This window comes from Streptomyces sp. NPDC006512, from assembly GCF_040611935.1.
In the GTDB taxonomy this organism is placed as follows: Bacteria; Actinomycetota; Actinomycetes; order Streptomycetales; family Streptomycetaceae; genus Streptomyces.
In genome coordinates, this window is sequence record NZ_JBEXPG010000001.1 from 168,518 (window position 1) to 281,146 (window position 112,629).

At 74.1% G+C, this 112,629-nt stretch carries 101 protein-coding genes (1 of these 101 running past the window's edge); 65 read left to right on the forward strand and 36 right to left on the reverse strand.

Annotated features, from left to right (window positions below; all coding sequences use genetic code 11):
* From ABZZ17_RS00780 to ABZZ17_RS00795, 4 genes are all read right to left on the reverse strand, one after another.
* Positions 1-337, reverse strand: partial view of a serine hydrolase domain-containing protein gene (locus ABZZ17_RS00780; protein WP_356870707.1) — the 5' portion only. Its footprint begins 767 nt before the window's first position; the window shows 337 of its 1,104 coding nt (coding positions 1-337); it begins with the start codon at positions 335-337; its stop codon lies beyond the left edge, outside the window.
* A gap of 221 nt (positions 338-558) precedes the next feature.
* Positions 559-2,502, reverse strand: coding sequence for an ABC transporter permease (locus ABZZ17_RS00785; RefSeq protein ID WP_356870498.1), 1,944 nt, complete (start codon positions 2,500-2,502; stop codon positions 559-561).
* Between the two features lie 212 nt (positions 2,503-2,714).
* A complete protein-coding gene (gene modA, locus ABZZ17_RS00790; RefSeq protein WP_356870709.1) occupies positions 2,715-3,515 on the reverse strand; it encodes a molybdate ABC transporter substrate-binding protein in 801 nt (266 codons plus the stop codon).
* A 176-nt stretch (positions 3,516-3,691) separates the two neighbouring features.
* Complete coding sequence (locus ABZZ17_RS00795; RefSeq protein WP_356870500.1) at positions 3,692-4,087, reverse strand: helix-turn-helix transcriptional regulator; 396 nt, start codon at positions 4,085-4,087, stop codon at positions 3,692-3,694.
* A 134-nt stretch (positions 4,088-4,221) separates the two neighbouring features.
* On the opposite strand from ABZZ17_RS00795, the gene ABZZ17_RS00800 reads away from it, so the two are divergent.
* Positions 4,222-4,647 (forward strand): S4 domain-containing protein, encoded by a 426-nt coding sequence (locus tag ABZZ17_RS00800; protein WP_356870502.1) that lies wholly within the window; start codon positions 4,222-4,224, stop codon positions 4,645-4,647.
* A gap of 53 nt (positions 4,648-4,700) precedes the next feature.
* Here ABZZ17_RS00800 and ABZZ17_RS00805 read toward each other — a convergent pair whose 3' ends face one another.
* A complete protein-coding gene (locus ABZZ17_RS00805; protein WP_356870504.1) occupies positions 4,701-5,108 on the reverse strand; it encodes a PTS fructose transporter subunit IIA in 408 nt (135 codons plus the stop codon).
* Positions 5,105-5,713: a dihydroxyacetone kinase subunit DhaL gene (gene dhaL / locus ABZZ17_RS00810; RefSeq protein ID WP_356870506.1), complete on the reverse strand. Its 609-nt coding sequence runs from the start codon at positions 5,711-5,713 to the stop codon at positions 5,105-5,107. Before dhaL ends, ABZZ17_RS00805 begins: the two co-directional genes overlap by 4 nt.
* Before the next feature lie 471 nt (positions 5,714-6,184).
* On the opposite strand from dhaL, the gene ABZZ17_RS00815 reads away from it, so the two are divergent.
* Positions 6,185-6,880 carry a DUF4142 domain-containing protein gene (locus tag ABZZ17_RS00815; RefSeq protein WP_356870508.1) on the forward strand — a complete coding sequence of 232 codons (696 nt, stop codon included), beginning with the start codon at positions 6,185-6,187 and terminating at the stop codon, positions 6,878-6,880.
* A 9-nt stretch (positions 6,881-6,889) separates the two neighbouring features.
* Positions 6,890-8,263, forward strand: a complete 1,374-nt coding sequence (locus tag ABZZ17_RS00820; protein WP_356870510.1) for a DUF1996 domain-containing protein — start codon at positions 6,890-6,892, stop codon at positions 8,261-8,263.
* Between the two features lie 609 nt (positions 8,264-8,872).
* Here the strand turns inward: ABZZ17_RS00820 and ABZZ17_RS00825 are convergent.
* Positions 8,873-10,123 (reverse strand): helix-turn-helix domain-containing protein, encoded by a 1,251-nt coding sequence (locus tag ABZZ17_RS00825; protein ID WP_356870512.1) that lies wholly within the window; start codon positions 10,121-10,123, stop codon positions 8,873-8,875.
* A gap of 580 nt (positions 10,124-10,703) precedes the next feature.
* Between ABZZ17_RS00825 and ABZZ17_RS00830 the strand changes: the two genes are divergently transcribed.
* From ABZZ17_RS00830 to ABZZ17_RS00845, 4 genes are all read left to right on the forward strand, one after another.
* Complete coding sequence (locus ABZZ17_RS00830; RefSeq protein ID WP_356870514.1) at positions 10,704-12,077, forward strand: hypothetical protein; 1,374 nt, start codon at positions 10,704-10,706, stop codon at positions 12,075-12,077.
* On the forward strand, positions 12,074-13,522 hold the full coding sequence (locus ABZZ17_RS00835) for an NADH-ubiquinone oxidoreductase-F iron-sulfur binding region domain-containing protein (RefSeq protein ID WP_356870516.1): 1,449 nt from the start codon (positions 12,074-12,076) through the stop codon (positions 13,520-13,522). Before ABZZ17_RS00830 ends, ABZZ17_RS00835 begins: the two co-directional genes overlap by 4 nt.
* 144 nt (positions 13,523-13,666) lie before the next feature.
* A complete protein-coding gene (locus tag ABZZ17_RS00840; protein WP_356870518.1) occupies positions 13,667-14,752 on the forward strand; it encodes an SCO0930 family lipoprotein in 1,086 nt (361 codons plus the stop codon).
* A 60-nt stretch (positions 14,753-14,812) separates the two neighbouring features.
* A complete protein-coding gene (locus ABZZ17_RS00845; RefSeq protein WP_356870520.1) occupies positions 14,813-15,412 on the forward strand; it encodes a hypothetical protein in 600 nt (199 codons plus the stop codon).
* Positions 15,413-15,547: 135 nt separating this feature from the next.
* Here the strand turns inward: ABZZ17_RS00845 and ABZZ17_RS00850 are convergent, their stop codons facing one another.
* Together ABZZ17_RS00850 and ABZZ17_RS00855 are read right to left on the reverse strand one after the other, a co-directional pair.
* A complete protein-coding gene (locus tag ABZZ17_RS00850) occupies positions 15,548-15,838 on the reverse strand; it encodes a YkvA family protein (RefSeq protein WP_356870522.1) in 291 nt (96 codons plus the stop codon).
* A 17-nt stretch (positions 15,839-15,855) separates the two neighbouring features.
* Positions 15,856-16,320, reverse strand: coding sequence for a MarR family transcriptional regulator (locus ABZZ17_RS00855; RefSeq protein WP_356870524.1), 465 nt, complete (start codon positions 16,318-16,320; stop codon positions 15,856-15,858).
* Positions 16,321-16,431: 111 nt separating this feature from the next.
* Between ABZZ17_RS00855 and ABZZ17_RS00860 the strand changes: the two genes are divergently transcribed.
* Complete coding sequence (locus ABZZ17_RS00860; protein ID WP_356870526.1) at positions 16,432-17,001, forward strand: DoxX family protein; 570 nt, start codon at positions 16,432-16,434, stop codon at positions 16,999-17,001.
* 46 nt (positions 17,002-17,047) lie between these two features.
* Positions 17,048-18,850: a glycoside hydrolase family 15 protein gene (locus ABZZ17_RS00865; protein ID WP_356870528.1), complete on the forward strand. Its 1,803-nt coding sequence runs from the start codon at positions 17,048-17,050 to the stop codon at positions 18,848-18,850.
* An 8-nt stretch (positions 18,851-18,858) separates the two neighbouring features.
* Here the strand turns inward: ABZZ17_RS00865 and ABZZ17_RS00870 are convergent, their stop codons facing one another.
* On the reverse strand, positions 18,859-21,030 hold the full coding sequence (locus tag ABZZ17_RS00870) for a SpoIIE family protein phosphatase (RefSeq protein ID WP_356870530.1): 2,172 nt from the start codon (positions 21,028-21,030) through the stop codon (positions 18,859-18,861).
* Positions 21,031-21,309: 279 nt separating this feature from the next.
* Here ABZZ17_RS00870 and ABZZ17_RS00875 point away from each other — a divergent pair, with 279 nt between their 5' ends.
* Entirely contained in the window at positions 21,310-22,038 is a 729-nt protein-coding gene (locus ABZZ17_RS00875; RefSeq protein WP_356870532.1) for a class I SAM-dependent methyltransferase, read from the forward strand.
* Positions 22,039-22,056: 18 nt separating this feature from the next.
* Here ABZZ17_RS00875 and ABZZ17_RS00880 read toward each other — a convergent pair whose 3' ends face one another.
* Complete coding sequence (locus ABZZ17_RS00880) at positions 22,057-22,986, reverse strand: alpha/beta hydrolase (RefSeq protein WP_356870534.1); 930 nt, start codon at positions 22,984-22,986, stop codon at positions 22,057-22,059.
* Positions 22,987-23,199: 213 nt separating this feature from the next.
* Here ABZZ17_RS00880 and tdh point away from each other — a divergent pair, with 213 nt between their 5' ends.
* The 3 genes from tdh to ABZZ17_RS00895 all read left to right on the forward strand — a co-directional run bounded on the left by tdh (position 23,200) and on the right by ABZZ17_RS00895 (position 26,540).
* Positions 23,200-24,228 carry an L-threonine 3-dehydrogenase gene (tdh, locus tag ABZZ17_RS00885; RefSeq protein ID WP_356870536.1) on the forward strand — a complete coding sequence of 343 codons (1,029 nt, stop codon included), beginning with the start codon at positions 23,200-23,202 and terminating at the stop codon, positions 24,226-24,228.
* Between the two features lie 176 nt (positions 24,229-24,404).
* Positions 24,405-25,613 (forward strand): glycine C-acetyltransferase, encoded by a 1,209-nt coding sequence (locus ABZZ17_RS00890; protein ID WP_356870538.1) that lies wholly within the window; start codon positions 24,405-24,407, stop codon positions 25,611-25,613.
* Between the two features lie 12 nt (positions 25,614-25,625).
* On the forward strand, positions 25,626-26,540 hold the full coding sequence (locus tag ABZZ17_RS00895) for a LysR substrate-binding domain-containing protein (RefSeq protein WP_356870540.1): 915 nt from the start codon (positions 25,626-25,628) through the stop codon (positions 26,538-26,540).
* Between the two features lie 33 nt (positions 26,541-26,573).
* Here the strand turns inward: ABZZ17_RS00895 and ABZZ17_RS00900 are convergent, their stop codons facing one another.
* Positions 26,574-27,353: a DeoR/GlpR family DNA-binding transcription regulator gene (locus ABZZ17_RS00900; protein WP_356870542.1), complete on the reverse strand. Its 780-nt coding sequence runs from the start codon at positions 27,351-27,353 to the stop codon at positions 26,574-26,576.
* A 142-nt stretch (positions 27,354-27,495) separates the two neighbouring features.
* Between ABZZ17_RS00900 and ABZZ17_RS00905 the strand changes: the two genes are divergently transcribed.
* From ABZZ17_RS00905 to ABZZ17_RS00925, 5 genes are all read left to right on the forward strand, one after another.
* Positions 27,496-28,398 (forward strand): SIS domain-containing protein, encoded by a 903-nt coding sequence (locus ABZZ17_RS00905; RefSeq protein WP_356870544.1) that lies wholly within the window; start codon positions 27,496-27,498, stop codon positions 28,396-28,398.
* On the forward strand, positions 28,395-29,231 hold the full coding sequence (locus tag ABZZ17_RS00910; protein ID WP_356870546.1) for a class II fructose-bisphosphate aldolase: 837 nt from the start codon (positions 28,395-28,397) through the stop codon (positions 29,229-29,231). Before ABZZ17_RS00905 ends, ABZZ17_RS00910 begins: the two co-directional genes overlap by 4 nt.
* A 51-nt stretch (positions 29,232-29,282) precedes the next feature.
* Entirely contained in the window at positions 29,283-29,822 is a 540-nt protein-coding gene (locus ABZZ17_RS00915; protein ID WP_356870548.1) for a hypothetical protein, read from the forward strand.
* Between the two features lie 599 nt (positions 29,823-30,421).
* Positions 30,422-31,231 (forward strand): ATP-grasp domain-containing protein, encoded by an 810-nt coding sequence (locus tag ABZZ17_RS00920; RefSeq protein WP_356870550.1) that lies wholly within the window; start codon positions 30,422-30,424, stop codon positions 31,229-31,231.
* 64 nt (positions 31,232-31,295) lie between these two features.
* Entirely contained in the window at positions 31,296-32,486 is a 1,191-nt protein-coding gene (locus tag ABZZ17_RS00925) for an acyl-CoA dehydrogenase family protein (protein ID WP_356870552.1), read from the forward strand.
* 20 nt (positions 32,487-32,506) lie between these two features.
* Here the strand turns inward: ABZZ17_RS00925 and ABZZ17_RS00930 are convergent, their stop codons facing one another.
* On the reverse strand, positions 32,507-32,914 hold the full coding sequence (locus tag ABZZ17_RS00930; protein ID WP_356870554.1) for a PPOX class F420-dependent oxidoreductase: 408 nt from the start codon (positions 32,912-32,914) through the stop codon (positions 32,507-32,509).
* Positions 32,915-33,308: 394 nt separating this feature from the next.
* On the opposite strand from ABZZ17_RS00930, the gene ABZZ17_RS00935 reads away from it, so the two are divergent.
* From ABZZ17_RS00935 to ABZZ17_RS00965, 7 genes are all read left to right on the forward strand, one after another.
* Complete coding sequence (locus ABZZ17_RS00935; RefSeq protein WP_356870556.1) at positions 33,309-34,109, forward strand: class II aldolase/adducin family protein; 801 nt, start codon at positions 33,309-33,311, stop codon at positions 34,107-34,109.
* Positions 34,110-34,162: 53 nt separating this feature from the next.
* Positions 34,163-35,170 (forward strand): ABC transporter permease, encoded by a 1,008-nt coding sequence (locus ABZZ17_RS00940; RefSeq protein WP_356870558.1) that lies wholly within the window; start codon positions 34,163-34,165, stop codon positions 35,168-35,170.
* Positions 35,171-35,248: 78 nt separating this feature from the next.
* Entirely contained in the window at positions 35,249-36,781 is a 1,533-nt protein-coding gene (locus ABZZ17_RS00945; RefSeq protein WP_356870560.1) for an FAD/NAD(P)-binding protein, read from the forward strand.
* A complete protein-coding gene (locus ABZZ17_RS00950) occupies positions 36,778-37,221 on the forward strand; it encodes a tyrosinase family oxidase copper chaperone (RefSeq protein ID WP_356870562.1) in 444 nt (147 codons plus the stop codon). The genes ABZZ17_RS00945 and ABZZ17_RS00950 overlap by 4 nt, the downstream gene beginning before the upstream one ends.
* Positions 37,222-37,240: 19 nt before the next feature.
* Positions 37,241-38,107: a tyrosinase family protein gene (locus tag ABZZ17_RS00955; protein WP_356870564.1), complete on the forward strand. Its 867-nt coding sequence runs from the start codon at positions 37,241-37,243 to the stop codon at positions 38,105-38,107.
* Between the two features lie 95 nt (positions 38,108-38,202).
* Positions 38,203-38,649, forward strand: coding sequence for a MoaF N-terminal domain-containing protein (locus ABZZ17_RS00960; protein ID WP_356870565.1), 447 nt, complete (start codon positions 38,203-38,205; stop codon positions 38,647-38,649).
* 158 nt (positions 38,650-38,807) lie between these two features.
* Positions 38,808-40,214: an amino acid permease gene (locus ABZZ17_RS00965; RefSeq protein WP_356870567.1), complete on the forward strand. Its 1,407-nt coding sequence runs from the start codon at positions 38,808-38,810 to the stop codon at positions 40,212-40,214.
* Positions 40,215-40,264: 50 nt separating this feature from the next.
* Here the strand turns inward: ABZZ17_RS00965 and ABZZ17_RS00970 are convergent, their stop codons facing one another.
* Positions 40,265-41,131: a helix-turn-helix transcriptional regulator gene (locus ABZZ17_RS00970; RefSeq protein WP_356870569.1), complete on the reverse strand. Its 867-nt coding sequence runs from the start codon at positions 41,129-41,131 to the stop codon at positions 40,265-40,267.
* A 260-nt stretch (positions 41,132-41,391) separates the two neighbouring features.
* Between ABZZ17_RS00970 and ABZZ17_RS00975 the strand changes: the two genes are divergently transcribed.
* The 4 genes from ABZZ17_RS00975 to ABZZ17_RS00990 all read left to right on the forward strand — a co-directional run bounded on the left by ABZZ17_RS00975 (position 41,392) and on the right by ABZZ17_RS00990 (position 46,415).
* The gene (locus ABZZ17_RS00975) at positions 41,392-41,757 is read left to right on the forward strand and encodes an SgcJ/EcaC family oxidoreductase (RefSeq protein WP_356870571.1); all 366 of its coding nucleotides are present in this window, start codon (positions 41,392-41,394) and stop codon (positions 41,755-41,757) included.
* A 61-nt stretch (positions 41,758-41,818) separates the two neighbouring features.
* Entirely contained in the window at positions 41,819-42,760 is a 942-nt protein-coding gene (locus ABZZ17_RS00980; RefSeq protein ID WP_356870573.1) for an oxygenase MpaB family protein, read from the forward strand.
* Positions 42,742-44,832, forward strand: coding sequence for a serine/threonine-protein kinase (locus ABZZ17_RS00985; RefSeq protein ID WP_356870575.1), 2,091 nt, complete (start codon positions 42,742-42,744; stop codon positions 44,830-44,832). The genes ABZZ17_RS00980 and ABZZ17_RS00985 overlap by 19 nt, the downstream gene beginning before the upstream one ends.
* Positions 44,829-46,415 (forward strand): NAD(P)/FAD-dependent oxidoreductase, encoded by a 1,587-nt coding sequence (locus tag ABZZ17_RS00990; RefSeq protein ID WP_356870577.1) that lies wholly within the window; start codon positions 44,829-44,831, stop codon positions 46,413-46,415. Before ABZZ17_RS00985 ends, ABZZ17_RS00990 begins: the two co-directional genes overlap by 4 nt.
* Positions 46,416-46,426: 11 nt before the next feature.
* Here ABZZ17_RS00990 and ABZZ17_RS00995 read toward each other — a convergent pair whose 3' ends face one another.
* Both ABZZ17_RS00995 and ABZZ17_RS01000 read right to left on the reverse strand, forming a co-directional pair.
* The gene (locus ABZZ17_RS00995) at positions 46,427-46,876 is read right to left on the reverse strand and encodes a nitroreductase family deazaflavin-dependent oxidoreductase (RefSeq protein ID WP_356870579.1); all 450 of its coding nucleotides are present in this window, start codon (positions 46,874-46,876) and stop codon (positions 46,427-46,429) included.
* A gap of 73 nt (positions 46,877-46,949) precedes the next feature.
* Positions 46,950-48,122, reverse strand: coding sequence for an FAD-dependent monooxygenase (locus ABZZ17_RS01000; RefSeq protein ID WP_356870581.1), 1,173 nt, complete (start codon positions 48,120-48,122; stop codon positions 46,950-46,952).
* A gap of 87 nt (positions 48,123-48,209) precedes the next feature.
* Between ABZZ17_RS01000 and ABZZ17_RS01005 the strand changes: the two genes are divergently transcribed.
* Entirely contained in the window at positions 48,210-48,815 is a 606-nt protein-coding gene (locus ABZZ17_RS01005; protein ID WP_356870583.1) for a TetR family transcriptional regulator, read from the forward strand.
* A gap of 97 nt (positions 48,816-48,912) precedes the next feature.
* Positions 48,913-49,290, forward strand: a complete 378-nt coding sequence (locus ABZZ17_RS01010; RefSeq protein ID WP_356870585.1) for a VOC family protein — start codon at positions 48,913-48,915, stop codon at positions 49,288-49,290.
* Positions 49,291-49,302: 12 nt separating this feature from the next.
* Here the strand turns inward: ABZZ17_RS01010 and ABZZ17_RS01015 are convergent, their stop codons facing one another.
* Positions 49,303-50,460, reverse strand: a complete 1,158-nt coding sequence (locus tag ABZZ17_RS01015; protein ID WP_356870587.1) for an erythromycin esterase family protein — start codon at positions 50,458-50,460, stop codon at positions 49,303-49,305.
* A 90-nt stretch (positions 50,461-50,550) separates the two neighbouring features.
* On the opposite strand from ABZZ17_RS01015, the gene ABZZ17_RS01020 reads away from it, so the two are divergent.
* On the forward strand, positions 50,551-51,276 hold the full coding sequence (locus ABZZ17_RS01020; RefSeq protein ID WP_356870711.1) for a TioE family transcriptional regulator: 726 nt from the start codon (positions 50,551-50,553) through the stop codon (positions 51,274-51,276).
* Here the strand turns inward: ABZZ17_RS01020 and ABZZ17_RS01025 are convergent.
* The gene (locus tag ABZZ17_RS01025) at positions 51,273-53,123 is read right to left on the reverse strand and encodes a serine hydrolase (protein ID WP_356870589.1); all 1,851 of its coding nucleotides are present in this window, start codon (positions 53,121-53,123) and stop codon (positions 51,273-51,275) included. The genes ABZZ17_RS01020 and ABZZ17_RS01025 overlap by 4 nt on opposite strands.
* Before the next feature lie 146 nt (positions 53,124-53,269).
* Here ABZZ17_RS01025 and ABZZ17_RS01030 point away from each other — a divergent pair, with 146 nt between their 5' ends.
* Positions 53,270-54,367 (forward strand): nitronate monooxygenase family protein, encoded by a 1,098-nt coding sequence (locus tag ABZZ17_RS01030; RefSeq protein ID WP_356870591.1) that lies wholly within the window; start codon positions 53,270-53,272, stop codon positions 54,365-54,367.
* A 32-nt stretch (positions 54,368-54,399) separates the two neighbouring features.
* Positions 54,400-55,956 (forward strand): acyl-CoA synthetase, encoded by a 1,557-nt coding sequence (locus ABZZ17_RS01035; protein ID WP_356870593.1) that lies wholly within the window; start codon positions 54,400-54,402, stop codon positions 55,954-55,956.
* A 30-nt stretch (positions 55,957-55,986) separates the two neighbouring features.
* Here ABZZ17_RS01035 and ABZZ17_RS01040 read toward each other — a convergent pair whose 3' ends face one another.
* Positions 55,987-56,538, reverse strand: a complete 552-nt coding sequence (locus ABZZ17_RS01040; protein ID WP_356870595.1) for a DinB family protein — start codon at positions 56,536-56,538, stop codon at positions 55,987-55,989.
* Between the two features lie 154 nt (positions 56,539-56,692).
* Between ABZZ17_RS01040 and ABZZ17_RS01045 the strand changes: the two genes are divergently transcribed.
* Positions 56,693-57,832, forward strand: coding sequence for an ionic transporter y4hA (locus ABZZ17_RS01045; protein ID WP_356870597.1), 1,140 nt, complete (start codon positions 56,693-56,695; stop codon positions 57,830-57,832).
* Positions 57,833-57,887: 55 nt separating this feature from the next.
* Here the strand turns inward: ABZZ17_RS01045 and ABZZ17_RS01050 are convergent, their stop codons facing one another.
* Positions 57,888-60,323: a penicillin acylase family protein gene (locus ABZZ17_RS01050; protein WP_356870713.1), complete on the reverse strand. Its 2,436-nt coding sequence runs from the start codon at positions 60,321-60,323 to the stop codon at positions 57,888-57,890.
* 208 nt (positions 60,324-60,531) lie between these two features.
* Between ABZZ17_RS01050 and ABZZ17_RS01055 the strand changes: the two genes are divergently transcribed.
* Positions 60,532-62,049 (forward strand): fatty acyl-CoA synthetase, encoded by a 1,518-nt coding sequence (locus ABZZ17_RS01055; protein ID WP_356870599.1) that lies wholly within the window; start codon positions 60,532-60,534, stop codon positions 62,047-62,049.
* Between the two features lie 45 nt (positions 62,050-62,094).
* On the opposite strand, the gene ABZZ17_RS01060 is transcribed toward ABZZ17_RS01055, so the two are convergent.
* Together ABZZ17_RS01060 and paaK are read right to left on the reverse strand one after the other, a co-directional pair.
* The gene (locus ABZZ17_RS01060; protein ID WP_356870601.1) at positions 62,095-62,949 is read right to left on the reverse strand and encodes a YhjD/YihY/BrkB family envelope integrity protein; all 855 of its coding nucleotides are present in this window, start codon (positions 62,947-62,949) and stop codon (positions 62,095-62,097) included.
* Positions 62,950-63,070: 121 nt separating this feature from the next.
* On the reverse strand, positions 63,071-64,378 hold the full coding sequence (gene paaK / locus ABZZ17_RS01065; RefSeq protein ID WP_356870603.1) for a phenylacetate--CoA ligase PaaK: 1,308 nt from the start codon (positions 64,376-64,378) through the stop codon (positions 63,071-63,073).
* A gap of 222 nt (positions 64,379-64,600) precedes the next feature.
* Here paaK and ABZZ17_RS01070 point away from each other — a divergent pair, with 222 nt between their 5' ends.
* On the forward strand, positions 64,601-64,816 hold the full coding sequence (locus ABZZ17_RS01070) for a hypothetical protein (RefSeq protein ID WP_356870605.1): 216 nt from the start codon (positions 64,601-64,603) through the stop codon (positions 64,814-64,816).
* 114 nt (positions 64,817-64,930) lie between these two features.
* Here the strand turns inward: ABZZ17_RS01070 and ABZZ17_RS01075 are convergent, their stop codons facing one another.
* Entirely contained in the window at positions 64,931-66,562 is a 1,632-nt protein-coding gene (locus tag ABZZ17_RS01075; RefSeq protein WP_356870607.1) for an acyl-CoA synthetase, read from the reverse strand.
* 199 nt (positions 66,563-66,761) lie between these two features.
* Here ABZZ17_RS01075 and ABZZ17_RS01080 point away from each other — a divergent pair, with 199 nt between their 5' ends.
* The 5 genes from ABZZ17_RS01080 to ABZZ17_RS01100 all read left to right on the forward strand — a co-directional run bounded on the left by ABZZ17_RS01080 (position 66,762) and on the right by ABZZ17_RS01100 (position 71,254).
* Positions 66,762-67,562: a crotonase/enoyl-CoA hydratase family protein gene (locus ABZZ17_RS01080; protein ID WP_356870609.1), complete on the forward strand. Its 801-nt coding sequence runs from the start codon at positions 66,762-66,764 to the stop codon at positions 67,560-67,562.
* 84 nt (positions 67,563-67,646) lie between these two features.
* Positions 67,647-68,606 (forward strand): OB-fold domain-containing protein, encoded by a 960-nt coding sequence (locus ABZZ17_RS01085; protein WP_356870611.1) that lies wholly within the window; start codon positions 67,647-67,649, stop codon positions 68,604-68,606.
* On the forward strand, positions 68,606-69,664 hold the full coding sequence (locus ABZZ17_RS01090) for a thiolase domain-containing protein (RefSeq protein ID WP_356870613.1): 1,059 nt from the start codon (positions 68,606-68,608) through the stop codon (positions 69,662-69,664). The genes ABZZ17_RS01085 and ABZZ17_RS01090 overlap by 1 nt, the downstream gene beginning before the upstream one ends.
* Complete coding sequence (locus ABZZ17_RS01095) at positions 69,661-70,836, forward strand: thiolase domain-containing protein (RefSeq protein WP_356870615.1); 1,176 nt, start codon at positions 69,661-69,663, stop codon at positions 70,834-70,836. Before ABZZ17_RS01090 ends, ABZZ17_RS01095 begins: the two co-directional genes overlap by 4 nt.
* 178 nt (positions 70,837-71,014) lie before the next feature.
* Positions 71,015-71,254 (forward strand): DUF397 domain-containing protein, encoded by a 240-nt coding sequence (locus ABZZ17_RS01100; RefSeq protein ID WP_356870617.1) that lies wholly within the window; start codon positions 71,015-71,017, stop codon positions 71,252-71,254.
* A gap of 96 nt (positions 71,255-71,350) precedes the next feature.
* Here ABZZ17_RS01100 and ABZZ17_RS01105 read toward each other — a convergent pair whose 3' ends face one another.
* On the reverse strand, positions 71,351-72,529 hold the full coding sequence (locus tag ABZZ17_RS01105; protein ID WP_356870619.1) for a low temperature requirement protein A: 1,179 nt from the start codon (positions 72,527-72,529) through the stop codon (positions 71,351-71,353).
* A 26-nt stretch (positions 72,530-72,555) separates the two neighbouring features.
* On the opposite strand from ABZZ17_RS01105, the gene ABZZ17_RS01110 reads away from it, so the two are divergent.
* The 4 genes from ABZZ17_RS01110 to ABZZ17_RS01125 all read left to right on the forward strand — a co-directional run bounded on the left by ABZZ17_RS01110 (position 72,556) and on the right by ABZZ17_RS01125 (position 77,411).
* Entirely contained in the window at positions 72,556-72,963 is a 408-nt protein-coding gene (locus ABZZ17_RS01110; RefSeq protein WP_356870621.1) for an ACT domain-containing protein, read from the forward strand.
* A 101-nt stretch (positions 72,964-73,064) separates the two neighbouring features.
* Positions 73,065-75,896, forward strand: coding sequence for an AAA family ATPase (locus tag ABZZ17_RS01115; RefSeq protein WP_356870623.1), 2,832 nt, complete (start codon positions 73,065-73,067; stop codon positions 75,894-75,896).
* A gap of 34 nt (positions 75,897-75,930) precedes the next feature.
* Positions 75,931-76,749 carry a maleylpyruvate isomerase family mycothiol-dependent enzyme gene (locus ABZZ17_RS01120; protein WP_356870625.1) on the forward strand — a complete coding sequence of 273 codons (819 nt, stop codon included), beginning with the start codon at positions 75,931-75,933 and terminating at the stop codon, positions 76,747-76,749.
* A 161-nt stretch (positions 76,750-76,910) separates the two neighbouring features.
* A complete protein-coding gene (locus ABZZ17_RS01125) occupies positions 76,911-77,411 on the forward strand; it encodes a hypothetical protein (protein WP_281209983.1) in 501 nt (166 codons plus the stop codon).
* Positions 77,412-77,433: 22 nt separating this feature from the next.
* On the opposite strand, the gene kstD is transcribed toward ABZZ17_RS01125, so the two are convergent.
* A complete protein-coding gene (kstD, locus tag ABZZ17_RS01130) occupies positions 77,434-79,212 on the reverse strand; it encodes a 3-oxosteroid 1-dehydrogenase (protein WP_356870627.1) in 1,779 nt (592 codons plus the stop codon).
* 205 nt (positions 79,213-79,417) lie between these two features.
* The gene (locus tag ABZZ17_RS01135; protein ID WP_356870629.1) at positions 79,418-80,542 is read right to left on the reverse strand and encodes an aminoglycoside phosphotransferase family protein; all 1,125 of its coding nucleotides are present in this window, start codon (positions 80,540-80,542) and stop codon (positions 79,418-79,420) included.
* A gap of 229 nt (positions 80,543-80,771) precedes the next feature.
* Between ABZZ17_RS01135 and ABZZ17_RS01140 the strand changes: the two genes are divergently transcribed.
* A complete protein-coding gene (locus ABZZ17_RS01140) occupies positions 80,772-82,271 on the forward strand; it encodes a hypothetical protein (protein WP_356870631.1) in 1,500 nt (499 codons plus the stop codon).
* 119 nt (positions 82,272-82,390) lie between these two features.
* Here ABZZ17_RS01140 and ABZZ17_RS01145 read toward each other — a convergent pair whose 3' ends face one another.
* Complete coding sequence (locus ABZZ17_RS01145; protein WP_356870632.1) at positions 82,391-83,815, reverse strand: SpoIIE family protein phosphatase; 1,425 nt, start codon at positions 83,813-83,815, stop codon at positions 82,391-82,393.
* A 458-nt stretch (positions 83,816-84,273) separates the two neighbouring features.
* Here ABZZ17_RS01145 and ABZZ17_RS01150 point away from each other — a divergent pair, with 458 nt between their 5' ends.
* The gene (locus tag ABZZ17_RS01150; protein ID WP_356870634.1) at positions 84,274-86,502 is read left to right on the forward strand and encodes a molybdopterin cofactor-binding domain-containing protein; all 2,229 of its coding nucleotides are present in this window, start codon (positions 84,274-84,276) and stop codon (positions 86,500-86,502) included.
* 15 nt (positions 86,503-86,517) lie between these two features.
* Positions 86,518-86,973 (forward strand): (2Fe-2S)-binding protein, encoded by a 456-nt coding sequence (locus ABZZ17_RS01155; RefSeq protein WP_356870636.1) that lies wholly within the window; start codon positions 86,518-86,520, stop codon positions 86,971-86,973.
* Between the two features lie 48 nt (positions 86,974-87,021).
* On the opposite strand, the gene ABZZ17_RS01160 is transcribed toward ABZZ17_RS01155, so the two are convergent.
* Positions 87,022-87,435: an SHOCT domain-containing protein gene (locus ABZZ17_RS01160; RefSeq protein ID WP_356870638.1), complete on the reverse strand. Its 414-nt coding sequence runs from the start codon at positions 87,433-87,435 to the stop codon at positions 87,022-87,024.
* 151 nt (positions 87,436-87,586) lie between these two features.
* On the opposite strand from ABZZ17_RS01160, the gene ABZZ17_RS01165 reads away from it, so the two are divergent.
* Complete coding sequence (locus tag ABZZ17_RS01165; RefSeq protein ID WP_356870640.1) at positions 87,587-89,563, forward strand: APC family permease; 1,977 nt, start codon at positions 87,587-87,589, stop codon at positions 89,561-89,563.
* On the opposite strand, the gene ABZZ17_RS01170 is transcribed toward ABZZ17_RS01165, so the two are convergent.
* Complete coding sequence (locus tag ABZZ17_RS01170) at positions 89,445-90,722, reverse strand: helix-turn-helix domain-containing protein (RefSeq protein ID WP_356870642.1); 1,278 nt, start codon at positions 90,720-90,722, stop codon at positions 89,445-89,447. The genes ABZZ17_RS01165 and ABZZ17_RS01170 overlap by 119 nt on opposite strands.
* 143 nt (positions 90,723-90,865) lie before the next feature.
* Here ABZZ17_RS01170 and ABZZ17_RS01175 point away from each other — a divergent pair, with 143 nt between their 5' ends.
* The 8 genes from ABZZ17_RS01175 (at position 90,866) to ABZZ17_RS01210 (ending at position 98,900) form a co-directional block, all read left to right on the forward strand.
* On the forward strand, positions 90,866-91,429 hold the full coding sequence (locus tag ABZZ17_RS01175) for a TetR family transcriptional regulator (RefSeq protein ID WP_356870644.1): 564 nt from the start codon (positions 90,866-90,868) through the stop codon (positions 91,427-91,429).
* 67 nt (positions 91,430-91,496) lie between these two features.
* Positions 91,497-92,156, forward strand: a complete 660-nt coding sequence (locus ABZZ17_RS01180) for a DUF6461 domain-containing protein (RefSeq protein WP_356870646.1) — start codon at positions 91,497-91,499, stop codon at positions 92,154-92,156.
* A 237-nt stretch (positions 92,157-92,393) separates the two neighbouring features.
* The gene (locus tag ABZZ17_RS01185) at positions 92,394-92,804 is read left to right on the forward strand and encodes a hypothetical protein (RefSeq protein WP_356870648.1); all 411 of its coding nucleotides are present in this window, start codon (positions 92,394-92,396) and stop codon (positions 92,802-92,804) included.
* On the forward strand, positions 92,801-93,565 hold the full coding sequence (locus tag ABZZ17_RS01190) for a transcriptional regulator (RefSeq protein WP_356870650.1): 765 nt from the start codon (positions 92,801-92,803) through the stop codon (positions 93,563-93,565). Before ABZZ17_RS01185 ends, ABZZ17_RS01190 begins: the two co-directional genes overlap by 4 nt.
* A gap of 71 nt (positions 93,566-93,636) precedes the next feature.
* A complete protein-coding gene (locus ABZZ17_RS01195; RefSeq protein ID WP_356870652.1) occupies positions 93,637-94,071 on the forward strand; it encodes a roadblock/LC7 domain-containing protein in 435 nt (144 codons plus the stop codon).
* A 95-nt stretch (positions 94,072-94,166) separates the two neighbouring features.
* Positions 94,167-94,541 carry a hypothetical protein gene (locus tag ABZZ17_RS01200; RefSeq protein WP_356870654.1) on the forward strand — a complete coding sequence of 125 codons (375 nt, stop codon included), beginning with the start codon at positions 94,167-94,169 and terminating at the stop codon, positions 94,539-94,541.
* 184 nt (positions 94,542-94,725) lie between these two features.
* On the forward strand, positions 94,726-98,301 hold the full coding sequence (locus ABZZ17_RS01205; protein ID WP_356870656.1) for a bifunctional glycosyltransferase family 2 protein/CDP-glycerol:glycerophosphate glycerophosphotransferase: 3,576 nt from the start codon (positions 94,726-94,728) through the stop codon (positions 98,299-98,301).
* Positions 98,302-98,417: 116 nt separating this feature from the next.
* A complete protein-coding gene (locus tag ABZZ17_RS01210; protein WP_356870657.1) occupies positions 98,418-98,900 on the forward strand; it encodes a VOC family protein in 483 nt (160 codons plus the stop codon).
* 18 nt (positions 98,901-98,918) lie between these two features.
* On the opposite strand, the gene ABZZ17_RS01215 is transcribed toward ABZZ17_RS01210, so the two are convergent.
* On the reverse strand, positions 98,919-99,653 hold the full coding sequence (locus tag ABZZ17_RS01215; RefSeq protein ID WP_356870659.1) for a Sir2 family NAD-dependent protein deacetylase: 735 nt from the start codon (positions 99,651-99,653) through the stop codon (positions 98,919-98,921).
* Positions 99,654-99,789: 136 nt separating this feature from the next.
* On the opposite strand from ABZZ17_RS01215, the gene ABZZ17_RS01220 reads away from it, so the two are divergent.
* The gene (locus ABZZ17_RS01220; protein ID WP_356870661.1) at positions 99,790-100,227 is read left to right on the forward strand and encodes a hypothetical protein; all 438 of its coding nucleotides are present in this window, start codon (positions 99,790-99,792) and stop codon (positions 100,225-100,227) included.
* A gap of 80 nt (positions 100,228-100,307) precedes the next feature.
* On the forward strand, positions 100,308-101,150 hold the full coding sequence (locus ABZZ17_RS01225; RefSeq protein WP_356870663.1) for a GNAT family N-acetyltransferase: 843 nt from the start codon (positions 100,308-100,310) through the stop codon (positions 101,148-101,150).
* Between the two features lie 111 nt (positions 101,151-101,261).
* Here the strand turns inward: ABZZ17_RS01225 and ABZZ17_RS01230 are convergent, their stop codons facing one another.
* The 3 genes from ABZZ17_RS01230 to ABZZ17_RS01240 all read right to left on the reverse strand — a co-directional run bounded on the left by ABZZ17_RS01230 (position 101,262) and on the right by ABZZ17_RS01240 (position 102,815).
* Positions 101,262-101,705, reverse strand: a complete 444-nt coding sequence (locus ABZZ17_RS01230) for an SSI family serine proteinase inhibitor (protein WP_356870665.1) — start codon at positions 101,703-101,705, stop codon at positions 101,262-101,264.
* Between the two features lie 203 nt (positions 101,706-101,908).
* Positions 101,909-102,370 (reverse strand): cyclic nucleotide-binding domain-containing protein, encoded by a 462-nt coding sequence (locus ABZZ17_RS01235; protein ID WP_356870667.1) that lies wholly within the window; start codon positions 102,368-102,370, stop codon positions 101,909-101,911.
* A 142-nt stretch (positions 102,371-102,512) separates the two neighbouring features.
* Positions 102,513-102,815, reverse strand: coding sequence for a hypothetical protein (locus tag ABZZ17_RS01240; protein ID WP_356870669.1), 303 nt, complete (start codon positions 102,813-102,815; stop codon positions 102,513-102,515).
* Positions 102,816-103,132: 317 nt separating this feature from the next.
* On the opposite strand from ABZZ17_RS01240, the gene ABZZ17_RS01245 reads away from it, so the two are divergent.
* The gene (locus ABZZ17_RS01245) at positions 103,133-105,865 is read left to right on the forward strand and encodes a DNRLRE domain-containing protein (RefSeq protein WP_356870671.1); all 2,733 of its coding nucleotides are present in this window, start codon (positions 103,133-103,135) and stop codon (positions 105,863-105,865) included.
* Positions 105,866-106,198: 333 nt separating this feature from the next.
* Here the strand turns inward: ABZZ17_RS01245 and ABZZ17_RS01250 are convergent, their stop codons facing one another.
* Positions 106,199-106,696 carry a hypothetical protein gene (locus ABZZ17_RS01250; RefSeq protein ID WP_356870673.1) on the reverse strand — a complete coding sequence of 166 codons (498 nt, stop codon included), beginning with the start codon at positions 106,694-106,696 and terminating at the stop codon, positions 106,199-106,201.
* Between the two features lie 99 nt (positions 106,697-106,795).
* On the opposite strand from ABZZ17_RS01250, the gene ABZZ17_RS01255 reads away from it, so the two are divergent.
* Positions 106,796-107,170, forward strand: coding sequence for a hypothetical protein (locus ABZZ17_RS01255; RefSeq protein WP_356870675.1), 375 nt, complete (start codon positions 106,796-106,798; stop codon positions 107,168-107,170).
* Here the strand turns inward: ABZZ17_RS01255 and ABZZ17_RS01260 are convergent.
* Both ABZZ17_RS01260 and ABZZ17_RS01265 read right to left on the reverse strand, forming a co-directional pair.
* Positions 107,149-107,982 carry a MerR family transcriptional regulator gene (locus tag ABZZ17_RS01260; protein WP_356870677.1) on the reverse strand — a complete coding sequence of 278 codons (834 nt, stop codon included), beginning with the start codon at positions 107,980-107,982 and terminating at the stop codon, positions 107,149-107,151. The genes ABZZ17_RS01255 and ABZZ17_RS01260 overlap by 22 nt on opposite strands.
* 89 nt (positions 107,983-108,071) lie before the next feature.
* Positions 108,072-108,569 carry a hypothetical protein gene (locus tag ABZZ17_RS01265; RefSeq protein ID WP_356870679.1) on the reverse strand — a complete coding sequence of 166 codons (498 nt, stop codon included), beginning with the start codon at positions 108,567-108,569 and terminating at the stop codon, positions 108,072-108,074.
* Positions 108,570-108,965: 396 nt separating this feature from the next.
* On the opposite strand from ABZZ17_RS01265, the gene ABZZ17_RS01270 reads away from it, so the two are divergent.
* The 3 genes from ABZZ17_RS01270 (at position 108,966) to ABZZ17_RS01280 (ending at position 112,538) form a co-directional block, all read left to right on the forward strand.
* Positions 108,966-110,171, forward strand: coding sequence for an MFS transporter (locus ABZZ17_RS01270; RefSeq protein ID WP_356870681.1), 1,206 nt, complete (start codon positions 108,966-108,968; stop codon positions 110,169-110,171).
* A 195-nt stretch (positions 110,172-110,366) separates the two neighbouring features.
* The gene (locus tag ABZZ17_RS01275; RefSeq protein WP_356870683.1) at positions 110,367-111,671 is read left to right on the forward strand and encodes a choice-of-anchor A family protein; all 1,305 of its coding nucleotides are present in this window, start codon (positions 110,367-110,369) and stop codon (positions 111,669-111,671) included.
* A 123-nt stretch (positions 111,672-111,794) separates the two neighbouring features.
* Positions 111,795-112,538: a peptidoglycan-binding protein gene (locus tag ABZZ17_RS01280; protein ID WP_356870685.1), complete on the forward strand. Its 744-nt coding sequence runs from the start codon at positions 111,795-111,797 to the stop codon at positions 112,536-112,538.
* Positions 112,539-112,629: the final 91 nt, after the last annotated feature.

Here is a 112,629-nt window from a genome sequence, read left to right on the forward strand (position 1 = left end):
GGTAGGTGTCGACCGTGGCGTCGAGGCCGATCCTGCCCTCGCCCACGAGCTGCAGGACGACCACCGCGGTGAACGTCTTGGTGCTGCTGCCGATCCGTACCTGACCGTCGACGGGCACCTTCGATCCGGTGGTCACGTCGCCCACCCCCGCGGTATAGCTGCGGGTACGGCCCTCGCGGTCCTTGACGCTCGCCAGCGCGGCGGGCAGCCCGTCGGCGTGCACCAGGGCGTCCAGGCCCTGCTGGACGGTGTCCGGCCGGGCGGCGGCGAACGCCGTCGGCGGCGCCACTGCCCCCGACGCCAGGACGCCGAGGGCGAGCGCGGCCGCGGCCGCCACGACCCGGCGCCGGCCCGTTCGCCGCCGGCCGGAAGAACGAGGCCTGTGCCATGACTGTTCGCGCACGAGTCAACTCCTACGGAAAGGTTGGGGAAACCGGCGGTGTGCGCCGGTCCCAGCCTGTCCGCTTGCGGCCGCCCCGGACGATCCCGCTACCGCCAAGATCGAGAGGGGGATACCCCCCCGGGTGCGGGCCCTTCCGAGGAGTTCGACGGCAAGGCCTAGAGCCGTACGAGCGTGACCTCGGTGGCCTTCACGCTCGTCCAGACCGCCGCGCCGTCGGTCACGCCCAGTTCGGCGGCGGCCTCCGGGGTGATCTCCGCGACCAGGTCGGGTGCTTCGGCCGAGGCGATCAGCACGCGCAGCCGGCTTCCGACGGCGGTGATCTCCCGGACCGTGCCGGGCCAGATGTTGCGGGGGCTGCCGCCCGGGCGGTCCCGGTACAGGGACACCGCCTCCGGGGCGATGATCGCCAGCGCCTCGGCCCCCTCGGGCAGTGCCTCCGCCACCACCAGCCGGCCGCCGCCCGCGAGGGCGAGGCCCTCGGCGGACGCGGTCCCCGGCCAGGCGTTGCGGCCGAGCATCCGGGCCACCCACGGGGACCGCGGATGCCGGGTGACCTCCGACGGCGGGGCGTCCTGGAGGGTCCGGCCGTCGGCGAGTACGAGGACCCGGTCGGCCAGCGACACCGCCTCGACGGGGTCGTGCGTGACGATCAGGCAGACGCCGCCGAAGCCGGCCAGGTGCGTGCGCAGGGTGTGCCGGACGCGGGCCCGGGTCGTCTGGTCGAGGGCGGCGAGGGGCTCGTCGAGCAGGAGCAGGCGGGGGCGGGCGGCCAACGCCCGGGCGAGTGCCACGCGTTGGGCCTGTCCCCCGGACAGCTGGGACGGCTTGCGGTGGGCGAGGTGGCCGACCCCGAGCCGCTCCAGCCACGCCCGGGCCTCGTGGCGGGCGGCCTTCCGCTCGACTCCGCGCGCGCGGAGTCCGTACGCCGTGTTCGCGAGGGCGGTGAGGTGCGGGAACAGGGCCCCGTCCTGGGGCACCCAGGCCACCTGCCGCTTGTGCGGGGGCAGGGCGGTCACGTCCGTGTCGCCCAGGCGGAGTTCGGCGTGGGCGCGGGGGGTGAGGCCGAGCAGGGCGCGCAGCAGGGTGGTCTTGCCGGCGCCGTTCTCGCCGACGACGGCGATGGTGGTGCCGGGTTCGGCGTCGAGGGTCAGCCGGTTGAAGCCGGTCACCTCGGCGTGCAGGGGCCAGCGTTCCCCCTCGGACCCGGTGGCCCCGGCCGGCGCCGGCGGGACGCCGGGGACCTCGGGGGTCCCCGCCGCGGGCTCCTCGGCCACGGGCGGGGCCTCGGCCGCGGTACGGGCGACGGGGGTACCGGTCCAGCGGCCGCGCAGGGCGATCAGTACGCCCATGGCGATGGCGAGCAGCAGCAGGGACACCGAGGTGGCGGCCTCCGGCTCGTCCTGGAGCAGCAGGTAGACCTGGAGGGGGAGGGTCTGCGTGGTGCCCGGCAGGTTCCCGGCGAAGGTGATGGTGGCGCCGAACTCGCCGAGCGCGCGGGCCCAGGTGAGGGCCGCGCCGGCGATCAGCCCCGGGGCGACCATGGGCAGGGTCACGGTGAAGAACACCCGTACCGGAGAGGCGCCGAGGGAGGCCGCGGTCTCCTCGTAGCTCTGCTTGAGCCCGCCGAGCGCGCCCTCCAGGCTGATGACCAGGAAGGGCATCGCGACGAACGTGGCCGCCACGACGGCGCCGGAGGTGTGGAAGGGCAGCGTGATGCCGAAGGTCTCCTCCAGCCAGGGCCCGAGCAGCCCGCGCCGTCCGAAGCCCAGCAGCAGGGCCACACCGCCGACGGTCGGGGGCAGCACCATCGGCAGCAGGACCAGGGAGCGCACGAGGGCCTTGCCCCTGAACTCGACGCGGGCCAGCAGCCAGGCCAGCGGCACTCCGAGGAGCAGCGACAGGCCGAGCGCCCACAGGGACACCAGCAGCGAGAGCTTCAGGGCCTCGACCACGCCGGGGCTGGTGAGGTGGGTGCCGAGTTCGCTCCACTGGGTGCGGGTGAGGATGCCGACGAGGGGCAGCAGCAGGAACGCGACGGCGAGCAGCGCGGGAAGCGCCAGCGTCAAGGGGGGCCGGGTGCGGGTACGGAGTCTGCTCATGGGGGTTCCTGGCTGGAGCTGCTGGGACCGGGACCGGCACCGGGAGGCGCCGGGGACGAAGCCTACGGAGCGCGGGCGGCGGGGACACGCGCCGCGGGGGCACGTGTCGAGGAGGCGGGTGTCGAGGAGGCGGGTGCGGAGGGGGCACGCGTCGAGGGGACTGCCCGTCCCCCCGGACCGGGCAGCCCCCTCGGCGTCGTGCGGTGTGCGGGTTACGGCTTCTGGAAGCCCGCGTCCTGGAGGATCTTCTGCGCCTCGGGGCTGCTCAGCCAGGTCACGAACGTGGCCGCGGCCTCGGCGTTCTTGGACTGCTTGAGCGTCGCGGCCGGGTAGGAGGCGACGGCGTTCTGGTCGTCCGGGATGTCGACCGTGACGACCTTGTCGCCGGACTTGGCGGAGTCGGTCTTGTAGACGAGGCCGGCGTCGGCCTCGCCGAGCTCGACCTTGCTCAGGACGGCGCGGACGTTGGGCTCCTGGGAGACCGGCTTCACCTCGATCTTCTGGGCGTCGAGGATCTGCTTGCTGTAACGGCCGACGGGGACCTCGGGCGCCGCGAGGACGACCTTGATCTTGGAGTCGGCCAGGTCCTTCAGGTCGTCGATCTTGAAGGGGTTGCCCTTGCCCGCCGCGATGACGAGACGGTTCTTCGCGATGATCGAGGCGTCGTTGGTCTCGGCCTTCAGGCCGTCCATGGTCTTGGTGTCGGCGGTCACCAGCGCGTCCGCCGGGGCGCCCTGCTTGACCTGGGCGGCGAGCTCCTGCGAGCCGGCGAAGGAGATGGTGACCTTCGTGCCCGGGTGGGACTTCTCGTAGGCCTCCTTCGCGGTCTTGAAGACGTCGGTCAGGGAGGACGCGGCGAGGACCGTCAGGTTCGCGCCCTTGGCCTCGGCCGGGGCGGAGGCGGACGCGGAGGCGCCGGTGCCGGACTTCTTGTCGTCGCCGCTGCCGCAGGCCGACAGGGGCACGAGCAGGGCCGCGGTGAGCGCGGCGGCGGCGGTACGGCGGGTGAGCATCGGGGACACGGCTGGTGCTCCTCGGTCGGGTCGGCGGCCGGCCGGGTGCCGGGCCGCGTGGTGGTGACCCGCGCCGGTGACGGGCGGAGCGGGTGGTGAGGTGAGGGGGAGAGCGGAGAGGAACGGGGAAGGGCGGAGCGGAGGAGGGGCGCGGAGCGCGGACGGGCCGTGCGGGATCAGGCGCGGTCGACGTGCACGCTGGTGGACTTCACGCGGGCGGTGGCCCGCATGCCGACTTCCAGCCCCAGTTCCTCGACGGCCTCGCGGGTCAGCAGGGAGACCAGGCGGTGGGGACCCGCCTGGATCTCGACCTGGGCGGACACGTCGCCGAGCTTGACCGCCGTGACGATGCCGGGGAAGGAGTTGCGCACCGAGGTGTAGGACTCTCCGTCCTCGATGTGCGCGCCCTGGCCCACCTCCACGGAGAAGGCGGCCAGATCACGGCCGTTGATCAGGCGACGGCCGCCCTCGTCGCGATGGGTCGCGACCCGGCCGGCGTCGGCCCAACGGCGTGCCGTGTCCGGGCTGACGCCCAGCAGGCGCGCCGCCTGTCCGATCGTGTAGGACTGCATGAGCGACAAGGTAGGGGCATCACTCCGGCATTTGCAATTCGTTTGGGGCGATCTCCATCGCAGATGCGGTACACGTTGTGTTATCTGCCAAAACCCATTCCGTCATCGGCCGGGCCGCTCGATAAAGTCGGGGCATGGCTGACGAAAACACGCAGAAGCCGACGACGACGGCGACGGCCCCCGCGGGTCCGGCGGAAGCGGGGAGTGCCCGGGTGGACGCCTGGATCTGGTCGGTCCGCCTGACGAAAACCCGTTCCGTCGCGGCGACCGCCTGCCGGGCGGGTCACGTGAAGGTCAACGGCGAGCGCGCGAAGCCCGCGCAGCCGGTCCGCGCGGGCGACGAGGTACGGCTCTTCCACGCCGGCCGGGAACGCGTCGTGGTGGTGCGGCGGCCCGTGACGAAGCGGGTGGGCGCACCGGTCGCCGCCGAGTGCTTCATCGACAACAGCCCGCCGCCGCCCACTCCCGTCGAGGCCGCCGTGGTCGGCATCCGTGACCGGGGGACGGGCCGGCCGACGAAGCGCGACCGCCGGGAGATCGAGACCCTGCGCGGCCGCTGACGCAGCGGGTCCTGACACGGGCCGGCCCGTACCACCGGCCGGCCCGTGCCGGGTCAGGCCTTGCGGTACGCGTACGCCTCCCCGGCGACGGCCACGACCGCCTCCAGGTCCGCCCCGGCCGACGCGGCGACCACCGCCGCCACCGCCCCTTCCACGAACGGCGCGTCCACCAGCCGGGACCCGGGCGGCAGTTCCCCGTCCTCCAGCAGCGCCTTCACCGTCAGCACCGAACTGCCCAGATCGGCCAGCAGCGCGACCCCGGCACCCCGGTCCGCCGCTGCGGCGGCCGCCAGGATGAGGTCCGCGCTCGTGCCCAGCCCACCGTCGGGCGTACCGCCCGCCGGGGCCACCGGAGCCACCGTGCCGCCGCCCGCCAGCCCCCGTGCGAGCTCCGCCACCGACTCCGCGACCTGTGCGCTGTGCGAGACCAGCACGATCCCGACCAGCGGCCCGGCGCTCACGCGGCGGCCTCCGCGGTGTCGGCCAGCGCGCCCAGCAGCAAGGCGGACGAGGTGGCCCCCGGATCCTGGTGCCCGATGCTGCGTTCGCCGAGGTAGCTGGCCCGGCCCTTGCGGGCCAGCATCGGCACCGTCGCCCGCGCGCCGTTCTCCGCGGCGTCCGCGGCGGCGCGGTACGAGGTGCCGAGCGCTGCCACCCCGGGTACCAGCGCGTCCAGCATCGTCTTGTCGCCCGGCGCCGCACCGCCCAGCTGCGCCACCGCGCCCACGCCCGCGTACAGGGCCTTGCGCAGCTCGTCGTCGGAGACCTCGGCGCCCTCGCCGAGCTCCTTGCCGGTGCGCCGCAGCAGCGTCCCGTACAGCGGTCCGGAGGCGCCGCCGACCGTGGAGATCAGGGTTCGGCCCGCCAGCTGCAGCAGCGCGCCCGGCGGGGCCGCCGGATCGGCGCCGGCCAGGGCGGCCCGTACCGCCGCGAAGCCGCGCAGCAGATTGCTCCCGTGGTCGGCGTCCCCGATGGGGGAGTCGAGCTCCGTCAGCCGGTCCGCCTCACGTTCCACCGCCGCGGTGGCGGCGTCCATCCAGCGCCGGAAGAAGTCTGCGTCACGCACCGGGTCTCCTCGCCTCGCACCTGCCTGGGCCGTCCCCACGCACCCTACGACCGACGGTACCCCCAGCGGCCCCGGCGCAGCGCCGTCACCGTACGGGCGCGTCCCGGCCGCGACGGCCCGGCTCCGGTCGCGCCCGGGGCGGGTGAGCGCGCGCGCCCGGCTCGAGTCCGACGGCCGGGAGGGGCGCTCCGGCCCGGCCGCGCGGGCGGGCGCACGCGCGGTGCGGGCGCGGCTCGGACCGCGGGCAGGGCCGAGGAGGCCCCCGCCGGCGGACCGGTCACGGCCGGGGCACGGTACCAGCCTTTCGGGGGCTTGCCCGGATGTCTATCCGATCGTGACTGCCTTGAGGCCCCGTCACCACGACCGGCGCTAGCGTCCCTTGGCACCCGGGAGTGCGGACACGTCCGGCCGGCCCGTCGTGGCCGCCGGTACGGCCCGCAGCTCTCCTGGCCCCCAGAGCAAGGAGGTACTGTGCCGTCACTGCGTCGGTCGTCCGTCGGCAGCATGTCGCTCGCTTCGAGGCACGTGATCGGGACGGGCATCGTCATCGGCGCCCTCGCCTTCACCCTGATCGCGTTGCTGATTCCCGTGCAGAAGTTCGGCGGTACGTCCGCGGTCGCCGCGACGGCCGCCGGAGATGACGACGGCGCCGGAACCCTGAGCACGGCCTTCGGGCCGCTGACCCCCGCGGACCGGGACTTCGTCCGCAAGGTCCGCCTCGCCGGACTGTGGGAGCTGCCCGCGGGCAACCAGGCCCTGCAACGCCCCACCCGCCCCACGGTGAAGACCGCCGGCCAGCACCTCGTCGAGGGCCACACCGAGCTGGACCGCCGGGTGCTGGAAGTGGGCCGGGCCCTCGGAGTCGACCTGCCGGACCAGCCCAGCGCCCAGCAGCAGGGCTGGCTCGACCAACTGGAGCAGGCCCAGGGCGCCCAGTACGAGCGGCTGTTCGCCCAGCTGCTGCGCCGGGCCCACGGCAAGGTCTTCGCCCTCGTGGCGCAGGTGCGGGCGCAGACCCGCAACTCCATGGTCCGCGCCCTGGCCAACGATGCCAACGCCACCGTCCTGGACCACATCACGGTCCTGGAGGACACCGGGCTGGTCGACTTCGACGGCCTCGCGGACGCACCACCGGCGTCCTCCACCGTTTCCCGACCGACGAAGTGAAGTGATCGCATGAGTAAAAAGGGCCACAAACGCCGCCTCCGGCCGTCCCACAAGGCCCTCGCCGTGGTGACCGCCCTCATCATGGGCGGCGGCGGGGTAGGTCTCCTCGCCCAGCGCGCGTCCGCAGGACAGGACGACCGGGCGCGGACGACCGCCACCATCGACTGCCCCGACGTCGGGGACAAGCTCCGCGACGTCCCCGAGCAGGCGCGCAAGGAGGTCGACGAGAACCTCGCCCAGCTCGACACCCAGGTCGCCGACGCCTACGGCAAGCTCTCCTCGGGCCGCGCCCAGGGCAACGCCCTGCTCGGCGACCTGAAGAACCAGCGCGGCAAGACCATCGGCCGGCTCTCCGACGCGATCGGCCGGAACGGCGCCCGCCCCCAGGGGCTGGAGCCGCTCAGCGCCTGCTCGATGCAGGAGGCCCCGGCCGCCGACGCCGCGGACGTCAAGAACGCCCAGGCCGCGGGGGCCGCACCGGCGGCGGGCAAGGGCGGCGGTGGAGGCCCGGCACGCAGCGACTTCGTCGCCATCGGCTCGGTGAAGCCCAACGTGCGCAAGCCCGCGGCCCGTGGCGGCGCGTCCACGGGATCCTTCTCCGTCCAGTGCGGACGCAACGAGAACGGCCACTTCAACCCGGACAACGTCATCGTCGCGCCGGGCGTCAGCAACGGCGCGCACCACATGCACGACTACGTCGGCAACAAGACCACCGACGCCTTCTCCACCAACAACAGCCTCGCCGCCTCCGGGACCACCTGCACCAACGGCGACCAGTCCACCTACTACTGGCCGGTGCTGCGGCTGCGCGACGGGAAGAAGGAACGGGACGCGGCCGCGCCCGGCGGCGGGCAGGACGGGAACGTCGGCACGATCCTCCAGCCGAAGCAGGTGACGATCGACTTCAAGGGCAGCCCCGTCGGCAAGGTCACGGCGATGCCGCGCTTCCTGCGGATCATCACCGGCGACGCCAAGGCGTTCACCAACGGCACCGCCAACGCCAACGCGTCCTGGAGCTGCACCGGGTTCGAGAACCGGCAGCTGAAGGACAAGTACCCGGTCTGTCCCAAGGGCAGCGACGTCGTGCGCACCTTCAACTTCCAGAACTGCTGGGACGGACGCAACACCGACAGCGCCAACCACCGCACGCACGTGGCGTTCGCGGACAAGAACGGCGCCTGCCCGCGCGGCTTCAAGGCCATCCCGCAGCTCGTCCAGCGGATCACCTACGGGGTGGCGCCCGGCGGGAAGATCGCCGTGGACAGCTTCCCCGAACAGCTCCACAAGCCGGTGACCGACCACGGCGACTTCATCAACGTCATGTCGGACGGCCTGATGGCCGGAGCGGTGCGCTGCATCAACGGCGGGCGCACCTGCCGCTGAGACCTCGGGGTGCACGCCACCCTCCCCCGCGTCACCTCGAGAGCGGTGCCGGCCCGAAGCCGACTTCGGGCCGGCACCGCGCGTTTGCGCTGCCGCGCGGGGGTGGGGGAGGGGGCATCCGGTACCCCCCGCCGCTACACGGGGCGCTACCCCGGGCCGCGGGCCCGGGCCCCCGGCACTGGGCCCCGGCCTCCGGGACTGGGCCTCGGCCTCCGGGCCTTGTGGCCCTGGTACTCGGCCCCGGGCTCGGCCCCTGGCCCTCGGGCTCGACCCCTGGCCCCGGGCTCTGGCCCTCGGCCCCGGGCCCTCGGCCCCGGGGCTTGTGCTCCCGGTAGTGGGCTTGGGGTGGGTCCGGGGCCTGGGCCGGGTTTTGTGGTGCCGGGCGGCGCCGGAGGGGGGCGGGTCGCGGTGGGGCCGGGTGTGGCGGCCGGGGTCTTCGGGGGCGGCCGCCGGGCGGACGGGGGCGCTGCCCGGGCGGGTTCCGGGCCCCGCCGGTCCGGGACGGGACGTGGCGGCGCCCGGGTCCTCTCGGGGGAGAGGGCCCGGGCGCCGGGAAGTCTGTGGGGGGAGGGTGAGGGGACGTGAGGGGGAGCGGTGGCGGGGGGTGGGTTACAGGCCGTTGACGCGGGCCATGCGGCCCACGCCGACGGCTCCGAAGTCGGTGGCCACGGCGCGGGCCCGGCGGCCGACGCGGGAGTGCTGGCGCCGGACCTGGGCCATGAGGCGGCGGCTGCGCAGGGCGAGTTCCAGTTCGAAGCGGGTACGGGGGTCGCGCAGCCCGGGGCCGAACAGCTTCTCCAGCTGACGCATGCGGTAGCGGACCGTCTGGGGGTGCACGCTCAGCGCCTTGGCGGCCTCGGGGGCGCCGCCGCCCTCCAGCCAGGCGAGGAGGGTCACTTCGAGGCGCTCGCTCTGGCGGGGGGTCAGGTTGGCGAGGGGCCGCAGCCAGCGGGCGGCCAGCGCGTGGGCCAGTGGCTCGTCCTGGAGCAGCAGCAGGGTCGACAGGTGGTCGTCCACGAAGACCGCCCGCGCCTCCATGCCGGCACGGGCGGGGGTGAGGGTGAGGAGCCGCAGCGCCCAGCGCAGCGAGGACGCGGTGTCCCGTGCCGCGACGGGATGGCCGACGGCGGCGTACCGGCCGCGCAGCACGGCCTCCAGCGGGGTGCGCGCCTCGGGGTCGGGGCTGGGGACGAGCAGGCAGGGCTGGGCGCCCGCCAGCCCGGCGAGGCCGTCGTCCAGGGCGGCGGCCAGCTGCTGGGTTTCCCCGATGGTGGTCATGGCGATGGCCCGGACCGCGGTGGGGAGGGGCCAGTTGGCCGCCGCGGCGAGTTCGGCCAAAGCCGGGTCAGACATGGACATGTCACCCGTAAGAGCGGTGAAGAGCTCTCGCCGGGCACGTTCGGGAGCCGGGCCGGGCCCGCTCGTGGGGACGACGGTCAGGGAGGCCGGCCGGACGCGCCGGTGCGGCGCTCCCGACTCCTCCGCGGCGGCGCCCTGTTCGGTGTCGCGGTCCGGGCCGCGGTCCACACCCTCTTCGGCGCCGGAGCGGTCGTGGACGGGTGGGTCGCAGTCGGAGGCCGCGGCGTGTTGCGGCTCGGGGTCGCGGCATCCCTCCCCTTCCTTCTGTCGTTCCTTCTGCGGCGCCGTGGACTCGCGGTACCCGAGGGTGGTGAGCAGGCCCGCCTCGACCTGCTGTCTGACCACGTCCTCACCGACTTCCTCGACCAGTTCGGCGAATCCCGGGATTCCGTCCCGGAGCTCCTCCACTATCCCAGCGGCCAGCGCGGGCAGTTCCCTTCGCAGGACGCGGGTCCATTCGCCGCGGGGGCGGGACCAGATGCGGTTCAGAAGTTCGCACATTTGTTACCTCGTTCATGCCGGGGTACGGCCTGTCCCGTGGAGGGGTGACCAGCCTCGTAGAAGCTGCCTCCCTCACCCGCCGGCGCCAGTGCCGACGGGGGAGTCCAGCACCTCTACTCCCTCCACGAGCGTGCCATCCACTTGCAGTCCCGCAGCTTTGCCTCGATTTTGCCGACGGGGAGGTGTGGCAGCCGACAAGACGTGAGCCCGGTCGGCCACCGCACCGTTGGAAGGGAATCTTCCGGGGGTGTTCGAGCTGATGATGCCGTGGCCGCCAGAAGTTGTCACGATTAGATAAATACTGTGGAGGGATTGCGAACCTCCACGATGCTTCTGCACTCCGGCCCCCGCTCCCGGCCGGCGAGGCATCCATCTCCCGCCCGCCGCGGAGCAGTTCCGACGACTACCCCCGGGCGCCGAGTGCGAGGTGGAGTGCTCGGGCCCGGGCGTATGGGAGAACCCGATGCCCCTGTCCCAGACCCGTATGCCACGCTCTCACCGGGCCCGACGCACCAGACGGCATGCCGGTGCGGCCCCCGCGGAGGCCGGTGGCCGAAGGGCCTTCCGGCGCCCGCCCCTGTTGTCCGCCGGCGGAGGACCGCATCCCGCGGCCCTCTGCGCCGCGGCCCTCGCCGCCCTGCTCGCCCTGGCCGTCGCGGCCAGGGCGGGCGCGCTGACGCGCCTGTTCGACTTCCTCGACTACGGCGCCGGCGTCCTCTCCCTCGTGTCGCTCACCTCCGCCGTCCTGTGGGGCCTCGCGGCCACGGACCGTACGTTGCTGACCTCCGGTCACCGGATCCTCGCCCAGGGGGCCCACCGCGGCCTCGCCGTCTCGGGGCTCGGCTTCCTCGCCCTGCACGTCTGGGTCAAGATCGCCGAGGCGCAGACCGAAGCCACCGCCGCGTTCGTGCCGTTCACGGACCGGGAACAGCCCGTGCTCATCGGACTGGGCACCCTCGCCGGATACCTCTTCGTCTCCGTCGCGGTCTCCGGCGCCGTCCGCAGCGCCTTCGCCACCAAGGGCCGGTCCATGTGGTGGCGGGCCCTGCACATGGGCGCGTACCCGGCCTGGGGCGCCTCGCTGGTGCACGGACTGAAGGCCGGACGCCCGGCCAGCATGTGGGTCACCGTGGCCTACGGGCTGTGCCTGGCCGGCGTGGCGGGCGTGCTCTTCCTGCGGATGCGGGCCCGGCTGCGCGCGGCCCCGGCCCGCCCGGCCGTCGCGCAGCCCTCCGCTCCCCAGGCCCCCGGGCAGGCGCCGCCGCGTAACCCGAAGCCCTTCGTACGCCAGCCCGCCGAACAGTCCGGGGAACGGCTCACGGCCCGCCTCGCGCGGCAGCTGGACCGCCGCTCCGCCGCCCCCGCCGCCGAACCGGAGGCGGTGCAGGCCGCGTTCGCCGAGGCCGCCACGAGCCAGATGCCCTTCGCGCAGCCCGCGTACGCCGAGGCCCCCGCCGGACAGTCCGCCTTCCCGCAGGTCCCGCTCGCCCAACCGGCTTTCGCCCAAGCGGCGTTCGCGCAGCCCGCCTTCGTCCAGAACGCGTTCGGCCAGTCCGCACTCGCGCAGCCCGACTTCGGCCAGTCCGGGCTCGGACAGCCGGACTTCGGCCAGTCCGCCTTCGGCCAGCAGGGATTCGCGCCCTCCGGGTTCGCGCAGCCGCCCGCCGCCCCGCCCGGCGTACCTCCCTCGTTCGCCGGACAGCCCGTCGGCCGGGAGCAGTTCGCCGTGCCCCCGGTCGTCCCGCTGCCCGGCATCCTCTCCCAGGGCGCGGACCCGCTCGCCGACACCCTGCTCATACCGACGGGGGCCGTCGGCCCCGTGGTGGCGGCCCGGGCCGCCCCGCCCTCCGGGCCCGAAGGGGCCCCCTACGCCATGATGTTCGTACCCGGCGGCGCCACCACCGCCGACGGCCGCCCCGGCGCCCCGTTCGACGGCGGGCGGGGGCGCGCATGAGCGGCGTCACGCGGCCGGCCCTCGGCTGCGTCGGACAGCCCCGCCTGCTGGCCGGACTCGACACCGCCACCCGCCTCGACCGCGAGGCCCACCTGAGCGTCCACGGCCCGCTGCCCCCGTACAGCCCCGACCAGCTCATCGAACTGGCCGAACGCATCGACCTGCGGGGCCGCGGCGGAGCGGGCTTCCCCTTCGCCCGCAAAGTCCGGGCCGTCACCCGGACCGCCGCCGGCCGCGAAGGCCGTACCGCGGTCGTCGTCAACGGCAGCGAGGGAGAGCCCAGTTGTCTGAAGGACACCGCCCTGCTGCTGCACGTACCGCACCTGGTGCTCGACGGGGCCCTGCTGGCGGCGGCCGCCCTCGGCGCGGAGGACGTGGTCGTCGGCGTCACCCGGGAGGATGTCGAACAGTCGGTGCGCGCCGCCGTCGCCGAACGCGGCCCGGTCGGCAGCCGGGTCCGCGTCGCCCGCCTCCCCGAACGCTTCGTGACGGGCGAGGGGACCTCCCTCATCAACGGCATCGAAGGCGGCCCCGCCCTCCCGTCCGGGCGGAAGGTGCGCACCAGTGACCGGGGCCTCGGCGGCCTGCCCACCCTGCTCTCCAACACGGAGACCTACGCCCAGCTCGCCGTCGCCGCCCGCCTCGGCGCCGACGCCTACTGCGAAGTCGGCCTCCCCGCCGAACCGGGCACCCTCATGCTCACCGTCGGCGGCGCCACCGCCGTCGAGGTGCCGACCGGGACGTCCCTCGCCTACGTACTGGAACTGTGCGGGTCGGATCCCGGTCAGGGAGTCCTCGTGGGCGGCTACCACGGGCGGTGGCTGCCGCCGGCGGCGGCCCGTTCGGCGGCGCTGTCCCGCCAGTCCCTGGCCGCGTACGACGCCGTACTGGGGGCCGGAGCGGTCCTCCCGCTGCCCGAGGACACCTGTCCTGCGGGCGAGGTGGCCCGGGTGACCCGCTGGATGGCGGACGAATCCGCGGGTCAGTGCGGGCCCTGCGTGCGAGGTCTGCCCTCCCTCGCCGACGCGGTGGAGAACCTCGTGGGCGGCGGCGGGAGGGGCGCCCTGGAAGCGGTGGAGGCCCGCATGCGCGCCGTACGCGGCCGCGGCGCGTGCAGTCACCCCGACGGCACCTCCTCCTTCGTCGCCTCCGCGCTCGCCACGTTCCCCGACGAACTGCGCGACCACGCCCTCGGCAGCGGCTGCGGCCGGCGCGTCCTGGGCGCCCTGCCCCTGCCCGCGGACGAGAACCCCGAACGCCTCGTCGTGGACTGGACGCTGTGCAAGGGGCACGGCCTGTGCGTGGACCTGCTGCCCGAGGTCGTGCGCCTGGACGCCGACGGGTACCCGGCGCAGGCCGTCATGCCCGTCCCCGGGCGGCTGCGGCCCAAGGCGCTGCGCGCCGTACGCCGCTGCCCGGCCCTCGCCCTGCGCATCCAGGAATGAGCCCGCTGTGAACGGCCCCGGGAAACCGAGTTCAGGCGTTAGCGCGATCTGACAAATTCCTGGCCATTCGAATTCGACGGACCCCGCAGGCCTTATGAATGACCGAGGACGCAAGAGCGCCGGGCAGAAACCGAAGGAGTGATCGTGAACAGCAAGCGTCGTGCGATATCTGTCGGATCGGTGGCCGCGGTACTGATGTTCGCGGCTGGCTGCGGAGGCGGTACGAACGCCGCCGGAAATGTGAATTCCGTACAGCCGGTCGGAGACGGAAAGGCCATCGGGAGCGACTCGGGATACGGGTCGGGCGGATACGGATCGGATGCCGCGGCCGGCTCGGGTTCCGGTTCCGCCCCCGGGGGCTCCGCCGCGGAGAAGGCGGGCGCCGCCGGGAAGCTGGCGGTCCGGGACATCGCCGAGGTCGGCAGCGTGGTCACCGACAGCGCCGGCGCCACCCTCTACCGCTTCGACAAGGACACGCCCGACCCCGCCAAGTCCAACTGCGACGGAGGCTGCGCCACGACCTGGCCGCCGGTCCCGGCGGACGACGCCACGGCCTCCGCGGGCATCGAGGCCGGCCTCCTCGGCGAGGTGGTCCGCACCGACGGCAGCCGCCAGCTGACCCTCGCGGGCTGGCCCGTCTACCGCTACGCCAAGGACACCAAGCCGGGCGAGGCGAAGGGCGAAGGGGTCGGCGGTACCTGGCACGCGCTCGCGCCGGACGGGAAGAAGGCCGTCGACGCCAAGGGCGGGGCGAAGGGCGGCGGAGCGAAGGAGGAAGGCGCCAAGGAGGACGCGGCGAAGGAAGAAGCCGCGAAGCCGGGGGCGGACGAGTACGGCGGCGGCGCGGCGGACGAGGCGAAAGCCGGAGCCGCCGGGCTCGCCGTGGAAGCCAATGAAAAGCTCGGAAAGATTCTCGTGGACGGAAAGGGAAACACGCTCTACCGGTTCGACAAGGACAGTGCCTGGCCGATGAAGATCGGCTGCGTCGGAGCCTGCCTCGACACCTGGAAGCCCGCCCCGGTGGTGGACAAGACGAAGGTGAAGGGAATTCCCCAGGAATGGATCGGATCGGTGAAACGCCCGGACGGCAGCATGCAATTGACGATCGACTGTTGGCCCGTCTACACGTTCACCGGTGACACCGCGCCCGGGCAGACGAACGGACACGGCAAGCAGAACCTCTGGTTCGCGGTCAACGACGCCGGCAAGAAGGTCGCGGCGCCCCAGTAGCCCCCGCCGGGGGTGTCCACCGACCTCCATCAGCCCGCGCCGGAACCCAGTGAGGCAGACGTGTCCGACTCGCCCCGCATCACCGCCCGCCACCTCCTGCCGTGTGCCGTCGTCCTGCTCGCCTCCCTGCTGTGCGGCGGATGCGCCGGACAGCACGAGAAGGCGCCCGACGACGCCGGGAGCGCCCGCCAGGGCGCTGCCGGCGACCTGGGGCCGGTGTCCACCGCCCGCCCCGCGACCCTCCAGGAGATCGCCGCGGTCCTCGGCTGCACGCCCGAGATCACCGTCGACGCGGAGGAACTCAAGGAGGCGGCCTGCGGGCAGGGGCGGGACGCCTACCGGATGACCACCTTCAGCGCCGACCAGGGCCAGCGCGCCTGGCTCACGGAGTCCTCGATGTACGGGGGCACCTACCTCGTCGGCAACCGCTGGGTCGTCACCGCCGCCAGCGCGGAGGCCCTGGCGCCCCTGCGCGAACGCCTCGGCGGAACGGTCGCGAACGGTGCCTCGCACGCCGCCGCCGGGCAGCCGGAGGACCACCCGGGGGGCCTCCCGGGTGGTCCCTCCGCGACCCCCGGGGACGCGGGCCACGCGGCCGGCGGCCATGCCGGCGGCGGCCACGGCCCCGGCTCCATGCCCGCGAGCCCGCCCGCGCCCTGAGCGCCACCGCCCGCGGGCGCACCCGTACCTCCCACCGGGGCCCACCTACCAGGCCCCGGTGGGAGTCTTCGCATCCCGGATCCGGTACCCCCGGCGGCGTCCCCGTACGGCACGGGCCGTACGGCCCCGGTGCCGTCAGACGGTCCGGTCGGCGGGCTTCCCGGCGGAGACGGCCGCCGCGTGCAGGGAGCGCAGGGCGAGCAGCAGGACGCCCACGTCGTCGAGGTACACCGGGTCGGGGATCAGGTCCACCGGCGAGACGGTGTAGACGACGGCGACCCAGAACAGCGCCTTGTCGCGCAGCGGGATCCCGGCGTCGAGCAGCAGCTTGCGGGCCTTGAACACCCGTACCAGCAGCACGGCGGCCGCGACCGCCAGCGCGACCGCGAGGATCGCCGCGATGACCAGCCAGACTTTTCCGTCCATGGGACCCTTGTACCCCGTCAGGCGCCCTGTTCCCGCAACCGGCGGCTGACTTCCCCCAGACCGGCCGAGAGCGCGTCGAGCTGCTCGGGGGTGAGGACGTCGACGAGGATCTCCCGGACGGTGGTCACGTGCCCGGGCGCCGCCTCCTCCAGCCTGGCCTGACCGGCGTCGGTGAGGACGGCGAAGACCCCGCGCACGTCGGAGGGGCAGCTGCGGCGCCGGACCAGTCCGGCCTTCTCCATCTGGGTGACCTGGTAGGTCAGCCCGCTCTTGGAGTTGATCAGCCCGTTGGCGAGTTCCGTCATCCGCAGCTCGCGGCCGGGCGCCGCGGCGAGGCGGACGAGGATCTCGTACTGCGGGTGGGACAGTCCGGAGTCGTCCTTGAGCTGCTGGTCGAGCCGCCGGTTCACCAGGGCGGACGCGGCCAGGAAGCCGTTCCAGGCCCGCATCTCGCGGTCGTCCAGCCATCTCGTCTCAGCCATGGGCCCAGCCTACACAGGTTGTTCCAATTTGAATCAGTGGCTAGGGTCGGGGCTGCCGGTTCGAATTTGAACTACTCCTGCCGAGCCGGCCCGACCGGAAGGAATCCCCCCATGACCAGCGCCTCCGCCACCTCGACGAAGGCCCCGGCCCCGGCCGTTCACCAGGCCGCCGCCCTCCCCGCGGCCACCACCGCGCCCTACGACGCCGGACTCCTGCTCCTGCGCCTCGTCCTCGGCCTGACCATCGCCGCCCACGGCACCCAGAAGCTCTTCGGCTGGTTCGGCGGCGGCGGCATCAGCGGCACCGGCCAGTTCTTCACCGCCAGCGGCTACCCGGCGGGCGACGCCATGGCCGTCGTCGCCGGCCTCACCGAAACCCTCGGCGGCCTCGGCCTCGCGGCCGGCCTGCTCACCCCGCTCGCCGGAGCGGCCGTCACCGGCACGATGATCAACGCCATCGCCGTCCACGGCACCGGCTCCTTCTTCGCCCCCAAGGGCATGGAGTACGAGCTGCTCCTGGCCGTGGCCGCCGCCGCACTCACCCTCACCGGCCCCGGCCGTCTCGCCGTCGACCGCGCGCTGCCCGTCACCGCCCTGCGTGCCCACACGCTCAAGACCGGCGCGGCCGCCCTCGCCCTCGGCGTGGTCCTCGCGGCCGTGACGCTCCTCGTCCGGAACTGACCGGACGGGCCGATTGACACCGGGGGTTTGGGGGAACAGCGGATGAATGAACCACCCCACACAGGCGATCGAAGACTACGCACTCATCGGCGACCTCATGACCAGCGCACTGGTCGGCCGCGACGGGTCCATCGACTGGCTGTGCCTGCCGCGCTTCGACTCGGCCGCCTGCTTCGCCGCCCTCCTCGGTGACGAGGAGAACGGCCACTGGCGCATCGCCCCGGCCGGCGCCGCCGACGGGGAACGGTGCACGCGCCGTGCCTACGCCCAGGACTCCCTCGTCCTGGAGTCCTTCTGGGAAACCCCGGACGGCACGGTCAAGGTCGTCGACTTCATGCCGCAGCGCGACACCGCGCCCGACGTCGTGCGCATCGTCGAGGGAGTGTCCGGCCGGGTCACCGTCCACAGCACCCTGCGCCTGCGCTTCGACTACGGCCACGTCGTCCCCTGGGTCCGGCGCAGCCAGGGCGACCGGGTCGCCGTCGCCGGACCCGACTCGGCCTGGTTCCGCAGCGAGCCCCCCGTGCGGACCTGGGGCGAGGCGAACAGCACCTGCTCGGAGTTCACCGTCGGCGAGGGGGACAAGGTCGCCTTCGTGCTGACCTGGCACCCCTCGCACGAGCCGCGCCCCGAGCCCGTGGACCCGTACGCGGCACTGGAACAGAGCCTCGCCGACTGGCGGGCGTGGACCGGCCAGTGCCGCTACGAGGGCCCCTACCGCGAAGCCGTCACCCGCTCCCTGATCACCCTCAAGGGCCTGACGTACGCGCCGACCGGCGGCATCGTCGCCGCCGCGACCACCTCGCTCCCGGAGGAACTCGGCGGAGTCCGCAACTGGGACTACCGCTACTGCTGGCTGCGCGACTCCACCCTCACCCTCGGCGCCCTCCTGGCCACCGGATTCCTCGACGAGGCCCGGGCCTGGCGGGCCTGGCTGCTGCGCGCGGCCGCCGGCGACCCGGCCGACCTCCAGATCATGTACGGGATCGCCGGCGAGCGCCGCATCCCCGAGACCGACCTGCCCTGGCTGCGCGGGTACGCCTCCTCGGCGCCCGTGCGCGTCGGGAACGCCGCCGTGGACCAGCTCCAGCTCGACGTGTACGGAGAGGTCATCGACTCCCTGTACCTCGGCCGGTCCTCCGGACTCCCGGCGGAGCGGCACGCCTGGCAGATCCAGCTCGCCCTCCTCGACTTCCTGGAGAAGAACTGGAACCGGCCCGACGAGGGGCTCTGGGAAGTGCGCGGCCCCCGCCGCCACTTCGTGCACTCCAAGGTGATGGCGTGGGTCGCCGCCGACCGGGCCGTGCGCACCATCGAACGCGACCCCGGGATCCCCGGCGACCTGGAACGCTGGCGGGCCATAAGGGACGAGGTCCACGCCGACGTCTGCGAGCACGGATACGACGCCGAACGGGGCACCTTCACCCAGTACTACGGCTCGCGCGAGCTCGACGCGGCGACCCTGCTCATCCCCCGGGTGGGCTTCCTGCCGCCCGACGACCCGCGCGTGATCGGCACCGTCGACGCCGTCCGGGCGGAGCTGGGCAGGAACGGCCTGGTCCGCCGCTACAGCACGGAGGGACCCTCCGTCGACGGGCTGCCCGGGGACGAAGGGGCCTTCCTGGCCTGCTCGTTCTGGCTGGTGGACGCCCTGCACATGACGGGCCGCGGCAAGGAGGCCCGGGAACTGTTCGAGCGGCTCCTGGCCGTGCGCAACGACGTGGGCCTGCTGGCCGAGGAGTACGACCCCGCCGCCGGCCGTCAGCTCGGCAACTTCCCCCAGGCGTTCAGCCACATCGGCCTGGTGAACACCGCCCTGACCCTGGCCGGAGAGGAGCTCGGGGCCTGATCCCCGCCCTACCCCGGCCGGTCCGTGCGGGACGCCAGCAGCAGGGCGATGTCGTCGGGGCGGTCGGCGGTGTTGCCGGCCTCCGCGACCAGCCGGTCCGCCATCTCGGTCAGCGGGGACGGCCGGGCGGCGGCCAGGGCGGCCCGCAGCCGCTCCACGCCCGTGTCGATGTCGGTGCCCGGCTTCTCCACCAGCCCGTCCGTGTACAGGGCGAGCACCGCGCCCGGTTCCAGGCGCAGCTCCGTGACCGGGTAGTCCCCGCCCGCGTCGATGCCGAGGACGACCCCGCCCGGCAGGTCCAGTACCTCCGTACGCCCGTCGGGGTGGCGCAGCAGCGGCTGGGGGTGGCCGGCGCGGACGGCGAGGGCGCGGCCGGAGTCCGGGTCGAGCAGGACGTAGCAGCAGCTGGCGAACTGTCCGGGGTCCAGATCGATCAGCAGCTGGTTGGTGCCCCGCATCACTTCCTCCGGCGCGTTGCCGCTGAGCGCGAAGGCCCTTACGGCGCTGCGCAGTTGTCCCATGGTGGCGGCGGCGGACACCCCGTGGCCCTGGACGTCGCCGATGACCAGGGCCAGTAGTCCGGCGCTGGTGGCGATGACGTCGTACCAGTCCCCGCCGATGTCCATGCCGTCGGTTCCGGGCAGGTACCGGCCCACGGTGGCCACGTTCGCGAGGACCGGCAGCCGGTGCGGCAGCAGGGCCGCCTGGAGTCCGCGGGCCAGGGCCGCCTCGTTGTCGTAGCGCCGCGCCCGCTCCAGGGCCTGGGCGATCAGGCCGGCCAGCGCGGTGAGGACCGTACGCTCCTCCGGGCTGAAGCCGCGCGGCTCGTCGAAGCCGAGGATGCAGGAGCCCACCGGCCGGCCGGAGGCGATCAGCGGGAGGAAGGCCCGGGCGCCGACGTGCGCGTCCAGCGGGATGCCCGGATAGGCCGCGGCCAGGCGCTCCATCGACTCGAAGAACAGCGGCCGCCCCGAGGTCAGGGTCTCCACGCCGGGCAGCCGCACGTCGAGGGAGACCCCGTCGAAGCGGTTGAGGAACCCCTGGGGGAAACCGGTCTCCCAGGCGAGGTACAGGTGCCGCTCGTCGAGGAGGTAGATGGCCAGCTGGCGGCCGCCGAAAGCGGGCAGCAGCTCGTCGGTGACCACGGCCGACACCTGGCGGGCGGTGACCGCCTCGGTCAGGGCGATGGCGAGGGCCACCGGCCGGTACAGCGCGGAGGCCCGGTCGGCCGGCGATCCCAGCCCGGCGCCGGGCCGCTCGACCGAACCCGGCGCGTACGTGGGCTTCTCCGTGGATCCGACCGTCACCGTCATCCCGTCCGGCCCCGGGAACAGGCCGACCGACAGCCACTCCCCGTCGGGGCCGCGGGCGCGCCGGGCGGCGAAGTGGACCCGTTCGCCGGACAGGAACGCCCCCCTGAAGTGGTCCTCGTAGGCGGGGTGCCCCAGCCAGGGCAGCACCTCCCACAGGACCTGCCCCCGCAGCAGGGGCTCGCCGAGGCCCAGCAGACCCTCGGCGGCGGTGTTGGCGAAGGCGATCCTGCCCCGCCGGTCCACGGACAGCACCGCCCGCGGGAGCCGGTCCACGGCCTGCCGGGCGCCACCGGACGGGGCGGAGGAGGGCGGGCACAGCGGGTCTCCGTTCCAGGTCACCGGCGCACCGGCGGCCCCCAGCGCGACGAGTTCGCGCGCCAGCCGGTCGGCGGCCTCGCGCAGCCGTTCCCGGTCCGCGGGCCCGACCGGCACCCCGGGCGTCGCGGAGCGCATGACCAGCAGCACGCCGAACCGCTCGGAACCGGCGGTGACCGGCTCGTACAGGGAGGCGAAGGTGAACGGCAGTCCGGCCATGAGCTGGGGGAAGCGGCGCATGCCCTCCTCCCCGTCGTGCAGGTGCACGGACTGGCCCGAGCGGTAGGCCTCGGCGACCGGGTAGGGCCGGTTGGCCTGCATCCGCCACCAGGGGCGGAACAGCTGCCCGGGCAGCCCGGCGAGGACGGCCAACCGCAGCAGCCCCTCGTCGTCCGAGCGCAGGTACACCCCGCCCGCGAACCCGCCCAGGGCCTCCACGGCGCCGGCGGTGGCACGCACGAGCACCTCGGCCGTGGCGTCGGAGGCTGGGCCGCCGCTGTCCGGTCTCGCCGTCACACAGTCAGCATGCGCCCTCGCCGCCGGGACCTGCATCCCGGCGGACCCCGCCTCCGCGGCCGCATCGGCCCTACGCCCACCCGCACCGCCGGCCCCGGGCCGCCCCCCCGCGCCCGGTCCGCGAGGCGCCCGCGGGGGAGGGGACCGGCGCCCCGGGCGCGCTCCCTGCCGCGCCCGCACGGACCGCCCGGGCGGTCCGGCCCCGTCGCGCGGGGCCCCGTACGCCGCAGCGACTGACCCGAACGCCTCCCCCGTCCGAGGGACGCACCGCCGACCCGGCCGTCACCCGCGCCCCCGCCGGGGAGGCATGCCGGCATGCACCAGCCGTACGACACGTCCCCGCACCCGGCGCCCGGCGCGGCCTTCTCGGCGGCCGACGCCTTCACGCTCCGCACCGCCCTCGACGCCCTCGGCGGGGTCCGCGACCTCGACACCCTCGACGTCGCCTGCGGGCACGGCGGCTCCGCCGGACTGCTGGCGAGCGGCGGCGCCCGGCGGACCGTGGGCGTCGACAACTGCCCGGACCGCGTCCGCCTCGCCCGCGAACGGCAGGGCGCGGGCGGGGCGGGCGGCGTGGAGTACGTCGTGGCCGACGCCGCCTCCATGCCGAAGCTCGGCCCCTTCGACCTGGCCACCGCCGTCTACCTGTTCAGCCACGCCCCCGACCGGGACTCCCTGCACGCCATGTTCCGCGGGATCCGCGCCAACCTGCGGCCCGGCGGGCGGCTGCTCACGCTCGTCCGCAACCCCGGCGCCTTCCCGCGGGTGGACTGGTCCCCCTACGGGATGCGCATCCTCGACCGGGTCCCGGACGGGGACGCGCCGCCGCTGCTCAAGGCCCAGTTCCTCACCGAACCCCCGCTGCACTTCGAATACCGCGAATGGGCGCACGCCGACTTCGCCGAAGCCGCGGTCGACGCCGGCTTCAGCACCGTCGGCTGGCAGCCCAGCCGGACCCCGCCCGCCGACGCCGCCCGCGACGAGGCCTACTGGACGGCCTACCGCGCCTGGCCGGTCAGCTCCCTGATGACCTGCACGGCCTGATGCCCCCGGACCACCCCCTCAGGGCCGGTCCGGAGGAGCACCGTCCGTGGCGGTCGCCCGCACCAGCTCGACGATCCGGTCCCGGGCCGCCCGGCCCTCCGGGAGCGGCATGAGCGGGTACCCGTGCGGCAGGCCCGGCTCCTCGTGCCACTCCACCTCGGCCCCGGCCGCGCGGGCCCGGTTCAGCAGCTCGCGGCTGTCGGTGCTGAGCACGTCCCGGGTCCCCGTGAACACCGTCAGCGGCGCGAGCCCGGCGAAGGACCCGTGCAGCGGACTCACCCGGGGGTCGTCGGCGGCGAGCGTGCCCGCGTACAGCCGGCCGGCCTCCACCAGTCCCGGCCGGGCCAGCATCGGGTCGCCCGGCTCGATCGCCGCCTGGCCGGGATGGCTCATCGTCACGTCCAGCCAGGGGGAGATCAGCACGATCCGGGACGGCTGCGCGCCGGTCCGCTCCCGCAGCCGCTGCGCGGCGGCCAGCGCCAGCCCCGCACCCGCGGAGTCCCCGATCAGCACCGTCCCGCCGGCGCCGCCGCTCTCGATCAGGCCGCTGAGCAGGTCGGTGGCCACCGGGACCGTCCGGTCGGCGGTGCCGCGCGGGGCGAGGATGTACGCCGGCACGACGACCCGGGCCCGCGCCCGGGTGACCAGGGTGCGGATCAGCGACCAGTGCGGCCGGACCAGCTCGTTGATGTACGCGCCGCCGTGCACGTACAGCACCCGCGTCACGGGCTCCTCCCCGCGCGGGGAGGCGTCGTAGACCGGCCAGGCCCCGACGAAGGTCCGCGAGACCTCCGCGACCCGGCCCAGCGAGCGCGGCGGCAGGTGGGACGAGGGCCTGCGGGCCGTTTCCGCGACCCTGGCCCGTACCGCCTCGGCACTGGCGAACCGTCTTCGCCGTCCCGTCGCGATCAGCGCGGCCGAAAGCGCCCTGCTGCGCAGACTCGGCACGCACCTCACCTCCCCTTTTCCCCTGCCCCGGACCCCGGTCCCGGGCCCCTGCCCCGTCACCTGAGGAGCATAGGCGTGAAGCTGCGCTGTCGACCCGCTTAAGAAAGTCTCGATGGACTGATCACCACGCCGCTCGGCACATTGGTGCACGTCACCGACGCCACCCGCGCCCCAGCGGCCCCGGCGCCCCCTTCCGCATGCCTGGAGCCACCCATGAAGGCACTCGTCAAGCACAAGGCCGAGCCCGGGCTGTGGCTCATGGACGTCCCCGAGCCCGAATACGGCCCCGGCGACGTGCTGATCAGGGTGCTGCGGACCGGCATCTGCGGGACCGACCTGCACATCCGTTCCTGGGACGGCTGGGCGCAGGGCGCCGTCAAGACCCCGCTCGTCCTCGGCCACGAGTTCGTCGGCGAGGTCGCGGCGCTCGGCGCGGACGTCCGCGACATCGAGATCGGCGCCCTGGTCAGCGGCGAGGGCCACCTGGTGTGCGGAAAGTGCCGCAACTGCCTGGCCGGACGCCGCCACCTGTGCCGCAGCACGATCGGTCTCGGCGTGGGGCGCGACGGCGCCTTCGCCGAGTACGTGGTCCTGCCCGCGCAGAACGTGTGGGTGCACCGGACGGCCGTGGACCTGGACGTGGCGGCCATCTTCGACCCGTTCGGCAACGCCGTGCACACCGCGCTGTCCTTCCCGCTGGTCGGCGAGGACGTGCTCATCACCGGCGCCGGCCCGATCGGCATCATGGCCGCGGCCGTGGCCCGGCACGCCGGTGCGCGCAACGTGGTCATCACCGACGTCAGCCCCGAGCGCCTCGAAATCGCCCGCAAGGCCGGAGCCACCCTCGCGGTCAACGTCGCCGAGTCCTCGATCGCCGACGCGCAGGCGCAGCTCGGCCTGCGCGAGGGCTTCGACATCGGCCTGGAGATGTCGGGCCGCGCCGAGGCCGTGCGCGACATGATCGACAACATGACGCACGGCGGGCGCATCGCCATGCTGGGCCTGCCGGCCCAGGAGTTCCCCGTCGACTGGGCGAAGGTCGTCACCTCGATGATCACCATCAAGGGGATCTACGGCCGCGAGATGTTCGAGACCTGGTACGCGATGACCGTGCTGCTGGAGGGCGGGCTCGACCTGTCCCCGGTCATCACCGGCCGCTACTCGCACCGCGACTTCGAAGCCGCCTTCGACGAGGCCGCCACCGCCCGCAGCGGCAAGATCATCCTGGACTGGACGGCGTAAGCGGCGGGGCTCGGCCCCCGCCCCGGTCCGGATCCCCGGCCCGCCCCGAGACCATCTCCCTCCGGCCGGGCCCCGCACACCCTCCCCCCTCCGCGGGGCCCGGCCCCCTCCTTCCCGTCCTCCTCCGTCCGCCGGGCGGCACCGGCACCGGCACACCGCACTAGGAGAACCGCATCATGTTCGAGTCCGTCCGCGAGGACCTCCGCTCCACCCTCGACGAGATCCGCGCAGCGGGCCTGCACAAGCCCGAGCGCGTCATCGGCACCCCGCAGAACGCCGCCGTCGCCGTGACCGCGGGCGGCGCCCCGGGCGAGGTCCTCAACTTCTGCGCCAACAACTACCTCGGACTCGCGGACCACCCCGAGGTCGTCGCCGCGGCGAAGGACGCGTTGGACCGCTGGGGCTACGGCATGGCCTCCGTCCGCTTCATCTGCGGCACGCAGGAGGTCCACAAGGAGCTGGAGGCACGGCTGTCCTCCTTCCTCGGCCAGGAGGACACGATCCTCTACTCCTCCTGCTTCGACGCCAACGGCGGCGTCTTCGAGACCCTCCTCGGCGCCGAGGACGCGGTCATCTCCGACGCCCTCAACCACGCCTCGATCATCGACGGCATCCGCCTCTCCAAGGCCCGCCGCTTCCGGTACGCCAACCGCGACCTCGCCGAGCTGGAGACCCGGCTGAAGGAAGCCACCGAGGGCGGCGCCCGCCGCAAGCTGATCGTCACCGACGGCGTGTTCTCCATGGACGGCTACGTCGCCCCCCTCGCCGAGATCTGCGACCTCGCCGACCGGTACGACGCCATGGTCATGGTCGACGACTCGCACGCCGTGGGCTTCGTCGGCCCCGGCGGCCGCGGCACCCCCGAACTGCACGGGGTCATGGACCGCGTCGACATCATCACCGGCACTCTCGGCAAGGCGCTCGGCGGCGCCTCCGGCGGCTACGTCGCGGCCCGCGCCGAGATCGTGGAACTGCTGCGCCAGCGCTCGCGCCCCTACCTCTTCTCCAACTCCCTCGCCCCGGTGATCGCCGCGGCCTCCCTGAAGGTCCTGGACCTGCTGGAGTCGGCCGGGGACCTGCGCGAGCACCTCGCCGCCAACACCGCGCTCTTCCGTTCGAAGATGACCGAGGCGGGCTTCGAGATCCTGCCCGGCGACCACGCCATCGCCCCCGTCATGATCGGCGACGCGGCCGAGGCGGCGAAGATGGCGGAGCTGCTGCTGGAGCGCGGCGTGTACGTGATCGGCTTCTCGTACCCGGTCGTCCCCCTGGGCGCGGCCCGCATCCGCGTGCAGCTCTCGGCGGCCCACTCGACGGCCGACGTGGAGCGCGCGGTGGCCGCGTTCGTGGACGCCCGTACGGCTCTCTCCGCTGCTCAGGGCTGACATCATAGGGGGGTGATCGACCCCCGCCGGCTGCGCATCCTGCGGGCCGTGGCGGACCACCGTACGGTGACCGCCGCGGCCGCAGCCCTGTACCTCACCCCGTCCGCCGTCTCCCAGCAGCTCGCGGCACTGGAGCAGGAGACCGGCCACGTCCTGCTGACCCGCAGCGGCCGCGGCGTACGGCTCACCGCCGCCGGGGACATCCTGCTGGGCCACGCGCACGAGGTGCTCGCCCAGCTGGAGCGCGCCGAGGCCGAACTCGCCGCGTACGCGGGCGGAGTGGCGGGCGAGGTCACCGTCGCCGCCTTCGCGACCGGCATCGCCGAGGTCCTGGCCCCCGCGATCTCCCGGCTGGCACGGGAGCACCCGGGCATCCGGCTCCGCGTCCGGGACGCGGAGGGAGACCAGAGCCTGCCGCTGCTCCTCGACGGCGAGGCCGACCTCGCGCTGGCCGTGGAGTACCGGGGCGCCCCGGGCGCCGACGACGGCCGGCTGTCGGTCGTGCCGCTGTACGCCGAACCCTTCGACGCGGTCCTCCCGGCCGGCCACCCGTTGGCCGATCTCCCCGCCGTCGCGCTGGCGGACCTCTCCGACTCGGACTGGGTGGGCCAGTACCCGGGCAACCCCTGCCACGACGTCACCCTGCTGGCGTGCGAACTGGCCGGGTTCCAGCCCCGGTTCCTGCACTCCTCCGACGACTTCCGCGCGGTGACCGCCCTGGTGGGGGCCGGCGCCGGAGTGGCGCTGGTGCCGCGTTCGGCGCTGCGCGGCATGGACCTCAAGGAGGTCCGCGTCCGCCCGGTCGCCGGTCCCGCGGCCACCCGCCGCGTCTTCGCCGCCACCCGGCGCGGCGCCGAGTCCCACCCCCTGATCGCCCCGGTGCTGGCCGCCCTGTCCCGCGAGGCGGAGCGCGTACCGGCGCCCTGACGCCGCCGGGGCCCTGATCCGGCCCGCCCGCTCCTACACCCGCACCACCTCGACGCCCGCCGCGCGGAACGGGCGGGCGTCCGCGTCCGAGAGGGCCGTGTCCGTCACCAGGACGTCCACGGCGGCGGTGGCGCAGATCCGGGCGAAGGCGCGCACCCCGAGCTTCGAGGAGTCCGCGGCGATGACCAGGCGGCGCGCCCGCTCGCAGAGCAGGCTGTTCACCGCCGCCTCGTCCTCGTGCCGGGTGGCGGCGCCGTCCGCCGCGTCGAAGGCGTCGACCCCGACCACCGCGGTGTCCACGGTGAGCTGAGCGAGCGTCTGCTGGGCCAGCGGGCCGGTGAGTTCGTACGACTGGGGGCGGGCCACCCCGCCCGTCAGGACGATCTTGAACTGGGGTCGGATCACCAGTTCGCCCGCGATGTTCAGGGCGTTGGTGACCACGGTGAGCGCCGGGGAACCCGTGGCCAGGTCCGGGCGGGCGGCCAGCGCGCGGGCCACCTCCGTCGTCGTGGTGCCGCCGGTCAGCCCGACGACCTCGCCCGGGGCGATCAGCGCGGCCACCGCCTCGCTGATCCGCTGCTTCTCGGCGGCCCGGCGCGAGGTCCGGTAGCGCAGGGGGAGTTCGTACGACACGCCGTGCGGCACCGCCCCGCCGCGCGTACGGACCAGCAACTGCTGCTCGGCGAGCTGGTCGAGGTCGCGGCGGATCGTCGCGGCGGACACGCCGAGTGCCCCGGCGGCCGGCTCCACCTCCAGCCCGCCCCGCTCCACCAGCAGATCCAGCAGTCTCTGCCAGCGTTCCTTGCGGGTCATGGCGCCCTCCCCAGCTCTCCCCGGCCTCCGTTTCGGCCCGGTCGTCGAGATTAACCCAGGCCATCACCCGGTAGATGCTTGAAGTTGCGCGAAAGCGCCCGCTACCTTGCAAGAACACGCACCCAACGCGCAGGGAGCCCGCATGAGTCACGTCGCGTACGAGTTGGCCACGCAGCCCGAATGCTGGGAGCGGGCCGCCGAACTGGCCCCGGCCCGGCGGGCCGTACTGCCGAGGCCGGGGGAGCGTACCGCGTTCGTCGGGTGCGGAACCTCCTACTACATGGCCCAGGCGGCCGCCGTGCTCCGCGAGGAAGCCGGACAGGGCGAGACCGACGCCTTCCCCGCCTCCGAGTTCCCCCGTCACCGCCGCTACGACCGGGTGGTGGCCCTGACCCGGTCCGGCACCACCACGGAGGTACTGGACCTCCTCGCCGGACTCCGCGACGCCGGGGTGGCTACCACCGCCGTCATCGGCGACCCCGACACCCCGGTGATCGCCCTCGCGGACGAGCTGGTCGTCCTCGACTTCGCCGACGAGCGCTCGGTCGTGCAGACCCGCTTCGCCACCACGGCCCTCACCCTGCTGCGGGCCCACGCGGGCGCGCACACCCCGGCCGTCGTCGCCGACGCCCGCACCGCGCTCGCCGCCCCCCTGCCCGCCGGACTCGAAGCCCGGGGCCAGTTCACCTTCCTCGGCCGGGGCTGGAGCGTGGGCCTGGCGCACGAGGCCGCCCTGAAGATGCGCGAGGCCTCCCTGTCGTGGGCCGAGTCCTACCCGGCCATGGAGTACCGGCACGGCCCCGTCAGCGTCACCGGCCCCGGCTCCGTGACCTGGTCGCTGGACGAAGCCCCCGACGGGATCGCCGAACAGGTCCTCGGCACCGGCGCCACCTGGGTACCCGGCGGGCTCGACCCGCTCGCCGAACTGGTCCGCGTGCACCGGCTGGCCGTCGCCGTCGCCGCGCACCGCGAGCTCGACCCCGACGCGCCCCGCAACCTGACCCGCTCGGTCATCCTCACCGACGCCGAGGGAGCGGTCCGATGACCCTCGCCGCCGCCGGAACCCTCGTCGCGGAGGCGGCCGCCACCGGCCGCGCCGTCGCCGCCTTCAACATCATCACCCTGGAACACGCCGAGGCCGTCGTCGAGGGCGCCGAACGGGCCGGGCTCCCCGTCATCCTGCAACTCAGCGAGAACGCGGTGAAGTTCCGCGGCGGAGCCCTGCTGCCCATCTCCCGCGCCGCCGCGGCCTGCGCCGAAGCCGCCCGGGTGCCCGTCGGGCTGCACCTCGACCACGTCAAGAGCCCCGACCTGCTGCGGCAGGCCGCCGACGCCGGATTCGGGTCGGTGATGTACGACGCCGCGCACCTGCCGTACGGCGAGAACCTGGAGGCCACCCGCTCCGCCGCGGACTGGGCCCACGCCCACGGGCTGTGGATCGAGGCCGAACTGGGCGAGGTCGGCGGGAAGAACGGCGCCGCCCCGCTGGACCCGCACGCGCCGGGCGCCCGTACCGACCCGGACGAGGCGCGCCGGTTCGTCGCCGACTCCGGAGTGGACGCCCTCGCCGTCGCCATCGGCAGCAGCCACGCCATGACCCGCCGCACCGCCGCACTGGACCACGCGCTGCTGGCCCGGCTCACCAAGACGGTCGACGTACCGCTGGTGCTGCACGGCTCCTCCGGCCTCCCGGACGCGGAACTGGCCGCGGCGGTGGCAGGCGGCATCCGCAAGGTCAACATCGGCACCGCACTCAACGTCGCCATGACCGAGGCCATCCGCACCCACCTGACCCCGGCGGACCCCCGCCCGTACCTCACGGCCGCCCGCACGGCCATGGCGGCCACGGCCGAGGCTATGATCAGCGCCCTGAACTGACCGGGCGCGACGGCCGCGAGGGCGTCGGCGGGGAGCGGGGGAGCGGGGACCATGGACGAACAGAGCGGCCGCACCGGCCGGCGCCGGTTCCTCGCCCTCACCGGCGCCGCCGCCCTGCTCCTCGGCGCCGCCGGGGCGGTCGGGGCGGCCGTCCTGTGGCCCGAGCCGGAGCCCGAACCGGACCGGCGGCGCGTCCGCACCGACCCCGCCCCCCTCAACAGCCGTTTCGAGCAGGCCCTCGGGCCCCTCTCCGACCCGCACTGGCTCGGCTACGACGTCGACGCCTCCTCCGCCGATCGCTACCTGCCCAGCCCGGACTCCCGCATCCGCCTCGTCGGCATCGCCCGGATGCGGCCCGGAGCCGCCGCCGAGGTCCTGGCCCGCCCCGGCCACGCCTTCGCCCCCGCCGGGCTCCCCGACCTGCCCGCCCCGCTGGAGCCCCACGTACCCGCCGGGGCGCGGTGGCAGGGCAGCCCCGACTTCGACCGGGCGGCGAACCGGCCCGGGGCCTCCGTACAGCCCTCGGGCACCTACCGCCTCGACGCGGCGCGCGACCTCGTCTGGTTCGACGTCCTCTTCCGCTACACCTGACCGGCGCCGCCCCGCCGCAGGGGAGCGGTGACCGGGCCGTCCAGGGCCGCGAGCAGCGCCCGGGCGAACGCGGTCAGGGCCGCCGGCTCGGCCGGGTCGATCTCCCCCCAGCTCCGCCAGGCACCAGCCGAACGGATTGGCGTACAGGGCCTCGCCCTTCTCCGAGGTCCCCACCCGGTCCTGCGCGGGGTCGAAGACGGCCTGGAGCGCGAGGTACGGCCCGGGGCCGTAGCCCACGGTCGCCGTCAGCTCGGTGCGGCCGTCGTCGAAGAGCGTGAAGTCGGGTTCGCCGCCGCCCTCCGCGAGGGTGTCCAGGATCCCCTGCGCGAAGGCCCGTACGCCCTCCCGCGGAGCCAAGCCGGCCAGGAACGGCACCGCGTCGAGCCAGGTCCCCACCTCGAACAGCCACTGACCGTCGGACGCCCGCCGGCGCAGCCGGAAGGGGACCGGGGCGCCGCCGTAGCGGCTGCGGACCCCCGGGCACTCCACGACGACCTCACTGCCCGCCACCACTGCCTCCGCGTCCATCACGAGCGGTGACCCTACCCGGCGGACTCCCGGTGCGGCCCGCGGATCCGGGCCGGCGGCAGGATGGGGGCATGACCACCGACCGCGTCCTGCTCCTCGCCCCCCGCCCCAACGACACCGCGCCCCGACTCGGCGCGGCCGCCGCCCGCCGGGGGCTGCGCGTCCTGACCGCCCGGGACTGGAGGGTGCCGGCCGCCGCGCCCGCCGCCTGGCCGGCGCACCTGTACGGGGGTCCGCTGCTCGCCGACTCCGTGGCCGGGGAACTGGGCGTGCTGCCGCTGGAGCCCCCGGCCGACTGGCTGGCCCGGCTGCCGCGGGAGCTGTCGGGGCGGCAGGTCGAGTCCGTCACGCTGGCGGAGGCCCGGCGGCTGCGCCGTCCCGCCTTCGTCAAACCGCCGACCGACAAGTTCTTCCCGGCCCGGATCTACCCCGACGGCTCGCGGCTGCCCGGCCCGGACGCCTTCGACGACGACCTGCCCGTGCTGGTGAGCGACATCGCCTGCTTCGCCCGCGAGTACCGGCTGTTCGTCCTCGACGGCGCGGTGCACACCGGCAGCCGGTACGCCGTCGGTCCCGCCCTCGATCCGCTGCCGCTGGACGAAGACCCGTACGCGGCGGAGGTCCGGGCCTTCGCCGCGGAGCTCCTCGCCGATTCCGCCTGCCGGCTGCCCTCGGCCTCGGTGGTCGACGTGGGCCTGCTCCAGGACGGCGGCTGGGCGTCCGTCGAGGCGAACCCGGCCTGGGCCAGCGGCGGTTACGCCTGCGACCCGGAACGGGTGCTGGACGTGGTGTGCCGCGCGGCCGGACCCGCCACCGAAGCGGCGGACGCGGACCGCGCCTTCGCGCGCCCGGTCCCCGCCGGGCCTTCCGAATTCTTGTAACGGGTTCTACTCTGACCGCCGCCACCACAGAGACCGGCTGGACCGCGAGACTCCCGGAGGGGCCGTGCACCTCGAATACACGCCTGAGCAGCAGCGGTTGCGCACCGAACTGCGCGCCTACTTCGCCGAGCTCGTACCGCAGGACGTCTCCGCCCGCTACGGGGAACCGGCCGCCCAGAAGCGCTTCTACCGGGAGACGATCCGCCGGCTGGGCGCGGACGGCTGGCTCGGCGTCGGCTGGCCCGAGGAGTACGGCGGGCGCGGGATGTCGCCCATGGACCAGTTCATCTTCTTCGACGAAGCGGCGCAGGCGGTCGTCCCGCTGCCGCTGATGGCCCTGAACACCGTCGGCCCGACCATCATGCAGTTCGGCACCGAGGAGCAGAAGGCGTACTTCCTGCCCAGGATCCTCGCCGGGGAGATCGACTTCGCCATCGGCTACAGCGAGCCGGACGCCGGCACGGACCTGGCCGCGCTCAAGTGCAAGGCCGTCCGCGAGGGGGACGAGGAGAGCGGCACCTACGTGGTCAACGGTCAGAAGATCTGGACCACCAACGGCGACACGGCCGACTGGGTCTGGCTCGCCGTCCGCACCGACCCCGCCGCCCCCGCGCACAAGGGCATCACGATGCTCCTCGTGCCGACGGCCGACCCCGGCTACTCCTGCACCCTCATCAACACGCTCGCGTCGCACGACACCACCGCCAGCTACTACGAGGACATCCGGGTCCCCGCGAGCCGCCGCGTCGGCCAGGAGAACAAGGGCTGGCGCCTGATCACCAACCAGCTCAACCACGAGCGGGTCACCCTCGCGGCCCACGGCACCATGGCCATCCGCGCCCTGCACGACGTGCAGCGCTGGGCCGCCGGCACCAAGCTCGCCGACGGCCGCCGCGTCATCGACCTGTCCTGGGTGCGCGGCCGTCTGGCCCGCACCCACGCCCGCCTCGACGCGATGAAGCTCCTCAACTGGCAGATGGTGAACGCCGTGCAGTCCGGCACCCTCACCCCGCAGGACGCCTCCGCCGTCAAGGTGTACGGCTCCGAGGCGCGCAGGGACGCGTACGCGTGGCTGATGGAGGTGGTCGGCGCGGCCGGCTCCCTCAAGGACGGGTCCGCGGGCGCGGTCCTGCACGGCGAACTCGAACGCGGCTACCGCAGCGCCGTGATCTTCACCTTCGGCGGCGGCAACAACGAGATCCAGCGCGAGATCATCTCCTGGATCGGCCTGGGCATGCCCCGCGTCCGCCGCTGACGCGGCGGCGCGGGGGCGCGTCAGAGGGAGCCGACGACCTTGCGCGGGGTGACGCGGACGACGACGCGGTCGGCGTCGTCCGCCGCCGCCGGGTTGAAGTCCGCGTAGTCCTTGCCCGTGTACTTGCGCGACAGCTCGTCGATCAGTTCCTGCCCGCCCTCCGTGGTCAGCGTGGCCGTGCCGCGGACCTCGGCGTAGGTGTAGGGCGCGTTGTGCGGGTTGATCATGACGGTGATCCGCGGGTCGGTGCGCAGGTTCCTCTCCTTGCGGCGGCCGACGGTCGTGGAGACCAGCAGTTCGTCGCCGTCCCGGCCGAGCCAGGTGACGGACAGCTGCGGGCTGCCGTCCGGCTGGATCGTGGCCACGGTCGCGAAGACCGGGCTGTCGTCGATGAGTTTCTTCAGGTCCTCGGAGAGTTCGGCGGACACGGGGCGGGTTCCTTCCCTCGGCTGGCTGCTGTCCCCCGACCAACGGCCGTCAGCGGGGATCGGCAACGGACGGCCCGCGAAAGGCGGGCCGACGGCGCGTTTCTTACGCCCGCGATCCGTACGGCGCGGCGTTTTCTGGCGGTACGTCCGTAATCGGGGCCGCTGCGCAAATGTGAATCGCACGGTTATGAAGCCGCGCAGCGGCCGCCGAGGCCGAAAACGCACGCCTGCGTGGGTCAGGATTCAGGTGCAGGAGCTGACGCCCTCCCAGCGCGCCGAACCCCCACTGACCAGGGGTTTCGGTGCCGATCCCACCTACCCGCAGGCCGGCTTCGCCATGCCCCGGCGCGGGCGTGGGACGGGGGCCCGTACCGAACTTCCAGGAGACATGAGCGTGTCCACCACCACCGCGGCCGCCTTCATCGCCGACACCCACACCGGCCTGCCCATCCCGGCCGACCCGGTCTTCACCACCGCCGCGGACGAACGCCGCCACCGCAAGCAGCGACTGGCCGCCGCCATGCGCCTGTTCGGCAAGGCGGGCTACGCGGAAGGCATATCCGGCCACATCTCCGTGCGCGACCCCGAGGACCTGGACACCTTCTGGGTCAACCCCTTCGGCGTCTCCTTCAACCGGGTCCGCGTGGCCGACCTGATCCGCGTCGACGCGACCGGCCGCGTCGTCGACGGCACCGGCAAGGTCAACCCGAGCGCCTTCACCATCCACTCCAAGATCCACGAGCGCCCCGAGGCCAACGCCATCGCGCACGGCCACACCGTCCACGCCCGCGCCCTCGGCGCCCTGGAACGGCTGCTGGAGCCCTACGACCAGGAGTCCGCCGCCTTCTACCAGGACCAGGTCCTCTACGGCGACTACGAGGGCCCGGCCATCAAGATCGAGCACGGCCAGGACATCGCGGACCGCCTCGGCGCCAAGCGCGCCATGCTGCTGCGCCACCACGGGCTGATCACCGTGGGCGGTTCCCTGGAGGAAGCCGTCCACTGGTTCTTCACCTACGAGAGCTGCGCCCAGGTCCAGCTGCTCGCCCTCGCCGCCGGCCGCCCCGTCCCCATGTCCCACGAGCAGGCCCTCCTGGCCCGCGACGGCTTCGGCGACGAGCAGCTCGGCCGCTACAGCTTCCAGATCATGTGGGACGAGATCACGGCCGAACAGCCCGACCTGCTCGACGAGTAGCTACGGGCAGCGACGCGCAGACCCGCCGGCCGCACCAGATCCAGGAAGCAATCATGAGCTCAACTGCCTCACCGCGCGCGGAAGCGCGCACCATCCTCGTCATCGTCGCGATCGTGCAGTTCGTCATCGGCGGCTGGTTCTCGTGGTCGGCCTCCCACGCCGCCCCGCGCGACCTGCCCGTCCTCGTGGTCGCAGCCCAGGGCTCCGAACAGCTCACCGAGCGGCTGCGCGAGGCGGCCCCGGGCGCGTACGAGATCAAGGGCGCCGCCACCGCCGAGGAAGCCGACGCCGCGCTGCGCGAGAGGAAGGCGTACGGCGCCCTGCTGCCGACCGCGGACGGACTCGAACTGCACCTCGCCTCCGCCGCCTCACCCACCGTCGCCCAGAACCTCACCGGCCGGGCGCAGCAGCTTGCCGGGGGACCGGTCCACGTCACCGACGTGGTGCCCGCCGACCCCGACGACCCGCACGGAGCGGGCCTGTCCATGGGCTTCCTGCCCCTGCTGATCACCGCTGTCATCGCCGGTCTGCTCTTCGTCCTCAAGGTGCGCGGCGCGGCCGCCAAGTTCATGGGCGTCATCGGCTTCGCGGTCCTCTCCGGCCTGCTCAGCTCCCTCATGCTCACCCACCTGAGCGGGGTCCTGCCGGGCAACTACTTCGTCAACGCCGGCATCGTGGCCCTGCTGGAGCTGGCCATGGTCGGGGTCATCACCGGCCTCGGCTCGCTGGTCGGCCCGCCCGGCATCGCCGTCGGCGCGGTCCTCATGTTCGTCATCGGCAACCCGCTCTCCGGCCTGGCCTCCGCCCCGGAAATGCTGCCGCAGCCGCTCGGCACCATCGGCCAGTTCCTGCCCGCGGGCGCCGCCGCCGGCCTGCTGCGCACCGCCGGCCCGTTCGACGGAGCCGGAGCGGGCGGCCCGGTCCTCGTCCTGGCCGTCTGGGCGCTGGTCGGCCTGACCCTGCTCTACGCCGGCTCCAGGCGGAAGCCCGCCGCCCCGCGGCAGGACGCCGCCCAGGGCTCCGCCCGCACCGGCGAACCGCAGCCCGCCGCGGCGCGCTGACCCGCCGCCGCACCGAAACCCCCGGCGCCGCGACGCGCCCCTCTTCCCCAACTCCCTTTCGTGAAGGTCGAGATCACCATGAGTACAAGTGACCGCCCGCCGACGCGCATCGGCCTGGTCGGCGGAGGGGCCGCCGCCGTATGCCTGCTGGACCGGCTCTCCCGCACCCCGGGCCGCGGCCGCGGATCGATCACCGTCTTCGAACCCTCGGAGAACCTGTGGCGCGGCCGCGCCTACCAGCAGGACGCCGACTCGGTCCTCGCCAACATCATCCCGGCCGAGATGAGCGCCCGCACCGGAGACCCGGACGACTTCCTGCGCTGGCTGCGGGAATCCGGACTCCCCTACGGGGAGGGCGACTACGCCGCCGAAGGCTACTTCCCGCCGCGCCGGGTGTTCGGCAGCTACCTGGAGCGCACCGCCGAGAACGCCGTCGGCGAGCTCTCCCTCGGCGGCTGGCCCGTCCAGGTCGTCCGCGACACCGTCGTCGGCGCCCGCGAGGCGGGCGACGAGGTGGTCCTGACCGGCGCCGACGGACGTACGCACACCTTCGACTACGTCATCTGCGCCGTCGGCGCCGGCCGGCCCGCCGACCACTACGAACTGGACGGAACCCCGGGCTACTTCGGCGACCCGTACCCGCTGCGCACCACCCTGACCGGCATACCCGCCGACGCCGACGTCACCGTCCTCGGCACGGGACTGGCCGCGGTGGACGCCGTGGTCTCCCTCCAGGCCCACGGGCACCGGGGCCGCATCACCATGGCCTCCCGCAACGGCGCGCTCCCGGCCGTCCGCCAGCGGCCCGTCTTCCCCGAGATCGCCCATTTCACCCCCGCCGCCCTGCACGCCGCCGCGGCACGCGGCGACGACGGCCGGATCGGCCTGGGCGACGTACTGGACCTGCTGGTGCGGGAGCTGGCGGATCACGACGCCGACCCGTCCGTGGTCCTCGCCGAACTGTTCTCCCTCGGAGTGGAGGCGCCGCTCGACCGGCTGCGCCGCCAGTACGACTGCATCGACGGCGCCGACGTCGGCATGCGCGTCATGCAGCACGTGGTCCCCGAGAGCGGCCCCGACGCCTGGACGCTGCTGCGCACCGAGGACCAGGAGTTCATCCGGGAGACCCACTACCGGGCCGTGATGAGCCTGTGCTGCCCGATGCCGCCCGCCAACGCCCGCAAACTGCTCGACCTGCACGAGGCCGGCCGGCTGCGCGTGCTGCGCGGCCTGTGGAACGTCAAGCCGCTGGCCGACTCCGGGTTCCACGTGGCGGCGGACGGCGAGGAGTACCGCAGCGACGTCGTCGTCAACGCGGTCAGCGCCCCCTCCCACCGGGTTCCGGCGCAGGCCCGCCCGTTCGTCGACTCGCTCGTCGAGGACGGCATCGGCGAGTACCACCCGTACGGCGGCCTGCACATCGAGCCGTCGACCAGCCGCGCCGTGGGCGCGGGCCGGGCCCACCGGCGGATGCACGCGATCGGCGACATGGGCGCCGGGACGCTGTTCTTCACCTCCGGCATGCCCTCGGTCCTCGAACGGGCGGACGACATCGTCCGGGCGGTCGTCGAGGACATCACCGCCACGACCGGACTGGAGCCCCAGGCGTGAACACGATCACCCGCAGGGACATGATGAGGGCCGCCATGACCACGGCCGTCGTCCTCGGCACGAGCGCGGCCGTCGCCCCCATCGTCCTCGCCGACCCGTCCTCCGGAGCCCGTACGGCCTCCGGAGCCGGCGACGGGACCGGGGCGAACCCGCCGCCCGGGACCTTCGACGAGGTGTACCGGGGCCGCCGCATCCAGGGCGGGCCCACGCCCGTGCGGTACGCGTCCTCCCGCGCGGCGGCGCCGGCCGCGGGCCCCGGCATCGAGGTCAGCATCGACGGCCGGCCGCTGCACGTCATGCGGCGGGCCGACGGCAGCTACCTGAGCCTGGTCAACCACTACCAGTCCTTCCCGACCCCGCTGGAGGTGGCACGGGCCGCGGTCGACGAGATCGGCACCGCCCAGCTGTCGACGGCGCAGCTCCACCACCACACGGCATGACGTCGAGGAACGAGCACACGTGTACACGCGCAAGAACCAGAAGGACCTCACCCCCGACGAGCGCGCCCGCTTCGTCCACGCGGTCCTGGAGATCAAACGCCGGGGCGTCTACGACGAGTTCGTCCGGCTCCACGGCCAGTACTTCGTCTCCGACGGCGAGGGCGGACAGCGGGTGGGACATATGTCCCCGTCGTTCTTCCCGTGGCACCGCCAGTACCTGCTGGAGTTCGAACGGGCCCTCCAGCAGGTCGACCCGAAGGTGACCCTGCCGTACTGGGACTGGACGGCCGACCAGTCGCCCACCTCGGGCCTGTGGGCCGACGACTTCCTCGGCGGCAACGGGCGCCCCGGCGACCACCGGGTCATGACCGGCCCGTTCGCCTTCGACGCCGGCAACTGGCCGGTGAACGTGGGGGTCACCGAGGAGAAGTACCTCGTGCGCGACTTCGGCCGCCCGGCCGACCCGGTCGCGCTCCCCTCGCCCGCCGAACTGGCCTGGGCGATCGACGACCCGGTCTACGACGCCTCCCCCTGGGACTCCACCGCCACCACCGCCGGCTTCCGCAACAAGGTCGAGGGCTGGACGGTCGGTGAGAAGGAGGGCTGGCACAACCACAACCGGGTCCACCTGTGGGTCGGCGGCCAGATGACGGGCGGAACCTCGCCCAACGACCCGGTCTTCTGGCTCCACCACACCTTCATCGACCTGATCTGGGCGCGCTGGCAGCGCCGCCACCCGGGCGCGGGCTACGAGCCGAGCCGGCCGGTACCGGCCGGGGACCCGCAGCACGGGCGGGTCATCAGCCTCGACGAGCCGATGGCGCCCTGGCAGGTGCGGCCCTCCGCGCTCCTCGACCACACGCGCTTCTACCAGTACGCCGAATGACGTGCCCGCCGGGTCCGAACCCCGGCGCAGCCCGGCAAGCCCGGCACCACACCCCCGTACGGCCCGCTCCGTACGACCACCGAAAAGGAACCGTCATGCGCATCCGTCACACCGTCCCGGCCCTCGCCGCCGCCGCCCTGATCGCCCTGGCCGGGGCGCCGTCCGCGCAGGCCGCCACCGCGCCGGCGCCCGCCGCCGCGGGCGTGCGCGCCGAGGCCCCCGCCTTCGCGGGCCACACCTACGTCCTGACGCTCGACAACGGGGCCGTCCTGCGCAACTCGTACTCCGCCGACGGCTCCACGCTCGACTGGACCGCCCTGGCGGGCCCGATGGCCGGGCACAGCGGGCAGGAGAAGCTCTCCGTCCGCGCCGTGGGCGAGGGCCTGTACTTCGTCAACTGGGTCGAGGCCTCGGGCATGACCGTCAGCCACGTCATGGACCTCGGCCGGGGCACCGTCAGCGTCTACTGGACGTACGCGACCCCCGACGGCGGCCGCGCCGGCGAGCTGCACACGGCGACGCTCGAGCGCGTCTCTTCTTGACCGGCACGGTGGGGCGGGGCCGGTCCACGGGGGGCCGGCCCCGCCCGCACCCGTTCCCAGGGGGGAATCCACGCATGCCCGCTCCACGTACCAAGGCGCCGGAACCACCGCGCCCGCCCGCACCCACGACGCCCGCACCCTCGACGCACGCACCCACGATGCCCGCACCCAGGAGCACGCCCGCACCCACGACCACGACCGCCTCCGCACCGGAGCTCGCGGGCTCCCTGCGGCCGCGCCACCTGACGATGCTGGCCCTCGGGGGAGTGATCGGCGCCGGGCTGTTCGTCGGCTCCGGCACCGGCCTGCGCGTCGCGGGCCCGGCCATCATCCTCTCGTACGCGCTCGCCGCCGCCCTGGCCCTGCTGGTGATGCGGATGCTCGGCGAGATGGCCGCCGCGATGCCGGCCAGCGGCTCGTTCTCCGTCTACGCCGACCGGGCCCTGGGCCGCTGGGCGGGCTTCACCGCCGGCTGGCTGTACTGGGCCGTGACGGCCATCGCCATCGCCATCGAGCTGATCGCCGCGGCCACGATCCTGCACCAGTGGATGCCGGGCGTCCCGCAGTGGCTGATCGCCCTGGTGGCCCTGGCCGTCTTCACCCAGTCCAACATGTTCTCGGTCTCCTCCTTCGGAGAGGCCGAGTTCTGGTTCGCGGGCATCAAGGTCGCGGCCATCATCGCCTTCCTCGCGCTGGGAGTGGCCGCGCTGTGCGGGGCCGTCCCCGGCGTCGACTCGCCGGGCATGGCCAACCTGACCGGCCGCGGCGGCTTCCTCCCGCAGGGCTGGAACAGCGTCGTCGCGGGACTGCTGACCGTCGTCTTCGCCTTCGGCGGGATGGAGGTCATCACCATGGCCGCGGCCGAGTCCGGCGACCCGGCCCGCTCCGTCACCAAGGCGGTGAGCAGCGCGATCTGGCGGATCAGCCTGTTCTACCTCGGCTCGATCGCCGTCATCGTCACCCTGCTGCCGTGGGACTCCGCCACACCCGGCCGCAGCCCCTACGTCGCGGTCCTGGACGAGCTCGGAATCCCGGGCGCGGGGCGGCTCATCGAGGTGGTCGTGCTGATCGCCCTGCTGTCCGCGATGAACGCCAACCTGTACGGGGCCTCGCGGATGGCCCATTCGCTCGCCGCGCGCGGCGACGCCCCCCGGGTCCTGCTGCGGACCTCGCGGCGCGGTGCCCCGCGGGCGGCCGTGGCCGCCTCCGCGGCCTTCGCGTTCGTCTCGATCGGCCTCGACCACCGCTGGCCGGAGCAGATCCTGCCGTTCCTGGCGAAGGCCATGGGCGGTTCCATGCTCTACATGTGGCTGACCGTCGCGGCCGCCCACCTGGTGCTGCGCCGGCGGCTGGAACGGGAGGCGCCGCACCTGCTGGTGGTGCGGATGCGCGGGTTCCCGTACCTGTCGTGGCTGGCGGCCGGCGGGATCGTCTGCGTGCTGGTGCTGATGGCCCGCGATCCGCAGGCGCGCGGCCAGCTGGGCTGGTCGACGCTCCTGGTCCTGGTGCTGCTCGCGGCCGCCGGGGTACGGGCGCTGCGGGCCCGCCGGACGGGCGGGCGCTGAGGTCCGGCCCGGCCGGGTCCTTCCCGGCCGGGCCTGGGGCGTGCCGCCGGTCAGGCCGACAGGCGTCCGCAGTCCGGCTCGGCGAGCTCGTCCGCGGGCAGCATCCCCGTGGTGGCGATGAGGTAGCCGAGCTGTGCGCGGCTGCGGCTCTGCAGGGTGGCGGCGATGCGGCTGACGTGGGCGGCGACCGTGCGGCGGCTGGTGCCGAGCCGACGGGCGATCGCCTCGTCCGTGTGTCCGGCGACGAGCAGGCGCATGATGGCCCGCTGGATCTCGTCGGCGATGTCGGGTTCGACCGTGCGCGAGGCGCGCGGGTCGATGGACGACCCGCGCTCCCAGGCCTCCTCGAAGACCTGGACGAGGAAGGAGACGATGGAGGGCTGGCGGATCTCCAGCGCCGAGGTGCGGGCCTCGCTGTGGCCCGGTACGTAGGCGATGGTCCGGTCGATGACGATCAGCCGGTCGAAGACGTGGTCGAGGGTGCGGACCTCTCCGCCCGCCTCGATGAGCCGCTCGATGTGGCGCAGCGTGGCGGCGTGGGTCCGTACCGCGTGCTGGTACAGGGTGCGATGCCGGACGGGGCCGCGGACGTGGTCGAGTCCGTCCAGGTCGTACGAGACCCGGGAGCCCCCCGGTTGTACGGTCATCAGTTCTTCGCGGCACTCGCGGACGGCGTGGGCCAGCGTGGAGTGGATGACCCGCTCGCCGTCGATCGCGGTGGCCCAGCCGGTGTGTTCGCGTTTGGCCGCGGTGTAGATGGCGCTGACCGGTACGAAACTCCCGGCGATGGCCTGGGCGTCCAGGCGCTGTTTCTCCAGTGACTGCTCGATGGGTCTGACGAGTTCGGCCTTGGCGACGTCGGGTGAGACGGGGACGAGCACGGTCGGATCGTCCGGCGGCGGGACCAGCAGCCCCATCCGCAGGAGGCACGCCGGTGCTCCTTCCCTGTCCGTGCAGCCCTTCACCACGGCCTTGCGATAAACGGTCAGGCCTTCACTGCATACGCCGCTCCCTCGGTCTGCAGAGTCGTCACGGTTACAACATTCCCCCGGGTACTGCCTTGCATGATCCTGCATGGCTCAATTATGCACTTGGAAATCTAGCCAATGTGGGCAGATTGGTTGGCATCATGATGTCTTAATGTCATCTTGACCATGGAACCGGAGGTAACAGGAATATGGCGAACAGATTCGGCGTACTGGCCGACATCCTGGAGGAATGGCGCGCCGCATTCGACGCGCACAAGGCCGACGAGATCACCGCCCTCTTCGCCGAGGACGCCCTCTTCCAGGGCCTTTCCCCCCAACTCCTCGAAGGCCGCGCACAGATCAGGACCTATTACGAGAACGTCCCGCCCGGAACGACGGCCGCCGTCGAGGTCCTGCACTCGCGCACCGTCGCCGCCGACGCCCTCGCCGGGTTCGCCACCGTCACCTTCACGGACCCCGCCAAGGGGCCGCTCCCCGTCCGCCTCTCCGTCGCCGCCCAGCACCTCGGCGGTGCCTGGCGGATCCGCCAGTACCATGTCTCACGCCTGACCTGAGCCCCCGCCGGGTAGGCTCCCAGCCCCGGAACGGGCCGGGCGGCCGAGCGGGAGGCGGGCCATGGACGCAGCTCCGTACGAGGGTGCCGACCCCGGCCTGTACGGGCCGGACTCCGTCACCTGGCAGTGCCACGGCGACCCCGTCATGTGGATCGCCGGGGTCCGCGCCCTCTACCTCCAGGCCCTGCACCCCCGCGCGGTGCGCGGAGTCCTGGCGAACAGCGCCTTCGAGCAGGACGCCTGGGGCCGGCTGCTGCGCACCGCCGACTTCGTCGGCACCCTCACCTACGGCACCAGCGAGGCCGCCGAAGCGGCCGGAGCCCGGGTCCGCGCCATCCACCGCCGGCTCTCCGCCACCGATCCCGCCACCGGGGAACGCTTCCCCGTCGACGACCCCGCCCTGCTGCTCTGGGTGCACTGCGCCCAGATCGACAGCTTCCTCCACGTCCTGCTCCGCTCCGGGACCCCCCTCACCCCCGCCCAGGCCGACCGCTACGTGGACGAGAACCGGGTCAACGCCCGCCTGGTCGGCCTCGACCCCGAGGAGGTCCCGGCGGACAGGGCCGCACTCGCCGCGTACTTCGAGGGCGTGCGCCCCGAGCTGACCGCGGGCCCCGACGCCCGCGCCGTCGACGACTTCCTGCGCGCGCCGCCCGTCCACCCCCTCCTCGTCCCTGGCCGAAACCTGCTGTGGAGCCCGCTCGCCGCACTCGCCTACGGCTCCCTCCCGCCCTGGGCGCACGCGCTCTACGGCAGACCCGCCCCGCCCCCGCGCACCACCACCCGGCGCCTGCGCCTCACCGGCCACATCCTGCGCAGCATTCCCGCAGGTCTGCGGTGGCAGCTGCCGCCAGGTCACATCTTGAAAGCGATGCGCCGACTGGGCCCCGGGACCCGCCCCTCGGCGTACACACTGCGTACATCAGCGGCCATACTGGACCGGCCGGGGAGGGCGTGGCACGACGACGGGGGCGGCTTCAAGACATGGCGGAGTCCAGACTGATCCAGGGCCGGTACCGGTCGCTCGATCTGATCGGGCGCGGGGGCATGGGCGAGGTGTGGCGCGCCCGCGACGAGTCGCTGGGCCGGCAGGTCGCCGTCAAGTGCCTCAAGCCGGTCGGACACGACCAGGACGCCCACTTCACCCAGGTCCTGCGCGAGCGCTTCCGGCGCGAAGCGCGCGTCGCCGCCTCGCTCCAGCACCGCGGCGTCACCGTCGTGCACGACTTCGGCGACGACAGCGCGGCGGGCGGCCCCCTCTACCTGGTCATGGAACTGCTGGAGGGCCGCAACCTCAGCCAGCTGATGGAGGACAACGAGGCGCGCCCCCTGCCCGTCGACGTGGTCCTCGACATCGCCGAACAGATGGCCGCCGCCCTCGGCTACACCCACGACCAGGGCGTCGTCCACCGCGACCTCAAGCCCGCCAACATCATGCGGCTCACCGACGGCACGGTGAAGATCTGCGACTTCGGCATCGCCCGCCTCGCCCACGACATCGGCTTCACCGCCAAACTCACCGGCGGCGGCATGGCCATGGGCACCCCCCACTACATGTCGCCCGAGCAGATCGCCGGCGGCGAGGTCGACCACCGCAGCGACCTCTACTCCCTCGGCTGCGTCCTCTACGAGATCGCCACCGGCGCACCGCCCTTCGACCTCGGCGACTCCTGGTCCGTCCTGGTCGGCCACCGCGACACCGCGCCCGTCCCGCTGCGCGAACACCGCCCCGAGCTGCCCGGCCACTTCGAGGAACTGGTCCTCGACCTGCTGGCCAAGCGCCCCGAGGACCGCCCGGGCGACGCCCGCCACCTGCACCGGCGCCTGGTCGAGGCCCGCTTCGGCCCGGCCGGCCCGCCGGCCTCCCGGGCGCCGCTGCCCGCGTGGGCCAAGGGCATGACCGCCGGCCGCAAGGCCGGCACCGACGCCCGGCCCGCCAGCGGCGAGTGGGCCGTCCTCACCGGCTCCTGGACCGCCGCCCGCCCCGCCGGACGGACCGCGTACGGCTCCGGGGAGCAGCGCATCCTGCGGCCCGACGCCGCCGAGGACCCCCGGCTGACCGGCATGTACGCCCTGCCGCGCACCCCGCTGCCCGAGCCGGGCGACCCGGGGCACCCCGACGCGCTCGCCGCCGGGCACACCCGCGCGTTCGCCCTCAGCCGGGCCGGCCGCAACGAGGAGGCCCTCGCCGTGTACGCGGCCGTGGCCCGGGGCCGGGCCGCGGTGCTGGGCCCCGACCACCCCGACACCCTCGCCGCCCGCCAGGAGGAGGCGTACGAACTGGGGCGCCTGCGGCGCCACCGCGAGGCCTACGAGGTCTACGGCTCCGTACTCGCCGCCCGAGCCCGCACCATCGGCCCGCGCCACCCCGACACCCTGCGCTGCCGGCACAACCTCGCCTGCGCCCTGGGCGCCCTCGGCCGGCACGCCGACGCCTACGCCGCCGCCGCGGAGGTCGCCGCCGACCGCGCCGCCGTCCTCGGCGCCGAGCACGTCGACACCCTGCTCACCCGCTACGAGGCCGCCTACGCCCTCGGTCGGCTCGGCCGCTGGGAGGAGGCGCTCACCGGCTTCCGCCAGGTCGCCGCCGCCCGCGAACGCGTCCTCGGCCGCGACCACCCCGACGCCCTGGCCGCCCGCTACGAGACCGGCATCGCCCTCGGCCGCACCGGCCGCGCCGCCGAAGCCGTCGACGTGTTCCGGGCCCTGGCCGCCGACCGCACCCGGGCCTACGGCGCCGCCGACCCGGAGACCCTGCGCGCCCGCCACGTCCTCGGCGTCAACCTCGGCCGCCTCGACCGCTGGGAGGAAGCCGTCGCCGAGGCCCGCGAGGTGGGCGCGGCCCGCGCCGCCACCCTGGGCGCGGAACACCCCGACACCCTGGTCAGCCGCCGCGAACTCGCCGTCGGACTGGGCCGGCTGGGCCGCTGGGACGAGGCCCTGCCCCTCTACCGGGAACTGTCCGGCATCCGCGAACGCTCCCTCGGCGACGACCACCCCGACACGGCCCTGGCCCACGCCGACGAGGCACACTGTCTGGAGCGGCTCGGCCAGGTGTGTTACCAAGAGCCATGACAGCCAACACGGGCTCCCGGGGTTTCGCGCACGACGTGTACGACGCGGTGATCGTCGGCGGAGGCCACAACGGCCTCGTCGCCGCCGCCTACCTGGCCCGGGCCGGCCGCTCGGTGCTGGTCCTGGAGAGACTCGGGCACACCGGCGGCGCCGCCGTCTCCACCCGCCCCTTCGTGGGGCTCGACGCCCGCCTGTCGCGCTACTCGTACCTGGTCTCCCTGCTCCCCGCGAAGATCGTCCGCGACCTCGGCCTGCGGTTCGCGGTGCGCCGCCGCACGGTGTCCTCGTACACCCCCGTCGAGCGCGGGGGCCGCGCGGGCGGCCTCCTCGTCGGCGGCGGAGAGGACCGTACCCGGGAGTCCTTCGCCCGGCTGACCGGCTCGGACCGGGAGTACGAGCGCTGGCGCGCCTTCTACGGGACCACCGCCGAGGTCGCCCGGAAGGTCTTCCCCACCCTCACCGAGCCGCTGCCCACGCGCGAGGAACTGCGGGCCCGCGTAGGGGACGACGAGGCCTGGCGGACGTTCTTCGAAGAGCCGCTGGGCCGGGCCGTCGAGGACCACTTCGACGACGACCTGGTGCGCGGCGTGGTCCTGACCGACGGACTCATCGGCACCTTCGCCGACGCCCACGACCCCTCCCTCGCCCAGAACCGCTGCTTCCTCTACCACGTCATCGGCGGCGGCACCGGCGACTGGGACGTGCCCGTCGGCGGCATGGGCGCGCTCACCGACGCCCTGGCCGGCGCGGCCCGGGCCGCCGGGGCGGAGATCGTCACCGGCCACGAGGCGCTGCGCATCCACCCGGACGGCACCGCCCCCGCGGAGGTCTCCTTCCGCACGGAGGCGGGAGAGGGCAGCGTCACCGCCCGCACCGTCCTGGTCAACGCCTCGCCCCGGGCCCTGGCCGAACTCCTCGGCGAGGACCCCGGCGCCGCTCCCGCCCCGGAGGGCGCCCAGCTGAAGGTCAACATGCTGCTGAGCCGCCTGCCCCGGCTCCGGGACACCTCCGTGGACCCCCGCGAGGCCTTCGGGGGCACCTTCCACATCGCCGAGGGCTACGAGCAGCTGCGGCGCGCCCACGCGGAGGCCGCCGCCGGCGAACTGCCCTCCGTACCGCCCTCGGAGATCTACTGCCACTCCCTGACCGACCCCTCGATCCTGGGTGCGGACCTGGTGGAGCGGGGCTACCAGACGCTCACCCTGTTCGGCCTGCACACCCCGGCCCGGCTGTTCGAGAAGGACAACCGGCAGGCCCGCGAGGTCCTGCTGACCGCCACCCTGGCCCAGCTGGACGCGCACCTGGCCGAACCGCTCACCGACTGCCTGGCCTTCGACGCCGACGGCCGGCCCTGCATCGAGGCCAAGACCCCCGTCGACCTGGAACGCGAACTGCGCCTGCCCGGCGGCCACATCTTCCACCGCGACCTGTCCTGGCCGTACGCGGACGCCGCGACGCCGGGCCGCTGGGGCGTGGAGACCGCCCACCCCACCGTCCTGCTGTGCGGAGCCGGCGCGGCACGCGGCGGCGGAGTCAGCGGCATCCCGGGCCACAACGCGGCGATGGCGGTACTGGGCCGCTGAACCGGGCGGGGCTACTCGGCCGGTTCGATGACGACGACCGGGATCTCGCGGTCCGTCTTGGCCTGGTACTCGTCGTACGCGGGCCAGTGCCCGACCATGACCGGCCAGAACGCGGCGCGCTCCGCCGGCGTCGCGGTGCGGGCCGTGCCCTGGAAGACCTTCGGGCCGACCTGCACGCGGACCTCGGGGTGTTCGGTCAGGTTCCGGTACCAGAGCGGGTGCGCCGCGTCGCCGCCCTTGGAGGCGACGACCAGGTAACGGCTCCCGTCCTCGCCGTAGATGAGGGGGGTCCGCACGGGCTTGCCGGAGACCCGGCCGAGGGTGGTGAGCAGGAGGGTCTGGGTGCCGTTCCACTCCCGGCCCTGCGCACCGTTCGAGCCCACGTACAGCTTGACGTGGTCCAGCTGCCAGGTGCCTTCCCGGGGGTCGGTCGGGTGGTCCCAGTCGATGTCGGTGGTCATACGGCTTCGCCTGCCTTCGTGTTGAACGGTCAACCGTCTCGACAACGACCGCCGATGCCCCCGGGCACGCTCCTCAGGCCGCGCGTCCGGCAGGGACGCCCGGGAGGGTGAACCCCTCGAAGAGGTCGTCCAGGGCCCGCCGCGCGGCGCGGGCCGGCGTCGCCCGGACGGCGAGGTCGCGGGCGGCCACGGCCAGCGGGTGGGTGAGGCCCGCGACGCGGCCCGCGCGGCGGGCGCGGACCCGGATGGCGTCGGTACGGGCGAGGCGGGCCCGGGTGTAGGCGGCGAGGGCCTCCGGCACCGGCCGCCCGTCCAGCAGGTGGGCCAGGACGACGGCGTCCTCGACGGCCTGGCAGCCGCCCTGCCCCAGGTTGGGGGTCATGGCGTGCGCGGCGTCGCCGACCCAGGCGACGCGGCCGTGGTGCAGGCGGGGGAGCGGGGCGGCCAGGTCGTACAGGTCGTGCTGGAGCACCGTCGCGGGGTCGATCCGCTCCAGGAGGGCCGGGATCGGATGGTGCCAGGTGCCGTGGTGCCGCAGGAGTTCGGTGCGGACGTCCGCGGGCCGGTAGCCGGCGGGCACGACGGCGGTGGCGTAGAGGTAGGTCCGGCCGTCGGCCAGCGGGACCGTCCCGAAGCGGCGGCCGCGGCCCCAGGTCTCGGCCGCCTCGGTGGGGGCGGCGCCCGCCGGGAGCACGGTGCGCCAGGCGGTCTCCCCGCTGTACCGCAGGCCGGGGTGGCCGGGGAAGTACCGGCGGCGCAGCGGGCTGTGGATGCCGTCGGCGGCGATCACCACGTCGGCGGTGAACTCCCCGGACGCGGTACGGACCACCGGGCGGCCCCCGGCCTCCTCCACGGCCGTGACGTCCGCCCCGTACCGCAGGGCGCCCCCGGGGAGGCCCGCGGCCAGGGCGGCGGCGAGGTCGGAGCGGTGCACGGCGAGCGGCGGCCGGCCGTAACGCGCGACCAGGCCGGCGGTGTCGGCGCGGCTGAGCCAGGCGCCCGTCGGCCGGCGCAGCCCCATCCCGGCGGGGACGGCGCCGCCCGCCGCCCGGGTCGCGTCGAACCCGATGGCGTCGAAGGCGCGCAGGGCGTTGGGGGCGAGGACGATGCCCGCCCCGAGGGCGGCCGGCCCGTCGGCCCGTTCGCAGACGGTGACCCGCCAGCCGCGGCGGTGCAGCGCGAGGGCGGCGGTGAGGCCGCCGATCCCGCCCCCGGCGATGACGGCGTGGCGTGGGCGTTCCGGCATGGCGCGGCCTCCTGCTGCTCGACGGTCCCCGGAGCCTCTACATCCGTAGAGCCCGATGCCCTCACTCTACAGCTGTAGAGTGAGGGCATGTCCACCCCCGACGACGCCCCACCGCCCGCCCCGGACCGCAGGACCCTGATCGCGGACACCGCGATCGGCCTGGTGGCCGCGGGCGGACTGCGGAGCCTCACGCACCGCGCCGTCGACGGCGCCGCGGCGCTGCCGGCGGGCAGCACCTCGTACTACTTCCGGACGCGGACGGCGCTGATCGGCGCCTGCTACCGGCGGCTCGCCGAGCTGGACCTGCACGACCTCGACGGGGACGCCCCGCCCGTACCGCCCGACCGGGACACCGCGGCGCGAGCCCTCGGCGGGCTGCTCCACCGCTGGCTCACCGAGGGCCGCGAGCGCCAGCTGGCCCGTTTCGAGCTCAGCCTGGAGGCCGCCCGGAACCCGGAACTGGAGCCCGAACTGCACCGGGCGGGCCTGCACGCCCGGGCCCGCGCGGCCGCCCTCCTCGCGGCCCTGGGCGCCCCCCGGCCGCAGGAGGCCGCCGAACTCGTCGCCGCCTGGACCGACGGCCTGCTCTACGACCGTCTCGCCGGCTCCCTGGCCCGCTCCCGCCCCGTCCCGGACCCGGCCGAACTGACGGCCACCGTCCGGCGCATGCTCGACGCGGTCCTCGCGCCGTAACCGACCGGGCAGCAGGGGACCGCGCCGTGGCGGGCCGTGTCGGACCGTGCCGTGGCGGCTCGGGCCGCAGGGCATCGGGCCCGTCTACGATCCCGCCATGATCGCTGAACTGCAGTGCGTGGCCCTCGACTGTCCCGACCCGCTGCGCCTCGCCGAGTTCTACGCGGCGCTCCTGGGCGGCGCCGTCAACCAGCCGGACCGGCGCTGGGAGGTGGACGCGGACTGGGCCACCCTGCACACCCCCACCGGGACGGTCCTCGCCTTCCAGCGGGTCGCCGGCCACCGGCCCCCCGCCTGGCCCGACCCCGCCCGCCCGCAGCAGTACCACATGGACCTCGGCGTTCCCGATCTCGACCGGGTACGGGAACAGGTGCTCGCCCTCGGGGCGACGCTCCTCGACACGAGCCACGACGCGGAAGGCTGGCACGTGTACGCCGACCCGGCCGGCCACCCCTTCTGCCTGGTCCGCGCCTGAGGTCCGGCCGGTCTACGTGCCCGGAAGGGCGCCGCGGTCCGCGTCCGCGCCGACGTGGAGGACCGCGTCCGCCGCGCCCAGGGTCTCCCGGTCGAGCGGCGCGTAGCCCTGCTGCGGGGTGGTGTCCGTACGGGTGCGGGCGGGACCGGCGGCGTCCGCCGGGACGAGGCCCCACCCGGTGACGCGGCGTTGCAGCAGGCCCTCGTGGGTGTCCGGCCGGGGTTCGGGAAGCCCGATCGCCTCGCTGCGGCCGAGGCCGCCGGCGACGTAGGCGTACCGCTCGCCCAGCAGGGACCCCACGATGGCGCCGGCGCCCGACCACGCGAGGTCCGTCTCCGGCAACGGCCACCTGCTCGGGTTCCGCTGGAGGTGGAGGCTGTGGGCGAAGACCAGCGTCGCGCCGCGTCCGGCCTCGACGTTCCGGACGGCGAGGAGGTTGCGGGCCATGAGCGCGTCCCGGGTGGCCAGTTGCCGCGAGAACCGTTCCGTCCGGTCTCCCGGCCGGGCCGACTCCCGGTGGTAGCGCAGCAGCCCGAGCCCGGTGGTGAGGTGGGCCTCGGCCCGGAACCAGGCGGCGCGCGAGGTCGCCGGGACCAGCTCCGCCGCGCGCGCGTGGAGGGAGTCGAGCATGTCGTAGGCGACCGACCGCAGTCTCTCGGCCCCGGCCGTCGCGCCCATGGACACGGCCGGATCCAGGACGGCCTCCGGGCGGCTCCACCGCTCGTCGTCTCCGGCGAGGGCCGCCAGGTCGGTGTCGAGGCCCAGGTAGTCGCGCGCGTGCGCGAGGTAGGGGCGGGGACTGGGTGCGCCGGTCATCTCCGTCGGTACGTCGAAACCGTGGAAGGCCAGCCGCTCCCGCGCGGGGCGGTCCTCGTTGTGGGCGCGCATCCAGGCGATCAGCTGCCTGTTGGCGTCCAGCTCGCCGAGGCCGTGCGAGAAGCCCGTGCCCATCGCGGAGTCGAGGGTGCCCGCGCCGTTCCGGACGAAGTCGTCCACGGCGAGCGCGGTGACGCGGTCGGTTTCCAGAGCGATCGACCGGAAGCCGTGGCCGGCCAGCTGCGCGAACAGCGCGTTGCGGATCCACGCGAAGGCGCGCGCCCGGTGCGTCGGCTCGCCCAGCGCCAGCAGTTCACACGACGGGGTCACGAAGTCTCGGATGTCCTGAGTCATGTGCCACAAGCGTATCCTTGAAAGCCCGGTGGAGACTTTTCCTGCATCCGCCGCCCATAGGGGCCGGAAAGTTTCAAAGAGGAGGGAACCCTGAGGCCCGCTGACCTCGCGCGTGAGCACGGCATCTCGACCCAGGCGGTCCGCAACTACGAACGCGACGGGTACCTCCCGCCCGCCGACCGCACGCCCAGCGGCTACCGGGTCTACACCGCGGTCCACGCGGCGGCCCTGCGCGCGTTCCTCTCGCTCGTTCCGGCGTACGGACGCGCCGCCGCCGGACAGATCATGAAGGCGCTCCACGACGGCGCCCCCGACGAAGCCCTCACCGTCATCGACCGCGGCCACGAACGGCTGCTCCGCGACCGCGAGACGCTCGACGCGGTGGAACGGGCCCTGGACCACCTCACGGCGGCGGGGCCGGGAACCGCACCGGAGCCCCGGACCGGTCCGGCCGGTCCGGCCGGTCCCGGCACCCGGACCATCGGGGACCTCGCGCACCGACTCGGCGTCACCCCGGCCACCTTGCGCACCTGGGAACGCCTCGGCATCCTCACCCCCGCCCGCGACCCGGCCACCGGGTACCGGGTCTACCGCGCCGGGGACGTACGGGACGCCGAGCTCGCCCACCTGCTGCGACGCGGGGGCCACCCGCTGGACCACATCTCCACCGTGGTCCGGCAGGTCAGAACGGCCGGCGGCACCGAAGCCCTGTCCGCCGCCCTGACCGACCGGCGGCGCGCGCTCACCGCCCGGGGCCGCGCCATGCTCGACGCGGCGACGAGGCTCGCCCCCTACCTGGAACGCCTCGACACCTAGTCCGCCGAGCGGGTCCAGCCGACGGCTTCGATGCGGGCCGCGTCCGCGGGGCGGTCCTCGGCGAAGAGCAGGCGGGCCGGTTCGGCCACGCGCAGGACGTCCACGTACACCCCGCGTCCGACGTAACGGCCGGTGGCCCCGTGGCGGAAGCGGAGCCGGACCTCGCGGCCCGGGCGGGCGGGCAGGGCGGCCTCCAGGCGGTGCCAGATGCGGCCCGACCAGCCGCCGGCGGAGCCCCGCGGCCACTGCTCGGGGGTGCCGCCCGTGGTCCGTACCGTGCTGAACGGGAGCGGCTCCCAGCCCGTCCCGTCCTCGGAGACCTCCAAGTGGAACGCGCCCTCGCCCGGCACCGTGTCCCACCACACGGCACAGCGCAGCCGGGCGTTCGCGGTGGCGGGGGTCAGCGGCGGGAGCGTGAGGGTGCCCGAGCCGCCGGTCTCCATGCCGGAGTACCAGGCCGCGCCGCCGTGCCTGGTACGGACGGGCACGGCCCGGGCGAAGCGGTTGCCGACGGCGACGCGGGGCGCGCTGCCCGCCCGCCACGTCCGCACGGGGTGGACGGAGTTGCCGAGCAGGATCAGGAAGGAGTCGGTGGACGGGTCCAGGACGAGGGAGGTGCCGGTGAAGCCCGTGTGCCCGGCGGAGTGCGGGGTGGCCATGGCGCCCATGTACCAGTGCTGGTACAGCTCGAACCCGAGGCCGTGGTCGTCGCCCGGGAAGGCGGTGTTGTAGTCGGTGAAGAGCAGTTCGACCGAGGCCGGGCGCAGGATGCGCCTGCCCGCGTAGACCCCGCCGTCGAGCAGGGTGCGGGCCAGGACGGCCAGGTCCCAGGCCGTGCCGAACACTCCCGCGTGGCCGGCGACCCCGCCCAGGGCGTGGGCGTTCTCGTCGTGGACCTCGCCCCACACCAGCCCCCGGTCCAGCCCCGACCAGGGCGGACGCTGCACTTCCGTCGCGGCGGTGACCCGGCGCCAGGAGAGCGGCGGGTTGTAGCGCGTGCGGTGCATCCCGAGCGGAGCGGTGATCTCGTCGTGGAGCAGGGCGTCCAGAGTGCGGCCGGTGATCCGTTCCAGGAGCAGCTGGAGCGCGATGAGGTTGAGGTCGGAGTACCGGTACACCGTCCCCGGGGTCTCCTGCGGGCGCACCGACCACAGCAGGCGCAACCGCCCCTCACGGGTGGGTTCCTGGTAGAAGGGCGCCCACGAGCGCAGCCCCGAGGTGTGCGTGAGGAGCTGCCGGACCGTGACCGACTCCTTGCCGCCGCCGGTGAACTCCGGCAGGTAGCGGTCCACCGTCGCCTCCAGCTCCAGCCGGCCCCGCTCCATCTGCTGCACGGCCAGGATGGAGGTGAACAGCTTGCTCAGGGAGGCCAGGTCGAAGACGGTGTCCTCGGCCATCGCGATCCGCTCGGCGGCGGGGAACTCCCGGGGCCGGTCGGTCCGTCCGTCGTAGTCCGCGTACCGGACCGCGTCACCCACGGCCCGGTGGAGGGCGATCGTGCGGCCCCGCCCGGCGAGGACCACCGCCCCCGCGTAGTAGGGGTGTTCGGGGGAGGGGCCGAGGAAGCGCCGGGCCTCGTCCACGACGCCGTCGAGGTGCTTCTCCAGCAACCCGGCCTGTCGGGCCGACCCGTAGCGCAGCCGCAGCCCCTGCAACGCGCGCCGCTCGGCCGGGTTCCCCGCGGCCCCGGCCCCCGCGCCCGGCAGCGCGGCGTGCAGGACGAGGACCCCGCCCAGTGCCAGCAGCCGCGCCCCGAGCCGCCGTCGGCTCAGCCCGCCGCCCCGGGCCGCGACCGTCTCCCGCCCGGCCGCCGCATCCGCCTCCGCGGTCGTACCCGTACCGCCCATGTCGGCCCTCCTGTCCCTGCCCGCGCACGCTACTGGGTATCTGCCCGCCCGCCCCGCACCCTCCGCACCGACCGGCCCCCAAAGAATCTGACACAGCATCAGAAAATCTCTTCCCTCGGCCGCCGCCCTGCGGCATCCTCACGCCCATGGAGACGGAGCTGAGCAAGAAACTGGGAGTCGAGCACGCCATCTTCGGCTTCACGCCCTTCCCCGCGGTCGCCGCGGCCATCACCCGCGCGGGCGGCTTCGGCGTGCTCGGCGCGGTCCGCTACACCGCCCCCGACGACCTCAAACGCGACCTCGACTGGATGCAGGCGCACACCGACGGCAAGCCGTACGGTCTCGACGTCGTCATGCCGGCCAAGAAGGCCGTCGACGGCATCTCCGAGGCCGACATCGAGGCGATGATCCCGGCCGCGCACCGCGAGTTCGTCCGCGACACCCTCGCCAAGCACCACGTACCCGAACTGGCCGAGGGCGAGGCCTCCGGCTGGCGGATCACCGGCTGGATGGAGCAGGTCGCCCGCAACCAGCTCGACGTCGCCTTCGACTACCCGATCAAACTCCTGGCGAACGCCCTCGGCTCCCCGCCCGCCGACGTCATCCGCCGCGCCCACGACCACGGCGTCCTCGTCGCCGCCCTCGCGGGCAGCGCGAAGCACGCCCGCCGGCACGCCGACGCCGGCATCGACATCGTCGTCGCCCAGGGCTACGAGGCCGGCGGCCACACCGGCGACATCGCCACCATGGTCCTCGTCCCCGAGATCGTCGAGGCCGTCGCCCCGCTCCCGGTGCTGGCCGCCGGAGGCATCGGCAGCGGCGAACAGATCGCCGCCGCCCTCGCCCTCGGCGCCGAGGGCGCCTGGCTGGGCTCCCTCTGGCTCACCACCACCGAGGCCGACCTGCACTCCCGCGCCCTCACCGCGAAGCTCCTCGCCGCGGGCTCCGGCGACACCGTCCGCTCCCGCGCCCTCACCGGCAAGCCGGCCCGCCAACTGCGCACCGAGTGGACCGACGCCTGGGACGACCCGGACGGCCCCGGAGCGCTCCCCATGCCGCTCCAGGGCCTGCTCGTGGCCGAGGCCGTCTCCCGGATCCAGAAGTACGAGGTCCAGCCGCTGCTCGGCACCCCCGTCGGGCAGATCGTCGGCCGGATGAACGAGGAACGCGGCGTCCAGGCCGTCTTCGACGACCTCACCAGCGGCTTCGAGCGTGCCATCAACCGCATCGCGGGCCGGGCCTGAGGCGCGCGGTCCCGAGAGGAGTGGGCAGCAGCATGAGCGACGGACAACCCCCCAACGGCTTCTGGGCCCAGGCGGCCGCGGACCCCGGCCGCACCGCACTGATCACCCCCGAGGGCGAGGAGTGGAGCGCGGCCCGGCTGCACGCCGACGTCAACCGGCTCGTCCACGGGCTGCGCGCGGCGGGCCTGGAGGAGGGTGACGCCTTCGCCGTCGTCCTCCCCAACGGCGTCGAGTTCTTCACCGCCTACCTCGCCGCCTCCCAGGCCGGGTTCTACCTGGTGCCGGTCAACCACCACCTCGTCGGCCCCGAGATCGCCTGGATCGTCTCCGACTCCGGCGCCAAGGTCCTCATCGCCCACGAGCGCTTCGCGCGGGCCGCCACCGACGCGGCCGACGAGGCGGGACTGCCGGGGAGCCACCGCTTCGCCGTCGGAGCCGTCGAGGGCTTCCGCCCGTACGCCGAACTCCTCGACGGACAGCCCGACTCGCCGCCCCCCGGGCGCACCCTCGGCTGGGTGATGAACTACACCTCCGGCACGACGGGCCGCCCCCGCGGCATCCGCCGGCCACTGCCCGGCAAGCTCCCGGAGGAGACGTACCTCGGCGGCTTCCTCGGCATCTTCGGGATCCGGCCCTTCGACGGCAACGTCCACCTCGTCTGCTCGCCGCTCTACCACACCGCCGTGCTCCAGTTCGCCGGGGCTTCCCTGCACATCGGGCACCCGCTGGTCCTGATGGACAAGTGGACGCCGCAGGAGATGCTGCGCCTCATCGACGCGCACGCCTGCACGCACACCCACATGGTCCCCACCCAGTTCCACCGCCTCCTCGCCCTCCCGCAGGAGGTCAAGGACGCCTACGACGTCTCCTCGATGCGGCACGCCATCCACGGCGCCGCACCCTGCCCCGACCACGTCAAGCGGGCGATGATCGACTGGTGGGGCCGCTGCGTGGAGGAGTACTACGCGGCGAGCGAGGGCGGCGGCGCCTTCGCCACCGCCGAGGACTGGCTCAAGCGGCCGGGAACGGTCGGCAGGGCCTGGCCGATCAGCGAACTCGCCGTCTTCGACGACGACGGCAACCGGCTGCCGCCCGGCGAACTGGGCACCGTCTACATCAAGATGAACACCGGCGGCTTCAGCTACCACAAGGACGAGGACAAGACGAAGAAGAACCGCATCGGGGACTTCTTCACCGTCGGCGACCTCGGCCTGCTCGACGAGGAGGGCTACCTCTTCCTCCGCGACCGCAAGATCGACATGATCATCTCCGGCGGGGTGAACATCTACCCCGCCGAGATCGAGTCGGCCCTCCTCACCCACCCGGCCGTCGCGGACGCCGCCGCCTTCGGCATCCCGCACGAGTCCTGGGGCGAGGAGGTCAAGGCGGTCATCGAGCCCGCCGAGGGCTTCGCGGCCGGGGACGCGCTGGCCGCCGAGATCCTGCACCACTGCGAACGCCGGCTCGCCGGCTACAAGCGCCCCAAGTCGGTCGACTTCATCGAGACCATGCCCCGCGACCCCAACGGCAAGCTGTACAAGCGCCGGCTGCGCGACCCCTACTGGGAGGGCCGCGAACGCGCCCTGTGACCGGGGGCGGTCCGGCCCGGCCGGCCCCGCCTACACCCCGACGGCCCCGTCGATCCGCTCCCGCAGCAGGTCGGCGTGGCCGTTGTGCCGCGCGTACTCCTCGACCATGTGGATCAGCACCCAGCGCAGCGACACCGTCCCGCGCCACCCGTCGTACCCCTCGACGTCCAGCCCCGGGGCCCGCTCGGTGAACCGTTCCGCGAAGGCCACCTCCTCGCGCCAGGCCCCCCACGCCTCCGCCACGGCCCCGGGCCCTTCCCGCACGCCCTCGAAGTCCCCGTCCGGATCCGCCGCGGAGGAGAAGCGCGGCCCGACGTCCTCACCGGCCAGCACCTGCCGGAACCAGCGGCGCTCCACATCGGCGAGGTGGCGCACCAGGCCGAGCAGCGACAGCGTCGACGGCTCCACGGAACGCCGGGACAGCTCCGCCCCGAGCCCGGCGCACTTCAGCTCCAGGGTCGCGCGCTGCGCGGCGAGCACGCCGGCCAGCAGCGGCCGTTCCTCCCCGGTCGCCGGGAAGGTGAACCGGGGGTCGTCCCCGGCGCCGGTGAACAGTCCCGCTCGTCTCCGCACGCTCTCCATCCCGGGATCATGGACCGGCCGGGAGTTCCCGCGGAAGCCCCCGGCGGCCGGCGCTGCCCGCCACGCCCGGAGTTTCCGTGAGAAGTGCCACGTCAGGGCCCCTGATCCGCGCCGCACACCGCACCCGGGGAACAGTTCTGGCAACTTGGCACATATGAGTACGGCAACCCACAGATCCCCCCTGACCGACTGGACCGTCCTGGTCCCCGTGGTGGCGCTGGTCGCGCTCGTCTTCAGCTGGGGACGTGACCTGCCCGGACTCGCGGTGGTCCTGGTCTCCCTCTGCCTGGCGGGCGCGGTCCTGGCGGCCGTCCACCACGCCGAGGTCGTCGCCCTGCGGGTCGGTGAACCCTTCGGCTCCCTCGTCCTCGCGGTCGCCGTCACCGTCATCGAAGTGGCGCTCATCGTCACCCTGATGGCCGACGGCGGGCCCAAGACCTCCTCCCTCGCCCGGGACACCGTCTTCGCCGCCGTCATGATCACGTGCAACGGCATCGTCGGCCTGTCGCTGCTCGTGGGTGCCCTGCGCAACCGGGTCGCCGTGTTCAACGCGGAGGGCTCCGGCGCGGCCCTGGCCACCGTCGCCACCCTCGCCACGCTCAGCCTGGTCCTGCCGACCTTCACCACCAGCAAGCCCGGCCCCGAGTTCTCCACCGCCCAGCTGGCCTTCGCCGCCGTCGCCTCGCTCGCCCTCTACGGTCTGTTCATCGCCGTCCAGACGGTCCGTCACCGGGACTACTTCCTGCCCGTGGACACCAAGCGCATCCGCAAGGAAGCCGCTCGGGCGGCCGCGGCGGCGGCCGCCGGAGAGGACGACGACCACGCGGAACCGCCCACCACCCGGGCCGCCCTCATCAGCCTCGGCCTGCTGTTCGTCGCCCTCGTCGCCGTCGTGGGCAACGCCAAGGCAGTCTCCCCGACCATCGAGAAGGGCGTCGCCGACGCGGGCCTGCCCAACGCCGTCGTCGGCGTCATCATCGCCCTGCTCGTGCTGCTGCCCGAGACTCTGGCCGCCGTCCGCGCCGCCCGCCGCGACCGCGTCCAGACCAGCCTCAACCTGGCCTACGGCTCGGCCATCGCCAGCATCGGCCTGACCATCCCGGCCATCGCCCTCGCCTCGATCTGGCTCTCCGGGCCGCTGATGCTCGGCCTCGGCCCGATCCACATGGTGCTGCTCGCCCTCACCGTGGTCGTCGGCGCCCTCACGATCGTGCCGGGCCGCGCGACGCTGCTCCAGGGCGGCGTGCACATCGTCCTGCTGGCGGCCTACCTGTTCCTCGCCGTGAGCCCGTGATCCGTCCGGTGGGCCGGGGGGCCGCCCCGGCCCACCGGACGGTCGGCGACCGCGGTCAGCGCCGCTCGCGCGGCCAGACCACCTTCAGCCGCGGCGAGGCGAGGATGTCCCGCTCGCAGAACCGCGAGGTCACCCAGCGCTCCTGGGAGAACAGCCGGGTCTGGTCGGCGTGGAACGGCGATTCGGGGTTCGCCGACTGGCCGTACGTCAGCAGCGTGCGCGCCACCGGGCACTTCCCGCCGTCCCAGCCGACCGCCTGCATGTGGCTGGAGCCGTGCGTGACCTCCGGGTAGCCGCCGGCCGCCGCGCTCCACGGCGCCTCGATCTTGTTCCAGACGCCGAGCGCCTCCGAGCCGCCGCCCACCGGCAGCTTCTCCCCGCCGCGCACCACGAACTGGTGCTCGCCCAGCGGGGCGTCCAGCGCGATCCCGGCCGCCCGCAGTTCGGCGACCGTGTCCGCGAGGGCCCGGCCGATGCCGGGGGCCGCTTGGTTGAGCGTACGGGGCGTACGAACCGGGTCGGCCGCCGAGAACGGCACCAGCCACAGGTCCTTGGCCGCCGTGGACGCGCTCAGCCTCCGCCAGAAGCGGTCGAACAGCAGGGCCCCGCGGCTCGTGGAGTCGGCCGTACGGTCCCACGCCGCCAGCACCCCGCAGGCCGCCGAGACGTCCACCGCCGTACCGTCGCTCCCGGCCGCCGTACCGCCGGGCAGGGCCGCGCACGCCTTCGCCGCGTCGGCTGCCGCCAGGTCACCGGCCGGGACCCGGTTCGCGTACTGCTGCCGCTCCAGGTCGCGGACCGTCAGCCGCCCCCGCGCGGCCATCGCCGACACGTCCTCGACGGCGCCGCGGGTGCGCAGCGAACGCGGCGTCCCGACGTTGCCCCAGACCCGCTCGTAGCCCGTCAGCGGCCGGTCCGCGTTGGCCAGCCAGGCACTGTCGTTGGAGTTCTCCGCGTACGGGGCGCCCCGCAGCGTCGGAGCCCTGCCCGGGCCGAACACCCCGGGCTGTACCGCGTCCGGGTCGGTGCCGGGCGCGCAGTCCCCGCGCGAACCGTCCAGCACCGCCAGCCCCGAGGCGGGGTACGTGGCCCGGCCGAGCGGGGTCGAGCAGCGGGCGGCGAGCTCGTCCGTGATCCGGGGCAGCACCTGGGACTGGGTGAACAGGGTGTCGCCCGCCGCGTCGGCGGCGACCGTGTTCACCCAGGGCAGGCCCTGGGTGCGCTTGAGGGCGTCCTGGATCCCGGCGACCGAGCGGGACTTGCCCATCGCCAGCGCGGTGTCGGAACCGCGCAGGTTCGCCGCGTTGGGGTCGGCCAGCGCGTAGGCGGTCGTGGCCGTCCACGGCAGGGGCAGGGTCGGGCCGAGGTTCGAGACCACCGGCCCGTAACGGGTCCACCACTGGCTGCGGACGACCGGAGCCCCGCCGCCCGCCACCGGGACGCCGACCTTGCGCTCCGTCATCCGCTCCGGCTTGCCGTCGACGAGGTAGACCGTCGGGTCGGCCGGGTCGAGGGCGAGCTGGTGCAGGTTCACGGGCGTGCCGGTGGCCACCGTGTGGCTCCAGGCGACCTTGTCGTTGAAGCCGATGTTCACCACGGCGGTGCCGAGCAGGGAGCCGCCCGAGACGTTCAGCTCGCCCGGGATGGTCTGCTGGGACTGCCAGAACCGCCGCCCGCCCTGCCACGGGTAGTGCGGGTTGCCGAGGAGCAGGCCCCGGCCGTTCGCCGTCGTCGCGCCGGCGAAGGCCACCGCGTTGGATCCCATGTCGTAGCGGGTGGTGTCGAACAGCTGCCGCGCGGCCTCGGCGGCCGCTCCCGGATCCGCGGCCGCGGGCGGCGCCGTCCCCGCGCCCGGTGCGGCCGGGGCGGGTGGCCGCGCAGACGTGATCCCGTCGACTCCGCGTCCCTGACCGCCCAGGACCGACACCGCGAAGCCCCGCGCCGCCACGTCGGTGACCGTGACCGGCCGCACCCAGGCGGCCCCCTTGCACGCCGGGTCGGTGATCCTGTTCTGGGCCAGCCAGGCGTTGTACCCGGCGGCCCAGCCCCGCATGAGCTCGCGCACGTCCTTGCCGGGACCGGCCGGAGCGGGCGTGGCCAGCAGCTTCTCGACCGTTCCGGCGTCCCGCACGCCCTTGAAGTACAGGTCGCTGGAGAGGTTCTTCGTGGCCGAGGAGAGCGAGAAGTCGGGCGCCGCGTCCGGGCCGAACCAGCGCGAGCGTTCCCCGGCCACGGTCAGGAACCCGTCGGCGAGGACGCACACCTGGTCGGCGGCCTGCGCCCAGCCGGTGCCGAACCCGAGGTGCGCGTAGTCCCGGGCGAGGATGTGCGGGATGCCGTTCTCGGTGTACCGGATGACCGCCGACAGGCCCCCGCCCGAGGGCCCGGAACCCGTGTCGGGACCGGTGGCGGAACCCGTGGCGGCGCCGGCCTGCGGCGCCGCGGCCGTCGCCGCGAGCAACGCGGCCGCGGTGACGGCGATGCGGCGCAGGAGCGGGCCGGTACGGCGGTGACCGTCCGATGAGCGCAAACTGACCCCCCAAGTAGCCTGTGAACGGGCGCACTTGCCCGTGTACAGGCCGGGCCCGCGTGCCCCCACACTCATGCAGGCCGGCCGGCGGTCTGTCAACATGCCGTTCGGTATCCCCGGCGGCGCGGCGCTGTTGACCCCGGGCGCGCGCCGGGGTGAGGATCGCGCCATGACGGCAGTGCGGGACAACACGGTCGACGGACTCCTGACGGACAGCGCACGGCGGGTACCCGGCCGCGTCGCCCTCCGCTACGGGGAGCGGAGCTGGACGTACGCGGAACTCGACGCGGCCGTCACCACCGGCGCCGCCGTCCTGCGCGGCCGCCACGGCCTGGCCGAAGGCGACCGGGTCGTGACCTTCGCCCACAACAGCGACGCCTACCTCATCGCCTTCCTGGCCTGCGCCCGGGCCGGCCTGATCCACGTCCCGGTCAACCAGAACCTGACGGGCGACGACCTCGCGCACATCCTCGGCAACTGCGCGGCCGCCCTGGTCCTCGCCGATCCGGACCTGGCCGGGCGGATCCCCGGCGACGCGCCCGTACGGGCGCTGCGCGACGCGCCCGGTTCCTTCCTCGACGAGCTCGCCGAACCCCGGCCCTTCACGGCCGACCCGGACCCGTCGCGGCTGGCCCAGCTGCTGTACACCTCGGGGACCACGGCCCTGCCCAAGGGCGCGATGATGACGCACCGGGCCCTGGCGCACGAGTACGAGAGCGCCATCGACGCCCTGGACCTGACCGGGGAGGACCGTCCCGTCCACTCGCTGCCGCTCTACCACTCGGCGCAGATGCACGTCTTCCTGCTGCCGTACCTGGCGGTGGGCGCGGAGAACACCGTGCTGGACGCGCCCGCGGCCGAGGCGGTCTTCGACCTGGTGGAGTCGGGCCGCGCGGACAGCCTCTTCGCCCCGCCGACGGTGTGGATCGCGCTGGCGGGACACCCGCAGTTCGCCGAGCGGGAGCTGGGCGCCCTGCGCAAGGCGTACTACGGGGCGTCGGTCATGCCGGTGCCCGTACTGGAGCGGCTGCGGGCCAGGCTGCCGGGGCTCGGCTTCTACAACTGCTTCGGCCAGAGCGAGATCGGCCCGCTGGCCACGGTGCTGGGGCCGCGGGAACACGAGGGCCGGATGGACTCCTGCGGACGGCCCGTGCGCCACGTGGAGGCGAAGGTCGTCGACGAGGCCGGCGCGGACGTCCCCGACGGCAGGGCCGGCGAGGTGGTCTACCGGTCCCCGCAGCTGTGCGAGGGCTACTGGAACGACCCGCGGGCCTCCGAGGAGGCCTTCCGCGACGGCTGGTTCCGCTCCGGGGACCTCGCCGTGCGGGACGCCGACGGGTACTTCACCGTCGTCGACCGGGTGAAGGACGTCATCAACTCGGGCGGCGTGCTCGTCGCCTCCCGGCAGGTCGAGGACGCGCTGTACACCCACCCGGGGGTGGTGGAGGCCGCCGTGATCGGGCTGCCGGACGACAAGTGGATCGAGGCCGTCACGGCGGTGGTCGTGCCGCGCGGGCAGGTGACGGAGGCGGAGCTCATGGCCCACGCCCGGGAGCGGCTGGCCCACTTCAAGGCCCCGAAGCGGGTGGTGTTCGCCGAGTCCCTCCCGCGCAACGCCAGCGGCAAGATCCTCAAGCGTGAACTCCGCGACCGCCTCGCGGCCGCGCCGCCCGGGACCGGTGACTGAGCACCGCTCCCCGGGCCGCCGCCGCGGTGGCGGAGCCGCGCCCGCTCATCCCGGTTCCGGCGGGTGGCCTTCGCCGGGACCGTCGGCGAGCACGCCGCTGCGGTGCAGGCGGCGCAGCGTGAGGTGCTCGTGGACCAGGCGCCCGACGAGGGCGCCGCCGTAGACGACGAAGCCGACTCCGACGAGCCAGGACTGGACGACGAGCAGCGTCCCGAACGGGCCGTAGGTGACGGCGTTGGAGGCGATCAGCGGCGAGAACACCAGCTGCGAGAACACCCGCAGGCCGAGCAGGCCCAGGCTGGTGGCCACGGCACCGGGCAGCAGCGCCCGCCAGCGGACCCTGCCGCCGAGCAGGAGCCGCCCCGAGCCCCAGAAGAACAGGCAGGTGCCGCACAGGTCACCCGCCGTGCCGAGGACCGTGCCGAGCGGATCGTCGGAGGGGGCGGGGATCCCCACGAGCAGCGCCAGGTAGCAGACGAGCATGGCCAGCCAGATGACGTGGCGCCACATGGTGTGCCAGCGGGCGGTCGGCACGTCCCAGACCTTCTCGTACCCGGTCTGCACGGCGGAGCCGAAGGTCAGGCCGAACACCGCCAGGGCGGCCAGACCGAAGGCCGTGGTCCGCTCCAGCGCCAGGTCCGCCGCCCCGAACAGCATCTCCACCCGGGCCCGGGAGGAGGGGGACACCCCGAGGGCCTGGCCGAGCCAGCGGCCGAAGCCCGAACCGCTGCCGGGCGCCGCGGCCGCCACGACCACCAGCAGCGGCACCAGGGTCAGGAACCCGAGGGCCGCGAAGCCCATCGCCCGGTGCATCAGCTCGATCTCCCGGCCGCGGCTCCAGGCCAGCCCGGCCTGGGAGCCCTGGAGCCGGTCGTAGAGCTGCCGGAGGATCGAGGTCACGCCTCATGCACTACCCGGACGCGGCCGCCGGCTCCCGGGAGCGGTACCGAAGTGGGCCCGAAGGGGTGGTTTCGGACGCCCGCCGGCCCGTCCGGCTCGCACCGGCTCGCACCGGCCCTCCTCAGCCCTCCCCGCCCTCGCGGAGGTCCTTCAGCCGCTTGATCTTGCCGACCGAGCGCTCCAGCGTCTCCGGGTCGACCACCTCCACGGCGACGGACACCCCGACGGACTCCTTGACGGCCCGCACCACCTCGGCGGCCGCCGCCTCCCGCTGCCCGCCGTCGGCGTCCCGGCGCGCCTCCACCCGTACGGTCAGGGCGTCCATCCGGCCCTCCCGGGTCAGCCGCAGCTGGAAGTGCGGTGCGAGGGCGGGGGAGCGCAGCAGGATCTCCTCGATCTGCGTCGGGTAGAGGTTCACCCCCCGCAGGATGATCATGTCGTCGCTGCGGCCCGTCACCTTCTCCATCCGCCGGAAGGACGGCCGGGCCGTACCGGGCAGCAGCCGCGTCAGGTCCCGGGTGCGGTAGCGGATGACGGGCATGGCCTCCTTGCTGAGCGAGGTGAACACCAGCTCCCCGGTCTCGCCGTCGGGCAGCACCGCGCCGGTGAAGGGGTCCACCACCTCGGGGTAGAAGTGGTCCTCCCAGATGTGCAGGCCGTCCTTGTGCGAGGCGAACTCCTGCGCCACGCCCGGCCCCATCACCTCCGACAGGCCGTAGATGTCCACGGCGTCGATGTCCAGCCGCTCCTCGATCTCCCGGCGCATCTCCTCGGTCCACGGCTCGGCGCCGAAGACGCCCGTCCGCAGCGAGGTGCCGCGCGGGTCGATGCCCTGGCGCTCCATCTCGTCGAGCAGCGTGAGCATGTAGGAGGGGGTCACCATGATGACCTCGGGCCGGAAGTCCTGGATGAGTCTGACCTGGCGGTCCGTCATGCCCCCGGAGGCGGGCACGACCGTACAGCCGAGCCGCTCCGCGCCGTAGTGGGCGCCGAGGCCGCCGGTGAAGAGGCCGTACCCGTAGGCGATGTGGACGAGCTGTCCAGGCCGGGCGCCGGCCGCGCGCAGGGACCGGGCGACGACATCGGCCCAGGTGGACAGGTCCCCCTCGGTGTAGCCCACGACCGTGGGACGGCCGGTGGTGCCGCTGGAGGCGTGGATGCGGCGCACCTCGGCGCGGGGGACGGCGAACATCCCGGAGGGGTACTGGTCGCGCAGGTCGGCCTTGGTGGTCAGCGGGAAGAGCGCGAGGTCGGCGAGGGAGCGGCAGTCGTCGGGATGCAGTCCCGCCTTCTCGAAGGCCTTCCGGTAGAAGGGCACCCGGTCGTACGCCCGGTGCAGGGTCGCCCGCAGCCGCTTGAGCTGGAGCGCCGCCAGCTCGTCGGCGCTGAGCCGCTCGCCTTCGTCGTGGAGATCCGCGTACGCCGTCATGCCGTCACCTCACCGAGAGCCAACCGAACGTTCATTCGGTAGAGTGCCGGACCCTGCCGGGTAAATCAATGACTCGAACGAGTGATCGTCTGATCGGGTCCCTCGCGGAGCCGGCCGGCGGTGACCGGCGGCCGGGCCTCCTGGGCGGCGGGCCCCCGCGCGGGGGCGTACGGTCGAAATGAGGTGCCCCCGCCGGAGGAGGCGCGAAGGGAGGCGACGGCCATGTCCGTCATCGACCCCGCGGTGTCGGTGCGGCTCAGCGCGTCCGAAGCCCGCCGCCTGGCCGGGCTGCTCGCCGAGACGGCCCACCTGCTGGAGGACTCCGGTCCGCAGCGGCTCGCGGACGCCCAGGCCGAGGCCCTCGGTCAGGGCGCGAGCCGCCCCGAACTCGCCGGCTGGGCCCGGGGCGTCGCCGCCGAGCTTCGGTCGCAGTTCTAGCCGCAGTTCTAGGGGGTGCCCGGCCGGTCGCCGGACACCCCCCAGGTCTCGTCAGCCGTCAGCCGTCAGCCGTCAGCCGTCAGCCGTCAGCCGTCAGCCGTCAGCCGTCAGCCGTCAGCGTGCCGCGTCCGCCTCCGTCGCCACCGACTTCGCCCACCGGTAGTCCGCCTTGCCGCTCGGGGAGCGCTGGATGGCGGGCGCGATGACCAGCTGCCGCGGGATCTTGTAGCCCGCCAGCCTGGTCCGGCAGTGGTTCTGGATCTCGTCCAGCGTCGGCTCCGCAGCTCCGGCCCGTACCTGCACCACCGCGGCCACGTGACTGCCCCAGGTCGGGTCCGGGACGCCCGCGACCAGGGCGTCGTACACGTCGGGGTGCGACTTCAGCGCCTGCTCGACCTCCTCCGGGTAGACCTTCTCGCCGCCCGTGTTGATGCACTGCGAGCCCCTGCCGAGGACCGTGACGATGCCCTCCCCGTCGACCGTCGCCATGTCGCCGAGCAGCACCCACCGCTCCTCGCCCTTGCGGAAGAAGGTCTCGGCGGTCTTCGCCGGGTCGTTGTAGTACCCGAGCGGGACGTGCCCCCGCTGGGCGAGACGGCCCGGCACGCCCACCGCCACGGGCTCGTACGTCACCGGGTCCACCACCTGGGTGCGGTCGTTGACCTCCAGGCGGAAGCCCTTCTCCGGGCCGGAGTCGTTCGTCGCCCGGCCGTTGGACCCGGACTCCGAGGAGCCGAAGTTGTTCAGGAGCAGCACGTTCGGCACGAGCCGCTGGAACTCGGCGCGCACCGTCTCCGACATGATCGCTCCGGACGAGGAGACGCTGAACAGCGAGGACAGGTCCGTCCCCTCCATGGGACCGTTCAGGGCGTCGATGAGGGGCCGGAGCATCGCGTCGCCCACGAGCGAGACGCTCGACACCTTCTCCTTCTCGATGGTGCGCAGCACCTCCTCCGGCACGTACTTGCGGTGGATGACCACCCGCTGCCCGTAGTTGAAGGCGATGAACGAGGTCAGCGTCGAGGTGCCGTGCATCAGCGGGGGAGCGGGGAAGAAGGTGAGCCCGGCGCCGCGCGCGGCGACCCGCTCGGCCAGTTCCTCCGGCCGCTTCACCGGCTCCCCGGTCGGCTCGCCGCCGAAGAGTCCCGCGAAGAAGAGGTCCTCGGCCCGCCACATGACGCCCTTGGGCATGCCGGTCGTGCCGCCGGTGTAGATGATGAACAGGTCGTCGGCGCTGCGGGCCGGGAAGCCGCGCCCGGGGGAGCCGGCCGCCTCGGCGTCCGCGTACGGGACCGGCTCGACCGCTGGCCGGGGGGATCCCCCGGGGGCCTCCCCGACCCGGATCAGGTGCCGGAGCTTCGGCGTCTGCGGCAGCGCGGCCGCGACCCGCCCGGTGAACTCGCCCTCGAAGACCAGCGCGGCGAGGTCGGCGTCGTTGTAGAGGTAGACCAGTTCCTCCTCCACGTACCGGTAGTTGACGTTCACCGGAACCAGGCGCGCCTTCAGGCAGGCGAGCACGGTCTGGAGGTACTCGACGCCGTTGTAGAGGTGCAGGCCCAGGTGCTCGCCGGCCTTCAGCCCGCTGTCCAGCAGGTGGTGCGCGAGGCGGTTGGCCGCCGCGTCCAGCTCCGCGTAGGTGAGGCGGCGCTCGGCGCCGGTCCCGGGGTGGTCCACGTACACGAGGGCCTCGCGGTCCGGGACCACGTCCACGACCGACTCGAACAGGTCGGCAAGGTTGTACTCCACCGTTCCTCCTGACCCTGGTGACATCCGATGGCCGGCCCGTGTCCGGGCGCCGGCCCGTCCGCTTCGGCGGTCATTACAGCGCCGCCGCACGCAAGTGGGAAGGGAGCCGCCCAAGAAAACTGACTGTGTGTCAGAAAACTATTGAACTGCACCCGCCCCTACTGCAACCTGTTCTAGGTCTTGAGACGGGAGGACGGCAATGGGTGGGACGGAACACCTGACCGTGGAACGCCACGGCGCCACGCTGGTGCTCACCATGAACAGGCCGGAAGCGAAGAACGCGCTCTCGCTTCCGCTGCTGGTGGGGCTCTACGACGGCTGGCTGGAGGCGGACGCGGACGACGCGATCCGCTCGGTGGTGCTGACCGGGGCGGGCGGGGACTTCTGCGCCGGCATGGACCTGAAGGCGCTGGCAGGCAAGGGCATGGCGGGGGACCAGTACCGGGACCGGCTGAAGGCCGACCCGGACCTGCACTGGAAGGCGATGCTCCGCCACCACCGGCCGCGCAAACCGGTGATCGCGGCGGTCGAGGGGTACTGCGTGGCGGGCGGTACCGAGATCCTCCAGGGCACCGACATCCGCGTCGCCGGGGCCGGGGCCACCTTCGGGCTCTTCGAGGTGAAGCGCGGACTGTTCCCGATCGGCGGCTCCACGGTGCGGCTGCCGCGGCAGATCCCGCGCACGCACGCTCTGGAGATGCTGCTGACCGGGCGCCCCTACCCGGCGGAGGAAGCCGCCCGCATCGGCCTGATCGGCCGGGTCGTCCCCGACGGGACCGCCCTGGAGACCGCCCTGGAGATCGCCGGACGGATCAACGCGTGCGGGCCCCTCGCCGTCGAGGCGGTCAAGGCGTCCGTCTACGAGACCGCCGAGCTGACGGAGACGGAGGGCCTGGCGGCCGAACTGACCCGGGGCTGGCCGGTCTTCGACACCGACGACGCGAAGGAAGGGGCCCGGGCGTTCGCGGAGAAGCGCCCGCCGGTGTACCGCCGGACCTGACCCCGCCCTGCCCCGACCTGACCCGCCCGCCGCCCCGCCCGCCCCCGCCCGCTTGGCCCCCGCCCCGGAGAATCGGAGACCCCCATGACCGCCGCCTCCCCACCCGAGGTGCTGCGCGCGCCCCTCGTCGTCGAGTTCCCCTTCACCCGCTCCCTCGGCCCCGTCCAGAGCGCCTTCCTCACCGGCCTGCGCGAGGGCGTCGTACTGGGCGTGCGGACCTCCGACGGCAAGGTGATGGTGCCGCCCGCGGAATACGACCCCGTCACCGCCGAGGAGATCCGCGAGCTCGTCGAGGTCGCCGCTACCGGCACCGTCACCACCTGGGCCTGGAACGCCGCCCCCCGCCCCCACCAGCCCCTCGCCACCCCCTTCGCCTGGGCCCTGGTCCGCCTCGACGGCGCCGACACGGCGATCCTGCACGCCCTCGACGCACCGGGCCCCGACGCCGTGACCACCGGCATGCGCGTCCGGATCCGCTGGGCGGCCGAGCGCACCGGCGCCATCACCGACATCGCCTGCTTCGAGCCGTACGAGGGCCCCGCCGCGCCGGAGGCCGCCCCGCACGACGGGCTCTTCGCCGACGCCGTCACCGGCATCGTCGCCGAGGCCCGCCTGGACTACACCTACAGCCCCGGCCGCGCCCAGACCGCCTACATCAACGCCCTGTCCGAGCGGAAGACCGTCGGCGAGCGCTGCCCCTCCTGCCACAAGGTGTACGTCCCGCCGCGCGGCGCCTGCCCCACCTGCGGGGTCGCGACCACCGACCAGGTCGAGGTCGGCCCGGCCGGCACGGTCACCACGTACTGCATCGTCAACATCAAGGCCAGGAACCTGGACATCGAAGTCCCCTACGTCTACGCCCACATCGCCCTCGACGGCGCCGGCCTCGCCCTCCACGGCCGGATCGGCGGCATCCCGTACGACCGGGTCCGCATGGGCCTGCGCGTCGAACCGGTGTGGACCGAGGGCGGCCGCTACCCCGACCACTACCGCCCCACCGGCGAGCCGGACGCGGACTACGACGCGTACAAGGAGCTCATCTGATGGCCCGATACGCCCGCGAGGTCGCGGTGGTCGCCTTCGCGCAGAGCGACCACCTGCGCCGTACCGACGAGCTCAGCGAAGTCGAGATGGTCATGCCGGTCCTCCACCAGGTGCTCGCGCGGACCGGCCTCAAGGCCAAGGAGATCGGCTTCACCTGCTCCGGATCCAGCGACTACCTCGCCGGCCGGGCCTTCTCCTTCACCATGACCCTCGACGGCGTCGGCGCCTGGCCGCCGATCTCCGAGTCGCACGTGGAGATGGACGGCGCCTGGGCCCTGTACGAGGCCTGGGTCAAGATCCAGACCGGCGAGGCGGACACCGCGCTCGTCTACTCGTACGGGAAGTCCTCCCCGGGCTCCCTGCGCGACGTCCTCACCCGCCAGCTCGACCCCTACTACCTCGCCCCGCTCTGGCCCGACTCCGTGGCCCTGGCCGCGCTCCAGGCCCGGGCCCTGATCGACGCCGGCGAGACCGACGAGGAGGCCCTGGCCGCCATCGCCGCCCGCAGCCGGGCCGCCGCGGCGGACAACCCGCACGCCCAGCTCACCGGGGAGGTCCCGCAGGGCGACTACCAGGTGGCGCCGCTGCGCACCGGCGACTGCCCGCCCGTCGGGGACGGCGCGGCCGCCGTGATCCTGGCGGCCGGGGACGTGGCGCGGCGGCTGTGCGAACGCCCCGCCTGGATCACCGGCATCGACCACCGCATCGAAGCCCACGCCCTCGGCCTGCGCGACCTCACCGACTCCCCGTCCACGCGGCTCGCCGCCGAGCGCGCCGGGGTCTTCGAAGCCCCCGTGGACACGGCGGAACTGCACGCGCCGTTCTCCTCCCAGGAGGTCGTGCTCCGCAAGGCCCTCGGGCTCGGCGACGCGGTGCGCGTCAACCCCTCCGGCGGAGCCCTCGCCGCGAACCCGATGATGGCGGCGGGCCTGATCCGGATCGGCGAGGCCGCCGCCCGGATCCACCGCGGCGAGTCCGACCGGGCCGTCGCCCACGCCACCTCCGGCCCCTGCCTCCAGCAGAACCTGGTCGCGGTCCTGGAAGGAGAACGCCGATGAGCACGACGGGCAAGGAGCCGGTGGCCATCGTCGGGATCGGCCAGACCAAGCACGTGGCCGCCCGCCACGACGTGTCCATCGCCGGACTGGTCCGCGAGGCCGCGGCCCGCGCCCTCGCGGACGCCGCACTGACCTGGGCCGACATCGACGCGGTCGTCATCGGCAAGGCCCCCGACTTCTTCGAGGGGGTGATGATGCCGGAGCTGTACCTGGCGGACGCCCTCGGCGCGGTCGGCAAGCCCATGCTCCGCGTGCACACGGCGGGCTCCGTCGGCGGCTCGACCGCCCTCGTCGCCTCCAACCTGGTCGCCGCCCGCGTGCACCGGACCGTCCTCACCCTCGCCTTCGAGAAGCAGTCCGAGTCCAACGCCATGTGGGGCCTGTCCCTGCCCGTCCCCTTCCAGCAGCCGCTGCTGGCGGGCGCGGGCGGGTTCTTCGCCCCGCACGTGCGCGCGTACATGCGGCGCACCGGCGCCCCCGACACCGTCGGCTCGCTCGTCGCGTACAAGGACCGGCGCAACGCGCTGAAGAACCCGTACGCGCACCTCCACGAGCACGACATCACCCTGGAGAAGGTCCAGGCGTCGCCGATGCTGTGGGACCCGATCCGGTACTCCGAGACCTGCCCGTCCTCCGACGGCGCCTGCGCGATGGTCCTCACCGACCGGGCGGGCGCCGCCCGTTCGCCGAAGCCGCCTGCCTGGGTGCACGGCGGTGCCATGCGCAGCGAGCCGACCCTGTTCGCGGGCAAGGACTTCGTCTCCCCGCAGGCCGGCAAGGACTGCGCGGCCGACGTCTACCGGCAGGCCGGGATCACCGACCCGCGGCGGGAGATCGACGCGGTGGAGATGTACGTCCCGTTCTCCTGGTACGAGCCGATGTGGCTGGAGAACCTGGGCTTCGCGGAGGAGGGCGAGGGCTGGAAGCTCACCGAGGCCGGGGTCACCGAGCTCGACGGCGACCTCCCCGTGAACCCCTCGGGCGGGGTGCTGTCCACCAATCCGATCGGCGCCTCCGGCATGATCCGCTTCGCGGAGGCGGCGCTCCAGGTCAGGGGGCTGGCCGGGGAGCACCAGGTGCCGGGCGCCCGCCGCGCGATGGGCCACGCGTACGGAGGCGGGGCCCAGTTCTTCGCGATGTGGCTGGTCGGCTCCCAGCCCCCCGGCACCTGACCGGCCCCGCCCCGGCCACGGGCGGACGGTGACCCGGAGGTGTCCGCGGGGCTGCCGGGCGGTGGCCCGGCGGCGCCCGGGCGGGTTCCCGGGCACCGGTGGCGCACCGTGGCCTGTGCGGCACCCGGCGCGATGGCTACTGTGGGCGGCCGGACGACGTACCGGGAGGAGCACGCACGTGGCCGAGAGCATGACTTCGCGACCCTTCGCCGGCTGGAGCAGGCCCGATCTCGATCTCAGCGGAGCGGACTGGCAGCCGGGCAGCCGAGGGGTGGGGGACGTTCAGATCGCCTTCGTCGAGGGGTTCATCGCGATGCGCAACAGCGAGCGCCCGGACGGCCCTTCGGTGATCTTCGCGCCGGACGAGTGGCGCAAGTTCGTCGTCGAGGCCCGGGGCGGAAGGTTTGGCCTGACCTGACGGCCGCGCGCACGGAGCCGGGGGCGGCCGCCGCCCCCGGCCACCGCCGCACCGCGCCGTCGCCTTCGCCCGCCCGCCCCCTCGGGCATCGCGCCGCTACGACGGCACCCGGGCCGGGGGCGGCGACGGACGCAGCCGCTCCACCAGGAGCGGCCACCGCACCGCGAGGACCAGTGTCCAGACCAGCGCCACCGGCCCCCAGCCGTCCGCGGCCGCTCCCAGGGCCGCCGCCAGCACCAGCGCGGGCGCCACCAGGAGCAGCGCACGCCCCGCGCCCCGCCCCGAACACCTCGCCGCCACCCCCGCGATCAGCAGGTACACCGCCAGGCTCCCGCACATCAGCCACCGCACGGCGGCCGGTACGTCCCCGTCCGCGTGCGCCACCGCATCGCCCGTGGCGGCCGCGAACGCCGCCACCGCCCCGGCCGTGAAACCGTGCAGCGGCAGGGCCAGCCGTACCGGCAGGGCGTCCGCCGCGAGCAGCGGGATCCCGTCCGCGCCGTTGCGCAGCGACAGCGACCACAGCTGGAGCAGCAGCACGAAGGCCCCCACACCCACCCCGTACAGCGCCCAGTCCCACTCCGCCACCGAGGCGGCGGCCACCATCTGCGCGATCGCCTCGCCCAGCACGATCAGCACGAACAGGCCGAGCCGCTCCCCGACGTGCGGTGCGTCCGTCACGGCCGCGCGCGGCCGTCGTCCGCGAGCCGCAGGCCCGGCGTACTCCTTGTCCACCCGCGCCGCCACCCTCCGCGCCGAGAACGCGAACGTGACGGCCAGGTCGACGGCCAGCCCCAGCGCCCACAGCGCGTACCGGACCGTCCCGTCGCACCACATCGACACCACCCACGGCGTCAGCCCCAGCCCGACCTGGGTGATCGGCAGGTCGGCCACGTACTCCCCGCGCCGCCCCCACGCCTTGCCGGCCAGGGACCGCACCAGGATGTAGGCGAGGGCGAAGGCCCACGCCGTGTCCTCGCGCACCCCGTGCACCGAGGCCGCCATCACCGCCATACCGAACATCCCCACGAGGACCGTGCGGGTGCGGGCCTGCTCGCCGGTGACGTTCCCGTACACCGTGAACAGCATCCAGCCCGTCCAGAAGGCCAGGAACATCACCGTGTACAGGGCGAGATCGGCCCGGTCCGGCCCGCCGTGCAGCAGGTGTGCCAGCTGGGCGACCCCGGCCACCGCCGTCAGGTCGAAGAACAGCTCCAGCCAGGAGGCGTGCCGCTCGCCCGGTTCGTTCGCCGCCGGGGCCGCCGATTCGGTCATATCGGGATGATAGGTAGGGTGGGCGCATGAGCGGAGAGAGCGACCTGCGGAAACTGCTGAGCGGCATGCGGCCCGAGCTGAACGAGGGCCGGTACGTCTTCTGCACCCTCCCCGCGTCCGCGCGGGTCCCCGACGGCCTCACCCCCGTCGCCACCGTCCTGGAACCCGAGGGCCTCACCCTGGTCCTGCGCCAGGAGGACGCCGACGCCGCCGCGCTCGCCTACGACTACACCGCCGGCTGGATCACCCTGCGGATCCACTCCGCCCTCGACGCGGTCGGCCTCACCGGAGCCTTCGCCGCCGAACTGGCCGCCCACGGACTCAGCTGCAACGTGATCGCCGGCTACCACCACGACCACCTGTTCGTGGCCGCCGACCGGGCCGCCGAAGCCGTCTCCGTACTGGAGGAACTCGCCACCCGTTCGGCGGAATAAGGAAATCCGGAAAACATTCCGATCTTTCCCGACCGCAGGCCCTCCCCGGCGCGTGCGCGGGCGTACGCTGATGCCCCGAACAGGCCTGGGGGGTACCAGCCATGACGGAACGCCGGACCCGCACACGGCGCACGATCTTCGAACGGGAAGCGGAACTCGTCGCCGTCGACGAGGCCCTCGACCGGCTCACCGACGCCGGACCCGACGCGGGCGGAGCCCTGCTCGCCCTCTCCGGCCCGGCCGGCCTCGGCAAGACCACCCTGCTCGCCGAAGTACGCCGCCGGGCCCTGGCCCGCGACTGCACCCTGCTCGCCGCCCGCGGCGGCGAACAGGAACAGAGCCAGCCCTTCCACGTCGCCCGCCAGCTCATCCAGCCCCGCCTCGCCGGCCGCTCCGAAACCGCCCTCCGCGAAGCCCTCGGCAGCTGGTACGCCATCGTCGGCCCCGCCCTCGGCCTCTGCGCCCCCACCCAGGGCGCCGCCCCCGACCCCCAGGGCCTGCGCGACGGACTCGACTGGGTCCTCACCCACCTCACCGTCCAGCTGCCCCCCGTCGTCCTCGTCCTCGACGACGCCCACTGGGCCGACCCCGAATCCCTGGGCTGGCTCGCCGCCTTCGCCCCCCGCGCCGAACACCTCCCGCTGCTCCTCGTCGTCGCCTACCGGCCCGACGAACTGCCCGCGCACGCCGAGGCCTTCCGCACCCTGCCCGGCCGGGCCGGACAGCGCCCGCTGACCCTCGCCCCGCTCAGCGCCGCCGCCGTCTCCACACTGGTGCGCGAAGCGGTGGGCGAGCACGCCGACGACGCCTTCTGCCGGGAGGCGTGGGCCGTGACCACCGGAAACCCCTTCGAGGCCGTCGAGCTCACCGTCAAGGTCCGCGACAAGGGACTGCCCCCGGTCGAGGCCAGCGCCCCGCTGCTGCGCGACCTCGCCGCCGCCCAGCGCGGCAGCGGCCTCGTCGCCCGCCTGCACAGCCTCGGCCCCTCCACCGTCCGCTTCGCCTGGGCCTGCGCCGTCCTCGGCACCGCCATCCCCCAGCAGATCGCCGCCCGCGTCGCCGGTCTCGGCGCCGAGGAAGCCGCCGACGCCACCGCCCGGCTCCGCGACGCCCGCATCCTCTCCGCGGCCGGCGAAGAGGACGGCACCGGACTGGAGTTCGTCCACCCGCTCATCGCCACCTCCATCTACCGGGCCATCCCCGACGCCCTGCGCGTCGCCCTGCACGGCAAGGCCGCCGCCGCGGTCGTCGACGCCGGACTCGGACCCTCCGCCGCCGCCCGCCACCTCCTCGAAACCCAGCCGGAGAACGACCCCTGGGTGGTGCGCACCCTGCGCGAGGCCGCCACCGAGAACCTCCGGGCCGGAGCCCCCGAAGCCGCCCGCCGCCAGCTCGCCCGCGCCCTCCAGGAACCCCCGGACTTCGACGAACGCGCCGCCGTGCTCTACGAACTGGGCTGCGCCTCCCTGCTCACCGAACCGGCGAACACCGTCAACCACCTGCGGGCGGCCCTCGCCGAACCCTTCGACGACGCGGCCCTGCGCCAGGGCATCGTCATCCGCCTCGCCCAGGTCCTCGCCCACAGCGACCACCTCGCCGAAGCCTCCGAGCTCCTCGCCCGGGAGATCCCGCACACCCAGGACGCCCGCGCCCGGCTCCGCCTGCAGTCCGAACAGTTCATGTGGGACGCCTTCAACGCCGCCGAACCCGACTCCCCGGCCCGCTCCCGCCGCCTCGCCAAACTCGCCGACCACCTCACCGGCCGCGACCTCACCGAGCGGTACGTCATCGGCCTGCGCGCCTGGGACGCCTGCCTGCGCGGCGAACCCGTCGCCGTGGGCCTGCACCACGCGGGACGGGTCCTGGAGGAGCACTTCAGCTGGGCCTACGCCGACCGCGGCTTCGAGGTCCCGGTCCTGGCCGCCATGGTCCACATGTACGCCGACCGGCCCGGCCGCGCCGAGGAACTCTTCGAGGCGGGCACCGCCGAGTTCGAACGCCAGGGCTGGCACGGCGCCCACCTGTCCTTCGCCCACAGCCTGCGCGGCTACGTCCGCTACCGCCGCGGCCGCCTCGTGGAGGCCGAGGAGCTGGCCCGCACCGGACTCCGACTCGCCGAACGCGTGGGCCGCCGCACGCCCGTGCACTGGTACGCCATCGCCATCCTCGTCACCACCCTGATCGCCCGCGGCCGGACCGACGAGGCCTGGGCACTCGCACGGGAACACGAGTACGGGGAACCCTTCCCGGCCGCCGTGGTCTTCCCCGACTCCCAGACCGTGTACGCCGAACTGCTGCTGGCCCGCGGCGACCGCAAGGCCGCCACCGCCGAACTGGAGGCCGTGGACCGGCGGCTCACCCCGCGCGGCATCCAGAACCCCTCCTGGTGCCCCTGGCGCCTGCACCTGGCCCGCGCCGTCGAACCCGACGACCCCGCCAGGGCCAGGGCGCTCGCCGCCGGAGCCGTCCGCCGGGCCCGGGCCTTCGGCGCCCCCTCCGGCATCGGACAGGCCCTGCGGGTCTCGGCGGAGGTCGCCGCGCCGCAGGACCGGCGCCCCCTGCTGGAAGAGGCCGTCACCCTGCTCGCCGCCTCCCCGGCCGGCTACGAACTGGCCCTCGCGCTCGCCGCCCTCGGCACCGAGACCCAGGACCGCGCCGTCCTCACCCGCGCGCTGCTCACCAGCCGCGAATGCGGGGCGGACGCCCTGACCGCCACCGTCACGGACCGGCTGCTCACCCTCGGCGGGGACCTGCCCTGCGGCTCCTCCTGGGAGGACGAGCCGACCCCGGAGGAACTCGGCACCGCCAGGGCCGTGATCGGAGGATCCCCGTACCGGGCCGGACCCGAACTGTCCGCCGTCTGCCGGAAACTGGGCACGGACCCCTCCGGACTCGCCGACGCGCTCGCGGCGTTCGCCCGTGGCGCAAGGTGAATCACCCCGGTACGTGACGGGAAGGGTGATCCCCATGGATCACCTGACCCGGCTCACCCTCTTCCGGAGCGAGGCCGCCGCCTTCGACGAGGCCGTCCGCCGCGCCGCCGGAGGCGGACGGGAGGCCCCGCTGGTCCCGTCCTGCCCCGGCTGGTCCCTCTCCGACCTCGTCGGCCACCTCGGCGGGGTCCAGCGCTACCTCGCGCACGTCCTGCGCGGCAAGCTCACCGCGGCCCCCGACCCCAGCGACCTCTCCCTCTACGCGATCCCCGCCGACCCGGCCGTGCGCGCGGCCTGGCCGATGCCCGACCGGACCCCGAACCGGGGCCCCGTCCCCGACGCCCTCCTCGACTGGTCGGCGGCCGCCGCCGCGGACCTGGCAGGGGCCCTGAGCGAGCTGGGACCGGACGTACCCGTATGGACCTGGTCCCCCGACCGCACCAGCGGATTCTGGGCCCGCATGCAGACCATCGAACAGGCCGTCCACCGCTGGGACGCCGAAACCGTCACCGGCGACCCCGCCCCCCTCGACCCCGCCCTCGCCGCGGACGCCGTGGCCCAGACCTTCGAGGTGATGGCCCCGGCCCGCCGCGGCTGGAAACCGGCCCCGGCCGGCGCCGGCGAGCGCTACCGCTTCCGCCGCACCGACGGCCCCGGATCCTGGACGGTGGAGTTCACCGGCGACGAGGTCCGCACCGAAGCGGACGGCACCGGCCCGGTGGCCGTCGAGGCCGAGGGCACCGCCTCGGACCTGGCGCTCTTCCTCTGGCAGCGGCTGCCCGCCGCCCGGCTGGAGGTCACCGGCGACGCCCCGCTGCTCGACCACTGGTTCACCCTGGTGCCGCCCGTCTAGTGCCGTGACCGGAAAGGTCCACCGGGTCACGACGCCCGAGTCGCCGGGTAAGGAGCCGATTCCCGCGAGGCCCCGTACTCCGCAGGTCCGCGATCTTCGGGCCGGCCGGGCCCCCGGGGCCCCCGCGCCGGAAAACGCGTGCGGCCACGTACCATGGCGGCATGTCCTTCCTCCGCCGCCACCGCGCCGCCACACCCGCCGGCCCGGACTTCGACGTCCTGGCCATGGACCCGGGGGACTGGCCGGGCAACCTCGGGGCCGGGCTCCTGCCCGCCCCCGACGGCAGCTGCCAGGGCGTCTTCCTCCGCTACGACCTGTTCGGCGGCCGCGGCCCCGCGATGATCATCGGCAACCTCCCCGAGGGGTCCCCGGCCCGGGACCTCGCCGAGGGCGAGGTCCCCTTCGAGGTGGCCCAGCTCCTCGACGCCCTCGAGAACGAGGAAGAGGTCGAGGTCACCGGCTCGGAGGACTGCCCCGTCATGCAGGGCGACAACCTCCTCATCGTCCGCAAGGTCAAGCTCTCCGAGAGCCGGATCTCCTGCGTGCAGTTCGACCGCAGCGACAACGTCCTCGTGACGATCGCCAGCTGGGACCGGCCGATCACCGACGACCTCTACGCGCTGCTCAAGCCGCTCCCCGCCGAGCTGTTCCAGCAGGGCTGAGCCCACGGGGGCACGGCCCGCGTCACGCGTCCGCGATGTCGTTCGCCGCCACGTAGCCGAACGTCATCGCGGGCCCGATCGTCGATCCCGCCCCCGCGTAGCTGTGGCCCATCACCGCCGCGCTCGCGTTGCCCGCCGCCCACAGGCCCCGGATCACCGAGCCGTCCGGCCGCAGCGCCCGCGCCCGCGCGTCCGTGACGATGCCGCCCTTCGTACCCAGGTCACCGGGCACGATCTTGAACGCGTAGAACGGCGGCACCCACACCGGCGCCAGACACGAGTTCGGGTGCACGCCCGGGTCCGTGTAGTAGTGGTCGTACGCGCTGTCGCCCCGGTGGTGGTCCGGGTCCGTGCCGTTCCACGCCTGGGCGTTGAACCGGCCCAGCGTCGCCCGCAGCGCGGCCGCCGGAACCCCGATCTGGCCCGCCAGCGCGTCCCACGTCCAGGCCTTCTTCGCCGCTCCCGCCTCGTACCAGGAGTCCGGGAACGGCAGGGTCGGCAGGATGTCCTTGAACAGGTACCGGTTGCGGTAGTTCTGGTCCACGATCAGCCACGCCGGGATGTGCGAACCCGCCGCGCCCCGGTCCTTGTCGTACATGACGTGCACCACGTCGCCGTACGGCGCCGCCTCGTTCACGAACCGGGTGCCCGCCCGGTTGACGATCAAGCCGCCGGGGAGCGTCCGCTCCGCCAGACAGAAGTACGGTTCCCCGGGCAGCGGGATCGACGGCCCCCACCAGGCGTCCTCCATCAACGCCAGCTCCGCCCCGGCCCGTTGGCCGGCCCGGATGCCGTCGCCGGTGTTCTCCTTCGCGCCGACCGACCACTGGGTGCCGATCGGCTGCTGCTGGTACTGCGCCCGCATCTGCGCGTTGTGCTCGAAGCCGCCGGAGCCGACGACCACCCCCTTGCGGGCCCGCACGACGCCCCGTACGCCCTGCTGTTCCACCACCACCCCCGTCACCGCGCCGCCCTCCTGGACCAGGTCCACCAGCGGGGTGTTCAGCCACACCGGCACCCCCGCCCGCTGGAGCCCGGCGCGCAGGCCGGCGGCCAGGGCCTGGCCCATCGTCAGCGGCTTCTCCCCGCGCAGGGCCGCCTTCGCGCCCCGGGCCAGGCACTCGGTGGACACCGCGAGCCCCTTCGCACTGACCGCCGCCAGGTTCAGCCACTTGTAGTCCTGGCTGAACACCACCATCCCGGCCGGCACCGGCATGTACGCCGGGTTCAGGTGCGCCAGCTCGGCGCCCAGGACGTTCCCGTCGATCTGGTCCGGCTCGATCGAGCGGCCGTTCGGCAGCCCGCCCGGCAGGTTCGGGTAGTAGTCGCTGTACCCGTCCATGAAGCGGAACCTCAGCGGACTGTTCGCCATGACGAAGTCCAGCATCCGGGGCCCGTTGGCGAGGAACGCCCGCTGCCGGTCGGCCGGCACCTCGGGCCCCACCACCGCCGCGAGGTACGTCGCCGCCTTCTGCGGGGTGTCCGGGACTCCGGCACCCAGGATCACCGAGTTGTTCGGCAGCCAGATCCCGGCGCCGGAGCGCGCGGCGGAACCGCCGAAGGTCGGGGCCTTCTCGACCACCACCACGCTCAAGCCACGCTGGGCGGCCGTCAGGGCGGCCGTCATCCCGGCCGCCCCCGACCCGACCACGACGACGTCGTACTCGCCGAGCGGGGTCCCGTCGGCCCGCGCGGCGGCCCCCGGAAGCACCGTGGCGGCGAGCACCCCGGCCCCCGTCCCGGCGAGGACGGTCCGGCGGGAGGGGAGGGCGGAGCGGGAAACTTCCGGGCTGTCGGTCATGGGCGGGCTCCAGCGGCGGGGAGGAAGGGGGCGGCTCCAGCATTTCTGATGCTGAGTCAGAAAAGGTGTTCGGGGGATCATGTGATGTCAAGTCACGCGCCCGCCCCGCCCGCCGCCGGCCCGGGCCCGAACGCACGGAATCCCGTGTCCCGCACACCGGGTGTGCGGGACACGGGATCGCCGTTCGGGGCTCCGGGCGCCGGAGTCAGCGCGTGCCGACGGCCGCGCGGACGGCTCTGCGGGCCATCCCGGCGTCGTCGTGGAGGCGGCGGAGCAGCAGCCGCTGCTCCTCGCCCGAGGACAGGGCACCCGCGGGCAACGGCTGGCTCGGGGCGGTCGCCAGCATCGACCGCTGCACGGCCGTCTCCGACATCCGGATCTCCCGGGTCAGTACCAGCATCAGGTTCACCAGGAAGGCGTCCCGGGACGCGGGGCCGGCCGACTGGGCCAGCCGGCTGATCTGGCTGCGCGCCGCGGGGGCGTCACCCAGCACCGTCCACAGCGTCGCCAGGTCGTAGCCCGGCAGGTACCAGCCCGCGTGCTCCCAGTCGAGGAGCACCGGTCCGGCCGGCGACAGCAGCAGGTTCGACAGCAGGGCGTCACCGTGGTTGAACTGCCACGGGATGCTCGCCGGCCGCAGCCCGTGGAGCAGCTTCTGCAGGTCGCCGAAGTCCCGGTCGGTCAGCAGCCCCAGCTGGTGGTCCCGCGCGATCCGCCGCGCGTAGTCCACCGGGTGCCCGAACAGCTCGGCCGGCGGACGCCACTGGTTCACCCGGCACACCGCGCCCAGCGCCGCCCGCAGGTCGGGCCGCGGCGGGGCCTCCACCGGATGCCGCTGGAGCGCCGCGACCCGGCCCGCCATCCGCTCGACGACCAGTACGCAGTTCTCCGGGTCGGCGGCGATCAGCCGAGGTACCCGGACCGGCGGGCGGTGCCGGACGAACGCCCGGTACGTCGCTATTTCGTGCCGGTACCGCTCGCGCCACTCGGGCGAATGGTCCAGTAAAACCTTCGCGACGGCGGTCATCCGTCCGGTCGTCCCCACCAGGAGGACCGACCGGCCGCTGCGCCGCAGCACCTGGACCGGCGCGAACTCCGGACAGATCCGCTGCACCGACGCGAGCGCGGTGCGCAGCTGCGCCCCCTGCGGCCCCGACAGGTCGATCCTTCCGCTGAGCGGCTGTGACCCGGCCCCCGGCAGGCGCCGGGCCCGCACGGCGCCCTGCGCCGGGGCCGGCGGCCGGCCGGGGTCGAGGTAGGGGCCGCCGCCCGCCTGGAGCGTGCGGTGCGGCCGGACCGGGGCGGACACGGAGGACGTTGCTGCGTACATGGCGTTTACGGTTCCCTTCGTGCGCCGACGAGTTGCGTACGCCACCCCGCCGATCCCGGCTTCACCCTGGGGAGTTCCGCCGGTGACCGGGTCGGGGAGGCGCATTCCTACCTGACACCGGGCGGCAGGTGGCGAACCATCGGGCGTGCCCTGGCGAAGCCTGGCGAATAGTCGCTGGGCACCTGACGGGGGGTTACTGTCAACTCAGCCGAGAACCTGGGGGCTTGACGTGATCAAGGGACCAAACACCCGCCTGAACGACCTGTTCGGCCTCGCCGGCTGGTCGAAGGGCGAACTCGCGAGGATGGTCAACCGGCAGGCGGCCGCCATGGGCCACCACCAGCTGGCCACCGACACCTCGCGGGTGCGGCGCTGGATCGACATGGGGGAGACCCCCCGCGAACCGGTTCCCACCGTACTGGCAGCCCTGTTCACCGAGCGGCTCGGTCGTGTCGTGACCATCGAGGACCTCGGGTTCGTACGGCAGCGGCGCACCTCGAAACGGCAGCCGGACGGGGCGAAGGAGAACCCCGACGGAGTGCCCTGGGCGCCCGAACGCACAGCCGCGGTCCTCACCGAATTCACGGGAATGGACCTCATGCTCAACCGTCGCGGCCTGATGGGCGCGGGAGCCGCGCTCACCGCCGGCTCAGCCCTCAGCAACGCCATGTACGACTGGCTGCACACCGACCCCGCCACCGCCAAGGAGGCCCGGAGTTTCGGCGGAGACGCCCACCACGCCGATCCGGCGGGCTACGACCGCTACGAGGCGGCGCCGATCGGCTCCCAGGAGATCGAGGCCCTGGAACGGTCCGTCGAGGTCTTCCGGGCCTGGGACGCCTCCAGAGGCGGCGGGCTCCAGCGCAAGGCCGTGGTGGGCCAGCTCAACGAGGTGGGCGGCATGCTGGCCTACCACCACCCCGACCACCTGCAGCGCAGGCTGTGGGGGGTGGCGGCCAACCTCGCGGTACTGGCCGGCTGGATGTCCCACGACGTGGGCCTGGAGCCCACCGCCCAGAAGTACTTCGTCATCGCCGCCCACGCGGCGCGCGAGGGGGGGGACCGCCCGCGGGCGGGCGAGGCACTGTCCCGCGCCGCCCGCCAGATGGTGCACCTGGGCAAGCCCCACGAGGCCCTGGACCTGATGAAGCTGGCCCAGTCGGGCTCCGGGGAACAGACCCTGCCGCGCACCCGGGCCATGCTCCACACCATCGAGGCCTGGGCTCAGGCGGCCATGGGCAAGGGCCAGGCCATGCGGCGCACGCTGGGCGAGGCCGAGGACCTGTTCGTCTCCGACAAGGGCGACGTCCCGCCGCCCTCGTGGATGCAGCACTTCGACGAGGCGGACCTGCACGGCATGCAGGCCCTGGCGTACCGGACGCTCGCCGACCACGACGCGACGGCCGCGCCGGTCGCCGCGCGCCACGCCAGGGAGGCGCTGCGGCTGCGCGGTGACGGCTACCAGCGCTCGCAGATCTTCGACTACATCTCCATGGCCTCGGCCTGCTTCATCGCCGACGATCCGGAACAGGCCGACCGCTACGCCCGCCTCGCCCTGGTCTCGATGAACGAGACCTCCTCGCACCGGACCTGGGACCGGCTGCGCGAGATGTACCGGCTCACCGGCCAGTACGCCGGGTACGCGCGCATCGAGGACCTGCGCGAGGAGATCGAGCTGGCCCTCCCCGACGGCCCGGCGCCGCGCGCCCCGCGCGGTACCGGGGTCTGAGGGGCCGCCGGTGTGCCGTGGCGGGGACGAGAAGGGCCGCGCCTTCCGGCGCGGCCCCCGATTCCCGTGATCCCGTTCCGCGATCCCGTGGTCTTGCGGTTCCCGTGACGCCGCCGGTACTAGCCGCCGATCCGGGCGACCAGCACGCAGGCGTCGTCCTCGCGCTCGCTCTCGCCGAACTCCTCCGTCACCATCCGCACGCAGTCCCGCGCGGACCGGGCCGCGGAGAACCGGGGCGCGAGCGCCAGCAGTCGCTCGGTGCCGTCCGCGCGGCTGAACTCGATGCTGCGCGGGGTCAGTCCGTCCGTGTGCAGGACGAGTACGTCGCCCGCCTCCAGGCGTTCCTCGGCCTGTCCGTACACCGCCCCGGAGGTGGCTCCCAGCAGGACGCCTTCCGGCGGCAGCAGCGAGCGCCCCTGTCCCCGGCGGAACAGCAGGGGAGCGGGGTGGCCGGCCTGGGCCCAGGACAGGACGCGGCGGGCGGGATCGTAGCGGCAGCACACGGCGGAGCCGAGCGCGGGCTGTACGGAGGTTTCCAGCAGCTGGTTGAGCCAGCCCATGAGGGGGCCCGGCTCGATGCCGGCCATGGCCATCCCGCGCAGGGCGCCGAGCATCATCGCCATGCCGGAGGTCGCGCTGACCCCGTGTCCGGTCAGGTCGCCGACCGTCAGCAGGGAGCGGCCGTCGGGGAGTTCGAGGGCGTCGTACCAGTCTCCGCCGATCAGGGCACTGGTCGCGGAGGGCAGGTAGTGCGCGGCCACGTCCATCGCGCCGGCGTTGTCGTGCGGGAACCGCAGGGAGCCGCGCCACGGGGGGAGCACGGCTTCCTGCAGCTCGACCGCCAGCCGGTGCTCGGTCTGCGCGATCTCCCGCTGGCGCTGGAGCGAGTCACGCGACTCGCGTACCGCCCGCTGGCTCCTGCGCAGTTCACTCACGTCCCGCAGCACGGCCCACATGGAGGCCGTGCAGCCGTCGGAGTCGAGGACCGGCTCGCCCCTCATGTGCAGCGTCCGTACCCGGCCGTCGGCCCGGACGATGCGGAACTCGCCGTCTATCGGCTTGCCGTCCACCAGGCAGTCGGTGACCATCGCGGTCAGCGTCGGCTGGTCCTCGGAGAACAGGGTGGAGCCCAGTTCGTCGAGGGGCAGCGCGCCCGCCTCGGGGGAGCGGCCGAAGATCTGGAAGAGCTCCTCGGACCAGGTCACCTCGTCGGTCAGCAGGTTCCACTCGGCGCTGCCGACGCGCGTCTGGCGGTCCTCGGCGGTGGGCTCGGGGGCCGCGTGGGGCAGTTCGAGGGGCTCGGGGGCGGGCGGCAGGCCCTCCTTGAGCTGGCCGAGGTGCTGGCCGAGGTCGTCGAGGTGGTGTACGGCGAGGTCGCACAGAGCGCGCTGCCAGCGGCCTTGGGCGTCGTCGTCGTCCACGACGGTGTCGCGGCGCACCGCGTCCACTTCGCCCCGCAGCCGGCGGGTCTGTGAGATCAGTGCGTCCACCGACCCGGGCTCGGGCGGCTGCGCGGGAAGGTCCGCGTACAGGTGGGACGGCATGAGAACTCCGATACAGGCGCGGCACGGCCAGGTCTGAAAGAAGGACCGGTTACGACTGTTGCACAGCGGGAGTTGGGCTGTAAGGCGTTTGGCAACATCCGTAACGGTCTTGCTCGGGGCATATGCCACCGGCGAGCCGGGGCCTCCTGCCGTGTGCGAACGAATCCGGTCCGGGGCCCCCGCGTCCGGCCGGAAACCGGCCTTCCGGGGGCGGTGGTTCGCTCGTACGGGCGAGTTGTGCGAGCGGGGGCGCGAGCGCGCCCGCTTCCCGGGACGGCCGCTGCTCCTCCGGGTTAACCCCCGAACGAAGGACCCCCCGGGGTGACGACGTGCACCACCGGACACCGGTTCCGCCTCCCGCTTCCCAGCTCACCCCGTGATCGCTACGCTACGTGCCGGTAACGAGCCGGGGGCGGTCCGCGTCGGCGGGCCCGGGCAGGGGTTGGGGACACGACGACATGACCGAACAGGGCCGCGCGGCCGGACGCAGCCGCCGCTCCTTCCTCACCCACCTCGTCGCGGCGCCGACGCTCGCCCTGGTCACCCGCGCCGGCGCCGATCTCGTCGCACCGCAGCCCGCCCACGCCGTGATCCCGAGCCTGCCGGCCATAGCCGACCTGGTGGACCTCGGGGACCTGTTCATCCTGGCCGGAGCGCCCACCTCCGCCCTGCTCGCCCTGGTCGTGGAGACGGACGGCACCGTCCGCTTCCGGCTGCCGCGCGAGGAGGTCGGCCAGGGTCTCACCACCGCCGTCGCCATGCTCGTCGCCGAGGAGCTCGACACCCCGCTGGACACCGTCCGCGTGGAGCTGGACGACGCACGCCCCGAGCTGCTCTTCAACCAGCTGACCGGCTCCTCCAACTCCGTCCGCTCCCTCTACGGGCCCGTCCGGCAGGCCGCCGCCACCGCCCGCGCCCGGCTCGTCGCGGCCGCCGCCGAGCGCTGGAGCCTGCCCGCCTCCCGCCTGGCCACCGCGAACGGCACCGTGCGCGCCCCCGACGGCCGCACCGCCGGCTACGGCAGCCTCGCCGTGGCCGCCGCCGCCCCGGGACTGACGGTCCTCGGCGCCGCCCCGAAACCGGCCGCGAAGCACACCCTGGTCGGCACTCCGACCAGCCGGATCGACGCCCGCGCGATGGTCACCGGCGCTCAGCGCTACACCCTCGACCTCGACGTTCCCGGCGCCAAGCCCTGCGTGGTGCGCCGCCCGCCCACCCTCGGCGGCAGCGTGCGGGCCGTCGCCAACCTCGCCGCGGTCCGGGCCATGCCCGGGGTCCTGGAGGTGGTGACCGTCCCGACCGGCGTCGCCGTCGTCGCCGAGACCTTCGGCCAGGCCCTCGACGCCAAGGCCGCCCTCCAGGTCACCTGGGGCCCCGGGCCCGCCGACCAGCTGTCGGACGCCCAGATCCGTACGAAGCTGCGCGCCGCCACCCCGCCGCTGCTGGTGCCGCCGCTGCTCACCCCGTACGTGGACGCCGAGTTCGACTTCGCCTTCGTCAGCCACGCCCCCATGGAGACCAACTCCGCGATCGCCGACGTCCGTGACGACCGCGCCGAGATCTGGTCCGGGCTCAAGTCCCCGATCGTCGCGCGCCAGACCATCGCGGCCGACCTCGGGCTCCCGCTGGACAAGGTGAAGGTGCACGTGGTCCAGGCGGGCGGTTCCTTCGGTCGCCGGCTGTTCTTCGACGCCGCGCTGGAGGCCGCCCGGATCTCCAAGGCCTGCCGCCGCCCGGTGAAGCTCATGTGGACCCGGGTGGACGACACCCGGCACGGCCGGATGCGGCCCGCCACCCACCACCGGATCCGGGCCACCCACCTGCTGGGCGAGGTACTGAGCTTCGAGCACCGGGTCGCCGCCGCCGAGACGGACTTCCGGCACGGACTCGGCGAGATCATCACCGCCACGGCGGCCAGCCTGCCGCTGGGCATCGGCAACGCCACCCTCGCCCAGACGCTGTTCCTCACCACGGTCAAGTCCCCGTACCACTTCGGGCTCACCACCCAGGCCCTCACCGAGGTGCCGACCGGCATCCCCACCGCGTCCTGGCGTTCCGTGTACTCGGCCAACACGCGCGGGGCCGAGGAGATCGTGGTCGACGAACTCGCCGCGGCCACCGGGAAGGATCCCTACCGCTTCCGCCGGACCTTCCTGAAGAGCGACGCCCAGCGCGCCGTCCTCGACAAGGCGGCCGCCGAGGGCGAGTGGGGCCGCGCGATGCCGGCCGGGTGCGCGCAGGGCATCGCCTTCCACGAGGAGTACAAGTCCCGTACGGCCTGCCTCGTGGAGATCGACACCCGGGATCCGGAGCGGGTCCGCGTCACCAAGGCGGTCATCGCCGTCGACGTGGGCCTGCCCGTCAACCCGCGCGGGCTGGAGGCACAGATGATCGGCGGTCTCACCGACGCGATCTCCACCACCCTGCGGGCCGGGCTGCACCTGGACAAGGGCCTCCCGCTGGAGGGCAGCTACAGCCAGTTCCACTGGGCGCAGCAGCGCGACACCCCCCGCGACGTGCGCGTCTTCGTGCTCCCGGCGACCGGCTCGGAGCCCGGCGGCGCGGGCGAGCTGGGAGTGCCGGCCGCCGTCGGCGCGATCGCCAACGCCTGGGCCCGCGCCACCGGTTCCAAGCCGCGCAGCTTCCCCCTCGACTTCGACGTCGACTTCACCCCCTACCCGCGCTAACCGCTGGAGTACGCCGTGCCCTCGCACACCTTCACCGTCAACGGGCGGAGCGTCACCGTCGACGCCCCCGACAACCTGCCCCTGCTGTGGGTGCTCCGCGACATGCTCGGCGTCAACGGGCCCAAGTACGGCTGCGGGGTGGACGTCTGCAAGGCCTGCACCAGCCACCTCGACGGGGTGGACGTACGCCCCTGCGTGGTGCCGGTCTCCGCCTGCGCGGGGAAGACGGTGACGACCATCGAGGGCCTGGCGGACGGGGACCGGCTGCACCCCGTGCAGGAGGCCTGGCTCGAACAGGACGTCGCCCAGTGCGGCTTCTGCCAGCCCGGCCAGATCATGGCCGCGGTCGCCCTGCTGAAGCGGACGAGCGAGCCGACGGACGAGGACATCGACGCCATCGCCAACATCTGCCGCTGCGGCACCTACTTCCGCATCCGCGAGGCCATCCGCAGCGCGGCGGCCAAGATGTGAGGGGCCGGCCCTCCCGGGCCGGCCCCTCACCGGTCGCGGACGGTCGCGTCAGGCCAGCAGCTTCTGCTTGGCCGCCTGGAACTCGGCCTCGCTCAGGTCGCCCTTGGCCTTGAGCTCGGACAGTCTCGCCAGCTCGTCCGCGGTGCTCTTGCCGGGGGTCCCGGCCGTCTCGCGGATGTACGAGTTGAAGGCTTCCTGTTGCTCCTGCGCGTGCTTGATCTCGCGCTTGCCCATGTTCTTCCCGCGGGCGATCACGTACACCAGTACGCCCAGGAACGGGATGAGGATCAGGAACAGCAGCCAGGCGGCCTTCAGCCAGCCGTTCATCTCGTGGTCGCGGAACACGTCGACGATGATGTGGAACAGCAGGATGAGCCACATGACCCAGAGGAAGATCCACATCACGGTCCAGAACGCGCCCAGCACCGGGTAGTCGTAGGCGAGATTGAAGGATCCGTCCACGGCCGTCCTCCTTCCGTTCGGGCGGCGGCTCGCGCCCTGGAGCGCGGCAGCCGACGTGATCACCATCGCAGCGCCCCGCCAAGATCGCCACCGGACCGGACGAACGGGCAGGTTCCCCGGTAAACCGGCCTAAATGGACGATCATGCAGGAATGAGGCGTATCAATCCGAAACGCGTGCTGGTCGGTGAGCCCCTCGACACGGCACGCCTGGGCGAGACCCTGCTGCCGAAACGGCTCGCCCTGCCGATCTTCTGCAGCGACCCGCTCTCCTCCGTGGCCTACGCCACCGAGGAGATCCTGCTGATCCTCGCCCTCGGCGGAGTCGCGCTGCTCCACCTCACCTGGTACGCGGCCGCCGCCATCGTCTTCCTGCTCGTGGTCGTCATCGCCTCGTACCGGCAGACCTGCCACGCCTACCCCGGCGGCGGTGGCGCGTACGTCGTCAGCTCCGAGAACCTCGGACCGACCGCGGCCCTGACCGCCGCCAGCGCCCTGCTCGTCGACTACGTGATGACCGTGGCCGTCTCCGTCGTCTCCGGCGTCGCCGCCATCACCTCCGCGGTCCCCTCGCTCAGCCACCACGAAGTCGCCCTGTCCGTCGCCTTCGTGGTCCTGCTGACCCTGATGAACCTGCGCGGCGTACGGGAGTCGGGGCGCGTCTTCGCCGTTCCCACCTACGGCTTCGTCCTCGTCATCTACGTGATGTTCGCCTTCGCCGCGGTCCGGATGGCGACCGGGGACACCATCAGGGCCGAGTCGGCCGACCTGCCCATCACCGCCACCGGCACCTACACCGGCCTCGCCCTCGTGTTCCTCGCGATGCGCGCCTTCGCCTCCGGCTGCACCGCCCTCACCGGCGTCGAGGCGATCAGCAACGGCGTGCCCGCCTTCCAGAAGCCCAAGGCCAAGAACGCGGCCACCACGCTCGCCGCGATGGGCGTGCTGTCCGTGACGATGTTCGTGGGCATCACCGTCCTCGCGATGTCCTACCAGGTGCACGTCGCCGCCGACCCCACCGAACTGGGCCTGCCCCCGGGCACCCCGATGTCCACCGCCCTCGCCCAGATCGGCCGGGCCACCTTCGGCAGCTGGCACTTCCTCTTCTACCTGCTCCAGGCCGTCACCGCGGGCGTGCTGATCCTCGCCGCGAACACCGCCTTCAACGGATTCCCGATGCTCGCCTCGATCCTCGCCAGGGACCGCTACGCGCCCCGCCAGCTCTTCAACCGCGGCGACCGGCTCGTCTACTCCAACGGAGTCGTCCTGCTCGCCCTCGCCGCGATCGCCCTCATCGTGGCCTTCGACGCCGAACTGACCCGCCTCATCCAGCTGTACATCATCGGCGTCTTCGTCTCCTTCACCCTCTCCCAGTCCGGCATGGTCCGGCACTGGCGCCGCGAACTCGCCTCGCCGGCCACCCCGAAGACGGAACGCATCCACATCCACCGCAGGCTCGCCATCAACGCCGTCGGTGCCGCGATGACCGCCGTGGTCCTGGTCATCGTGCTGCTCACGAAGTTCACCCACGGCGCCTGGCTCGTCGTCATCGCCATGCCCGCGCTGTTCATCGGCATGAAGGGGGTCCGCCGCCACTACGACCACGTCGCCCGGCAGGTCGCCGTCGCCCCCGGCGTGAAACCGCACAGGCCGGCCCGCCACCACGTGGTGGTCCTCGTCGCCTCCCTCCAGGCCCCCACCCTCAAGGCCCTCGGCTACGCGCAGGGCCTGCGGCCCGACACCCTGACCGCGCTCTCCGTCGCCGCCGACGAGGAGGAGGCCGAACGGCTGCGCCTGGCCTGGGCCGAGCACGACCCGGGCATGCCGCTGAAGGTGCTGCACTCCCCGTACCGCGAGGTCGTCGGACCGGTGCTGGCCTACCTGGAGGCGGAGGCGGCGGCCGAGGGGACGGACATGCTGTCGGTGGTCATCCCGGAGTACGTGGTCGGGCACTGGTGGGAACAGCCCCTGCACAACCAGAACGCGCTGCGGCTCAAGGCGCGGCTGCTGTTCACCCCGGGGGTCGCGGTGATCGACGTGCCGTACCTGCTGGAGTCGGCGCGCCGGTCCGGGCCGGAGGAACCGCGGGACCCCCGGGCCCCTCGGGAGCCGGCGGGGCCGCGCCCGTAGCGCGCTGGGTCACCGCGGCGTGGGCCAGCGCAAGCTCCACCACGTGCGCCGGGTCGGACAGGGTACGGCCGGTGAGCTGCTCCAGGCGCCGCAGCCGGTTGGAGACCGTGTTGCGGTGGCAGTACAGCCGCTGCGCCGCGTACGTCGTCGAGCCCCGGCAGGTCAGCCAGGTGCCCAGGGTCGTCAGCAGGACCCGGCAGTCCTCCGGGGGCAGGGCCAGTACCGGCCCCAGCACCACCCGGCGCAGCCGGGCCGCGAGCTCCGCGTCGGCGGCGACCAGCGCCCCCGGGAGCCGCTCGTCGAGCAGGGCGGTGCCCGGACCGGCCGGCCGCGCGGAGGTCCGCAGGGCGAGCCCGGCCAGCCGGCGGGCCCCGGCCAGCTCCCGGGGGTCCGTCACGACCGGGCTCACCCCGGCCCGCACCCCGAGCGGGTCGAGCAGCTCGCGCAGGGACTCCAGCGGGTGGTGGCCCAGCTCGGCCAGGCCGGTCTCCCCGTCGGCGCGGACCCGCCACAGGACGCGGGGGGCGGCGCCACCGCCGGCCCCGCCGGGTCTGGGCCCGGCCGGCCCGCCGGGGTCGCCGCTGTCCAGCGCGATCACGGCGAAGCGGCCCCGCTCGGGCAGCCCGAGCTGGGCGGCGGCCTCCGCCGCGGGCAGCCCGGTACCGTCCAGCAGCGCGTCCAGCAGGGCCGCCCGGCGCTCCCGTTCGCGCTCGCGCCGCTCCGCTTCGGCCCGGTGGTAGCCCTCCGACGCGGCGTCCGACATCCGGTCCAGTACGTCCCACAGCGCGGGCGCCGTCGGCAGCAGCCGGGGCAGCGCCGCCCGGTCGTGGGCGGCCACCGCCTCGGTGAGGCTCTGCCACAGCATCCGCCCGCCGCCGCGGTAGACGCGGTGCAACGAGGCGAGCGGCAGCCCCTGTTCGGCGCGCAGGGCGCCGGTGGCCCGGGCGTCGGAGAGGTCCGGCGGCAGCCCCCGCGCGCCGCGGACCAGACCCTCGACGGCCTGGCGGAGGGTGTGGTGGATCCGCTCGCGCAGCTCCCCGCGCCCGAGCAGGGCGGCGTAGGCGGGGTCCTCGGTCAGGGTCCGGTCGGCGAGCCGGTCCGCCGCCACGGCGATCCGGCGGTCCAGGTCCTCGCGTATCTCCTCGATGATCCGCTCCATGACCCGCAGCGTGACACGGGGGAGGGGGCGGTGGGGAGGGGCCGGAGCCCGCAGGTCCGCTAGCGTGTCCTGAGCACTGCACATGCAGTGCTCACGTACGCCCTCCGACCGTACCCTCCGCCCACACCCCCAGGGACCCGCCCATGCGCCAGAACCCGCAACGCCGCGCCGCGCTCCTCGACGCGGCGATCGAAGTCCTGGCCCGAGAGGGTTCGCGGGGCCTGACGCTGCGCGCCGTCGACGCGGAGGCCGGCGTCCCGACGGGCACCGCCTCCAACTACTTCGCCAACCGCGGCCAGCTGCTGGTGCAGATACTGCACCGCACCCGCGAGCGACTGGTCCCCGACCCGGCCGACCTGGCCGGACCGCTCGACACGAAGGCGCTCCTGGAGAAGCTCCTGGAGCGGATGCGGCGCGAGCGCAGCGTGCACGTCGCGATGCTGGAACTGCGCCTGGAGGGCACCCGCCGGCCCGAACTCCAGGCGGAACTCGCCGGCTTCCAGAAGCTGGAGCTGGAGGCGAACGTCACCTGGCACCTCGACGCCGGGCTGCCCGGGGACCGCGAGGGCGTGGTCCTGCTCTACCTCGCGATGCTGGGCCTGATCGTGGACGACCTGACGGCCCCGACGATGCTGGACGCGTCCGAGACGGACCGCCTCCTCGGGGTGATGGTGGAGCGTCTGCTCCCGGAGCGCCCCGCGGACTGACTATCGTGCCGCCGGGGAGCAGCGAGCGCGGGGGGCGACTGTGGGCGGGGCGGGGATCTCGGACGCCGTGGCACGGGACGGCGAGGACGGCGGCGGCGAAGACGGCGGTGTCGACGGGGGCACCGGCGAGGACGGCACCGGAATCCGGTGGCTGGCGGGCTGGGAGGGCTGGTTCGTCGGCCTGACCTTCGCCCGGGGCATCGGCCCGGCCGAACTCGCCGCCCGGCTGGGGGCGGTGCCGGGGGTGCGTCCCGGCCCCATGGGCGCGGCGGCCGCCTGGAGCATGGCCGCGGAGACGGCGGACGGCGACGGCGTGGCCCGCGTCGGCGCGTGGGGCAGCTGGTCGTTCGCCGTCGAACACGGCATCCCCGCCGGGGCGGAGCGGCTCGCCGAGGTCTCCCGGGGCGCCGAGGCCGTCCACCTCGATCCGCAGCCGGACCACCCGCCCAAGCAGTTCGCGTACGCGTGCGACGGGGAACTGGTGTGCTGCTTCGGGCTCGGCGAGGAGTGCTGGCGCGGCGGCCACCGGCCGGACTTCCTGCTGCCCGAACTGGTGCGCGCGGGGATCCTCGCCCCGGACGGCACCCACCCGTGGCCGGACGGCGAACCCCGCCCGGAGCGCGACCGCCTCACCCTGGCCGTCCTGGAGCACCGCTTCGGCCTGGCCCTGCCCCGCCGCCTGGTGGAGGACGCCCCGCTCCCGGCCTTCGTGACCCGCACCCGGTGAGGGGACCCGGCGGAGGCCCGGTGGCGGGCGCCGTGCCGTTCATGATCGGATCGGGTGAGCAGCGTTCGCACGCTTGATCAAAAACGAACGGGTTCTGGCCAAGCTGTCACGTGCTACCGCGCATGTTCCAGCGGAAAATGCCAGAACGCCCTTTCGCACTGTGGAACTTGAGTAAGTTCCCTCATGTCGCGCCGTACGACCGTGCACCCCGCACGTCCGGCCGGGAGGGGAGCCCGCGTGCCCGGGATCGACGAATGCCTGCTCGAAGCCATGGCCCTGCCCGGTGCGCGCGGGGCCGCGCTGGTCGACTGGAGCAGCGGACTGGCCCTCGGCACCGCCGGGGACTCGCCGGTCGGCGATCACGAGACCACCGCCGCCGAGACCGCCGAACTGGCCCGGGCGGCGGCCGAGTACGAGTCGTTCACCCCCGCGGCGGGCACACCGGCCGACCCCGGCGGACCGGGCTCGGGCCCACCCGTCGAGGACCTGATCGTCACCACCCGTACCGGCTATCACGTCCTGCGCTTCGTCGAGACCAGCTTCGACAGCAGCGTATTCCTCCACCTGTGGCTCGACAGGGCCGAAGGCAATCTCGCCCTCGCACGGCACAGGCTCCGCGCACTGGCCGAAGGACTGGTGCTCAGATGACCACCGCGGTATCCCCCCTGCTCACCCGGCTCGCCGCCGAACGCGCCACCGGCGCCCTGTTACGCGACCGGGGCACCCTCTTCCTGGAGGACGGCAGGATCGTGCACGCCGAGAGTCCCTCCACCCCCGGGCTGGACGTACTCCTGACGACGGGCGGCGGCCTCGCACCCGAACGCTGGAACGAGGCCGTCAACGCGGCCGGCGCCCGCCGCCAGGTCGCCCGCTTCCTCGTCGACAGCGGCGGCCTGGCCGGCGGCGAGCTGGAGATATGCCACCTGGCCGCCATCTTCGACGCCGCGTTCTTCGCGCTCTCCCCGGGCAGCGGCCCCTCCCGGTTCCGCCGGGGGGCCACCCACTGGATCGGCTCCGTCCGCTCCGTGCCCGCCGCCGCCGTCGAGCGCGAGACCCGCCGCCGCCGCGAACTGCTGGACGCGGTCTGGCCCTACCCGCTGCTGGACACCGCACCCGTCGTGCCCCGGCCCGCCGCGCCCGGCCAGACGGTCACCGCCCGCCAGCGCATCCTGCTCCAGCGCGCGGACGGCGTGCGGACCCCCGCCGACCTCGCGTGGGTACTGGGCCGGCCCGCCTTCCACACCCTGCTCGACGTACGAAGACTCGCGGCGGCCGGGCTGGTCGAAACCCCGCGGACGCCGCCGGTCCCGCCGCCGGTACCGACCCTGCCCGACTGGATCACCGAGGCCCAATCCCCGGACGTGGCACTGCTCCGCCGGCTACGCGACGCACTGGAGGCAAGCCTGTGAGGCTCCCGCTGCGGCCGGTCCTGCGCACCGACCGCTTCGACCGTAGGCAGCCCGAGGGGAGGAGGGCCGACATGAACACCGTGCCCGCCGAGACCGAAGCCGAGATACTCGCCGAGCTCCTCCGGCTGCGGGCCAGGGTGCCCCAGCTCACCGGAGCCCTCGCCGCGAGCGCCGACGGTCTGGTGCTGGCCCAGGACAGCGCCGCCACCGAGACCGAGTCCGTCGCGGCGCTGACCGCGGCCGCCCTCGGCGTCGCCCAGCGGCTCAGCGACAGCACCGGCCAGGGCGCCTTCCGGGAACTCCTCGTACGCGGCGAGCACGGGTACGTGGCCACATACGCCGCGGGCGAGGCCGCCGTCCTCACCCTGATCGCCGGGACCCGCGTGAACGTGGGACGCCTCCACCTGGAGGCCCGCCGCTCCAGCCTGCACATCACCGAGCTCATAGAGAACAGCCTCGGCCGCCGGGGACCCGCGGCGCCGTCCACCGGCGCCCCCGGGCCCTGACCGGTGCGCCCCGAGCCCCCCGCCTTCCCCCATAGCAAACGAGAGCAATCAAGCAACCGGCGCAGTTCGACGCCTCAGTAGAAAGAGGAATCCCAATGGTCAACGTGGACACCGCCCTCAAGGAAGCCCTCACCACCATCGACGGCGCGCTCGGCGCGGCACTCGTCGACTACGGCAGCGGCATGCCGCTGGGCAGCGTCGGCGGGGGCAAGGACCTCGATCTCGCGGTCGCGGCCGCCGGCAACACCGACGTGGTGCGCGCCAAGGTGCGCACGATGGACATGCTCGGTCTGAAGGACGAGATCGAGGACATCCTGATCACGCTCGGCGGTCAGTACCACCTCATCCGGCTGATGAAGGGGAGGAACCAGGACGGGTTCTTCCTCTATCTGGCACTCGACCGCGGCCGGGCGAACCTCGCGATGGCCCGCCACCAGCTGAAGAAGATCGAGAGCGAGCTCGAAGTCTGACGCCGACGGGAAGGCCGCGACGGCGCGGTGGCGGGCGGTTGAATTCTTTGCCGTCCGCCCCGGGCGGGCCTCAGGGATATGTCCGGGATGGGCGGACTTTATCATCCCGTTACAGAGTAAGATGCTGTAATCGGCTGATCAACAACTCATCAACAAAGTAAAAACGCTGGAGAACCCGCCACCCATGCCCCCGCGCCTGAGCATCGTCGTCCCCGTCTACAACGTCGAGCTCTACCTCGACGAGTGCCTGGAGTCCATCGCCGCTCAGACGTTCGACGACTTCGAGGTCGTGATCGTCGACGACGGGTCCACCGACACCAGCGCGGCGATCGCGGAGGCCTTCGCGGCGCGCGACGAACGCTTCCGGCTGGTCCTCCAGAAGAACGCCGGCCTGGGCGCCGCCCGCAACGTGGGCGCCCGGCACGCCTCCGAGGGCAGCGAGTACCTCGCCTTCGTCGACAGCGACGACACCATGCCCCCGCACGCCTACCAGCGGCTGGTCGACGCCCTCGACGAGACCGGCTCCGACTTCGCGGCGGGCAACGTCAGGCGCTTCCGCTCCGTCGGCATGCAGCAGTCCTGGGGCCACCGCGTCGCGTTCGCGAAGACCCAGCTGAAGACCCACATCTCCAAGTTCCCGGCGCTGGTCACCGACCGCACCGCGTGGAACAAGGTCTACCGGCGCAGCTTCTGGGACGAGCACGGCTTCCGGTACCCGGAGGGCATCCTCTACGAGGACGCCCCCGTCAGCATCCCCGCCCACTACTTCGCCAAGAGCGTCGACGTCATCGGCGACGTGGTCTACCACTGGCGGGTCCGCGAGACAGGCGAGCGCTCCATCACCCAGCGCTCCACCGACCCCGTCTCCGTCATCGACCGCGTGACCTCCGTCCGCCTGGTCCGCGAGGCCCTCCTCGGCAAGTCCGGCGAGAAGTACGCCCGCTACCTGCGCGACTATGACCGCAACGTGCTGAGCGAGGAACTCCCCCTCATCTACAAGTACGTCGGCGAGGGCGGCCAGGACTTCCGCGACGCCTTCGTCAAGGAGGTCGGCGGCCTCATCCGGGAGATCGGCACCGACCCCTGGAACGACCTCACCGTCGCCGACCGGCTGAAGGCCTACCTGGCCCGCGAAGGACGCGTCGACGAGTTCATCGCCCTCGTCCAGCACCAGCGGGACTTCACCTACAGCGTGCCGGTCAAGGGGCTGGCCCGCCCGCAGGCCGACTACCCCTTCCTCCAGGCCCCGGTCCCGCCCAAGCTCCTCACCCTCGGCCCGCGCGAGCGCCGCGTCGTGAGCCGGCTGGAGCACGCCTCCTGGACCGACGGCAAGCTCCTGCTGCGCGGCTACGCCCTGCCCGGCCACATGGGGGCCGAGAGCCGCCTGGGCTCCCGCAAGATGCTCGTCTTCCGGGAGAGCGGCAAGCGCCGCCGCACCGTCGTCAGCACCCGCACCGTCGCCTCCCCGATGGCCACCGTCCACGCCCCCCACCTCGCCCTGAGGCACGCCGACTGGGCCGGTTTCACCGCCGTCGTCGACCCCACGGTCTTCCAGTCGGGCGGCAAGTGGCGCGAGGGCATATGGTCCACCTCCATCGCCGTCACCGGCGCCGGAGGACTCCACCGGGCCCGCCTCAAGGGGGGCGAGCACGACAGCGGACTGACCCCGCCCGCGCACTGGGTCACCCCCGACGTGCGCATCCTGCCGACCGTCTCCGGGGCCCTGACCGTCCAGGTCGAGATCGTCCGCGCCCGCGCCCTGGACGTACGCCTCCTCGGCGACGACGCCCTGGAACTCTCCGGCGAACTGGCCGCCGAGGTGGGCGCCGGCGCCACCCTGCACGCCCGGCACGCCGCGAGCGGCACCGTCCACACCTTCCCGCTGACCACCCCCGAGGGAACCACCGGCGGACCCGGCGGCCGGATCCCCTTCACCGCGGTCCTCCCGCTGGACCGGCTCGGCGCCGTGCCCGCCCCGGGCGACCAGGGCGGCGAGTGGACCCCGGAGCCCTGGAACCTGACCGTGGTCCGCGCCGACGGAACCCGCCACCCCTTGGCGCACGACGAGCGCGGCGGCTTCACCGCCCTGGTCGCACCGCTGCCCGGGGACCCCGCCGGACGCGCCGTCTTCGCCAAGCGCGGCATGAGCGGCCACCTGATCCTCTCCGTCCAGGCCCCGCCGCCGCTGGTCGACTCCGTCACCGCCCGGGACGGCACCCTGACCCTGCGGGGCGGCTTCCGCCTGCCCGCGTCCGCCGCCGACGAGCCGTACGAGCTGGTCCTGCACGACCAGTACGGCACGGAGTTCAGCTACCCGGTCACCCGGGACGGCGACCGCTTCGAGGCCTCCTTCGAGCCCGTCGTGCCCCCGGCGTACGGGGGCCGCACCACCCTTCCGCAGGGCCGCTGGTGGCCCACGCTGCGCCCCGTGAGCCAGGGCGGAACCACCGCCGGACTGCTCGGCGTCGACCGCGGCGTACCCGTCCAGATGGTCCCGCCCGCGCTGGTCACCGGACCGCACGCGATCACCGTCCAGGGCCGCCGGATGCGCGTCGAGGCCCGCCTCCACGACCGGATGGCGCTCGTCGCCGACCCGCTGCTGAGCCCGCACGACCGCTCCCGCTACGCGCAGCGTGTCGCCCGCGACGTCACCTACCCGGCGCAGCGGAACCTGCCGGTCAAGGACCTGGTCGTCTACGACGTCTTCCAGGGGAACGGCGCCGGCGACTCCCCCCGCGCCATCCACGAGGAGCTGGTGCGCCGCGGCGAGAAGCTGGAGCACGTCTGGCTGGTCCGCGACGGCCGCGCCGAGGTCCCGCCGACCGCGCGCGCCGTCCAGTACGGCAGCCTGGAGGCCTGGGACGTCCTGGCCCGCGCCCGCTACTACGTCGTCAACGACAGCGTCCCGATGACCTTCCGGCGCCGCCCCGGCCAGACCGTCGTCCAGACCTGGCACGGAACCCCGCTGAAGCAGATCGGCTACGACTTCACCCACGACTACTACACCAGCCCCGAGGTACTGGAGGGGCTGCGGCACGACAGCGCCCAGTGGACGCTGCTCGCCTCCCCGGGCTCGTACGCCACGCCCGTCCTCAAGCGGGCCCTCGGCTACGACGGCGAGGTCGTCGAGTCCGGCAGCCCGCGCACGGACGCCCTGGTCCTGCCCGACGCCGGACGCGTCGCCGCGGTCCGGCGCCGGCTCGGCCTGCCCGAGGGCAAGAAGGTCGTCCTCTACCTCCCGACCTGGCGCGAGAACCGGCTCGCGTGGACCGGCGGCTACAAGCTCGACCTGCGGATCGACCTCGACGCGGCCCGGCGCGAACTGGGCGAGGACCACGTCCTGCTCGTCCGCGGCCACCACAAGGTGACGGAGCAGGTCCGCGAGGGCGTCCGTGACGGATTCGTCGTTGACGTGTCCCGCTGGCCCGACACCACGGACCTGCTGCTCGTCGCCGACGTGCTGATCTCGGACTACTCCTCCGCGATCTTCGACTTCGCGCTCACCGACCGGCCGATCCTGCTGTTCGCGTACGACCTGGAGCACTACCGCGACACCCTGCGCGGCTTCACCTTCGACCTGGAGGAGAAGGCGCCGGGCCCGCTGCTCAGGGACTCCGCGAGCCTGATCGGGGCCGTACGCAACGCGGACGCCCTCGGCGCCGAGTACGCGGGCGCCCGCGAGGCCTTCCGCGCCGAGTTCTGCGACCTGGACGACGGCCGGGCGGCCGAGCGGGTCGTCGACCGCATGCTCGGGAAGTAGCCCGCACGAGTGCACCTGAAGACCGGCCCCGCGCCCACCGATGAATTTCGGGCGCGGGGCCGGTCTGTTGGTGGAGGGGACGCGGAGGTCCCGCCCGCTCGCGACTGGAGGCAGTCATGGTCACCAAGGGTTTCACCACGTGTCTGTGGTTCGACGGCAACGCGGAGGAGGCCGCCGACTTCTACCTGTCCGTCTTCAAGGACGGCACGCTCGGCAGGATCGGCCGCTACACCGAGGCGGGGCCCGGCCCGGCCGGCGAGGTGATGGTCGTCGAGTTCGAGGTCAACGGACAGAAGTTCATCGGCCTCAACGGCGGCCCGCAGTTCCCCTTCACCGAGGCCGTCTCCTTCCAGATCCACTGCGCCGACCAGGCCGAGGCGGACCACTACTGGGCCGAACTGACCCGCGACGGCGGCCAGGAGGTCGCCTGCGGCTGGCTCAAGGACAAGTTCGGGGTGTCCTGGCAGGTCACCCCCGTCGAGGCGATCGAGCTGATCGCCGACCCGGACCCGGAGCGGGCCGCCCGGGCCACCACCGCGATGCTCGGCATGAAGAAGCTCGACGTCGCGGCGATGCGCCGGGCCGCCGACGGCGGCTGACACCCCGCGCGCTCCGGCTCAGGTGCCCCCGGCGGTGATCCGGGTCAGGAGGGCCGGGAGCGCGGTGCCGATCGGCTCGCGGATCACCTCGGCGGCCAGCGCGTCGTACGGGGTCTCCTCGGCGTTCACGATGATCAGCCGGGCCCCCGCCGCGGCCGCCATACCGGCCAGCGAGGCGGCGGGCTGGACCTGGAGGGTCGTGCCGACGGCGATGAAGACCTGACACCCCTTGGCCACGGCCACGGCCCGGCTCAGCACCTCGGGGTCGAGCGGCTCCCCGAACATGACGGTGGCCGTCTTCAGGATCCCGCCGCAGGCCAGGCAGGGCGGATCGGGCTCCCCGGCGGCCACCCGGGCCAGCGCCTCGGACGTCTGCGACCGGGCACGGCAGGCGGTGCAGACCACCGACCGGGCCGTCCCGTGCAGTTCGAACACCTTGCGCGCGGGCATCCCCGCGAGCTGCTGGAGCCCGTCGACGTTCTGCGTGATCACCCGCACCGGAGTGCCGCCGCGTTCCAGTCCGGCCACGGCCAGGTGCGCCGCGTTCGGCCGCGCCCCGGCGGCCCACACCTCGGCGCGCATCCGCCAGGACCGGCGGCGGATCTCCGGATCGGCCATGTAGTACTCGTACGTCACGAGCTTCTCGGCATCCGGATCGCGCCGCCACAGCCCCTGCGGCCCCCGGTAGTCCGGAATCCCGGAATCCGTGGACATTCCTGCCCCACTGAACACTGCGACGAGCGGCTTCCCCATGTCCCGACCCTACGCAGGGCCCCTCCGGCGACGCGACCCCATTTGGCGGCCCCCACCACCTGCGCGGCGCCCCCACCGGAGTGAGCCCGCGCCGCGCCCCTGAGGCCCCGGGCGGGCGAGCGGCTACAGATCGGACATGAAGACGAACCCCTACAGGCCCGGAGCCCTGCTGCTCGCCCTGCTCTGCGCGTCCTTCCCGCTCGCCTCGGCGGCCCCCGCGACCGCCCTCGCCGGCCCGGTGCCCCGCCACCACCACCGGCACACCGCCGAGGACATCACCCGCTTCCTCACGGGCTTCTACGGCGATCACGGTCCCTCCGACCAGGACCGCCGCCGGCTGGTCTCGCGGCAGCTCAAGCACAAGCAGGCGCACCTGCCCGACACCGACGTGCTGCTCTGCTCCCGCAGCACCCCCCTCCACATCAGCGTCGGGACGGCCACCGTCGCCCAGTCGGCGGGCGTCGGCTGGGCCACCGTCACCACCCACTGGGCCGAAGGCACCACCGACTTCACGGCCTACGTACGCCTCGACTCGCGGCCGATCGAGCTCGACGACGTCATCTGCGCGGGCTGAACCCCGACCCTGCCCGGGGCGGAACCGGGGCGTCCACGACGCCCGTTCCGGCAGCGTCCGGGTCTGGTACAACACGGGACATGACGCGATTCGAGATCGCCGGCGCGAGCGGCGCCGACATGGAACTGATGCGCTCCTGGGCCGAGGCGGAGGGCTGGGACCCTGGGGACTCCGACCGTTTCGCCTTCGCGGCCGCCGACCCCGAGGGCTTCCTCGTCGGGCGGCTCGACGGGGAGCCCGCGGCCTGTGTCTCGGCCGTCCGCTACGGCGCGGGCTTCGGCTTCATCGGCTTCTACATCACCCGCCCCGACCTGCGCGGCCAGGGGTACGGCCTGCGGGTGTGGCGGGCCGCGACGGCCCGGCTCGAGGGCCGGCTCGTCGGACTGGACGGCGTGGTCGAACAGCAGGGCAACTACCGTACGTCCGGGTTTCGTTCGGCCTGGACCAACGTCCGCCACCAGGGGGTACCCGCTCCCGGTGACGACGGGGCCGTGGACATCGTCGACGCGGCTTCGCTCCCCTTCGCCCGGCTCGCCGCCTACGACCGGCGGTTCTTCCCCGAGCCCCGCGACGCCTTCCTCTCCCTGTGGACCGGACTGCCCGGCCGCACCGCCCTCGCCGCCGTCCGGGACGGGCGGATCGAGGGCCTCGGCGTGATCCGCCCGTGCGGTGCGGCCGCCCGGATCGGGCCGATCTACGCCGACGGGCCGGAGGTGGCCGCCGCCCTGCTGCGGCGCCTCGCCGGGCACGCCCCGGGAGGGGAGGTCACCCTGGACGTACCCGACGCGAACCCCGCCGCGACGCGGCTCGCGGCCGGACTGGGCCTGGTCCCGGTCTTCGAGACCGCCCGGATGTACACGGGCCCGGCGCCGGAACTCGACCTGGCCGGCCTGTACGGGATCACGAGCCTCGAACTGGGCTGACGGGACAGCCCCGTTGCCCGGGGTCCCGGCCGGCCGGGCGGGGCGGCGGTCGCACGGCGCCGCCCCGCCCGGACCGGAGGAACCCTGCCGGACGGTCCGGCCGGCGGCGCCTCAGATCCCGAACAGCACGCCGTTGCTGGCGCGCAGGTTGCACGGGTTGCCGAACGTGTAGGTGTAGCTCAGCTTGCGGCCCTGCCACACCCCGACCGCGGTGACCGTCACCGGGTTCCACTCCCTGGTACACGCGACGTCCGGCCGGGGTTCGGCGAGGGCGTCCAGTACGGGGCCGTTCGCCCGTAATTCGGCGCACGCGGCGGCCGCAGCGGGGTGGGTGCCGCCGGGCGTCGGCGAGCACGTCAGTGTGGCGGCGCGCAGCACCGTACCGCTGTCGGCGTCCTCACCGGCCGTCAGGCTCACCACGAGCGCGGACGGTGCGTACAGGCTCTGCGTTCCGGCCGGCGCCGCGTCGGCGGCACCCGTTCCGGCCAGCGCGGTGACGGCGGTGAGCGCCACGGCGCCGGAGGTCAGCCCCAGACTCCTGGTGATGGACCGCATTACGAACACTCCTCGGGTCGGCGTTTCGGATAACGGACGGGAGTCTTGCCCATCCGCGGCCGGAACGCCCGTGGGCACCTCCATTTCTCGTCACCGATCGTATGCGAATGAATGCAGTCCGCAGCCGTCCCGGACGCGTGACCTGTGGGGGAACGCGTGCGCGAATCGGCCGAACACCCACCCTGAAACCTTTGGCGCGGGGTTCAGCGGGTCGCGCCGGTGCGCGGGGCGTAGAGGTCCATGAGCCGGGTGCGGGTCTGCTGGAGCCGGACGGCGAGGACGCGCCCGACCCAGTGCCCGACGGCGGACCCGAAGGCGGGATCGGCGTCCATGAGCAGGCGTACGGTCGGCCCGTCGAACTCGTAGGCGCGTACCGGGGTCATCGCCTCGGCGCTCAGCTGCCACACGTACGGCGGGAACAGCCACGACCAGCCGACGAGTTCCCCGGGGCCGAGGCTCTCGACGGGAGCGGCCCGGTGGCCCGGCACCGGGATCTCCAGGGTCACCGTGCCCGACCGCACGATCCAGAAGGAGTCGGCCTTGGCGCCCTCGGCGAAGATCCGCGCGCCCTCGCGGAAATTGACCTCCCGGGCATGGGACATCAGCCGTCCCCGGTACTCGGCGGACAGGACGGCGGCGATGCGGATAGGGGAAGGTGTGCTCACGACGGCCTCCGATCACGACCCCCCGCAGCCTGCTGCTCCCCCCAGTGTCGCCGACGCGGGCCCGGATGGTACCGCGGCGTGTCGGCGGATGTGCGCGAGCCCGCGGCGCCCGCCGCCGGCGGGCGCCGCGGACCGGGGCGCGCTACTCTTCGGCGCTCGCCTCCAGGCAGGCCAGCTCCATCGCGTCGAGCACCGCCTCGTGGCTGCGCTTGCTCAGTTCGGCGACGTTCTCGATCTGTGCCGTCGCCCAGGCGGCCAAGGTCATCACCAGGACGCGCAGGCCGTCCGTGCCGTGGTCGGCGAGGATCCCGTCCGCGACGATCATGGCGTCCTCCGGCACCTGTTCCGGCGGCTCCAGGCCGGCGAGACCGCGCAGCATCGTGAGGGTGCGGCGGGAGATCTCCGGGGTCATCCTCGCCAGCCGCATGTCTTCTTCTTCGTCCATCCGCCCCACCCTTCGGTGCCATGACCCGTCCCCTGAGGGCACGGTAGAGGGGCACGGCCCCGCCCGGGGGCCTTTTCGGCGGGTGACCGTGTGCGAAGGAGTGGCCCGGGGTCCGCGCGGTTGACGCGTCGCGCCCGGCGAAGTCGCACCGTTGTGCATCCGATAGGTCAATTCCGATGACCGACGGGACGATTCGCCCTAAGGTGCGCCCGTACGTATGTCCGCTCACCCGTTCGCGGCCCCGCGGGCGTACGGCCGGGCGCCGCGCACCCCGCGCGCCGCACGCGCAGCACCACGCACGACGAACTGGGGGGTTCATGCGTAGATCCAGAGGGCTGGCGGCCGCTCTCGCCCTGTCCCTGGCCGGCACCGGAGCGGTCGTCGGCCTCGGTCTCGTCCCGCAGGCCGCGGCCGTCACCCCGCCCGTGGCCTTCACCGCCGACGCGCTGCCCACGTGGCAGCCCAACGGTGTCGTCTGGGCCCTCGCGGAGGCGGGCGGCACGGTCTTCGCCGGCGGCACGTTCTCCGCCGTACGCCCGCCCGCGGGCTCCGGCGGCAGCGAGAAACCGGTGGTGAACTTCGCGGCGTTCGACGCCGCGACCGGCGCCCCGACCTCCTGCAACCTGTCCTTCACGATCGGCTCCGGCACCGCCACCGTCCGCGCGCTCACCCTCTCGCCGGACAAGAAGACCCTCTACGCGGGCGGCTACTTCGGCGCGGTCAACGGCACGCCGGTCTCCAGCATCGCCGCGATCGACGTGGCGACCTGCACCGTGAAGCCCTCCTTCCGCCCCGCGTTCGCGGCCACCGTCCGGGCCATCGCCGTCACCGGCGACACCGTCTACGCGGGCGGCGACTTCCTCACCGTCGCCGGCCAGCCCCGCCAGCGCTTCGCGGCCGTCGCCACCGCCGACGGCGCGCTGCGGCCCTTCACCGCCAACGCCGACGATCCGGGCCGCGCCGTCGAGGTCACCCCGGACGGGAAGAACGTCCTCCTCGGCGGGGACTTCTTCACCGTCAACGGGACGAACACGCACGCGCTGGCCGTCGTCGACGCCACCAGCGGCGCCCTCACCACGTCCTATCCGGGCTTCATCGAGACGAACTCCGTCGTCAAGGACATCGCCACCGACGACACCGGCTTCTACACCGCGAACGAGGGCACCGGCGGCGGCGTCTTCGACGGCCGCATCGCCCTCGACCTCGCGGGCTTCGGCCAGCGCTGGCGCGACACCTGCCTGGGCGCCACGCAGGCCGTCCTGCCGTACCAGAACGTCCTGTACAGCGCCTCGCACGCGCACGACTGCGCCAGCGTCGGGGAGTTCCCCGACGGCCAACGCCACCACCTGCTGGCACAGCCCACCACCAGCGTCGGCAAGCTGGGCTGGGCCCCCGACACCAACGACGGCATCGGCGAGGGCATCGGCCCGCGCGTGATGACGGTCGGCGCCAAGGACGGCACGCGGTACCTCTGGGTCGGCGGCGAGTTCACCACCGTCAACGGGGCGGCCCAGCAGAGCCTGACCCGCTTCGCCTCCACCGGTGACACGGGCGCGCCCACGGTGCCCGTCGCGAGCGCGGTCAGCTTCGGCCCGGGCAAGGTCCAGGTGCGCTGGCGCACCAGCCTCGACCTGGACGACAGTGCGCTGACGTACCGGATCCACCGCAACGGCGCGGCGGCGCCGATCGCCACGGTCACCGCCGACTCGCTGTTCTTCCAGCGGCCGCAGGCCTCCTGGACGGACACCACCGCCCAGGCCGGCCAGTCGTACACCTACCGGGTGACGGCCTCGGACGCGGCCGGCAACACCAGCGCCCTGTCGGGGACCGCGAGCGTGACGGTACCGGCCTCCGAGGAGCCGTACCCGAGCCGGGTCCGCGCGGACGGCGCCCAGCTGTTCTGGCGCTACGACGAATCCGGCGTCCCGTACGTCGCGGATTCCTCGGACGGCGGGAACCAGGCCGGCGTGCACCTGAACGGCCCGGCCCTGCGCCAGACGCCCGGAGCGGTGAGCGGCCCGAGCACGGCGATCGGCTTCAACGGAACGAACGCCCACGTGTACGGGGAGCGCCGGCAGTCGGTCGGCAGCACCTACAGCGTCGAGACCTGGTTCAAGACGAACACCACCCGGGGCGGCAAGCTCGTCGGCTTCGGCAACCAGCAGATCAACGGCAGCAGCCAGTACGACAAGCACGTCTACATGACGAACGACGGCCGGCTGGTCTTCGGCGTCTACACGGGCGCCACCCGCACCATCACCACGCCCGGCGCGTACAACGACAACCAGTGGCACCACGTCGTCGCCACCCAGGGTCCCGGCGGCATGACCCTGTACGTGGACGGGGTCCAGCGGGGCACCCTCAACGTCACCACGCACGAGAACTTCTCGGGCTTCTGGCGCGTCGGCGGTGACGGCCTCGGCGGCTGGCCGGACCGTCCCACCAGCGAGCACTGGGCGGGCCAGCTGGACGAGACGGCCGTGTACCCGACCGTCCTGAGCGCGGCGCAGGTGCAGAACCACTTCACCCTCGCCTCCGCCCCGGCGGACTCGGTCGTCCGGGTCACCGCGGCCGAGGACACGTACGCGAACGCGGGCGCCCCGGCCGCCAACTACGGCGCCTCGGGCTCCCTCGCCGTCCGCGGTACCCCGCTGTACGCGAGCTACCTCCGCTTCGACCTGCCCGCCGCACCCGCGGGCACGGTGCTCAAGTCGGCCACGCTCAGCGTGAAGACCAGCACCATGGGCGGCGCCGGCACCACGGACACCGTCTCGGTCGTCCCGGTCACCGGCGCGTGGACGGAGGACGGGACCACGTACAACAACCGCCCGGGCCTCGGATCCCCGGCACTCGGCTCGTTCCCCGGCATCCCGGACGGCTCGGCCGTGCACACCGCCGGGCTGAACACGGCGACCGTCGCGGGCGCGCTGGGCGGCGCCTACGGCCTGGCGCTGACCGGCTCGGGGACCGACGCGCTGTGGCTGTGGTCCTCCGAGGCGGCGGCGAACGAGGGGACGCCGCAGCTGACGCTGACCTTCGGTACGCCGTAACCGGAAGGCGGTGACGGCGGGGGCGCGGACCGGACCGGTCCGCGCCCCCGCCGCGCGTGCGGGCTACGCCCGGGGGCCGCGGGAGCAGGTGGCTCACGTGCGCGTCGTGCAGGGCGTAGACCACGCCGCGCCCGTCGCGCCGGCCGGTGACGAGGTGGCGGAGCAGGCGCAAGTGGTCGGAGACGCTGGGCTGCCCGAGACCGAGGTGTCACCGTGCGCAGCGTGGTCGAGGACGGCGTCGCGATCGGGCACGCGGCGGTGTTCGGGCCGCCGGAGGAACGCGAGGTCCTGTACGCGATCACCCTGGCCTGACCGCCCCGCCGGGTCGGCCGGTCAACGGGGCGGTTCGACCTCCAGGAAGCGCCGGCCGCGCGGCCCCCGGTACAGCAGGCACTCCCACCCGTGCCGTTCCAGTTCCGCCGCGCAGGCCGTCAGCCGGTCCTGCTCCTCCCCGGCGGCGCCGGACCCGGGCGGACCGGTCCAGGTCACCGTCACCCGGTCCGCGTCCGCGTCCGTGCCCGCGCCCGTGCGGCCCGTCCCGGTCCCGGCCGGGTCGCCGCCCGGGCCGGCGGTCACCCGGTAGCCCGTCCGGCAGCGCCCGCCCCGCGCGTCCACCGCCGACGGCGGGAAACCCGCCGCCTCCAGTACGAGCGCCACCGACCGGGGTGCGGACCGCAGCTCCCACGGGGCGGGGCGTCCCTCCCCGCCGCCCAGCAGGCGGCGGATCTGCAACAGCCCCTCGTACGCCGTGCGGAGTTCGCCCGCCCGCGCGGCCGGCTCCACCGGCGGTCCGTCGCCGCTCGCGGGCTCGAAGCCCTGCGGACCGGCCATCGCCCCCACCCCTTCCGCCGTGCGTCTGAGTACCTCACCGGCAACGGCCTGAGTATCCGCCCCGATTCCCCGGAGCGCCGCCGTTGATGCAATGACGGCATGACCTCAGGGACCCCCGCGGACGCCGTGTCCGCCACGCACCCGCCGCGCATGCGGCACGTGACCACCGCCGGCTCCGCGCTCGCCGTGGTCCTGGTGCCGCTCGTGGTGGGGGTGCTGATCGCCAAGGGCGTGGCCGCCGATCCGCACGCCCCGGTCAACGCCCTGATCAGCGGCGGCGGCCAGCGCGCCGGTCTCCCCGTCAGCGAATGGCGGCGGCGCGGACACGGAGCGATGCGCCGGCTGCGGACCGCCCGCGAGGGAACGGCCCGGCGCTGCGCGTCCGTCCGGGACCGCCGCCGTCGCGGTCCCGTCGCGGACGGCCCGGCAGGAGCCCCCGCCGGGAGGTCCCGTCAGGTGGCCAGCGGTTCCTGAAGCTCGGTGACCCACCCCTGCGGGTCCTCCGGGCAGGCCAGGGTCAACTCGCGGGCGTACCCGGCGCTGCGGTGACCGTGCGCGTCGATCCACCGGGCCAGGGCCTGCGCGGTCGGCAGTACGCCGTCCATCGGGCCCCGGTGCACCACCGTCGCCGCCCGCTCGACCCCGGGCAGCTCCACGATCCGCACCCCGCCCCCGAGGTCCTCGCCGCGGACGGCCGCCGCCACGGGCAGCGCCGCGTGCACCAGCACGGAGCCGGGCGGGGCGTCCGGAGCGTCCTCGTACGAGGCGATGCCCGGACCGGCCGGAACCACCCCGGCGGCCTCGAAGCGGCGGCACAGCTCCTCGTACAGCGGGCCGATGACCGGCCCGACGTCCTGCGGGGCGAAGCTGCTCGCCACTGCGGTCAGTCCGGCCAGCCGGACGGGCTGCAGGCTCTTCACGACGATCTCTTCGGTGGGCACGGTTCCCTCGCTCTCGATGGTCCGGAGCCTCGTCTCGACCCGGTTCAGGCGTGCGGCCGCCTCGGCCACGGCCGTCTCCAGTTCCGCCCGGCGCAGCCGCAGCATGCCGCGCATTTCCTCCGCGCCCACCTTCTCGTCGAGGACGGCCCCCACCTGTTCCAGGGTGAAGCCGAGCTCCTTGAGCGCGATGAGGCGGTTGAGGCGGGCCAGCTGCCCGGCCTCGTAGGAGCGGTAGCCGCTCGCCGGGTCGACACGGGCCGGGCGCAGCAGTCCGAGGGCGTCGTAGTGACGCAGCATGCGGACCGACACCCGGCCGTGTTTGGCGAAGTCTCCGATGGTGAACATGACGCCTTCCAGTGGACGGCCTGACACGGTGTGAGGGTCAAGTCTGCCGGGTGGAAGGGCGCGGAGGGCCAGGTCAGCGCGTCATGGGCTCAGCGGCCGAGGCCGCCGTACTGGCGGACGCACAGGTCGACGACCGACGGCGGCACGGTGCCCTCCGCGGCGGCGCACAGTTCCTCCCCCCGGGGCAGACGCGGCACCGCCGGCCGGGGAGGGCGGGGCGGCGTCGGCTTCACCGGCCGGACGCGCCGGGGCGCGGCGGGTTTCGCGTGCCGCGCCCCGGCGGGCGGCCCGGCCTTGCGCGGGGCGCGCGCGGCGGGCGGCCCGTCCTCCCGCTCCTCCTGTTCCGCCGCCCGGCCGCGCGCCGGCGGGGGTTCGGATTCCGGGTCGGGGATTTCGCCCAGCGGCAGGGACAGCACCGGCGGCCCGTCGTCGGAGCGCCGCCCCTCGGGAGCGTCCGGCCGGCCCAGCGGCGGTACGGAACCGCGTACCGGGCCGGGAGCGCCGGACTCCGGGCCGACGGAGACGCAGCCGGCGCTCGCGAGGAGCGCGAGGAGGGAGAGGGGCAGGGCGGCCCGGCGTAACTGCATCCGACCACCATGCCGTAGTCGGCGGCCCGCCGAAGCCCGAACCTCACGCGTCCGGGTGACGGCGGGTCGGGGCCGGCCGTTGCCGAATCGATCCTGCACGGGGTGGCCGCAACCGGCGGCGGCCGTCGCAGAATGGGCGTGAACGCGAGCGGCACGGCACGGCAGCGCGGGCGACGGGGGAGGCGCGACCCCCGGCGCCCGGTGCCGCCGTGCCGCGTACCCCTGCCGGTCCGCCGCCCGTACGGAGTCCCGCCCATGCCCTTCCCCGCCGCGCCCGACGTCCCGGAACCCCGCCCCGAGCCGGATCCCGGACCCCAGCCGGAACCCCGCCCCGGGACACGCCCCGAGCCGGATCCCGGGACGGGTCCGGAGGGCGGGGCCAAGGGGTGGGCGGCCGTGGCGGCCGTTTCGCTCGGCATCTTCGGGCTGATCACCTCCGAGTTGCTGCCCGTCGGGCTGCTCACGCCCGTCGGTGCCGCGCTCGGGGTGTCCGAGGGGACCGCCGGACTGATGGTCACCGTGCCCGGGATCGTCGCCGGGTTCTGCGCCCCGCTCGTCACCGTCGGCGCCGCCCGGGCCGACCGGCGACGCGTCCTGTGCCTGCTCATCGCCCTGATGGCCGTCGCCAACCTCGCCGCCGCCGTCGCCCCGTCCTTCGCCGTGGTGCTGGCCGCCCGACTGCTCGTCGGCGTCAGCGTCGGCGGGTTCTGGGCCGTGGCGGGCGGACTCGCCGTCCGCCTGGTCCCCGCCCGCCACGTCGGCCGGGCCACGGCCGTCGTCTTCGGCGGCGTCCCCACCGCCTCCGTGCTCGGTGTTCCCGCGGGCACCCTGCTCGGTGAACTCGGCGGCTGGCGCACCGCCTTCGCGGCCGTCGGCGTCCTCGGGGCCCTCACCCTGGCCGCCCTGCTCCTTCTGCTGCCCCCACTGCCCCCGACCCGGCCCGTCGCCCTCGCCGAACTGCCCGGCCTGCTCCGCCGCAACCGCGGGGTCCGCGCCGGGGTGGCCGTCACCTTCCTCGTGGTGACCGGCCAGTTCGCCGCCTACACCTTCGTCAGTCCGATCCTGCGGGACGTCTCCGGCATCGAGCCCGGGTTCGTCAGCACCCTCCTCCTCGGCTACGGCGTCGCCGGAGTCGCCGGCAACTTCCTGGCCGGGCCGCGCGACGCGCGCCGTACGCTGCTCACCGTCAGCGCCACCCTGACCCTCGTCCTCGCACTGATCGCCGTCCTGCCCGGAGCCGCCGCCGGGACCGCCCTGCTGCTCGTCTGGGGCCTCGTGTACGGCGGGGTCTCCGTCAGCCTCCAGGGCTGGATGCTGGGGGCCGCGCCCCGGGCCTCCGAGGCCGCCTCCTCCCTGATGGTGGCGATGTTCAACTTCGCGATCGCGGCGGGCGCGCTCGCCGGCGGACTCGCCGTGGACCGCGTCTCCGTCACCGCCGCCCCGCTCACGGGGGCCGCGCTCATGCTGCTCGCCGCCCTCACCGTGGCGGCGGCGTGCCGGCACCCGGCGGGGCCGGTCCCCGGCGTACCCGACCACCCGCTCGGCGGCCCGGCCGACGCGGCGCCGGAGCGGTCCGGGAACGCCCCGGCCTCCGACCGCTGAGCGGCTCCCCGAAGCCGGCACCCGCACAGCGGGGCGGTGGAACCCCGGTGCCGCCGGAAGCCACCGGAGTCGGGTCCGTCCCGTACGGAACGGATGGATGGGGCGGATCGGACATCCGGCTTGACCGGAGTGGTCCTGGAGGGAAAGAGTCCGATCAAGAACCGCCGTAAGGGCTGCCCCTCGGAGATGCTCCTCATGCCGATATCCGTCCGTTCCGTGCTCGCCCCCACCCTCGTCGGCGGTTCCCTCGTACTCGCTCTCACCGGCCCCCACGCGGCATCCCGTGGAGCGGCCGCCCTCGACCGGGCCGTCCCGGCGGGCGACACGTGCGCCAACGTGCTGGGCGTGGCCCGCCAGTACGGCGAGTTCATCGAGGGCGACGCCCGCCACACCCGCGGCGCCGAGGGCGCCGTCGCGGTCGGCGGGAACGCCGACTTCCGGGGCGGGTTCACCGTCGGCCGGGAACTGAGCCCGGAGCGGATCTCCGCCCTGCCCGGAGGCAACGCCCTGCTCGTGGCGGGCGGCGTGACGGGCGAGGTGCGCGTGGCGAAGGGCAACGGCACCTACGGCGGCACCCTGAACGGGGTCGCCGAAGCGCCCCGAGGCGAGCTGGCCAAGGGCCCCTCGCCCGTCGACTTCGCCGCCGAGTTCACCGCCCTGCGCAAGACCTCGGCGGCCCTCGCCGGCGTGAGCCCGGAGGACACCGACCGGAGCCTGCGCGGCGGGCACCTGCGGCTGACCGGAACCGACGCCCGGTACAACGCCTTCGTCGTACCGGCCGCAGACCTGGAGAGGGCGAAGGAGGTCCACCTCGACGTCCCGGCGGGCGCGGTCACGGTGGTCAACGTCACCGGAGTGACGTACGACCAGGCCGCGGCGGGCATCGGTGGCTTCCGCTTCCAGGACGCGCAGGACGGCGGGGACGGCGGGGACGCGACCGAGGACGAGGGGGAGGACGGCCCGGTCCTGTCGCGGCTGCTGTGGAACTTCCCCGAGGCCACGAAGATCGTCAAGAGCGGTGCCCACGCGTGGCCGGGAACCGTGCTCGCGCCCCACGCCTCCTTCGACCTGGGCGAAGGAGGTCCGGTCGACGGCACCGTCATCGCCCGTTCCCTCACCGGCAAGGGCAGTGCCGAGACGCGCCACCACCCCTTCACGGGCTGCCTCCCCGCCGCTCCGGACCCCCTTCCCGCCGAGGACGGGGTCCGGCCCCAGGCGGAGGCCGGCCCTTCCCGGCAGCCCGTCGCCTCCGCCTCCGCTTCCGCTCCCGGGTCCGCTTCCGCCACCGGGCCGAGTGCCGCGCCCCCGACGGCCTCTCCGGCGCTCTCGCCGTCCTCCCGGCCGGGCCCGTCCGCCGTTCCGGCCGCCGGCCCGGGCGGCCCCGGCGGCGACCTCGCGCTGACCGGCGCCGGCATGGCGGTCCCCCTCGCCATCGGCGGGGCCGCGGTACTGGCCGCCGGCGCGGGCATGGTCCTGGTCGCCCGGCGGCGCAGGGCCTGACGGGCCGGACGGGGGCCGGTCCCGCACCGCCGCACCGGCCCCCGTCCTCACCTCCGCCCGCCGGGAAGCCCGCCCCTTCCCCGGCCCGCCCTGACCGGCAAGACACCCAAGTCCGGAGCCATCGTGTCCCACCACACCGAGGAGAGCGGGCTCGTTCCCGACGACCGCCTGCTCGTACGCCCCTACGTCACCCCGCCCGCGCCACCGGCCCGCGCCACGACCCCCGCCTGGCCGCTGGGCCCGACGACGGCCGCCGTACCGGCTTCGGCCCCGACCGGCCCGGTGGCGCCGACCGGGATGCCCCGCGTCGAGGGGCGGCGCGGAAGCCGGCGGCCGCTGGCGGCGCTCTCGCTGCTCGCCCTCGCCGCGGCGGGCGCCCTCGTGGTCCTGCTGCGCTCCCCGGAGCCGCCGCCCGCGCGGGCCGTCACCCCGCCCGGGCTGTCCGTCCCCGCGCTGCCGGCCCGCAGCCCGGACACCGGCGACACGGCCGAACCGGACCCCGCGGCCAGCGCCGCCCCCTCCGGCTCCGCCACCGCGGGCACCCCCGCCCCCGCACCGGCCGCCTCCACCGCGCCGGCCCTCCCCACCCCGCCGCCCACGACCCCGGCGGCGAGCCCGCGGCCGCCCACCGCCGCGCCCGCGAAGCCGGCCGCCGACACCTCCGGAACGCTCCGCCCCGGAGACCGCGGCCCCGAGGTGCGGGCCCTTCAGGAACGGCTCTACGGGCAGGGGTTCACGTACGTCTCGACCACCGGCGTCTACGACGGGCAGACCCAGCGGGGCGTCGCCCAGCTCCAGCGCGACCGCGGCATCAAGGGCGACCCCCACGGCGTCTACGGCCCGGCGACCCGCGCGGCCTTCGGCTAGGGCCTGTCGTCAAACTCCCGTCTGCCCCGCGACGCCTGGCACGCGCTCTCGCCGCACCGGGCGAAAGCCAAGTACGTCCAGTACGCGGGCT

Coding starts and splice junctions, on each gene's coding strand:
- ABZZ17_RS01080 (WP_356870609.1), top strand. CDS start 66,762: ATGGGTGGGACGGAACACCTGACCGTGGAACGCCACGGCGCCACGCTG.
- kstD (WP_356870627.1), bottom strand. CDS start 79,212: ATGACCGACAGCCCGGAAGTTTCCCGCTCCGCCCTCCCCTCCCGCCGG.
- paaK (WP_356870603.1), bottom strand. CDS start 64,378: ATGACGGCGTACGCGGATCTCCACGACGAAGGCGAGCGGCTCAGCGCC.
- ABZZ17_RS01090 (WP_356870613.1), top strand. CDS start 68,606: ATGGCCCGATACGCCCGCGAGGTCGCGGTGGTCGCCTTCGCGCAGAGC.
- ABZZ17_RS00860 (WP_356870526.1), top strand. CDS start 16,432: ATGACCAGCGCCTCCGCCACCTCGACGAAGGCCCCGGCCCCGGCCGTT.
- ABZZ17_RS01070 (WP_356870605.1), top strand. CDS start 64,601: ATGTCCGTCATCGACCCCGCGGTGTCGGTGCGGCTCAGCGCGTCCGAA.
- ABZZ17_RS01200 (WP_356870654.1), top strand. CDS start 94,167: ATGGTCAACGTGGACACCGCCCTCAAGGAAGCCCTCACCACCATCGAC.
- ABZZ17_RS00995 (WP_356870579.1), bottom strand. CDS start 46,876: ATGACCACCGACATCGACTGGGACCACCCGACCGACCCCCGGGAAGGC.
- ABZZ17_RS01170 (WP_356870642.1), bottom strand. CDS start 90,722: ATGGAGCGGATCATCGAGGAGATACGCGAGGACCTGGACCGCCGGATC.
- ABZZ17_RS01005 (WP_356870583.1), top strand. CDS start 48,210: ATGTCCACCCCCGACGACGCCCCACCGCCCGCCCCGGACCGCAGGACC.
- ABZZ17_RS01145 (WP_356870632.1), bottom strand. CDS start 83,815: ATGCCGTCCCACCTGTACGCGGACCTTCCCGCGCAGCCGCCCGAGCCC.
- ABZZ17_RS01000 (WP_356870581.1), bottom strand. CDS start 48,122: ATGCCGGAACGCCCACGCCACGCCGTCATCGCCGGGGGCGGGATCGGC.
- ABZZ17_RS01015 (WP_356870587.1), bottom strand. CDS start 50,460: ATGACTCAGGACATCCGAGACTTCGTGACCCCGTCGTGTGAACTGCTG.
- ABZZ17_RS01225 (WP_356870663.1), top strand. CDS start 100,308: ATGACGCGATTCGAGATCGCCGGCGCGAGCGGCGCCGACATGGAACTG.
- ABZZ17_RS01025 (WP_356870589.1), bottom strand. CDS start 53,123: ATGGGCGGTACGGGTACGACCGCGGAGGCGGATGCGGCGGCCGGGCGG.
- ABZZ17_RS01165 (WP_356870640.1), top strand. CDS start 87,587: ATGAGGCGTATCAATCCGAAACGCGTGCTGGTCGGTGAGCCCCTCGAC.
- ABZZ17_RS00875 (WP_356870532.1), top strand. CDS start 21,310: ATGCACCAGCCGTACGACACGTCCCCGCACCCGGCGCCCGGCGCGGCC.
- ABZZ17_RS00795 (WP_356870500.1), bottom strand. CDS start 4,087: ATGCAGTCCTACACGATCGGACAGGCGGCGCGCCTGCTGGGCGTCAGC.
- ABZZ17_RS01190 (WP_356870650.1), top strand. CDS start 92,801: ATGACCACCGCGGTATCCCCCCTGCTCACCCGGCTCGCCGCCGAACGC.
- ABZZ17_RS01220 (WP_356870661.1), top strand. CDS start 99,790: ATGAAGACGAACCCCTACAGGCCCGGAGCCCTGCTGCTCGCCCTGCTC.
- ABZZ17_RS00870 (WP_356870530.1), bottom strand. CDS start 21,030: ATGCAGGTCCCGGCGGCGAGGGCGCATGCTGACTGTGTGACGGCGAGA.
- ABZZ17_RS01230 (WP_356870665.1), bottom strand. CDS start 101,705: ATGCGGTCCATCACCAGGAGTCTGGGGCTGACCTCCGGCGCCGTGGCG.
- ABZZ17_RS00915 (WP_356870548.1), top strand. CDS start 29,283: ATGGACGAACAGAGCGGCCGCACCGGCCGGCGCCGGTTCCTCGCCCTC.
- ABZZ17_RS00800 (WP_356870502.1), top strand. CDS start 4,222: ATGGCTGACGAAAACACGCAGAAGCCGACGACGACGGCGACGGCCCCC.
- ABZZ17_RS01255 (WP_356870675.1), top strand. CDS start 106,796: ATGACCTCAGGGACCCCCGCGGACGCCGTGTCCGCCACGCACCCGCCG.
- ABZZ17_RS00975 (WP_356870571.1), top strand. CDS start 41,392: ATGGCGAACAGATTCGGCGTACTGGCCGACATCCTGGAGGAATGGCGC.
- ABZZ17_RS01030 (WP_356870591.1), top strand. CDS start 53,270: ATGGAGACGGAGCTGAGCAAGAAACTGGGAGTCGAGCACGCCATCTTC.
- ABZZ17_RS00825 (WP_356870512.1), bottom strand. CDS start 10,123: ATGTGCGAACTTCTGAACCGCATCTGGTCCCGCCCCCGCGGCGAATGG.
- tdh (WP_356870536.1), top strand. CDS start 23,200: ATGAAGGCACTCGTCAAGCACAAGGCCGAGCCCGGGCTGTGGCTCATG.
- ABZZ17_RS01040 (WP_356870595.1), bottom strand. CDS start 56,538: ATGGAGAGCGTGCGGAGACGAGCGGGACTGTTCACCGGCGCCGGGGAC.
- ABZZ17_RS01175 (WP_356870644.1), top strand. CDS start 90,866: ATGCGCCAGAACCCGCAACGCCGCGCCGCGCTCCTCGACGCGGCGATC.
- ABZZ17_RS01250 (WP_356870673.1), bottom strand. CDS start 106,696: ATGGCCGGTCCGCAGGGCTTCGAGCCCGCGAGCGGCGACGGACCGCCG.
- ABZZ17_RS00920 (WP_356870550.1), top strand. CDS start 30,422: ATGACCACCGACCGCGTCCTGCTCCTCGCCCCCCGCCCCAACGACACC.
- ABZZ17_RS00820 (WP_356870510.1), top strand. CDS start 6,890: ATGAGTAAAAAGGGCCACAAACGCCGCCTCCGGCCGTCCCACAAGGCC.
- ABZZ17_RS01105 (WP_356870619.1), bottom strand. CDS start 72,529: ATGACCGAATCGGCGGCCCCGGCGGCGAACGAACCGGGCGAGCGGCAC.
- ABZZ17_RS00960 (WP_356870565.1), top strand. CDS start 38,203: ATGCGCATCCGTCACACCGTCCCGGCCCTCGCCGCCGCCGCCCTGATC.
- ABZZ17_RS00940 (WP_356870558.1), top strand. CDS start 34,163: ATGAGCTCAACTGCCTCACCGCGCGCGGAAGCGCGCACCATCCTCGTC.
- ABZZ17_RS00785 (WP_356870498.1), bottom strand. CDS start 2,502: ATGAGCAGACTCCGTACCCGCACCCGGCCCCCCTTGACGCTGGCGCTT.
- ABZZ17_RS01110 (WP_356870621.1), top strand. CDS start 72,556: ATGAGCGGAGAGAGCGACCTGCGGAAACTGCTGAGCGGCATGCGGCCC.
- ABZZ17_RS00985 (WP_356870575.1), top strand. CDS start 42,742: ATGGCGGAGTCCAGACTGATCCAGGGCCGGTACCGGTCGCTCGATCTG.
- modA (WP_356870709.1), bottom strand. CDS start 3,515: ATGCTCACCCGCCGTACCGCCGCCGCCGCGCTCACCGCGGCCCTGCTC.
- ABZZ17_RS01245 (WP_356870671.1), top strand. CDS start 103,133: ATGCGTAGATCCAGAGGGCTGGCGGCCGCTCTCGCCCTGTCCCTGGCC.
- ABZZ17_RS01055 (WP_356870599.1), top strand. CDS start 60,532: ATGACGGCAGTGCGGGACAACACGGTCGACGGACTCCTGACGGACAGC.
- ABZZ17_RS00900 (WP_356870542.1), bottom strand. CDS start 27,353: ATGACCCGCAAGGAACGCTGGCAGAGACTGCTGGATCTGCTGGTGGAG.
- ABZZ17_RS01035 (WP_356870593.1), top strand. CDS start 54,400: ATGAGCGACGGACAACCCCCCAACGGCTTCTGGGCCCAGGCGGCCGCG.
- ABZZ17_RS00890 (WP_356870538.1), top strand. CDS start 24,405: ATGTTCGAGTCCGTCCGCGAGGACCTCCGCTCCACCCTCGACGAGATC.
- ABZZ17_RS01265 (WP_356870679.1), bottom strand. CDS start 108,569: ATGCAGTTACGCCGGGCCGCCCTGCCCCTCTCCCTCCTCGCGCTCCTC.
- ABZZ17_RS01260 (WP_356870677.1), bottom strand. CDS start 107,982: ATGTTCACCATCGGAGACTTCGCCAAACACGGCCGGGTGTCGGTCCGC.
- ABZZ17_RS01210 (WP_356870657.1), top strand. CDS start 98,418: ATGGTCACCAAGGGTTTCACCACGTGTCTGTGGTTCGACGGCAACGCG.
- ABZZ17_RS00945 (WP_356870560.1), top strand. CDS start 35,249: ATGAGTACAAGTGACCGCCCGCCGACGCGCATCGGCCTGGTCGGCGGA.
- ABZZ17_RS01240 (WP_356870669.1), bottom strand. CDS start 102,815: ATGGACGAAGAAGAAGACATGCGGCTGGCGAGGATGACCCCGGAGATC.
- ABZZ17_RS00990 (WP_356870577.1), top strand. CDS start 44,829: ATGACAGCCAACACGGGCTCCCGGGGTTTCGCGCACGACGTGTACGAC.
- ABZZ17_RS01135 (WP_356870629.1), bottom strand. CDS start 80,542: ATGTACGCAGCAACGTCCTCCGTGTCCGCCCCGGTCCGGCCGCACCGC.
- ABZZ17_RS00970 (WP_356870569.1), bottom strand. CDS start 41,131: ATGGGGCTGCTGGTCCCGCCGCCGGACGATCCGACCGTGCTCGTCCCC.
- ABZZ17_RS00865 (WP_356870528.1), top strand. CDS start 17,048: ATGAACCACCCCACACAGGCGATCGAAGACTACGCACTCATCGGCGAC.
- ABZZ17_RS01045 (WP_356870597.1), top strand. CDS start 56,693: ATGAGTACGGCAACCCACAGATCCCCCCTGACCGACTGGACCGTCCTG.
- ABZZ17_RS01215 (WP_356870659.1), bottom strand. CDS start 99,653: ATGGGGAAGCCGCTCGTCGCAGTGTTCAGTGGGGCAGGAATGTCCACG.
- ABZZ17_RS01115 (WP_356870623.1), top strand. CDS start 73,065: ATGACGGAACGCCGGACCCGCACACGGCGCACGATCTTCGAACGGGAA.
- ABZZ17_RS00910 (WP_356870546.1), top strand. CDS start 28,395: ATGACCCTCGCCGCCGCCGGAACCCTCGTCGCGGAGGCGGCCGCCACC.
- ABZZ17_RS00980 (WP_356870573.1), top strand. CDS start 41,819: ATGGACGCAGCTCCGTACGAGGGTGCCGACCCCGGCCTGTACGGGCCG.
- ABZZ17_RS00965 (WP_356870567.1), top strand. CDS start 38,808: ATGCCCGCACCCAGGAGCACGCCCGCACCCACGACCACGACCGCCTCC.
- ABZZ17_RS01125 (WP_281209983.1), top strand. CDS start 76,911: ATGTCCTTCCTCCGCCGCCACCGCGCCGCCACACCCGCCGGCCCGGAC.
- ABZZ17_RS00850 (WP_356870522.1), bottom strand. CDS start 15,838: ATGGACGGAAAAGTCTGGCTGGTCATCGCGGCGATCCTCGCGGTCGCG.
- ABZZ17_RS01275 (WP_356870683.1), top strand. CDS start 110,367: ATGCCGATATCCGTCCGTTCCGTGCTCGCCCCCACCCTCGTCGGCGGT.
- ABZZ17_RS01010 (WP_356870585.1), top strand. CDS start 48,913: ATGATCGCTGAACTGCAGTGCGTGGCCCTCGACTGTCCCGACCCGCTG.
- ABZZ17_RS00905 (WP_356870544.1), top strand. CDS start 27,496: ATGAGTCACGTCGCGTACGAGTTGGCCACGCAGCCCGAATGCTGGGAG.
- ABZZ17_RS01150 (WP_356870634.1), top strand. CDS start 84,274: ATGACCGAACAGGGCCGCGCGGCCGGACGCAGCCGCCGCTCCTTCCTC.
- ABZZ17_RS01195 (WP_356870652.1), top strand. CDS start 93,637: ATGAACACCGTGCCCGCCGAGACCGAAGCCGAGATACTCGCCGAGCTC.
- ABZZ17_RS01205 (WP_356870656.1), top strand. CDS start 94,726: ATGCCCCCGCGCCTGAGCATCGTCGTCCCCGTCTACAACGTCGAGCTC.
- ABZZ17_RS00855 (WP_356870524.1), bottom strand. CDS start 16,320: ATGGCTGAGACGAGATGGCTGGACGACCGCGAGATGCGGGCCTGGAAC.
- ABZZ17_RS01085 (WP_356870611.1), top strand. CDS start 67,647: ATGACCGCCGCCTCCCCACCCGAGGTGCTGCGCGCGCCCCTCGTCGTC.
- ABZZ17_RS00835 (WP_356870516.1), top strand. CDS start 12,074: ATGAGCGGCGTCACGCGGCCGGCCCTCGGCTGCGTCGGACAGCCCCGC.
- ABZZ17_RS01120 (WP_356870625.1), top strand. CDS start 75,931: ATGGATCACCTGACCCGGCTCACCCTCTTCCGGAGCGAGGCCGCCGCC.
- ABZZ17_RS01095 (WP_356870615.1), top strand. CDS start 69,661: ATGAGCACGACGGGCAAGGAGCCGGTGGCCATCGTCGGGATCGGCCAG.